The organism is Sorangium sp. So ce385 (genome assembly GCF_051474135.1).
GTDB lineage: Bacteria > Myxococcota_A > Polyangia > Polyangiales > Polyangiaceae > Sorangium > Sorangium cellulosum_D.
Window position 1 is genome coordinate 7,442,017 of the sequence record NZ_CP150337.1, and the last position, 115,343, is coordinate 7,557,359.

The following is a 115,343-nucleotide window of genomic DNA, read 5'->3' on the forward strand; positions in this document are numbered from 1 at the left end:
TCGATCCGATCTCCGAGGCCCTCCAGGCGTTCCGGATCGGCTACGCCCCGTTCGGCTGGGACGCGCTCGCCACCTACCTGCGGCAGCAAGGCGTCTCCCCGGTCCTCGCCGAGCGCGTCGGGCTCCTCGTGCCGCGCTCGTCGGGGAGCGGCCATTACGACCGCTTCCGCCACCGGCTCATGTTCGCCGTGACCGACGTCATGGGCCGGGTGATCGCGTTCAGCGGGCGCGCCTTGCCCGACCCGAGCCCCGCGGAGCTCTCGTCGCTCGGCATCAGCGGCCCTGCTCCGCAGGCCGACGGCGCGCCGGCGAAGTACATCAACAGCCCCGAGTCGCCGATCTACACGAAGGGAGAGCACCTCTTCGGGCTCTACCAGGCGCGCCAGGCGATCCGGCAGCGCGGCGAGGCGGTGCTCGTGGAGGGCAACTTCGACGTCGTCGCCCTCCACGCGCGCGGCATCGGCCACGCGATCGCCCCGCTCGGGACCGCGTTCACGCCCGGGCAGGCGAAGCTCATCAAGCGCTTCGCGCCCGCGGTCATCCTGCTCTTCGACGGCGACGCGGCCGGCAAGAAGGCCACGCGCGCGGCGCGCTCCCCGTGCCGCGAGGCGGGCCTCAGCGCGCGCGTCGCCGTGCTGCCGGCGGGCGTCGATCCCGACGACCTCGCGCGCAAGCACGGCCCCGACGCCGTCGCTCGCATCCTCAAGGGCGCGCGCGGCCTGCTCGAGCACCTCATCGACGAGGCGCTCGACGGTGACAGCTTCGGCGGCTCGTCGCTGCCCGAGCAGCTCGCCCGCGTGCGCGCCGTCGCCGCGCTGCTCGCCGAGGAGGACGATCCGAACCTCAGGATGATGGCGAAGCTCTACGCCGATCGCGTCTCCTCGAAGCTCGTGATCGGCGGCCGCTCGCCCGACGACCTCCGGCAGCTCGAGCGCGTCGTCGAGGAGTCGCTCTCCCGGCCGCGGGGCCAGCCCACCCGCGAGGTTACCCCCTCCGGACAGACGACCGAGACGTGGGAGCGCGCGCGCTCACGCGCGCAGGTCCAGGAGGTCAGCCTCGAGATCCTCGGCTCGATCCTGGATTTCCCGGAGCTTCTGGCCGACGACGAGGTGCAGATCGCGCTGGAATGCCTCGAGGGCGAGGTCGCCCTGGCGATTGTCGCAGCGCGTCAAAATTTCACATTTGAAATGGGACTTGCCGCCGGCGAATTTCTTGCGCAAGTCCCGGCTCCGATCCATTCATTCGCGGCTGGACGGCTGGTCTCGCCTGTCTTCGAAGCGGCCTCAACGGCCAAGGCGACGCTCTTGGAGAATTCACAAAAGTTGAGCAGGCAGGCCCTGGCGCGACAGAAGGCAGCCGTCATGAGCCAGCTCCAGAAGAGCGCGGTCGACGCCGATGCTGAGAACGCGTTGCTGCGTGATCTATTCCAGCGAAGAGCGGGGGGGCTCGGTCTTCCTTGATGCGTTCCGTGTCGCCCCTAGGTGGCGGCCCGACGTGCGTGATCCCTAGAGTTTGTCGGAATCATTTGGTGTGTCTTGTCGGTCGCGGCGAGCTGGTCGCCGTAAGTGGAGCATGAGGTAATGGCGAGCAAGGCCAAGCAATCTTCCGGTCGGGCAGGCGGGGTCGCGAGGGCGGCGGGGGGCGGCGCGCTCAACGGCGCGCGGCACGCTTCGACACGCGGGCACGCTGAGGGAGGGGCACGCCCAAGCAACAAAGGAGACGCGGGCATCCGAGCCGAGCGGTCCGAGAAGGACCGGAAGACCCTGGAGAAGCTCGTCGAGACCGGCAAGAGCAAAGGCTTTCTCACCTATGACGAGGTGAACGACGCGCTCCCCGCGGACGTCGCGCCCGATCAGCTCGACGACGTGGTGGGCGCCCTCGGCGACGAGGACATCGAGATCGTCGACGGCGCGACCCAGGTGAAGATCGCGCCGAAGCGCATCGCCGACGAGGAGGCGGGCGAGAAGAAGCTCGTCGTCACGCCCGACCGCGAGGAAGAGGACGTCGACTACTACTCGAAGTCGAACGATCCCGTCCGGATGTACCTCCGCAAGATGGGCAGCGTCTCGCTGCTCACCCGCGAGGGCGAGGTCGAGATCGCGAAGCGGATCGAGATCGGCGAGCAGAAGGTGAACGCCGCGATCCTCGACTCCCCCATCGCCGTCCGCGAGATCATCGATCTCGGCGAGAAGCTCCGGAAGCACAAGATCCGGGTGAAGGAGCTCATCAAGGACGCCGAGAACGACGACCAGGAGTTCGACGAGGAGGAGGCCGACCGGCGCATCATCCGCCTCATCGACAAGGTGAAGCGCGTCGACAAGAAGAAGGCGGAGCTCCTCGAGGAGCGCAAAGACGTCAAGACCGAGGTCCGCCGCAAGCAGATCGACGTCGAGGTGACGCAGGCGACGGCCGAGCTCGTGACGACGCTCGAGGAGATGCGCCTCAACAAGCGGACGATCGACAAGATCGTCCAGAAGCTGAAGAGCCTCATCTCGAAGGTCGAGAAGGCGGAGGCCGGCGCGACCGAGCTGGAGCGCCGCACGGGGCTCTCGAAGGGCGAGCTCAAGCGCGAGCTCATCAAGGTGAAGGGCAACCGCGCCCTCGAGGGTCGCCTCGCCAAGAAGCTCAACGTCAACCGCGAGGAGCTCAACGACTTCGAGTCGACCATCAAGAACGCCCAGAAGGGCCTGAAGAAGGTCGAGGAGGAGCTCAACATCGACGTCGCGGCGATCCGCGAGACCTACGAGAACATCCGCGAAGGCGAGCGGATGGCGGAGCGCGCGAAGGCGGAGCTGGTCGAGGCGAACCTCCGCCTCGTCGTCTCCATCGCGAAGAAGTACACGAACCGCGGCCTCCAGTTCCTGGACCTCATCCAGGAAGGCAACATCGGCCTCATGAAGGCCGTCGACAAGTTCGAGTACAAGCGCGGCTACAAGTTCTCGACCTACGCGACGTGGTGGATCCGGCAGGCGATCACCCGCGCGATCGCGGACCAGGCGCGGACGATCCGCATCCCGGTCCACATGATCGAGACGATCAACAAGCTCATCCGCACCTCGCGCTACCTCGTGCAGGAGTACGGCCGCGAGCCGACCCCCGAGGAGATCGCCGAGAAGATGGAGCTCCCGCTCGACAAGGTGCGGAAGGTCCTGAAGATCGCGAAGGAGCCGATCTCGCTCGAGACCCCGATCGGCGAGGAGGAAGACTCGCACCTCGGCGACTTCATCGAGGACAAGAGCGTGATCTCGCCGGCAGAGGCGGTGATCAACATGAACCTCGCCGAGCAGACCCGGAAGGTCCTGAAGACGCTGACGCCGCGCGAGGAGAAGGTGCTCCGGATGCGCTTCGGCATCGGCGAGAAGAGCGATCACACCCTCGAAGAGGTCGGTCAGGACTTCGAGGTCACCCGCGAGCGCATCCGGCAGATCGAGGCCAAGGCGCTCCGCAAGCTCCGGCACCCCAGCCGGTCGAAGCAGCTGAAGAGCTTCATCGACAGCTAGTCCGTGGGCTGGCCTGCTCGGCAACCGAAGGCAGCCGCCGCGCGCCCGCCGCGCGGCCTGCCTCTCCCCGGCGAGCCGCGCGACCGCGCGGGCGGGAGCCCCCTGGGCGCGCGGCGCGCCGCTCGGGCCCTCCTCGTGCTCGCGGGCGCGCTCGTCGGCGTCGGCTGCGGCAAGACCCTCTCCGAGGACGACTGCCGCAGGATCGGCGAAGCCATGCGCGCCGCGTGGGCGGCGGAGGCGAAGCGATCGGGACCGGCGGAGCCGGGGAGCTCGGGGAAAGCCGCGGTGGTGATCGCGAGCGAGGGCGAGCGGCTCTCGTCGGAGTGGACGTCCGATTGCAAACGGGAGCTCGCCGGGAGCGAGGTGGATCCGGGCGAGGTCGACTGCCTCACGCGCGCGAAGACGCTCGACGAGATCCGCCGGTGCTCCGCGCCCTGACAGCGCGCGAGCGCGCTCACGGGGCGCGAGGCGCGCGCCGCGACGGCTTCAGCGCACGCCGCGCTCGTCGCGCTTAGTTCAGGTAGCGCTTGTCCTTCGGCGGGTCCTTCTGGCCGCCGGGGATGACCCGGAGCGGGACGCCGCCGGAGCGGCCGCGCGCCGCGGGGACGCGGCGGAGCGCGGCGGACTGCGCCTGCAGCTGCCGGAAGCGCATCCGCAGGTAGAAGCGGCGCAGCGGGGAGAAGTCGCCGAAGAGGTAGCCCGCCAGCATGCCGCCGAACGGCGTGATCAGCCCCTCGGGGGGGGCGCGCATGGCGATGACGTTGAGCACCGAGAGGCCGAAGATGAAGACGAGCAGCATGGTGCCCGTCACCGGGAGGACGAAGAAGAGGCGGACCGTGGCGTGCCGGTGCGCGAGCGCCCACGCGACGGCGACGGCCTCGATCATGCCGAGCCCGCCGTAAAACACGGGCTGCGCCACCTTCGGGAAGAGCGCGCCGATCGCGACCTGGAGCGCGAACGCGAAGGCCGCGGAGCCGAACAGGAACGCCACCATGCGGCCGGGGCCCCAGCGCTCTTCGAGCGAGGTGCCGAGGAAGTACAGGCCGAGCAGCGTGGTGATGAAGTGCCACGGGTCGCTCGGGCTGTGGATGAGCGGCGCGGTGAGCAGCCGCCATACCTCGCCGTGGAGGATGCGATCGCCGATGCCGAGGAACGGCGCGAGCACGCCTTCGCCGGCGCCTCCCCAGTTCAGCCCCAGGGTGAACATCACCCAGATACAGCCGACCGCGATCATCATCCCCAGCAGGGCCTTGCCTGGCTTGGGGAACCCCATTGAGCTGTGCTCCGGGCGCATAGCTTTCCACCTAACAGCCGCGCCCCCGCCGGGCAACCCGCTGCCCCCGTACTTTACCGCGATTCGCCCCGCTCGCGGCGCCGGCGCCGGCGCCGCGACCGCGCCGCACGCAGCGCGCCATCCGGGACGCTCCGGGGCAGGGTCCGCCTGGCAGCGCGCGAGGATGCCGGGCAGCGGGCGCCGCGGGCAGCGGGCGCGCCTCCGGGCGGCGCGCGCTGGAGGCACGCACGTCCCTGCTGCGCCCGCCGACCGGCGACTCAGAAGAAGTTGCCGATGTTGAACTCGAACTTGTACGTCTCTTCGTAGGGCAACCGCTTGAACGGGAAGCCCCACTCGAAGCGCAGCGGTCCGAGCGGGGAGAACCACCGGAAGCCGAACCCCCACGAGGTGCGGACATCGAGCAGGCGCTCGAGCGAAAAGCACGGGTTCGTGACGTCGTGCGGCGAAGCGGGGGCGGCGTTGCAGTAGAGCTTCTCGAGGTTCCACGCGTTGCCGAGATCGGTGAACACCACGCCCTTGATCTGCACCGCCTCGATGAGCGGAAACTCCAGCTCGAGGTTCTGGTAGTACATCAGGTTGCCGCCGATGTTCGCGCCGTTCGCGATCGGCGCGGAGTTCGGATCGAGCGACTCGCGGAGCGGGAGGCGCGGGCCGATGTCCCGGATCTCGAAGCCGCGCACGTCGAGGATGCCGCCCAGGAAGAAGCGGGCGAAGACCGGCACGCCTTCCGGGTTGGGGCTCGTCACCATGCCGGCCTCGGTGTTCAGCTTGAGGACCAGGCTGTCCGTGATCGGGTAGTAGAACCGCCCCGTGGCGCGATACCGCAGGAACTCGTTCTGGCTGCCGAGCGCGCTGTGGGCGAGCTCCACCGAGCCCTGCAGGTAGATGCCCGACGTCGGGAAGAGCTGGTTGTTGCGCGTGTCGTAGGTGAGCGCCGGGCGGATGCTGGACGTGATCCCGTCGTTGAAGAGGTTGTAGAGCGGGAGCCGCTGGAACGTGGACCGCGGGTCCGCCGTGCCGAGGCCGGTCGTCGTCGACGACGAGATCTCGTCGTTCTCCAGCGTGTAGGTCAGCTGCGCGCGGAGCTCCGGCTCGATGAGCGGGTAGCCGATCGTGAGCGAGCCACCCGTGGAGGTCTGCGAGAACTCCTTGTAGGCACGCAGCTGGTTGTAGACGCTCACCGCCGCGGAGAACGGGCTGTCGAACAGGTACGGCTCGAAGAAGCGGACGTCGATGAGGCGCCGCAGGCCCGAGATCTGCGCCTGGAGCGAGAGCGACTGGCCGCTCCCGAGCAGGTTCGCCTGCTGGACCTGCGCCGTCGCGATGAAGCTCTCGACGCTCGAGAAGCCGGCGCCGATCTGGAAGGTGCCCGTCGGCTTCTCGCCGATGTCGACGTTGACGTTGATGTGCTGGTCGTCCTCGCCCTGCTCGGTGGAGATGTCGACCCGCTCGAAGTAGCCGAGCGCCGTGATCCGCTGCTTCGATCGCTCGAGCTTCGTCTCGCTGAAGAGCTGCCGCTCCTCCACCTCCATCTCGCGGCGGATCACCTTGTCCCGCGTCTTGGTGTTGCCGCGGATCTCGATGCGCCCGAAGTAGACGAGCTGGTTTCTGCGGATGCCGACGGAGATGTCGACCTCCCGCCGGTCCGGATCGGGCTGGGTCTCGGGCAAGGCCTCGACGTTGGCGTAGCCGGCGTCGCGGTACAGCGTCTGGATCGCGCTGAGATCCTTCGCCAGCTCGGCGCGGTTGAACCAGTCGCCCGGCTTGGCCCGCACCATCTCGCGCAGCGCCCGGCGCCCGCCGAGCGGCTCGATCTCGCGGCCGTCGGCGTCCCGCTCGTACACGCGGAGCGAGCGGATGCGGAAGCGCGGCCCCTCGTTGATCGTCAGCGTGACCTCGATGCCCGTGCGATCGGGCGTGAGCATCACCCTGGGGGTCGCGACCTGCACCGCGAGGAAGCCGCGATCGTAGTAGAGGGCGTTGATGACGAGGACGTCGCGCTCGAACGCGTCCTGGCGGAACGGACCGCCCGTGCCGAAGGCGAAGAAGCCCCCGTTCCCCGTGAGCATGACCTCCCGGAGCTCCTCGTCCGGGATGTTGTGGTTGCCGATGAAGGTGATGCGCCGGACGGTGACGGGCGCGTGCTCCTTGATGGTGAACTTGAGGGTGACCTGGTTCTCCCGCTCCGGTTTGACCTCGTAGCTGACCTCGGCGAGGAAGTAGCCCTCCTCGGCGTACTTGTCGCGGAGCTTCTGCACGCCGCGGCGGATGGCCGCGTAGCTCAGGATCGTGCCGGTCTTGATCTCGACCGAGAGCGCCTCGGTGAGGTCCTCGCTGTCGATCTCGTTGTTGCCGGAGAACTCGATGGCCTTGATGCTCGGACGCTCCCGGACGAGCACCCGCAGGCTCACCCCGTCGTCGCGGCGGGTGAGGTCGACCTCGACGTCATCGAACAGGCCGGAGTCCCAGAGCTCGCGCACGTCGCGCGCCAGCCCCTCCGGGGTGAACGGCTTGCCGACCCGCGTCTGCCCCAGGTAGACGAGCACGTCCTCGGTCGAGACGCGCCGGTTGCCAGCGACCGTGACCTGGACCACCGGTTGTCCACGGGCGAGCTCGGACTCCGTGGGCGCCACGTCGAGCGTCGGCTCGGCCGAGTCCGCGGCCCCCTGCGCAGGTGTACCGGCGCCAGGCTGGGCCCCCGCGGTCGCGTTGGCCGGGGTCGCGTTGGCCGGAGCGGACGGCTGAGCGGCGCCGGCCGGGGCGGGAGACGGTGTGGCGCCGCCCCCGGGCGGCTGCGCGCCCGGAGCTCCTCCGGGCACCTGAGCTGCCGCGAGCCGGGGCCGCATCGTCGCTGCCGCCACGAACACCAGGAAGAGGCCGAGCCAGACGAGCCGCAGCCAGCGGCCGGGGAGGCGAAGCATTGAACGGGTGCCTGTCGCGTACAAGGCGCCACCCCGTAGCCCAGCGCGACGTGAGTCTCAAGGGCGGACGCCGAAAACAGGGCGTCGCCGACGGGTCGCGCCGCGACCCCTGCGTGCGGGTCGATCTCTCGGCGATCTGACGCTATGCCAGGGGCCGCACGAGCGCAGGCGAGCACGCGCTGCCAGAAATTCCCGCGAGGCAGCCTTGACCGAGCGCGAGCCCCTGGGTAATTGCCGAGGCTCGCCAGCGTTCACCTGAACATCGGAGCACCTGTTCAACCCGGTGCCCGCGCACTCCCTGGAGTAACGCGTGTCTCGAACCCCCTCCCTTCCGTCCGACGGTGAGGCGCCTCGCAAAGGCCGCCGTGGCGGCCGGCCCGGCGACAGCGAGCCCCCGCCGCCCCCGGCGCCCGACACCTCGCTCGCCGAAGAGGCGCAGCGCCGGTACCTGAACTACGCGCTCAGCGTCATCACGTCGCGCGCGCTCCCCGACGTGCGCGACGGGCTGAAGCCGGTGCAGCGCCGCATCCTCTACGCGATGCTGCACGACCTGCACCTCGGGCCGGACGCGAAGTACCGGAAGAGCGCGGCGGTCGTCGGCGACGTGATGGGCAAGTACCACCCGCACGGCGACGTCGCGATCTACGACGCGATGGTCCGGCTGGCGCAGGACTTCGTGATGCGGGCGCCGCTCATCGCCGGCCACGGGAACTTCGGCTCCGTGGACGGCGATGCGCCGGCGGCGATGCGTTACACCGAGGCGAAGCTCCGCCCCCTCGCGCTGGAGCTGCTCAGCGAGCTCGGCCAGCGCACCGTGGACTTCCGGCCGAACTACGACGGCACCCGCTTCGAGCCGATCGTCCTCCCGTCCCGCTTCCCGAACCTGCTCGTGAACGGCTCGCAGGGGATCGCGGTCGGGATGGCGACGAGCATCCCGCCGCACAACCTGGGCGAGGTCATCGACGCGTGCGTCGCGCTGATCGAGAACCGCGAGCTCACCACGCAGCGGCTCTTGTCGTACGTGAAGGGGCCCGACTTCCCGACCGGGGGCCAGCTGCACGCGACGAAGAAGGAGCTCGAGGCCGTCTACGCGTCCGGCCAGGGCTCGCTGAAGCTCCGCGGCGAGTGGCAGCTGGAGGAGGGCGACGGCAAGCGCGGCGCCGCGCCGCAGCTCGTGATCACCTCGATCCCGTACGGGATCGAGCGGAAGGCCATCGTCGAGAAGATCGCCGAGGTCATCCTCTCGAAGAAGCTGCCGACGCTCGTGGACGTGCGCGACGAGTCGACCGGCGAGGTGCGCATCGTGATGGAGCTCAAGCGCGGCGCCGACGCGCAGCTCGTGATGGCGTACCTCTACAAACAGACGCCGCTCGCGATCAACGTGCAGGTCAACCTCACCTGCCTCGTGCCCACCGACAACGCGGAGATCGCCGCGCCGCGGCGGCTCGGCCTGCACGAGATCCTGACGAAGTTCCTCGACTTCCGCTACGCGACGGTGACGCGGCGGCTCGAGTTCGAGCTCGGCGAGCTGCGGCGGCGGATCACGATCCTCGAGGGGTTCGAGAAGATCTTCGACGCGCTCGACGAGGTCATCCGGATCATCCGCAAGAGCGAGGGCAAGGCCGACGCGGCCGACAAGCTGATGAAGCGCTTCACCCTGAGCGAGGAGCAGACGGACGCGATCCTCGAGCTCAAGCTCTACCGGCTGGCGCGCCTCGAGATCCTGCTCGTGCAGAAGGATCTCGCCGAGAAGCGCGCCGAGGCGAAGCGGATCGAGGGGCTGCTCAAGAGCGACGCGAAGCGCTGGGCGATCGTCCGCGACGAGCTCGTCGAGATCAAGGGCTCCTACGGCGAGAAGCGCCGCACGAAGGTGGTCGGCTCGATCGACGAGCCCGAGTACCAGGCGGAAGATTTCATCGTGGCCGAGGACGCGAACGTCATCCTCTCGGCGCAGGGCTGGGTGAAGCGGGTGCGCGAGGTGAAGGATCTCTCCTCGACGCGCATCCGCGAGGGCGACAGCGTGCTCGCGGCGGTGGCCGGCTCGACGCGGTCGACGGTCGCGTTCTTCTCGAACCTCGGCGCGTGCTACGTCTGCCGCATCCACGACGTGCCGCAGTCGACCGGCTACGGCGATCCCGTGCAGAAGCTGTTCAAGCTGGCGGACGGCGAGCGGATGATCGCGATGCTCTCCTTCGACCCGAGGGCGCTCGACGTCCCCGCGCCCACGCCGGACTCCGCCGAGCCGGAGCCGCCGTTCGCGCTCGCGATCACCCGCGGGGGCCTCGGCTTCCGGTTCTCGCTGCGGCCGCACCGCGACCCGTCGACGCGCTCGGGGCGCCGCTTCGCCAAGCTGAACGAGGGCGACGAGGTGCTCTTCGTCCACGCGGTGGACGGCGCCGATCGGGTGCTCTGCGCCTCGAGCGACGCCTGGGCGCTCAGCGTGGCCGTGGAGGAGCTCGCGCTGCTCTCCGGCCCGGGCAAGGGCTCGGTCGTCATGCGGGTCGCCGAAGGCGAGCGCCTGGTCGGCGCCGCGCTCGCCCTCGGGCCGAACGACGCGCTCACGGTCGAGACGGAGAAGGGCAAGACGCTCGAGATCGCCGCGAGCAAGATCGCCGGCCCGCGCGGCACCCAGGGCGAGCCTGTCGCGCGACGCGACCGCTTCGTCCGCGTGGTGCCGCCGGCCGTCGTCGTACCGACGCTGGAGGTGAGCTGAACATGGCCGCCACGAATCCCCCCGTCCGCGCCGCGTCCGGCGCGCGTTACACGGCCGCTGACATCGAGGTGCTCGAGGGGCTGGAGCCCGTCCGCAAGCGCCCCGCCATGTACATCGGCGGCACCGACGTCAGGGGCTACCACCACCTGCTCTGGGAGATCGTCGACAACGCCGTCGACGAGGCGATCAACGGGCACGCGAAGCGGATCGAGGTGACGCTCGACGCCGATCTCCAGGGCGTGACCGTGACCGACGACGGCCGCGGCATGCCCGTCGACGTGCACCCCCGGTACAAGCGCCCCGCGCTCGAGCTCATCCTCTGCACGCTGCACGCGGGCGGGAAGTTCGGGAGCGACAACTACAAGGTCTCGGGCGGCCTCCACGGCGTCGGCTCAAGCGTCGTCAACGCGCTCTCGGAGCTCGTCGAGGTCCGGGTGATGCGCGACGGCTTCGAGCACCAGCAGACGTTCTCGCGCGGCGCGCCGATCAGCAAGCTCAAGAAGGGCGCGCCCACCCGCAAGCACGGCACGAGCATCCATTTCCGGCCGGATCCGGAGATCTTCGGGCAGGGCCGGCGGTTCGATCCCGAGACCATCCGCGAGCGCCTGGAGGCCAAGGCGTACCTCCACGGAGGGCTCGCGATCGCGTTCCGCGATCTCTCGTCCGGGGAGTCGCTCGAGCTCCTTCACCCGAACGGCATCGCGGACTTCCTGCCGAAGCTGGTCGCCCAGCGCGGCAAGGCGGTGACGCACCCATCCATCTTCTACGTCGCGCGCGAGGGCGAGATCCGGCTGGAGGCCGCGCTCCAGTGGACGGAGTCGACCGACGACTACGTGAAGTCGTACGTCAACGGCATCCCCACGCACGCGGGCGGCGCGCACGAGTCCGGCTTCAGCACCGCGATCGTGAAGGCGGTCCGCGCCTTCATGGACGCGAAGAAGATCCAGCCGAAGGGCGTGACGCTGACGGCCGACGACATCCGCGAGGGGATCGTGAGCGTCCTGTCCATCTACATCCAGGACCCTCAGTTCCAGGGGCAGACCAAGGATCGGCTCAACAACCCCGAGGCAGGCCCGGCGGTCGAGGGCATGGTCCGGCCCGCGCTCGAGCAGTGGCTGCTCCACAACGGCACGGCCGGCGAGTCGATCGTGGCCCGGGCGATCCTGGCGGCGCGCGCCAGGGAGGCGCGGCGCGAGGCGACCCAGCAGGTCCTGCGCAAGACGCCGGTGTCGCATCGGCTCAACCTGCCGGGCAAGCTCGCCGACTGCGCCTCGACCGATCCCAGCGAGAGCGAGCTCTTCATCGTCGAGGGCGACAGCGCAGGCGGCTCCGCGAAGCAGGGCCGGGATCGCCGGACGCAGGCGATCCTCCCGCTGCGCGGCAAGGTGCTCAACGCGGAGCAGGCCTCCACCTCGAAGGTGCTCGGCAACAAGGAGCTCCAGGACATCGTGAGCGCGCTGGGCTGCGGGTTCGGCAAGGACTTCGACGCGTCCAAGTTGCGTTACGGCAGGATTTTTCTGCTGATGGACGCCGACAGCGACGGCCAGCACATCGCGACGCTGCTGCTGACGTTCTTCTACCGGCACCTGCCCGGCCTGCTCCGCGGCGGGCACGTGTTCCTCGCGCAGCCGCCGCTCTACAGGATCGACGTCGGCAAGGAGACGCACTGGGCCCTCGACGACGCAGAGCGCGACCGGGTCCTCGCGAAGCTCCCCAAGACAGCCAAGGCGGATATTTCTCGCTTCAAGGGACTCGGCGAGATGCCCGCAGAGGACCTCAAGGCGACGACGCTCGACATCCGCCGCCGACGCGCGCTCCGCGTCGTGATCGAGGGAGAGATCGAGACCGATCGCATCCTGAACGAGCTGATGGGCAAGGACGCGCAGGCGCGCTTCCGCTTCATCATGGAGCGCGCCCCGAACGCCGAGATCGACGTGTGACGTCGACCCCGCGCCCCAGAGGTCGCGGCGCCTCCGCGCGCGGACGCGAACCTCATTGGATGCACGAACGCGCGCTCGTATTCATCCTCTGACAGACACGAGATCGCCGCGACGATGTCGCGATGCGTGCGACCGCCGAGGCGTGCGTGCGTGCGGCGTGCGCCGCACAGGCACGTTGTGCCAGGCACGGGTGACCTCTGGCGACTGTGCCACGTGAACGGTGGGCCACACCCCCCATGACATCGCGCGCAGGTTGACGAGCAAACGCGGCGTTTTGCGCTGTGGGCGCCGATTCACCTGAGCCAGCAGCGTTGCGTCAGCTTGCGGCCTACCGGTTGCAATACGTCGCGCCGATGGCCGCGATGACCGCGGCACATCGCCCTTACACCGCTGGAGAGGTACTCGTGACGACTGCGCTTCCCATCTCGACTCCGATCGCACCCTCCTCGTCCCACAGCACGCCGGCCGCACGCTCCCTGTCGGTCTCGGCCTCGCCCATCGCAGCCTCGAGCGGCGCGTCGGCCGCACGGCCCGCGGCGCTCCCCACGTCCGGCGCCGCGGCGCCGAGCTACAGCGCGCCCCCCCTGCGCGAGCGCGCTGCAGCCACCATCGCCTCGCGCTCCACCCCGCCGCCGCGCTCGGGGGGCCCGCTCCCGCGCAGCACCTCGGAGCGCCTCCTGCTCGGCCGTGATCGCATCCGCAGCGCCGCCGAAGGTGGCCAGAGGATCCGTTCCTACGAGGTCGCGCTCGACCTCGATCTGTCCGAGTTTCACTTCGCGCGGCTCTTCCGCGCCGCCTTCGGGCTATCGCCCCACGTCTACTACGACGAGGTGCGTGCGGAGCGCGCCCGCGCGCTTCTACGCGACGGGCTCACCGAGGGGGAGGTCGCCCGCCGCATCGGCTTCCGCCGGCCGGCGGAGCTCCGGGCCCTCCTGTCGAAGCGCGGCGGCGCGGTGCCCCCGGCCGGCGAGGCGGAGAGCGACGCCTCGGCCGAGTGAACGGACGCAAGACGTCGGCCACGCGAAGCGCCGGAACCACCACGCCCCGGCGCGAGACAAAGTGCTTACCCCCATGACATCGCGATCAGAGTCGCCTGTGCTTGAGCGACGGTAGATTCGCCCTGACTCGCTCGAGATAGGCGGGATCGAGCATCGCCATCGCGATCCCCTCCCCTTCGGACGCCTGGGCGATCACCTCACCCCACGGGTCGATCACGCACGACTTTCCGAACGTCGCCCGCGCGCCGGGGTGCTTGCCCCACTGGGCTGCGGCCACGACGTACGCCTGGGCCTCGATGGCCCGCGCGCGGAGCAGGACCAGCCAGTGGTCCTTGCCCGTGAGCAGCGTGAACGCCGCGGGGACGACGATCGCCTCGGCGCCCGCCGACGAGAGCGCGCGGTAGAGCTCCGGGAAGCGGACGTCGTAGCAGATCGACAACCCGACCTTCACGCCGTCGATCTCGGTGACGACGGGGGCATCGCCGGCGGTCGTCGACGCCGACTCGCGGTACTTCGTGCCATCGGCGATCTCGACGTCGAAGAGGTGAATCTTCCGGTAGCGGGCGGTGAGCCGGCCGTCGGGTCCGAAGACCGCGCAGGTGTTGTACGGCCTCGCCGCGTCGGGCGCGCGCTCGGGGAAGCCGCCGGCCACGAGGGTCACCCGAGCGGATCGCGCCGCGTCGGCGAGGCGGCGCGCGATGGGACCGCCGCCGGCGTCGAGGTCCTCCGCGATGTGGCGCTTTCCCTCCTCGCTGCCCATGTACGCGAAGTTCTCGGGCAGCACGACCGTCGTCGCGCCACGGCTCGCCGCCTCCGCGATGCGCGCCTCGATCCGCGCCAGGTTGTCGCTCACGTTCTCCTGACTGGAGAGCTGAAGGGCCGCCCAGATCACCGGTTTCTGCATGCGGCAAGCCTACCGCACGAGGCGCCGGAGCGGAGACCGCGCGAGCGAGGGCGCGGAGCTCACCGGGTTCCTCGTCCTGCGAGCGTGCGCGCTCCCCCGCCGGCGCCCGCTTCCCCGCCGGCACCCGCAGCTCCGCTACCTCCCGCTTCCCCGCCGGCGCCTGAAGCTCCGCCGCCGCCCGCAGCTCCGCCGCCGCCCGCAGCTCCGCCGGCGCCCGCAGCTCCGCCGCCGCCCGCAGCTCCGCCGCCGCCCGCAGCTCCGCCGCCGCCCGCAGCTCCGCCGGCGCCCGCAGCTCCGCCGCCGCCCGCAGCTCCACCGGTGCCAGCGCCCCCGGCGCCGGGCTCGGCGCACTCGAGCGGCGCGTCGTAGTAGGCGCACCTCGCGGCGCACGCGGCGCACACGCAGGCGAGCACCTGCTGGAAGGCCAGATGCGCGGCGCCCGCGTCGTCCGGGAACACGCACGCCACCTGGCAGCCCTTGTCGTGACCGCAGCCCTTGAGGCACCCGCTGATCGGCCTGCAACCGGGCTCGGCGTCGCACGCCGCGAGCTGCGCCTCGCAGCGCGCGCCGCGCGAGGCGTGCTCGTTGAAGCAATCGCCGCAGGGCCCGGCCTCGCCGCCGTACGCGGCGACGCACTCGCAGAGGTTCGACGGCCGCGGCCCCTCGTCCACGCCCGCATCCGGCGCCGCGCCGCCGGATGCGCCCGCGCCGATCGACTCGCCGGCAGGAGGGCGCGGCGGGGGGAGCCGCTCTTCGGTGCAGCTCGGAAGCGACGCGAGCGCGAGCGCGGCGCCCCACGCCATCGCGCCACGGCGGACAACGCGGCCGTACGATCCGACAGGAGCGCGCAGCGCCCTCTCCACGAACGACATGATGGTGCGAGCGTAGCCTGCCCCTCACCCGGGGCCGAGCCGAGCCGCGCGGCTCACGGCCGTCCGAGAGGATCGGCCGAGGTCGCACGGAACCCTCTCCCGGTAGGCGCCGATCGCTTCTATGCTTTGCTGACACGTCGCAAAAATTCTCATGGAAATCGCTCCCCTTTCGTTGATGCCGCGCTCCGTCCTCGCCCTGGCCAAGGAGGTCGCGCGGGCGTTGCTCCGGCGGCCCGTCGTCGGGATCGCCGCCGCCGCGCAGACCGCCGACGGCCGGTGGCTGCTCATCCGCCGCAGCGACACCGGAACCTGGGCGCTCCCAGGAGGAACCCTGGAGTGGGGCGAGACGCTCCGCGACAGCATCGTGCGGGAGCTCGCCGAAGAGGCCGGCGTCACCGAGGTCGAGCTCGGGCGGGTCGTGGGCGTGTACTCGCGGCCCGATCGCGACGTCCGTTTCCACGCGGTGACGGTCGTCGTCGCCGCCCGGATCGGCGCGCCCACGCGCCCTCCCCAGAACCCGCTCGAGATCCGCGAGGTGCGGTTGTTCCGCGACGACGAGCTCCCGGCCGAGCTCGCGATGGGCATGGGGGACCTCCTCGCCGCCGCCCGGCGCGCCGGCGAGGCGGAGCTCGAGTGAGCCGAGGCAAGCGATGACGCAGGCACACCACGACGAGGCCGGAGCGCGCAATCCGCTGCAGGGCGGGCTCGCGACGGATCCGAAGCACAAGGCCAGGATCGATGAGCTCGCCGAGCGCATCGAGAAATACAGGGCGAGCTACTACGCAGGGCACCCGGAGATCTCGGACGCCGCGTTCGACGCCCTCGAGGACGAGCTCCGCGCCCTGGATCCCACGCACCCGGTGCTCGCCCGGGTCGGCTCCGCCTCCCTCATCACGGAGTGGGAGAAGGCGCGGCACGAGATCCCGATGGGCTCGCTCAACAAGGTCGTCTCCGAGGACGAGCTCCGGGCCTGGGTCGCCCGCTGCGACGAGATCCTCGCGAAGGACGGGCACGACGGCGACGGCGCGGCGCAGCCGGCGAGCTCCGGCCGCGCGAGCGTCGCGGACGACCTGTTCGTCGCGGAGAAGCTCGACGGCATCTCCATCGAGGTCATCTACAAGGGCGGCAAGCTCGTCGACGCCATCACCCGCGGCGACGGCGAGTGGGGCGAGCGGATCACCGCGAACGTCGCGAGGATGAAGGGCGTCCCCTCGCGGATCCGGGAGCGGGGGCGGCTGTCCGTGCGCGGCGAGATCATCCTCCGCCTCTCGGACATGAAGCGCTACTTCCCCGGCGTCACCAGCCCGCGCAACATGGCCGCGGGCGCCGCCAAGCGGTTCGACGGCCAGGGGGCGGAGCACTGCACGGTGCTGTTCTACGACGTCGCCGAGCACCTCGAGATCCCGACGTGCCGGGCGCGCTTCGCGTGGCTGCGCGAGCTCGGCTTCGCGACGCCGCAGACCGCGCACGGCGACGTCGAGGACGTCGTGAAGCTCTACCGGCGGTACTCGAGCGAGCTCCGCGCGGGCCTCGACTACGAGATCGACGGGCTCGTCGTGTACGTGGACTCGCTCCACCTCCAGGGGTTGCTCGGCGACGTCAACCGGCGGCCGCGCGGCGCCGTCGCCTTCAAGTTCGCGTCGCCCGCGAAGGTGACGACGGTCGTGGCGATCCAGTGGGACACCGGGCCGAGCGGGCGCGTCACGCCGGTGGCGATCGTCGAGCCGGTGGAGCTCGCCGGCGCCAACGTCCGGCGCGCGTCGCTGCACAACGCGGCCAACGTGCGGAGCCTCGGCATCGGGGTGGGCGACGAGGTGCTGGTCTCGCGCCGCAACGACGTGATTCCGTACGTCGAGGAGGTCGTCGAGAAGCGCGGCCCCGTCGCGGTCCCGCCGTCGGTCTGCCCGGTCTGCATCGCGCCGCTGGTCGTCGAGGGCGAGTACCTGCTCTGCCGGAACGCCGCGTGCCGCGCCCTCATCGAGGGGCGCATCCACAACTGGATCGACGCCATCGGCGCGCTCGAGTGGGGCGACAAGCTGATCGAGCAGGTGGTGGCCGCGGGCCTCGTGCGAGAGCCGCTCGACCTCTACAAGCTCACGGTCAAGGACATCGCAGAGCTCGATCGGCGCGGCGAGAAGAGCGCCACGAAGTGCCTCGACCAGCTGAAGAGCCGGCTGCCGCTCACGCTGCCGATCTTCCTCGCGGCGCTCGGCATCGAGGGGTTCGCGATCCAGACCGCGCGGCTGCTCGTGTCGGCCGGGTACACCACGATCGAGAAGCTCCTCGCGGCCGGCGAGGACGAGCTCGCCGGCATCCCGGGGCTCGGCGCCATCAAGGCCGCGAGCATCGTCCGCGGGCTGCGCGCCCGCAGCGACGAGATCGCGCGGCTGCTCGCCGGCGGCATCGTGCCGGTCGCCCCCGAGGCCGAGGGGCCGCTCGCCGGCCTCACGTTCTGCTTCACCGGCGCGGCCACGCGCTCCCGCGGGGAGCTCACCCACCTCGTCGAGTCGAACGGCGGCCGGGTGCTGAACAGCGTCACGAAGGAGCTCAACTACCTCGTCCTCGCCGACGTGGCGTCCGCGTCGAGCAAGGCGGTCAAGGCACGGAAGTACGGCACCAAGCTCATCACCGAGGACGACCTCGACAAGCTCATCGCCGAGCGCCGCGGCGGCTGACCGGGGCGAGCCGCCGGAGCTACCAGGTGATGACCTGGTCCTCCGTCACGCCGAGCACGTCCCGGAGCTCGAGGTGCCGCCCCTCCGGGAGGCGGATCGTGCCCGAGTAGAGCCCGATCGGCTGCATGAACTCCGAGGCGACCAGGCCGAGGTTCGTGTGGTTCGAGTGCGCCGCGCCAGGGACGAACCGGAGGTCCACGGCGCCGTCCACGGTCCGGACGTGCCACGGATCGAGCGGCCGCGCCGCGTCGAAGGTGAACCGGCCCTCGGCGAGCGGGATCAGGTCGCCGTCGAGCCAGATCGCGCACTCGGCGTCGCCGATGAACCCCTCGCCCACGTTGAGACCGACGCGCTCGCCGCTCTCGGCGCGGCCCAGCGCGAGGGCCCAGCGCCAGGTCGTGCGGCGCGGCAGGAGGCCGCTCGTGTAGTCGTAGCTGGCGAGCGCGCCGTCGAGCGAGATCCGGCGACCGAGCACCGACGCCTCGCCCTCGACGCCGAGGAGGAGCCGCTTCTCGGTCGCGATGAGGACGCCGCCCGGCGCCTCGGCGATCGCGGAGAGCGCCTGCGGGGCCGCGCGGGTGGAGAGCCGCGCCGTGAGCTCGAGCCCGCGGAACGCGGCGGTCACCGCGCCCCTCGCCTCCTCGCGCGGGCGCTCGATCCGCACCTGCGCGGGGGGCAGCCACGCGCGCGCGGAGCCGCCCGCGTCGCCCACGCTCGCCGAGAAGGGAGGGCAGAACGTCGAGCGATCGGCGAGCAGCCGCCGGCCCACCTTGTCGAACGCGACGCCGAACGTGATCGCGAGGTAGCCGAGGTGCACGACCGCCACGGCGATGAAGACCTCGTCGGACGCGATCGCGACGTACGTCCACCGCTTGTGCTTGAGCAGGCGATCGAGCCCGCGCACCGCGAGCGGGCTCAGGTCGACGCGAGGGAGCTCGCCCCGGTAGGACCCGACGCGCGCCGCTGCCGTGATCGGATCGAGGATCGCGTCGGGCGGCGTGACGAGCTCGCGCATCGCACGAGCGTAGCGACGGCGCGGTCGGCGCCCAAGGCGGGCGGCGCCTGAACATGGCATCCGCGAAATGCGGCGAGCGCTGTCCTGCGCAGCCATCCTGCTCACGCCGAGGCTCGGATCGGCTGCGCCGGAGCGCTGCGCGCCCGCGCCTCCCCCGCTAGACTCGCGTCATGATCGACGCCATCGCCACGCCACCGAGCCCCCAGAACGAGCCCGTCCTCGCGTACGCCCCCGGCAGCCCCGAGCGCGCGGCCCTCAAGGCGGAGCTCGATCGCCGGTCGCGGGAGACGATCGACATCCCGATGGTCATCGACGGCGAGGCGGTCCGGACCGGAGCGCTCGACGAGGTCCGCGCGCCGCACCGGCGCGATCTCCTCCTCGCCCGCGCGCACCAGGGCGGCGCCGAGCACGTCGCGCGCGCGATCGAGGCCGCCAAGCGAGCGCACCGCGCGTGGTCGCGGACGCCGTGGACAGAGCGCGCCGCCGTCTTCCTCAAGGCGGCCGAGCTGCTCGCGACCCGGTACCGCCCCGCGCTGAACGCGGCGACCATGCTCGGCCAGAGCAAGACGGCGTACCAGGCGGAGATCGACTCGGCCTGCGAGCTCATCGATTTCTTCCGCTACAACGTCCACTTCGCGCACCGGATCGCGGCGGAGCAGCCGGCGAGCGCGCCCGGCATCTGGAACCTCGCCGAGCCTCGCCCGCTCGAGGGCTTCGTCTTCGCGGCGACGCCGTTCAACTTCACCGCGATCGCGGGCAACCTGTGCGCGGCCCCGGCGCTGATGGGCAACACCGTGGTCTGGAAGCCGTCGGCGAACGCGCTCTACGCCGCGCATTTCGTGATGGAGCTCCTCATCGAGGCGGGCCTGCCGCGCGGCGTCGTCAACCTCGTCATGGGTCCGCCCGAGCTCGTGTCGAACGCGTGCATCGATCACCCGGACTTCGCCGGCATCCACTTCACGGGATCGACCGCGGTCTTCCAGTCGATCTGGCGCCGCATCGGGGAGAACATCGGGCGCTACCGCAGCTACCCGCGCATCGTGGGCGAGACCGGCGGCAAGGACTTCGTGTTCGCGCACGCGAGCGCCGACGTCGACGCGCTCGCCGTGGCGCTCGTCCGGGGGGCGTACGAGTACCAGGGGCAGAAGTGCTCGGCCGCGTCGCGCGCGTACATCCCCCGCTCGCTCTGGCCGGCCCTCAAGGACCGGCTCGCGGGCCACATCCAGGCCATCCGCGTGGGGGACGTCGCCGACTTCCGCAACTTCATGGGCGCGGTGATCGACGGGCGCGCTCACGCCCGGCTCACCGGGCGCATCGCCGAGGCGAAGGCGGACGCGGCGTGCTCGCTCGTGTGCGGCGGCGGCGCGCGCGCGCACGACGGGAGCGACGGCTGGTTCGTGGAGCCGACGCTGATCGAGACCACGGATCCGCGCCACCCGCTGATGACCGAGGAGCTGTTCGGCCCGGTGCTGACGGTCTGGGTCTACCCCGACGGCGAGGAGGACAAGGCGCTCGCGCTCTGCGACGAGACGTCGCCGTACGGCCTCACGGGCGCCGTGTTCGCGCGGGACCGCGCGTTCATCGAGGCGGCGAGCGACGCGCTCCGCTTCGCGGCGGGCAATTTCTACATCAACGACAAGCCGACGGGCGCCGTCGTCGGGCAACAGCCGTTCGGCGGCGGCCGCGCCTCCGGCACGAACGACAAGGCGGGCAGCCTGTTCAACCTGCTCCGGTGGGTCTCGCCGAGGGTCGTGAAGGAGACGTTCGCCCCGCCGCGCGCGGTCCCCTACCCGTTCATGGCCGCCGAATAAGGCGCGCGCCGGCGAGGCCGCGGGCCCCGCCGATCAATCCTCCGGCGAGTAGTCGCAGGCGCCGGCCGCGAGGTCGGCGCAGGACCTCCCCTCCTCCTCGTAGCACTCGGCCTGGCGCTCGATGGCCGTTCGATAGGACGCGCGAGCGGACTCGCTGCGGCAGAGATCGATGCAGATGTCTTCGCCGGGGCCGTCGGGCTGACACTCGGCGCTCTTGGCGCAGACGACCTCGCAGGGATCGCTGCCGCTGCTCGAGCAGCCAGGGGTGAGGGCGAAGAGCAACAGGGAAACGGTGAGCGCGGGACGGGGCATGGCGGAAGCTCCGACGGCCATCGGAGCACGCGGCGCCGCCGGCGGCGAGGGGCGAGCACCGAGCTCCACAGCTCGCTCCGTGCGCCTTGAAGATCCCCTTGTGGAGCAGCCACCATCCGCCGCGGATAGTCCAGATCTTGGACCGTCAAAACCGTGCGCTCCCATGGCGCGAACGATGAGCAGCCGTGTAGGTGTACTATTCCTACGCAGCCACACCACAACCTGCTGTGGCACGCAAACGTTCTTGGAGGTGCCATGAGGTCGATGTATTTATTGGGATTTTTCGTGCTTGGCACGATGGCGGCGACCGCCGCGGGCTGCGGTGGCGATGACGACGGCAGCGGCGGCAGCGGCGGCGAAGGGGGCGCCGGGAGCACCACGACGTCGACCGTGACGACCACGACCGGCATCGCCACCAGCACCTCCTCGGGCCCGGGCCCCGTGGACGACGGGAACGACAGCATCGAGGAAGCAGAGGAGCTCCCCGCCGGGAACAACGGGCTAGAGGGGACGCTCGAGCCGCTCGAAGAGGACGCGGACTACTACAGCTTCACCGGGACCAAGGGTCTGCCGGTCTACCTCGTCACCGACGCGAAGCCGGAGGACGGCGAGAGGGATCCGACCTACCCCGACACGGTCATCACGCTGCTCGACGCCGACGGGAACCAGCTCGCGCAGAACGACGATCCCGAGGGCGGCATCACGAACGACAGCGAGCTGCTCACGGTCCTGCCGGCGGACGGCGAGTATTTCGTCGTCGTCCAGGACTGCAACGCCGCCTTCCCGGAGGCCGCCTTCCCGAACGGCTGCTTCGACCCGTCCGAGGTCGTCAGCTTCGACTACACGCTGCGGTTCCTCCCGCTGGATCTGGGGGCCGATGAGGCCGACAGCCTCGTCGGGGAGACGGAGCCCAACAACGACGCCGAGCAGGCCGTGGAGATGCCGTACGAGCTGACCGCGGACGAGTCGGCCTACTACACCACGTTCGTGTTCGGCAGCTTCGCGGATGAGGCCGACGTCGACGTGTACTCGTTCACGCCACCGGCGACGCCCGAGTTCGAGAACGCCCTCCTCGCCCAGTTCAACTTCTCCGGGCCGAGCGGGCCCGAGGGCAACGGCTCGACGGTCGACGTCAGCGAGGTCGCCGTCTTCAACGCGACCGATCTCACGAGCGCCTACGCGAAGGTCGACCCGTCGAAGGGCGGCGATATCGCCGTTCCGGTGGAGGCCGGGCAAGAGTACTTCGTCTTCGTCAAGCGCCCCGCAGGAGAGGTGGGGAAGAACGACTTCTACATCCTGCTGCACAGCCGGGCGAGCTCCGATCCGCTCGAGGCCGCGGAGGAGACCAACGGCGACGTGGCGACGCCCGAAGGCGACCTGGCCAGCTTCCCCAACCAAGGCGGCGGCGTCAGCTTCGCCGTCGAAGGGAAGCTCGCTGGCACCGAGGAGACGCCGGACGTCGACGTCTACGAGCTCCCGCTCGACGACACGGGAGAGGGCTGGACGATCTCCGTCATCTGCGGAGCGCAGCGCCACGGCTCCGGGGTCCGCGAGCTCCGCGCCGAGGTGCTGAACGGCGACGGAACCGAGATCGGCGCCGACTACGCGGCCACGGAGACCGCAGCGGAAGACCTGTACGTCGAGTCGCAAGCGATCCCGGAGGCCCCCGAAGGCAACCGGCTGCTCGTCCGGGTGTCGGCCGGCACCCCGGCCGCCGACGTGACGAGCCGAGGCTACAACTGCCTCTTCGCCTACCTGCCGCCGGCAGCCGACTGACGGCATGAAGCACCGCGCGGCTCGAGCCCCCGTTCCCGCGGGGATCGAGCCGCCAGGGGCCCGGCCCCCCCGAAACCCCCGTGGTATAGCCGGACCGACATGAAGGTCGGTCACACGCCCGCGCGCTCCGGGCTCCTCTCCCTCGTCCTGCTGGTCGCCTGCAGCGCCGGCCCTCGGACCGGCGCGGTCGCGCCGCCGGACGGGCCTCGCGGCGCCGCCCCTCCGGCGACGACCTCGCGCCCGGCGACGCCGCCGCCGCCGGAGGCGCCGGCGCGCGCCGAGTTCGACCCCGTGCCGCAGGGGATCACCGCCGTCGGGGTGAAGCAGCTCTGCGACGATCACCTGCGCGCGGCCGAGGAGCACCTCGCCGCGATCAGGGCGCTCCGCGGCGCGCCGCCGGAGGAGCTCACCTACGCCGCGACCCTCGGGCGCTTCGACGATGCCGTGCTCGAGGTGAACAGCGCGGGCGACTTCCCGTACCTGATGGGGGTCGCGCACCCGGACGCGGCCGTGCGAGAGGCCGCGAGGCTCTGCGAGCCGAAGGTCGACAGGTTCACGACCGCGATGTGGCTGGACGCCGATCTCGCCGCCGTCCTCCAGGCGTTCGCCCAGACGGGCGAGGCGCGCGAGGCGCTGAAGGGCGAGCGTGCGCGGCTCCTCGCCGATGTCCTCCGCGACTTCCGACGCAACGGGCTGTCGCTGCCGCCCGACCGGCAGCAGCGCCTCCGCGACGTGAACGAGCAGATCACCCGCATCGGACAGGAGTTCATGGCGAACCTGTCGGCGTCGACCGGCGCGATCGAGATCGCGCCCGCCTCGCTCCAGGGGCTGCCCAAGGAGTACGTGGCGAAGCACCCGCCCAAGGCGAACGGCAAGGTCGAGATCAGCACCGACTACCCCGACTTCTTCCCGTTCGTCACCTACGCGAAGGACCGCAAGGCCGCGCTCGACCTCTACGTCCTGTTCACCAACCGCGGCGGCGAGAAGAACGTGAAGCTGCTCGAGCGCCTGCTCGCGCTCCGCTCCGAGAAGGCGAGGATGCTCGGCTACAAGACCTGGGCCGACTACGCCATCGAGCCGCGCATGGCCAAGACGAGCGGCGCCGTGCGCGCCTTCCTCGACCAGGTCAAGGCCGCGCTGAAGGAGCCGGCCAAGGCCGAGTTCGCCGAGCTGATGAAGGAGCACGTGCGGCTCGGCGGCAAGCCGACCGACAGGCTCCCGCCCTCCGAGCGCTACTTCCTCGAAGATCGGGTCCGCGCGTCCAAGTACCAGTTCGACTCGCAGGCGCTCTCGGCCTACCTCGAGATCGGCGCGGTCAAGCAGGGGCTCATGGACATCACGGCGCGGATGTACGGGCTCGAGTACAAGGAGGTCCCCGCGAACGCGTGGCACCCCGACGTGACCGCGTACGAGGTGCGCTCCGACGGCAAGACGATCGGGAAGTTCTACCTCGACCTCCACAGCCGGCCCGACAAGTACAAGCACGCGGCGATGTTCGCCGTGCGGACGGCGAAGCGGCTCGCCGACGGATCGTGGCAGACGCCCGTCGCGGCGCTGGAGTGCAACTTCCCGAAGCCGGGGGCGCAGCCGGCGCTCATGTCCCACGAGGACGTGGTGACGTTCTTCCACGAGTTCGGGCACGTGCTGCACCACCTCCTCACGCGCTCGGAGCTGGCCTTCTACTCGGGGACCTCGACCGTGCGCGACTTCGTCGAGGCGCCGAGCCAGATGTTCGAGGAGTGGGCGTGGTCCCGCGAGGTGCTCGATCTGTTCGCGAAGCACCACGCGACCGGCGAGAGGATCCCGGACGATCTCTTCCAGGCGATGACCCGCGCGCGGAGCTTCGGCCGAGCGCTCGCGACGCAGCGGCAGCTCACCCTGACGTCGATCGACCTGGAGCTCCACACCCGCGAGCCGGGCTTCGATACGACCCTGGTCGTGGAGCAGGCGCAGCGCGCGCACGAGTCCTTCGTCTTCGTGAAGGGGACGCACCTGCAGTCGAGCTTCGGGCACCTCATCACCTACGACGCGGGCTATTACGGCTACCAGTGGGCCCTGTCGCTCTCGCGCGACGTGCTCACCCGCTTCAAGCAGGAAGGCCTGCTCAACCCGGACGTCGCGCGCGCCTTCCGCGACGAGGTGCTCGCCAAGGGGGGCGGCGTCGAGGCAGGCGATCTCGTCGCCCGCTTCCTCGGAAGGCCGCCGAGCCACAACGCGTACCTCGCCTACCTCCAGGGGAAGGAGTGAACGCGCGCCGGCCGGGAGCGGACGCGGGGCTCAGGCAGACGTCTGACGCCTGGAGCTAAGGCTCGATGGCGACGCCGAGCTCCTCGCGCAGGGCGTGGTACGCGTCCGAGACGGTGAACGAGAGGAGATCGCCGATCTTCTCCTCCGCCGTCAGCACGCCCGGCGTGTCCCCGCGCGAGAGCGACGACGCCGCGACCGAGAGATCGCCGGTCAGCAGGTAGCCGACCCGCGCAGCGCACCGCTCCACCGAGCCCACCCAGTGGGCGAGATCCAGCGGCGCGCGGATCTCGTAGAGCTCGAACACCGCGGCCTCCAGCGCGTCCCGCTCGCGCTCCGTCAGCCGCTCGTCGAGCAGCGGCATCAGCGCGAGCACCGCGCCCTCGAGCTCGGCAGGGACGGGCTCCGACGGCCGCGCCACCTTGACCGCCGCGGCGAGGCAGACGCCGAGCTCCTCGAGCGAGGGGAAGTGCAGGAGCAAGCGGTGCGGGCCGACGTGGTAGGCGACGTGGCTGCCCACCAGGAACGCGAGCTCGGCGGCCGTCCGCCCGCGGAGCGCCTCGCCGCCGACCAGGACGCTCGGCTCCTCGACCGTCACCGCCGCGACCGCGATGGGCGCGTCCTTGCGGAGGTAGACCGCCGGCGTGGGGATCGCGAGGCACCGGCTCGCCCACGAGAACAGGCGCACCACGCCCGCCGCGTTCCGCTCCGCGTCGGCGCGCGCGGCCGGATCGACGTGCGGGATCATCCTCTCCCGCGCGCGCTGGGCGAGCCGCGCGCGGACCGCCGCGTCGGCGACCGACGCGAGGACCTCCTCGAGGGCGCGATCGCGATCGGCCGCGCGCAGGAGATCCCAGCTGCCCGGGCTGAGCCCGCGCGCGGGCTGCACGAGGCCCGCGGGCCGGTGCTCCTCGAAGATGAAGCGCTCCCGCGCCTCGGCAGCGCCGAGGTAGACGGCCACGCTCGCCGCGGCCCAGGCCTGGTCGACGCGCCTGAGCTTCTGGAAGGTGTCGAACAGGTCGTGAAACACCTGGACGTTGCCCGGATCGAGCACCGCCGCGGCCTGGAGGTGCGCGGCCGCGCGCTCGATCCGGCCGGCGCCCCGCGCGAGCGACGCGGCGCTGAGCCGCCCCGGGACGTCGTCCGGCCGCTCGACCACCGCGCCCTCGAACGCCTCCAGCGCGGAGCTCGGATCCTCGAGGTGATCGCGGAAGAGCATGCCGAGGCGGCGGCACAGCTCCCAGGTGACGTCGCTCCGGACGCGCGGGTCGGCGATGCGCTGCGCCCGGTCGAGCATGCGGCGGTACGCGAGCTCGAGCTCGCCCCACTCCTGCCGCGCCGAGAGGAGGATCGCGATCAGCGCGAGCGGATCGAGGAACGTGGGGTCGGCGTCCAGCGCGCGCTCGAGCAGCTCGATCCCGTCCTGCTCACGCGTGACCTCGGTCAAGGTCGCGCGGGCCTCGCCCTGCATCGCGGCGCGCGCGAGCTCCAGGAGCGCGACGGCCCGCTGCCGCGGGTCCGGGAGGAGCTCGGCGTGACAGCAGCGCGCGTCGAGCGACGCCGCGAGATCGCCCGTGGCCTCGTAGAGCCGGCCCAGGCTGCGCAGGACGGCGGCGTCGTCGGGGCGGAGCTCCCGCGCCCGCTCGAGGAGCTCCTGCGCTCGCGCCGGATCCCCGGCGACGATCTCCCAGCGCTCGGCGAAGCGGACGAGGAGCCCGAAGCGATCGGCGTCCCCCTCGACGCGCGTGAGCAGCCGCTCCTCCGCGGTGCGCAGCCTCGCGAAGTCCTGCTCGGCGAGGTGGAGCTCGACCAGCGCCTCGAGCGCGGGCCGGTGCTCGGGCGCGAGCGCCAGCGCCTTCTCGAAGCCCTCGATCGCCTCGCGGTGCCGCTGCTGGCGCCACCTCGCCTGGGCGATGCGCAGGTGCACCTCCGCGCGCGCGTCCCGCTGCGCGACCCCGACGAGGGCGAGCGCCTTCTTGTATGCCGTGAGCGCCCCGTCGAGGTCCGACGCGGCGGCGAGCGTGTCGCCGGCCGCGAGGTACTGCGCGACCGGGTCGTCCGGCGCGGACGCGGGGGTGGTGGCGACGCCCCCGTCGCCCGCGGCCTGGGGCCGCGCAGCCTCGGCCCTGGCCGGGCGCCGGCGGGGCGGGCCGCCGCGCGGGACGAGCACCGAGAACGCCCCCCGCCCGCTCGCCCGCGCGAAGCACGGGATGGCGCCGGCGAGGCCGGGGTTCCCCTCGACGCGGCGGAAGATCTCCTCGGCGGTGACGCCGCGATCCGGGTCGGCCTCGTCGAGGTGCTCGACGAAGGCGCGGGTGAACACCGAGGGCAGGTCGGCGTCGAGCGAGCCGATCGGGTGGGCCGCCACGAGGAGCTCGACGCCCGTCACGGGGGACGCCACCGCCTGCTCGGCGGCGGTGACGACGGCGCGCGAGGTCGCCCCCGGGCCGTGGTGGCACTCCAGGACGAAGAGCACCTCGCCGCGCGCGCGATCGCGGAACACCGCGGCCACGTCGCCCAGCGCGTCGCCCACGCCGGGGTTCTCGGGGTCGAGGCAGAGGAAGAGCTCCCCGTCCGGCGACAGCGCGACGGCGGTGGAGGCGTAGAACAAAAATAGGGTCGAGGCCTCGTCGCGCGCGGCGTCCTCCGCGTCGACCAGGGTCTGTCGCGTCGCCGTGAGCTCGTCGAACAGCGCGTCGAGCTGCTCCGCGAGGTCGCGCGCGGGGTCGACGTCGACCACCCGGAAGCCGGCGTCGTCCAGCGAGAGGCGGGCCCGGATGAGATCCCCGTCCAGCGAGCCGGGCGCCGGCCGCTGGTCGCGGTGCAAGCTGGGCGTGGCGACGATCGCCAAGCGCATCAGGGCGCCCCCTCCTCGTTGCGTACGCGCATGCAGGCGAGCAATCTACCCAGGGCCGCGCCCGAAGCGAAGAAGGTTGCCATCCGGCACGCAACTCCGACGCAGCGCGAGGTCCCCCGTACGAGACATCACTCCCGGAGGGAGCACGCATGAGCAAAGGCAGGGGTCGTTGGTGGACGGAAGCGGCCGGCAGCTCCGGAAGAGCTCGCGCCGCGTCATTCGCGCTCGCGGTCGCCCTCGCGTCGGGCTGCGAGAGCGTGTGCGACGAGGCCGAGGACCACATGGAGGAGTGCGGCTACGAGGGCAGCGGCATGTCCAGCGAGGCGTCGTGCGAGGGCGCCGTCCACTGCGCGTCGGCCTGCGCCGCGGAGGTCCCCTGCGGCGCGTTCGACGGGACGGACACGGCCGCGTTCGATCGGTACAGGCGCTGCCTCGACGCCTGCTGAGCCGCCGCGGGGCTCAGCAGACGGCGCGGACGAGCGCGGCGCCGTCCGGCGGCCGCTCGTCGTCCGGGCCGAGGCACCGCAGCGACAGCTCCTTCCAGGGGGCCAGCCCCTCGCCGCCGAGCGGCTCGAGGCGCACGAGGACGTCCTCGAGCACGCGGCCGTAGCCGTAGATGTCGTCGCGCGGGTCGCTCGGCCGCCCGGCGAGCCGCTCCGGCGAGACGTACCCGGGGCTGCCGCCGGCGGACGGCGCGCCGCGCGGCCTGGCCAGCCCGAAGTCGCTGAGCACGGGCTCGGCGAGGCTGCGCAGGAGCACGTTGGCCGGCTTGACGTCGGCGTGGACGTAACCGCGCTCGTGGATGCGGGCGAGCGCGCGCGCGAGCGGGCGCGCCCACCGCGCGATCGGCGCGAGCGACGCCGCGTCGCCGGCGCGGAGCACGTCCCGCACCGAGCCGCGCGCGATCCACTCCAGCGCGATCCACCCCTCGTCGGGGTCCGCGTCGAACACCCGCACCACGCCGGGCCCGGCGAGCGCCGCGGCGAGCCGCACCTCGCGGGTGAGGTGCGCCCGGTCGCCGCCGCGCCCGTGGTAGACCTTGAACCCGAGGCGCCGGCCGAGCACCTCGTCCTCGGCCTCGTAGACCGCGCCGGCGCCGCCGCGCGCGACCTCGCGGAGCAGGCGGAACGGGGTCCTGCCCGCGGCGGGCGCGACCACCGTCACGTCCTCCACGCGGGCGGCGGCGGGCCGCTCCGCGCCGAGCGCCGCCCGCCAGCGCTGGTGGCGCTCGCGCGCGCCGGGCGCGTCGATCTCCCGGACGAGCACCCGCTCGATGGCGCCGACCGCCCGCGGGAGCTGCCCCAGCGAGGCGTAGAGGTCGGCCGCGAGGACGAGCCCCTCGGTCGAGGACACCGGCTGCGCGCGCCCCGCGCCGCCGCGCTCGCGCGCCGCGGCGCCCTCGAGCACGGCGAGCGCGCCCAGCTCGTCGCCCCGGGCCGCGAGCAGATCGGCGCAGGCCACCCGGACCGGATCCGGCAGCGCCCGCTCCGCCATCGCGGCGACGAGGTGCGCCACGGCCTCGGCCTCCCGCAGCGTCCCCCGCGCGCGCCGCAGGATCGCGATCACCTCGTCCGTCGAGGGCCCGTCGCGCGCGCCGGAGCTCCGCAGGCGCGCGACCTCGTCGCCGCCGTCGTCGCGCGCCGCGCGCCCGCGCGCCCGCGCGTCCGCCGCCGGGCGCGCCGCCCGCGCCGGGTCCGCGCCGCGCGCGACGTCCGACGCGCCCGGCGCGTCCGGCGCGGCGCCCCCGCCGGGCGCCGGCGCGCCGCCGTCCGCCGCGGCGCCGCCGAGCCGCTCCTTGAGCCGCCGCCACAGGCTCACGCCGGCCCGCCCTCCCCGCCGCCGTCGCGGCGCGCCGGCGAGGCCTGGCCGGCGGCGAGCACGCGGAAGACCGGCGTCCCCCCGCGCGACGCGGCGATCGCGTCGCCCGCGCAGAGCTCGACGGACGGCGCGAGCTGGTAGTCGCCGAGGAACGGCGGCGGCGCCCCCGGCGGCGTCTTCAGCGCCACGAACGCCGAGGCGCCCGCCCGATCGAGGCGGATCCGCCACGGCCCCACGGGCAGCTCGCCGAGCGGCGCCGTGAAGCGCTCGCCCGCGACCTCCACCACGCAGCCCTGCCCGATCCCGGGCGCGATCGCGCACGGCACCTCCCCGCCGAGCAGGATCTGCACGCCGCGGCCGACGGGCAGCGGCGCCGTGAGCCGCGCGCCCGCCAGCGTCGTGCCGTTGCGCGTCCCGAGATCCTCGACCTCGATGCCGGACGGGCCGCGCCGGATCCGCGCGTGCGTCCTGCTGACGGCGCGGGACGCGACGACGATGGTCGCCTCGCCGCGGCCGATCGTGACCTCGTCGCCGAGCGCGCACCGCACGACGGCGCCGCCGAGCTCGATCGAGAGGACCGGCCCCGACAGGAGCCGCGCCCGGATCGCGCGCAGCGCGTCGGCCACCTGCTCGCCGCCGCGGCCTCCGCCCGCCCACGCCTCGCCGACGGCGATCGCCTCGCGGCGCTCGGCCATCCGGTCGAGATCCGCGATGCTCCGCAGCGCCGCGGCGAGCTCGCGCTGGTCCCGCTCGGCGGTCATCGAGGCGCGGAGCCGCTCCTCGAGCCGGTCGATCGCGCCGGCGGCGGCCAGGACGCGCGTCTCGGACTCGGTGTCGCCGACCAGGGCGTAGGCGTCCGCGGCGCGCTCGAGCTCGCCCGCCGCCTCGAGCTCGCGCGCGACCGCCAGCACCTCGCTCCGCATCGCGCTCGCGCCCCGCGCGCGCACGAGGTCGAACGCGAGCAGCGCCTTGCGCCCGAGCGCCGCGCGCTTCAGCTCCGGGCTCTCGGCGGTGCGGAACGCCGACGCGCAGAAGGCGATCCGCTTCTCGACGCTCCGCTCGGCGTCGGCGCGGAGGAGCAGGACCCGGGCCGCGTCGTCCGGCATGCCGGCGTCGAGGTACAGCTCGACCGCCCCCGCGAGATCGCCAGCGAGCTCCCTGGCCTCGGCCGCCCTGCGACGGCTGTCCCCCCGCTTGAGCCCGAACCACTCAAAGAGACTCACGCAGCGCCATCCTCACCCGCATCCGACATCCTACCCTTGAAGCGCGCCGGCCCCAACCGCCAGCGTTGACTCCCTCCCTCGCCGCCCGCAGGATTTGCGCCCTCGATGTCGACCAACCACCGCCTCGGCGAACTGCTCGTCCGCGAAAAGCTCATCAGCCTCCAGCAGCTCCGGCAAGCGCAGGAGGAGCAGCGCAAGACGGGGCAGAACCTCGGCTACGCCCTCGCCAAGCTCGGGTACATCTCCGACGGCGAGATCACGAGCTTCCTCTCGACGCAGTACCGCGTCCCGGCCGTCGCCCTCGACGAGTACGAGATCGACGCGGAGGTCTCGCGCCTCGTGTCGCGGGAGGTCTGCGAGAAGCACAAGATCATCCCGATCTCCCGGTCGGGGACGGCGCTCGTCGTCGCGATGGCCGACCCGACGAACCTGCACGCGATCGACGACATCAAGTTCCTCACGGGCTTCAACGTCGAGCCCGTCGTCGCGTCCGAGACGGGCATCACCGAGGCGATCGAGCGCGCGTACAACGTCGGGCCGTCCTACGACGAGGTGCTGAGCGAGTTCGGGGAGGAGGAGGTCGGCTTCCAGGTCGAGGCCGACGACGTGAACGTCCTCGAGCTGGAGAAGGCCGCCGAGGGCGCGCCCGTGGTCCGGCTCGTCAACGCGATCCTCCTGAACGCCATCAAGAAGGGCGCGAGCGACATCCACGTCGAGCCGTACGAGAAGAAGCTCCGCGTGCGCTACCGCATCGACGGCGTGCTGATGGAGGAGATGCAGCCGCCGATCAAGCTGAAGAACGCGATCGCGAGCCGCCTCAAGATCATGAGCTCGCTCGACATCGCCGAGCGGCGGCTCCCGCAGGACGGCCGCATCAAGCTGAAGATGGGCAGGGGCCGGGAGATGGACTTCCGCGTCTCCGTGCTCCCGACGATCTGGGGCGAGAAGATCGTCCTCCGCCTCCTCGACAAGTCGAACCTGCAGCTCGACATGGCGAAGCTCGGCTTCGACCCGAAGCCGCTCGCGGACTTCAAGTGGGCGATCGGCCAGCCGTGGGGCATGGTCCTCGTCACCGGCCCGACCGGCTCCGGCAAGACGACGACGCTCTACTCGGCGCTCTCGGAGCTCAACCAGATCGGCTCGAACATCAGCACCGCCGAGGATCCGGTCGAGTACAACCTGCACGGCATCAACCAGGTGCAGATGCACGACGAGATCGGGCTGAACTTCGCGATGGCGCTGCGCTCGTTCCTCCGGCAGGACCCGGACATCATCATGGTCGGCGAGATCCGCGACTTCGAGACCGCCGAGATCGCCGTCAAGGCGGCGCTCACCGGCCACCTCGTGCTCTCGACGCTGCACACGAACGACGCGCCGTCGACGATCTCGCGCCTCCTCAACATGGGCGTCGAGCCGTTCCTCATCACCGCCAGCGTGAACCTCGTGCTCGCCCAGCGCCTCGCGCGCAAGATCTGCCCCGACTGCCGCGTCCCGCTGCGCGTGGACCCGAAGGTGCTGCTCGACTTCGGCTTCACCGAGCAGCAGGTCGCGCGCGCGGACCTCGTCCGCGGCGCGGGCTGCAAGACGTGCAACGGCTCCGGCTACAAGGGCCGCGTCGCGCTCTACGAGGTCATGCGCTTCACCGACGCGCTGAAGGAGATGGTCCTCCAGGGCGCGTCCACGGCCGAGCTCAAGGCCGCGGCCATCAAGGGCGGGATGCTGACGCTCCGGATGAGCGGGATCGAGAAGGTGCTGGCGGGCGTCACGACGACCGAGGAGGTCGGCCGCGTGACGATGGGGGACTGAGCGCATGACCACGGAGCTCGTCGGACAGCAGGAGGGCCTCAGGTACACGCTCCAGCAGCTCCTCCGCGCGATGGTGGAGAAGGGCGCGAGCGACATGCACATCACGAGCGGCACGCCGCCGCTCCTGCGCATCGACGGCACGGTGGTGCCGCTCAAGCTCCCGCCGCTCATGCCGAGCGACACGAGGCAGCTCTGCTACTCGGTGCTGAGCGAGGAGCAGGTGGCGACGTTCGAGCAGCGGAACGAGCTCGATCTGTCGTTCGGCATGAAGGGGCTCGCCCGCTTCCGCGCGAACATCTACATGCAGCGCGGCGCCGTGGCGGCCGCCTTCCGGCAGATCCCCTTCCGGATCATGAACTTCGACGAGCTGGGCCTGCCGCCGGTCGCGCTCGACATCGCCGCCAAGCCGCGCGGCCTCGTGCTCGTGACGGGCCCGACCGGCTCGGGCAAGACGACCACGCTCGCGAGCATCATCGACAAGATCAACTCCGAGCAGCGCCTCCACATCCTCACGATCGAGGATCCGATCGAGTACCTGCACCCGCACAAGCTCTCGCTCGTGAACCAGCGCGAGATCGGCTCCGACACCGCGTCCTTCAAGGACGCCCTGCGCTACGCCCTGCGCCAGGATCCGGACGTCGTGCTCGTCGGCGAGATGCGCGACCTGGAGACCGTCGAGTCGGCGCTGACGATCGCCGAGACCGGCCACCTCGTGTTCGCCACGCTCCACACGAACTCGGCGATCTCGACGATCAACCGCATCATCGACGTCTTCCCGCCGCACCAGCAGTCGCAGGTGCGGCAGCAGCTGTCGTTCACGCTCGTCGCCGTGATGACCCAGCTGCTCCTGCCGCGCGCGAACGGCCCGGGGCGCGTCATGGCGATGGAGGTCATGATCCCGAACGCCGCGATCCGGAACCTCATCCGCGAGGACAAGCTCCACCAGATCTACTCGCAGATGCAGGTGGGCCAGGCCGGCAGCGGGATGCAGACGATGGCGCAGTCGCTCGTCTCGCTCTACCAGCGCCGGATGATCACCCTGGAGGAGATGTTCGCCGCCGCCGCCGACCCGGACGAGATCCGGGCGATGCTCGAGCCCCGCCCGGCCATGAGCTCGCGGAACAACCCCCCGAAGCAGCCCTGATCGCGGGCCCCTGCCCTTCGGTTCACCCTGCACGCTCGACGCGCCCCGCAGCTCACCGCGCGATCCGCCCCGCGCGCCGCGCCGCGCGCGGCCGACGCGCCGGCGCCCCCAAAATCGCGGCAAATTCAGGTCTGTGGAGAGGTACCTCCACACTTTTTTGACATCTACCCAACCGTTCAGTAGGTTCCGCCCGATGCAGGGGCTCACCGAGCGACAACAGCAGGTGCTTCACTATATCCGGCAGTCGATCAGCGAGCGCGGGTACCCGCCCACGCTGCGCGAGATCGGCGCGCATATGGGGATCCGCTCGACGAACGGGGTGAACGATCACCTCCGGGCGCTCGAGCGCAAGGGCTACCTCACCCGCGAGGACATGAAGTCGCGCGCCCTGCGGCCGCGCGATCTCGACGGCGGCGGCTCGAGCGGCGGCGCCGAGCTCCGCGGCGCGCTCGTCGGCGGCGGCAACGACGCCCCTGCGAACGACCAGGAGGACGACCTCGTCGAGATCGCGGTCGTCGGCCGGATCGCCGCGGGCCTGCCGATCCTCGCCGAGGAGCACGTGCTCGACACGGTCCGGATCGAGCGGACGCTCGTGCGCGGCGGGCGCGAGGTGTTCGGCCTGCGCGTCACCGGCGACTCGATGATCGAGGCCGGCATCTTCAGCGGCGACTACATCTTCGTCCGCCGGCAGCTCACCGCGCAGCGCGGCGACATCGTGGTCGCGCTGATCGGCGACGAGGCGACCGTGAAGTACTTCTTCCCCGAGAAGGACTACGTCCGCTTCCAGCCGGCCAACGCGGCGATGGCGCCCATCCTGGTCCGGGCGAGCGACTTCAAGCCCGCGATGCTGCTCGGCGTCGTCGTGGGCGTCTACCGGAAGCTCTAACCTCCTCCTCCTCCTAACCTCCTCCTCCCTTCCCCGAGCCGGTTGACGCGCGCCGAGCGCCCTTGATAGCGTCGCGACCACCGGGCAGACGGCCTAAGGGCCCCGCTCCAGAAAGAACGCGATCGTGACGACGCACGGGCGGCGATTCGGGATTTTGATTTCAGGCGCGGGCATGGTGCTCGCAGCGGCTCTCACGAGCGGCTGCGGCGGCGCCATCTACGCGTTCACCGCGAACTCGGCCTCGAGCAAGCTCGAGACCGCCGAGGCGCTCGGCGCAGCGAAGTACGCGCCGTACGAGTACTACACCGCGCGAGAGCACCTCTGGAAGGCGCGCGAGGAGGCCGCGGCCGCCGACTACGGCGACGCGATCGACTTCGCCGACGTCGCGGAGGAGTACGCGGAAAAGGCGATCACCCTGGCGAAGCAGGCGCACGAGGGCGCGGGTCGATGAGCAATCGGACGAGGCATCGCTCTTCCCGCCGCGCTCGCCGCGCCGGCACCGTCGGCGTCGCGCTGATCGCGGTGTCCGCGCTCTCGTGCGCGCAGGTGCCGGTCATGCGCGGCGACATCGAGGCGCTGACCACCATCGCGAACCAGGCGGAGCGCAACGGCGCGCTCCGCTGCGCGCCGCGCGAGCTGGCGATGGCGAAGTCGCACCTGTCGTTCGCGAAGGTCGAGCTCGATCAGGGCTTCTTCGCCCGCGCCAAGGAGCACCTCGACATCGCGAAGGCGAACACGCACGCCGCCTACGATCTCTCGCCGCCGCAGAAGTGCGCCGAGCGCGGGTTCATCGAGGACGCGCCGCCGCCGGCGCCCGGCGACTGCGACGGCGACGGGCTGCTCGATCCGCAGGACAAGAAGTGCCCCTGCGACGCCGAGACGTGGAACGGCTTCCAGGACGACGACGGCTGCCCGGACGATCCGGACACCGACGGCGACGGCCTCACGGACGGCAAGGACAGCTGCGTGCTCCTGCCCGAGGACAAGGACGGCTACCTCGACGAGGACGGCTGCCCCGAGCTCGACAACGATCTCGATACGGTCCCCGACCTGAACGACAAGGACAGCACCGGCAAGAACTGCGCGAACGACCCGGAGGATCCGGACGGCTACGAGGACGCCGATGGCTGCCCGGAGCCGGACAACGATCAGGACACCGTGGTCGATCTCGAGGACCAGTGCCCGAACGAGCCGGGCGTGGTCGGCGGCGACAAGCCGGGCTGCCCGAAGAAGCCGAGCCTGGTCATCGTCACCGAGAAGGAGATCAAGATCACGCAGCAGATCCACTTCGAGTTCGACAAGGACAAGATCCGGCCCGAGAGCTTCCCGATCCTCGACGCCGTGGTGGAGGTCCTCCAGCAGAACCCGAAGATCAAGATCGAGATCCAGGGGCATACCGACAACAAGGGCGCCGCGGCGTACAACAAGAAGCTGTCGGATCGGCGCGCGGCCTCGGTGAAGAAGTACCTCGTGGCCAAGGGGATCGACGAGGCGCGGCTGACGTCGAAGGGCTACGGGATGGAGCAGCCGATCGTGCCGAACACGTCCGATCAGAACCGCGCCCTGAACCGGCGCGTGCAGTTCGTCCGCACGGAGAGCGGCGCGCAGTAGCCCAGAGCTGCTGGAGCGCCGCCCGCCGTGTCGGGGGTACGCGCGATCTCGACCGCGCCGTCCGGGAGCCCCCGTGGCTCCGATCCTGAAAAGCAAGCGCCCCTCCCCAGCCTATCCTGGAGGTCCGAACCCGTGTTTTTCCGTCGTTCCCGCCGCGCTCGCCTCGCGTTCGCTCTGACTTCGCTGCTCGTCCTCGGCGCGCCGGCGGCGGCCAGCGCCGCCGGTGAGAAGGACGCAGAGGCGATGAAGCTGCACAACCAGGCGATGGACGATGACTATCTCTCTGTCGAGTTCGACAAGGCGGAGAAGAAGCTCCGAGACGCGCTGAAGAAGTGCGAGAGGAACGCCTGCACGAAGCCGGTGATCGGCAAGCTGCACATCGCGCTCGGCACCGTCTACGGCGGCGGCAACAAGCTGGAGCAGGCCAGGGCGGAGTTCGTGCTGGCGCTCCAGGCCGACCCGAAGGCGGCGCTCATCGACGCGCTGACGACGCCCGAGCTGGCCCAGGCGTTCAAGGAGGCGCAGAAGGAGGCGCAGTCCGCCGGGAAGCCGGCGGAGGATGCGCCGGGCGAGGGCGGCAAGCCCGCGAAGGCCGCCGCGGGGGACGTCCCGCACACGCCGGTGGCGGAGCAGGCGGTGAACACGCCGGTGCCCGTCTACATCGAGATCCCGGAGGAGATCGACGCGTCCAAGGCGACGCTGCGGTACAAGCCGTTCGGCTCGCCCAAGTGGAAGTCGGTCGAGATGACGCCCATGGAGAGCGGCTTCGGGGCGGAGATCCCCTGCGAGGATGTCACGACCACCGGTGATGTCCGGTACTTCGTGATCGTCCGGGACGAGGCGGGCGACCCGGTGGGCACGGCCGGCTCGATGCAGGCGCCGCACCGGGTGCCGATCAAGAACGAGATCGACACGGCGCCGTCGCTCCCCGGCCAGGAGCCGCCGCAGCGCTGCGCGGCGAAGGAGGACTGCCCGCCTGGCCTCCCTGGCTGCCCCGAGGCCGGAGGCGAGCGCGGGGACAAGGGCTGGGGCTCGGCCTGCGAGGAGACCGTGGAGTGCCAGTCCGGGCTCGTCTGCCTGAACGGGACCTGCGAGCAAGGCGCCGGCGACGGGGGCGGCGGGGCCGCGGGGCGCAAGGGCAAGCGCAACGTGTTCGGCCTCTGGGGGGAGCTCGACCTGCTCCTCGTGCGGGGCACGGATTACGTCTGCTCGGGCAGCGACGCCGCGTACGCCTGCTTCTATCCGGGCAGCAACGGCAAGCAGTTCTACGGCGAGCCGGCGGATCTCCCCGGAACGAACGGGGTCAAGGGTGGCCTGAGCCCTGCCGGGGGTCGCGTGATGTTGTCGTACGACCGGCAGCTCTTCGCGGACCTGCCGCTGCTCGTGGGCGCGCGGCTCGGGTTTGCATTCGGCGGCTCGCCGACCTCCGAGGAGCAGCCGACGCCGTGGGTGGGAGACGACAAGCAGAACCCGCATCTCCAGGCGCTCAGCTTCCTGCCGCTCCACGGGGAGCTCCGCGCCACGTATTTCTTCCTGGGAGATCGGATTGTCGAGAAGGGTGGATTCCGCCCTTACGGGTTCCTGTCGCCCATCGGCCTGGCCCAGGTGAACGCGTCGGTGCCCGTGGATGTGTGCGATCGCCGGAGGGATGACGGTTCGCTGGAGGATGGGAACGCCAGCAACAGGTGCCCGGCGGACACCCGTTTCGTCGAGGACCTCGACGCCTACCAGATCACCGGTCGGAACTTCTCGGCGGCCGGCGCCGGCGTGGTCTACGGCATCACCGAGAACCTCGGTGTCTCCGCCGAGCTGAAGGTCATGCTGATGTGGCCGACGCTCGGCCTCGTCTTGGCTCCCACGATCGGCCCGGTGTTCGCCCTCTAGGGCCTCTCCAGCCAGCTCGTCCGTGAGATGCGGGCGGCGGCTTTGCCGAGCCGCCCGGCCCCCAGCGAGGGAGCACGTCGCGCGGCAGGGCGCGGGGGCCCCGCCGAACTCGCCTGGGACATCATCCCTCCGGCGCAAGCGCCGGAGAGATGATGTCCCAGGCTCAGACATCGGCCCATCCCCCGCGCCCTGCCGCGCGACGTGCTCCCTCGCTGGGGGCCTACCGTTCCTCACCTTTTCCCGATCCATCAAGGGCGCTTCGCGCCGCACACCGGACGGGGACTCGTCGAGCCTGCCCTCTCCCGGAACCAGGAACGGACTCACGCCGCGCACCGCCATTCCCGCACACGCAGCGACATTCTCGGCACAGACACACTCCGCCGTGCCGATCCGACCCTCGCTCCCCTCCCCCATCGCCGCCGCAGCGCGGGGGGTGCCCGCACAGGAGACGGGCCCAGATCGGCGTTTTCGGCGCGCAGGCGCACTCACGTGCGCCGAGCACCGAAAACGCCGAGGTGGGCCCGTATCCGCAGCGGGCGCCCCCCGCGCTAGAGGTCGAAGCGTTCGGTGCCGAGCAGCTGGTAGAGCGCATAGAGCGCCCCGGCATCGTGATGCTCGAAGCGAACGCCCGCGCGGGCCGGCCGCCCCGCGGGCCCACGGCGGATCCAGGCGATCCGGCCGCGGAGGCTCAGCGGATCCCACAGGTTCGGGGTGGTGACCTCGAGCGTCACCGCGGTCTCGGGATCGAGCAGCTCCGACGCGAGCTGAGCCTCGGACAGCTCGATGCCGGCGCCGCCCAGACCCAAATCGCGGATGCGGACGCCGTGCTCCTCGATCGACTGCCGATCGCGCAGCGTCGCTCCAAGATCGACGCGTCGCCTCGCATGAGCGCGAAAGTGGTCCCGGACAGCCATCCCGGCGCATTCTCCAGTCAGCGCGAACATATCACGAGCGGCGCGCGCTCACGCTCGGTTCACCAACCCCTGCAGCGCAGGGGCACGGGCGCGAGCGCGCGCGCTCGAACAGCGTGCTCGCCCGGTAGCCCATGGCCGCGTTCGGTAAAGCGGACCGCCACGTGTTAGCCTTTGGGCCTCGCGGCGAACCTTGGGTTAACATGCGGACCACATCCGCAGGAGCGAGTCGCGAAGTAGACCGGAGTTCTACCCTGATGGCCCAGGACACACGCAAAGATCCGCGAGCGAGGGTGCTGCAGATGACCGTGCGCTACAAGAGCGCCACGGTCGACGAGTTCATCGAGCACCACTCGCATGACGTGAGCCGTGGCGGCATCTTCATCAAGACGCCGTCGCCCTTCCCCGCTGGCACGCTGCTCAAGTTCGAGATCCGGCTGCAGGACGAGCAGGCCGTCATCGCCGGCGTCGGCCGCGTCGTATGGAAGCGGGAGCCCGCGCAGGCGAGCGACGCGCACCCGTCCGGCATGGGCGTGAAGTTCATCAAGATCGATGAGAAGTCCAAGGCCGTGATCACCCGGCTCGTCGACGCGCAGCAGGGCGCCGGGTCGGCGTTCGAGGCCGGCATCACCGACCGCACCGACCTGGGCGACGAGGTGACGGAGCCCGCGGCCGCAGCGGCGGCCGCGCCGCAGGCCGAGCCCGCGGCCGCGAAGGGCGCGCAGGCCGCGCAGGTGAAGCGGGCGTCGACGATGCTGGGGCTCGGCGCGATCGGGGCGACCTCGAAGGGCGACGCCGGCAAGGGGGACGCGAAGAAGGCCGAGCCCGCGGAGGCCGGCAGCTTCTTCCCCAAGACGAACCCCGAGAAGGAGATGCCGCCGCCCGACGAGCGGACGATGATGAAGCAGGCGGCCGAGCTGCTGAAGCAGGCGCTCGCCGAGGCCGGCGGCTCGCTGGACGAGATCGGCGCGTCCAAGGAGCCGCTCATCCCGACCCCGCCGAAGAGGGCCGAGCCCGAGCCCGCGCCCGCGCCCGCGCCGAGGGAGGAGCGGGCGAAGCCGCTGGCCGAGCCGGCGGCGGCCCCGGTCGCGGCGGTCGCGCAGCTGGCGAACGAGCGCGAGGCGCGGGACGAGATCCCCGCGGCCGAGGCGAGGCCCGCCAAGGTCGCCGCAGCGAAGAGGCCGGCGGAGGCGGCGGACAGGACGCCGTCCGAGGAGCTCGCCACGCCCGCGCGCCGGGAAGAGAAGGCGGCCGACGACGCGGCCAGGGCGAAGCCTGCGGCAGCCAAGCCGAAGGAGGACAAGGCGGTCGCCGCCAAGGCCGCGACCACCGGCAAGGTCCCGCTCGCGCAGGAAGAGGAGAGCAGCGGCACCGGTCGGCTGCTCACGATCCTGCTGGTCGCGGCTGCGCTCTGCGGCGCGCTCTGGCTCGTGTTCGGGCAGAGCGATCCGAAGCCGGAGCCGGCCGCGCCCGCGCCCACGCCGGCCGCGCCCGCGCCGGAGCAGCCCACGGCCAAGCCCGCAGCTCCGGAGGAGAAGCCCCAGCCGACGGAGGTCGTGCCCGCGGCGACGGACACGGCCGCGCCCCCGGCGGCGACCACCGCGCCCCCGATCGCCCCTGGCTCGTCGGCGGCGCCGGAGGCCTCGGCCGCGCCTGCGGCGACCACCGCTCCGACCGTCGAGGCCCCCGCCAAGGCGACCGCGGAGCCGCCCGCCCCCACGACGACGGCCGAGCCGGCAGCGCCCAAGGCGACCGCGGAGCCCCCGGCCCCCACGACGACGGCCACGGCGGCGCCGCCCAAGCCGGCGCCCAGGCCGAGGCCGAAGGCGCCGAAGAACGACGATCCCTACGGTTGAGGGCGAGGCCGTGGGCCATCCGCGGGAGAGGCAGCTGCAATGAGCGGCTCGGGTAGTCAGGTCGGTGAACCGGGGATGGGTCGCCCGAAGGCGGCCGCCCCCCTGGCCGCGCTGGGCTTGCTGGCGGCCACCGGGCTCGTCTGTGCCGCGGTCGCGCTCCGCAACCCGACGGCCGTGGCGGTGCTCGAGCAGGACCCCAGCGGCTCGGCGCCGCGGCCTGCGCCGACCGCCGCCCCGAGCGGCAGCAGCGGTCGCGCCAGCGCGCCGTCGCCCGAGCCGGCGTCCGCGCTCGACCCCGCGGAGCCCGACGCTCCGGCGAAGGCCGAGCCTGCCCGCGCGCAGGCCTCGGAGCTCGAGAAGGCCCAGGCCGAGGGGCTCGCGGCGCTCGGCGCGCTCGCGCAGCGGTACCCGGAGGATCCCCCGGTCCTCCGGGCGCTCGCGCTCGCGCAGGGGCGCGACAAGGCGTACGCGCCCGCGCTGGCCACGACGAAGCGGCTGTTCGAGATCGACCCCGAGGAGACCGGCAACGACGAGGTCAAGCAGCTCCTCCTGAGGATCGCGAACGGCCCCCCGGACGTCGCCCTCACGGCGCTCGATCTGATGGCCAAGCAGATGGGGAGCCGCGGTCCCGACCTGCTCTACGAGGTGGTGACCGCGCCGAGGTTCGGCGACTGGATCCGGGACAACGCGAGCAAGCAGCTGCTCGAGCCGAGCGTGCGGCAGATGGCGTCGCCCGCGCTGCTCATCGCCGACGATCTGCGCCGGCTCACCGGGTGCCCCACCAAGGCGCTGATCGCCAGGGCGCGCGAGGAGGGCGATGTCCGCGCGCTGCATTACATCAAGTCGTGGCTCACCCCGCAGCGCTGCGGGGTCCTGCGGATGCGCAATTGCCTCAAGTGCGGCGCCGTCGCCAAGGATCTGCGCGCGACGGCCAGCGTCATCGAGAAGCGCAAGAAGGCGGCGGCCACACCGCCCGCGGGGAGCGCCGCGCCCTGATCCGCCCGTCGAGGTCGGGTGAGCCCGGCCTCGACGCTGCCGCCGCGGCGCGGTCTGCGGGCGCCCTCGTCGTCGAAGCCCGCAGCAGGGTCGTCGCCGTCATCGCGCGCGCTCGGCCGCGCTGCCACGCCCCACGAACAGGAGCCCATCGCACCGCGCTCGGTGCGAGCACCTCGGGGTGCCCGTGACGCGGACCGCACTGCGACCGGCACGAGCACCTCGGAGGCCTATGGCGGCGCGGACCGCACCGCGATCGGCGCGAGCACCTCTCGCCTAGCTGCTCCGTCGCCTGCCGCTGGCGGCATCGTCGCGCAGGCGACTCGATGCGTTGGACCAGCTCGCGACGGGAACGAATCGGGGTGGGCGCAACAGGATTTGAACCTGTGACTTCGTCCGTGTGAAGGACGCACTCTACCGCTGAGTTATGCGCCCGATGCCAGCCGGTCGTCACCCGGCCGTTTCGGAAAGACGTGGCGCTTTTAACTCAGAGATCGGCGTTCGACAAGAAGAACTCGCTGCCCATGTCGAACTTCTTCGCGGCGCTCGGGAAACCAAGGGCCAGCGGCCCCGTTCGGCGCGCCTCCCGGCGCTGGCCGAGGCTCGGTCGCGCGTCGTCGCGCGCTCTCGCGCGCCTCCCGCGCTCTCGCGCGCCTCCCGCGCTCTCGCGCGCCTCCCGCGCTCTCGCGCGCTTCCGCGCGGACGTGGACCAGACAGGCAGCCGCTTCCGCGCCTCCCGCCGTCGCGCCGTGCAGCGAGCAGGGCCGCTGCCCCGAGGCTGCGAGCCACGCCTCGACCCGCGGTGGGCCGCGCCCCGTCAGTCGAGCGTCGCGACCGCGCGCCGGAGCGCGGCGAGGCCCGCGTCGATGTGGTCCTCGTCGCAGGCGTAGGAGAACCGCAGATAGCCGGGCGCGCCGAAGGGGGTGCCGGCGACCGCGGCCACGTGCGCCTGCTCCAGCATCCACGTCGCCACGTCCTCGTCGCTCGCGAGCGTCTTCCCCTGGAAAGAGCGCCCGCACAGCCCTCGCACGTCGGCGAACGCGTAGAAGGCGCCCTCGGGCATCCGGCAGCGCACCCCGGGCACGGCGTTGAGGCCCTCGACCATGAGCGAGCGCCGCCGGGCGAAGGCCGCGCGCATCGCGAACACCGCGTCGCGCGGGCCGTTCAGGGCCGCGACGGCGGCGGCCTGGGACACGGCGGCGGCGTTCGTGGTGCTCTGGCCCTGGACCACGTCGAGCGCCTTCGCGACCTCGATCGGCGCGATGCTCCAGCCGATGCGCCAGCCGGTCATCGCGAACGTCTTGCTGACCCCGTCGACGACGATCACGCGCGGGGCGAGGTCCTCCGCGAGCGCGGGGAGCGATACGTGCCGGAAGCCGTCGTAGGTGAGGTCGGCGTAGATCTCGTCGACGATGATCCAGCAGTCGTGGCGCCGCAGGACCGAGGCGAGCGGGAGCAGGTGCTCCTCCGCGTACGCCGAGCCGGTCGGGTTCGAGGGCGTGCACAGGACGAGCGCCTTCACCCGCGGCGTCAGCGCGGCCTGGAGCGCGTCCGCCGTGAGGCGGAAGCCCGTCGCCTCGGTGGTCTCGACGACGACCGGCGCGGCGCCGAACAGGCGTACCTGTTCGGGATAGCTCACCCAATAAGGCGACGGGATGACGACCTCGTCCCCCGGCTCGAAGAGCGCGGCGGCGAGGTTGAACAGCGCGTGCTTCGCGCCAGCGCTCACGGTGACCTGGCTCGGCAGAGGCCGCCACCCGCGGTGCTGCTCGGTCGCGGCGCAGATCGCCGACTTCAGCTCGGGCGTGCCGGAAACGGCCGTGTAGTGCGTGGCGCCGGCGTCGAGCGCCGCCTTCGCCGCGGTGCGGATGTGCTCGGGCGTGTCGAAGTCCGGCTCGCCCACGCCGAAGGCGTAGACCGTGTGCCCCTCGGCGCGGAGGCGCGCGGCCCGCGCCGCCATGGCGAGCGTTGCACTGGGCGCGACGGCCGACAGACGGTCAGCGAGCTTCCTGGGCATCGGGACAAAGAGGAATAAAGGGCGGCCCGGGACGACGCAAGGCGCTAGCCCTCGCGGCGGTTGCGCCGGCGGCCCGGATGTGCCTCGCGCCGCGCCGCCTGCGCCCCGCGCCTCGAGCGCCGCGCGCGCACGCGCGGCGGCCGATTGCAGGCCAGGCGGAGCCGAGCGAGCCGCCGCGAGGCAGCGCTGTAAGCCCGACAACGCGCGGTCGGAGGCCTGGCGCTGGCGCTACGGTGAAGGGGCCGGCGTGGCGCCGCCGACCTGGACTGCGGGCTTCTGCTCGTCCTGCTTGATCGAGTAGCGCACGAGCGCGCGGAGCACGTCGTTGCGCTGCACGTTGCCGAGGAGGCTCTTCATGTCCTCGTAGATCGACGGATCGACCAGGAGGGCCCCGAGCGTCCCCTTGCCCGCCCTCATGTCGTGCACGATCGCCCGCAGGTCGCCGGTCATCGCCGTCACGTTGGCGAGCGCCTCGGCGCCGTCGCCCTTGCCGCCGTACAGCGCGTCGTGCGCGAGGCTGTCGCTCTCGCGGATGCCCTTCAGCGTCATGGCGACCTCGTCCGCCGCGTTCCCGAACTGCTGGATCTGCTTCTGCGGGCCGTCGCCGTAGATGACGTCGTGCGCGAACCCCGGCCCCTCCTTGACGCGCGAGACGACCCCCCTCACCTCGCGCAGCGTGCCCGCGAGCTCCGTGCTCACGCGGTCGAGGCTCGCCAGGGTGCGCGAGATGCGCTCGGCCTCCTCGGGGTCGGTCAGGAAGCGGTGCGGGTAACCCTCGCCCTCGGTCACCTGCTTCATCAGCGTGTTCGCCGAGGCGACCGTCTCGCGGAGATCCTTGTGCAGCTTCTCGTCGGCGATGTTCTCCGAGACCTTCTGGATGTTGTCGAGCGTGGCCTCGGCCTTCTCGGCCATCCCGGCCACCTTCCCCATCACGTCGGTCGGGACCTCGCCAGGGATGTGCCCGCCCGGCGGCACCGCGTCGGGGTTCTGCCCCTTCGTGAGCTCCAGCATCTTGTCGCCGAGCAGCCCCTTGTTCGCGATCTGGGCCACGCTGTCGGTCTTGATCCGGCCCGCCTCGCTCTCGACGACCTCGAGCTTGACGTAGATCTTCGTGTCCTTCGGGTCGGGCCCGTAGCCGACCTCTGCGACGTGGCCGATGTCGATGCCGCCCATGCGGATGGGCGCGCCCGGCTTCAACCCCTGCACGTCGCTGAAGCTCGTCGAGAACTCGACCGAGGAGTCGAAGAGCCGCCGCTCGTCGCCTATCAGGAAAATGACTACGGCGGAAAGAATGAGGCCCGCCAGCACAAAGAGTCCGACCTTCAGATCGCGCGCTCTGCCCATGCAGAAGGGCATCTTGCGCGATCTCGCGGGGATCGTCACGCCCCGAGAAGCGTTTGGACGTCCTCGTTCACCGGCGCGGTCCCGGTAATGAAATTGGCGACATGCGGATCTTTGGACGCCCGGAACTCGTCCGGCGTGCCGGTCGCGATGACCTCGCCGCGGTAGATCATCGCCATCCGATCCGAGATCGAGAACGCGCTCTTCATGTCGTGCGTCACGACGATGCTGGTCACGTTGAGGGCCTGCTTCAGGCCCTTGATGAGGTGGTTGATGCGCTCGGTGTTGATCGGATCGAGCCCGGTCGTCGGCTCGTCGTAGAGCAGCACCTCGGGCTGCACCGCGATGGCGCGCGCGAGGCCGACGCGCTTCTTCATGCCGCCGGACAGGTCCCCCGGGCGCATCTGCTCGATGCCGGGCAGGCCGACGAGCGACAGCGCCCAGTTCACCCGCTCGGCGATCTGCGCCTCGGTCATCTCCTTGCGGTAGTGCTCGTGCAGGCCGTAGGCGACGTTCTCGCCGACCGAGATCGAGTCGAACAGGGCGCCCCCCTGGAACAGCATCGCGATGCGCTGGCGCACCCGGGCGATGCGCGCCTCGCTCACCTTCGTGATCTCTTCACCGTGAAACTGGATAGTTCCATCGTCGGCGTCGAGCAGGCGGATGAGCAGCTTGAGCATGACGCTCTTGCCGACGCCCGACCCGCCCATGACGGTGAGCGTCTCGCCCGGGTACACTTCGAGGTTCAGGTCGCGGTAGATGACCTTCGGGCCGAAGGCCTTGCGCACATGCGAGAACCGGATCAGCGGCTCAGCCACGCGCCCACGCTAGCACGCCGCCGAGGCCCGCCGCGAACGCTCAGTCGGCCGCGGCGACGTGCTCGATCCGGATCTCGACGGCGTCCCCGCCGCGCCAGGCGTCGCGCCGGAGGCGGCCCACCACGTCGACCCGCCCGCCGGCGAACCGCGCCGCGAGCTCGCCCAGCTCGAACCCGAAGCACGAGATCTCGCGGCGGGCGACGGTGAGCTCCAGCTTGAGGTGGCCCTTCAGGTTCCTCGCCGAGCGCACGGCCGCGCCCGCCAGGAGGACGTGCGCCGGGCGGTTCCCCTCCCCGCACGGCTCGAGCCGCTCGAGATCGCGCGCCACGGCCGCCGGATCGTCGCGATCGTCGAGCCGGGCGTGGGCGGCCGCGAGCGCCGCGGCGGCCGGGAGCTCCTGGTCGCGGAAGGCGTCGCACCACGCCGCCCGGAGCGCCTCGACGCGATCGGCGCGCACCTCGACGCCGGCCGCCGCCTGGTGGCCGCCGAAGCCGATGAGCTCGGCGCGGCAGCGGGTGAGCGCGTCGTGGAGCCGCGCGCCCGCCGGGCCGCGCACCGAGCCGCGCCCCTTCGCGCCCTCGAGGGCGATGACGATCGTGGGCTTGCCGAAGCGGGAGGTGAGCCGGCCCGCGACGATGCCGACCACGCCGGGGTGGAAGCCCTGCCGCGCGATGACGATCGCGGGATCCCGATCGAAGCCGGCGCGCTCGATCTCGGCGAGCGCCGACGCCAGCATCTCGTCCTGGATGGCGCGCCGCTTCATCTGCGCCTGCTCCACGGTGGCGGCGAGCGCGGACGCGGTCACGCCGTCGTGCGCGAGCAGGAGCTCCAGCGAGACGTCGGGGTCGCCGAGCCGGCCGGGCGCGTTGAGGCGGGGCGCGATCCGGAAGGCGACGTCCTCCGCCGAGGCGCCGCGCCCGAGATCGAGGTTGGCGAGCGCCGCGAGCGCCCGCAGGCCGGGCCGGGGCCCGGTCTGGAGCACGGTGAGGCCGGCCCGCACGAGCGCGCGGTTGTCGCCGGTCAGCGGCGCGACGTCGGCGACGGTGCCGATGGCCACGAGGTCGAGGTAGGGGCGGAGGTCGAGCGACGAGCCGAGCTTCTTGCGCACCGCGGCCAGCAGCGAGAGCGCGAGCCCGCAGGACGCGAGCCCCTTGTACGGGAAGCCGCAGTCGGCGCGGTGCGGGTTCAGGAACGCGATCGCCGGGAGCGGCTCGGCCGGCACGAGGTGGTGGTCGATGACGACGCAGTCGATGCCGGCGGCGCGCGCGGCGGCCAGCCGCTCGTGATCGCTGGAGCCGCAGTCGCACGTGATGAGCAGCGTGGGGCAGGCGCGCATCACGCGCTCGAGCGCGGGGGCCGAGAGGCCGTAGCTGCCCTCGGCGCGCGTCGCGAGCAGCGGCACGACCTGGCCCGAGAGGGCGCGCAGCGCGCCCGTCATGATGGCGGTCGCGGTGATCCCGTCGCAGTCGTAGTCGCCGAAGACGGCGATCCGCTCGCCGGCGCGCACGGCGCGCGCGATCCGCTCGGCGCTCGCCTCGCGATCGGCCATGGCGTCGGGCGACGTGAGGTGCGAGAGCCGCGGGTCGAGGAAGCGCCGCGTCGCCTCGTCCGGAGCTCGGCCGGCCCGGTGCAGGATGTCCGCCACCGTGATCGACAGGCCGAGCTCGCGCGCCATCGCGAGCGCCTCGGGCGACGCCTCGCCCGGGTCGGCGATGCGCTCGACGAACGGCGCGCTGCGGGCCGCGAGCGAGGCGGGGGTCGGCGCCTCGCGCTCGGCGAGCTCCTTCCAGGCCTCCGTGACGGTGCTCGTCATCGCGAGAGCCGGTACACCGGCGCGGCAAAGGCGTCCATGGTCTGGGTCGGGGCGGCGCGAGCGGCCGCGGCCACGGGCGAGGCGCTCAGACGACCGCGTCGGCGCGCTTCTGCGTGCGGACGCGGCTGACCTTCCTGCGCTTGCCGGAGGCCGAGCCGAAGAACCGGCGGTCGATCCACTCGGTGAGCGGCGCCGCGACGTAGATGGAGGAGTACGTGCCGACGACGATGCCGACGACCAGCGTGAACGCGAAGTCCCGGATGACGCCCGTGCCGTAGAAGAGGAACATGACGAGCGACAGGAACGTCGTCGCCGACACGAGGATGGTGCGGCCGAGCATCTCGGAGAGCGAGAAGTTGATGACGGCGGCGAAGCTCATGTCGCGGTGCTTGCCCAGGTTCTCGCGGATCCGGTCGTAGACGACGACCGTGTCCGTGATCGAGTAGCCGACGATCGTGAGCAGCGCGGCGACGGTGGAGAGGGTGATCTCGCGCTGCGTGATCACCATGGCGCCGAGGGCGATGCCGACGTCGTGAACGAGCGCGAGGATGCCGCCGGGCGCGAACCGGATGTCGAACCGGAACGCGATGTACGCCATGATGAAGAAGATCGTGATGAGGACGCTCTTGATGGCCGCGTCGCGCAGCTGGGCGCCGGCCTTCGGCCCGATCCACTCCACACGGAGCGCCTGGTCGGGCACCTTGTCCGCGCCGAGGTGCTCCCGGAGGCCGTCCATCAGCTGGTCGCCCTTCGACTTCAGGTAGAGCTCGACCTTGTGGTCGCGCTCGCTCACGATGTGCGGGTTGTTCGCGCCGGGCCTGATCTCGACGCCCTCGATGCCCTCGAGCTGCTTCTTGATCCCCTCCAGGTCAGGGGCGACCTCGTAGCGGGTGGAGATCTTGTCGCCGCCAGGGCTGAACTTGACCTCGGTGGCGCGCACCGCCTCTGGGCAGCGGTCCTCGGGGACCGAGCCGCCCTCGGGCGCCAGGCACATGTGCTCGCGCACCGCCGCCTTCTGCTGCTCGGAGAGCGTCGAGACCTCGTGGACCCGGATGAGGTAACGGTTCGGGTTGGCCTGATCCGCGACGGAGACGACGTCGGGGGAGTCGAAGCCCGACTTCGTGACGGCCTCGCGCACCTCGGCGCTCGAGACCGGCGCCTTGAAGGCGACCTCGACCTCGGTGCCCCCTTTGAAATCGGTCCCGAGCGTCGGCCCCGGCACGATGAACGAGATGATCGACAGGATGAGCAAGATCCCGCTGAGCCCGATGAAGAGCCAGCGCTTGCTCATGAAGTCGAACTGACGGCCAGGCTTGATGAGTTCCATCGTCGTGTCTCAACCATCGGAGAACCGCTCGCGCGTTCTCCCTCAAAGGCCGGAGATCCGCTCCAGCGGCCCCGTTCTCAGCCGAGCGAGAGCTTCTTGATCTTCCGTCCGCGGACGGCCCAGTCGAACATCAGGCGGGTGCACACGACCCCGGTGAACAGGCTGATCGCGATGCCGACGATCAGCGTGATCGCGAAGCCCTTGATGGGGCCGGTGCCGTACTGCGCGAGGATGAGCCCCGAGATCAGCGTGGTCACGTGGCCGTCGAGGATGGCGCTGAACGCCTTATCGTAGCCGACGTCGACCGCGGCGCGCGGGCTCTTGCCAGCCCTGAGCTCCTCCCGGATGCGCTCGTTGATCAGCACGTTGGCGTCGACCGCGATGCCCATCGTGAGCACGAGGCCGGCGATGCCGGGCAGCGTCATCGACGCGCCGAACATCGCGAGGACGGCGATCTGCAGGATGAGGTTGAAGATGACGGCGATGTCCGCGATGAGCCCGGCGCGGCTGTAGATCACCACCATGAACACGACCACGAGCACCCCGCTCGCGATCGCGCCCTTCATGCTCTGCTGGATCGCGTCCTTGCCCAGCGACGGGCCGATGCGCTGCTCGTTCGACGGGGAGATCGGGGCCGGCAGCGCGCCCGACCGGAGCACCAGCTCGAGCTTGCGCGCGTCCTGGAGCTGCTGGTCGGGGTTCTGCGAGCCCATCGTGATCTGCGCGCGGCCGCCGCCGATCTTCGTCTGGATGACCGGCGCGCTCTCGACCTTCTCGTCGAGGATGATGGCGAACCGCCGCTTGACGTTCCTGCCCGTGATGTCCTCGAACCGGTCGGCGCCGGTCGGGGTGAACTCCATCGACACGTACCAGCCGCCGAGGCCGCCCTCGCTCTGATCCGGGAGCGCCTGCGCGTCGCGCACCATGTCGCCCGTGATCTCGGCCTTGCTGAAGAGGAAGTACGTCCGCCAGCCGATCTCCTCGATGACGTCCTTCTCCTCGTTGTACTCGTACAGCTTGCCGTAGCCGACCTCGTTGTCCGGCGGGACCTGGAGCGTCCCGACCCACTCGCGCAGCCGCTTCAGCGTATCGCGCATCTCCTCGTGCTCGGCGCGCACCATCCGGGCGAAGTGGACCGGCTTGGTCTTCCCGGGGCCGACCGGCGCGTTCTCGATCGAGAACGTCAGCCCCTTCGGGAGATCCTCCTCCTTGGCGCTCTTCGCGATCGGCTCGAAGAAGTCCTGGTCGTCGTCGACCATCTTGAACTCGAGCCGCGCCGTCTGGCTGATGATCTCGCGGATCGTGTTGAAGGAGCTCTCGTCGTCGCCGGGGACCTCGATGATGACGTCCTCGTCGCGCGTCGAGACGGTCGCCTCCTTGAGGCCGAGGCCGTCGACGCGGCGGAGCACCGTCTCCTTGGCCTGCGACACCGCGCGCTCGCGGATGCTGCTCGAGACCTCGTCGCGGATCCGGAACCTCACGACCTTGCGGTCCGCCGAGCGCTGGAGCTGCAGCTCCCCGAGGAACTTCGCGAGGAACGCGTCGTTGATCTTCTCGGAGTCCGCCGGGTCGTCGAAGGTGATGGCGATCGTGTCGGTGTGCTCGCGCGACTTCTCGATGCGGAGCTTCGTCTGGAGCTTCTGCATCTCCTCGATCGTCGGCGGCTTGTCGCCCTCGTGGAACCCGAACGCCGTCGCGAGCGCCGCGCGCAGGTCGTCGTAGTACCGGTCGCGCTTGTCGCTGATCGCCTCGTCGACGTCGACCGTGTAGACGAGCCGGAGGCCGCCCTTCAGGTCGAGCCCGCGCACCAGCCGGAACGGGACGTTCGAGGTCAGGAAGCGGCTGAACCCGAGCTCCCCTCGCCTCGCCTGGGTCTCCTGCTCCGACACCTCCTCCGACGAGAGGCCGGTATGGTTCGGGCGGCCGTACCGCTCGTCGTGGTAGGTCGGGTAGATGCAGAGGGCCGAGCCGAGGGCGAGGAACAGCACGAAGCCCGTCTTCACCCGCCACGCGAAATCGATCCACGGCCCGGCGCAGAACAGCGCCCACGGCACCATCAGGCCGAACACCGCGAGGGCCCAGAACACCTGGTAGTGCGCCGCGACGGCGGCCGCGCCGGCGGCGAGCGCCGCCCAGGCGAAGACGCTGCGCCGCGGGCGGCTGAGCCACGCGCCGAGGAGGCACAGGCCGGCGACGCCGGCGAACCCGTACTGGAAGATGTTTAGGAGCATGGAGTGTGGCGCCGCGGGGGGCGGTAAAGAGCTTCCTGTTGGGCCGAGCGCCGGCCTACGACTTCTTGTCCTTCGCCGCGTCGGCGACCTTGGCGTCCGCCGCCGCGACCTCGCCCGGGTCCTGGCCCTGGATCGCGCTCTTCAGGATCTGCACGTTCACGCCGGGGGCGATCTCCAGCTTGACCCGGGGCGAGTTCGGGTTGATGTCGGTGATTTTGCCGAGGAGCCCGGACTGGGTGACCACCCGATCGCCCACCTTGAGGTTCGACTCGAGCTGCTTCTGCTTCTTGTTCTGGCTTCGCGTCATCACGAAGATGAGCAGCAGCGGCAGCGCCAGGATGAGGAACGAGAAGGCCCCTCCGCCGAACGGCGCGGGCGGCGCCTCCTGCCCCCCAGAGGGCGGCGGCGATTGACCTTCGACCGGCGCCGCGGGCGCGTTGCCCGCGCGCCCGGGGGCGGCGTTCGGCTGGAACCAGTTTGAGCTTGCCAAGGTGACGCGTGTCTCCGGGCCCCGACGGGCTCGCCCGCAAATTGCGGGCCTCTCCCAACCCCCCGGGGCCCGCCTCCATACCCAGGATCCAAGGGTCGCGCAAGGAGCTAGGCGGGCAGCCTCACCCGGATGCGACGGGAATACAGCCTTACGGCCGTTTCCGGATCCGCCCCACCCGGCCGTCCGGGCGCGCGCCGCGGCCGACCGCCGCCGCGGCGTCAGCCGTCGCTGCCGAACACCATGTGCCGGCGGGCCCGCTCGCCGCTCGCGATCTCCGCCAGCGACAGGCGCACGTCGCGCTCGGTGATCGTGCCGTCGATCGTCGCGAACGTCGCGGAGATGATCGGCGGGATGCGCCCGACGCCGGGGAAGCCGGGGGCCCACGTGAGCGCGTCCGCGAACGCGGCCTTGACCAGGGCGGCGACGGGTCCGTGCGGCGCGAGGGGCACGTCGAGCGGCTCGAGCACCACGACGGCCTTGGCGCGGGCGAGCGTCTTCACCACCTCGGCGCCGTAGAACGGCCGCAGCGCGCGCACGCCCACGAGGCCGACGCGCCGGCCCTGCGCGCGCAGGCTGCGCACGACCTCGCGGGCCGCGGGGAACGCGCAGCCGACGACGACCATGATCTCCTCGGCGTCGGCGGTGTCGACGCGCTCGATCGCGCCGAGCGGCCTGCCGGTCAGCTCGCAGAGCTCCCGCATCGCGCTGGCGAGCGCGAACGGCACGCGCGCGCAGAAGCCCCGCTCGGCCCGCTTCCGGACGACGCCGCGCCCCTGCGGGCGAGGGCCCCCGTCGCCGTCGCTCTCGCCCGGCGCCGCGTCGGTGAAGGTCGGCGCGCTCCGCTCCGAGCCGAGGAAGCGCGCGGCGAGGTCGCGCGCTGCGCCGAGGGCGGACACGTCGGACGGCAGCGCGTCGACGAGGTGCAGGAACGGCGTCTCGCTGTCCTCGGCGGCGCGCCGCGCCACGAGCGCCACGTCGGCCGCCTCCTGGCTGCTCCAGGTGACGAGCACCCCCGCGCCGACGTCGAGCGCCGGCGCGAGCTCGTCGCGCCCCACGGCGGGCCCGCCGCGCCGCTCGATGACGTGCACCGTCACCGGCGTGCGCACCGCCGCCGCCTCGCCGAGCGCGGCGAGGGCCCCGACGAGCTCGTGGGCGCCGAGCACCACGCTCGCGCGCTGTCCGGCGCGCGAGCGCGCCGCCGCGCCCCGGATCGCCTCGGCGGCGGACGCGGCGCGCTCGATCGGCAGATCGCCGGGCACCGCCGCGTGCGCGGCGAAGAGCGCGCTCCCCGCGGCCACCTCGACATGTGCGATCACCGCCGCCGGATCCGGCGGCGCGCCTAGACCGTCAGGCACTGCCATCCAGCCGTTCGTCGCCCGAGCCGCACGCGAGGTCAAGCGCGAGCGCGATCGGATTCCGCGCGGCGACCGGGCCGGAGCGGCGCCGCGATCACGATCATCCATGCCTGGACGTAACTCCGAGAAATGACGCTTTCACCCCGAGGTGATGCTCGTGTCGCATGCGGCTCGGCGTTGGTCGCGCGGTCGGACCGCGTCACCGAGCTCAGCGGTGGGCGCCGTCGCGCTCGTGTCCGATCCAGACGGACGACTCGGCCGCGGCTCTGGCGGGTCGCCTGGCGCGTCGACGGCCAGCGCGCCGACGAGCCAGCGTGCCCACGAGCCAGCGCGCCGACGAGCCAGCGTGCCCACGAGCCAGCGCGCCGACGCGGACACCGGCGCGGGGACAGCGGCGCGGGAAGGACGCCGACCCCTTGCGCCGCAGAAAAAAGCGAACCCGAAAAATTGATCGCTTGACGGACTCTCCGGCGCTTGATAGGAGGCGCTCTCCGTTTCGTCGGCGTCACGTCGAGCGAGCGGGACATAGGCGCGTAGCTCAGTGGTAGAGCACTACCTTGACACGGTAGGGGTCGCCGGTTCGAAACCGGCCGCGCCTACAAATCAGCAGGAGACCTAGCCTGCGAGGTTTCATGGCCCTCGATCAGACAGCCCAGGCCGCTTCGGCGGCCCGCACCACGGTGCGCGAGGCTCTCGCCGACGAACTTGCCAAGGACCGCACCGTCATCGGCGCCCGCGTCAACGGGCGCCTCCTCGATCTTCAGACCCCCTTCCTTCGCGACAGCGCGACCCGGATCGAGCCCGTTCGGACGAGCGATCCGGACGGCCTGCGCATCATCCGGCACTCGACGGCGCACATCATGGCCGACGCCGTGCAGCGCCTCTTCCCGGGGACGAAGGTCACGATCGGCCCCGCCATCGAGGCGGGGTTCTACTACGACTTCGACAAGCCGAGCGGCCCCTTCACGGACGAGGATCTCGCCAAGATCGAGGCGAAGATGCGCGAGATCATCGCCGCCGGCCGCCCGTTCCGGCGCGACGTGGTGAACCGCGAGGCGGCGCACGAGCTCTTCGCCCAGATGGGCGAGACGTACAAGCGCGAGCTCATCGACGCGATCCCGCCGGGCGAGGAGGTCTCGCTCTACCGGCACAGCGACGGCGAGCGCGAGTGGGTCGACCTCTGCGAGGGCCCGCACGTGCCGGACGCCTCGCTGCTCCAGGCCGTCAAGCTGGTGAGCGTGGCCGGCGCCTACTGGCGCGGCGACGAGCGCAACCCGATGCTCCAGCGCATCTACGGCACGGCGTTCCCGAGCCAGGCGGCGCTCGACGAGCACCTGAAGCTCCTCGCGGAGGCCAAGGAGCGCGACCACCGGAAGCTCGGGAAAGAGCTCGAGCTCTTCATGTTCCACGAGTACGCGCCGGCCATGCCGTTCCTCCTGCCGCGCGGCGCGCACGTGTACAACTCGCTCGTCCAGTACATCCGCGACCTCTACGTCGACTACGGGTACGACGAGGTCATCACGCCGCAGATCTTCGACAAGCGGCTGTTCGATACGAGCGGGCACCTGCCGAACTACCGCGAGAACATGTACCTGCCCGTCACGGCGGAGCACCTCGACGCGGCGCGGCTCGCGCTCCGGCTCGGGGTCTCTCCCGGCGAGGCGGACGCGGCGGCCTACAAGGAAGCGGACAAGAAGCGGGACGCCGCGGTCCTGGAGCAGCTCGCCGAGCTCGAGCGGCTCGCCCAGAAGCCGATGAACTGCCCGAGCCACTGCCTCATCTTCGGCCAGCGGCGGCGCAGCTACCGGGAGCTGCCGTGGCGGCTCGCCGACTTCGGCCGGCTCCACCGGTACGAGCGCGGCGGCGTCGTCCACGGGCTCGCCCGGGTGCGGAGCTTCTGCCAGGACGACGCCCACATCTTCTGCGCCCCGGAGCAGATGCACGGCGAGATCCAGGCGTTCCTGCGCCTCCTGCTCGAGGTGTACGCCGCCTTCCGGTTCGCCAAGATCGACATCAAGCTCGCGACCCGGCCCAAGAAGCGCATCGGCACCGACGCGCAGTGGGACGCCGCGGAGGGCGCGCTCGCGGACGCCCTGAAGCTGGCCGGCCTCCCCTTCGAGATCGCGCCCGAGGAGGGCGCGTTCTACGGCCCGAAGCTTGAGTTCCACGTCCAGGATGCGCTGCGGCGGAGCTGGCAGCTCGGCACGATCCAGGTGGACTACGCGCTGCCCGATCGCTTCGAGCTCGAGTACACCGGCGCCGACGGCGGCGTGCACCGCCCCGTGATGTTGCACCGGGCGATCCTCGGCTCGCTCGAGCGGTTCTTCTCGGTGTACCTGGAGCACGTCGGCGGGGCCTTCCCGGTCTGGCTGGCCCCGGAGCAGGCGATCATCGTCACGGTCAGCGAGAAGCAGGCCGCCTACGCGCAGGAGGTGGTGGCGCACCTCCGGGGCCGCGGGCTCCGCGCCCGGGCCGACCTCAGCTCCGACAAGCTCGGCGCCAAGATCCGGGCGGCGCGGCTGACGCGCGTCCCGTACGTGGTCGTGGTCGGCGACAAGGAGGCCGAGGGCCGCAAGGTCGCCCCCCGGTCGCGCGATCTCAACAAGGACCTCGGGGCGATGCCGCTCGAGGAGTTCGCCGACCGGCTCGCCGCGGAGTCGAAGCCCCCCCGCCTGGCTGCGAGCGCCCCCAGTTCGTGACCCGTCGTTCCGGCCGGCCCCTCTCGCCGGCAGGCCTTCCCCTACCCCCCGTCTCGAGCCCGGCAGACCAGGGCTCCCGATCGCCCCTGGGCCGCGGCGGCCGCTGTGCTTGCTGCCGTTGCCTGCGGCGCGGAGTCAGGCGACATTGGCATGGTGATGGTCGCCGCGACCACGATCGGTCGCGAAGCGGCGGTCCGTCGCTTTCGGAAGCACAGAACACAAGGAGGCAGCGAAATATCACATGGCGATGAGACGCTTCGACCCTCGGCAGGCCCAGCGGGGGCCGCAGATCCGCATCAACCAGCGCATCCGCGTCCCGGAGATCCGCGTCATCGGCGATGATGGCGAGATGCTCGGCATCATGCAGACCCACGAGGCGCTGCGCCGGGCTCAGGAGAAGGGGCTCGACCTCGTCGAGGTCAACCCGAAGGCGGATCCTCCGGTTTGCAAGATCCTCGACTTCGGCAAGTACAAGTACGACGAGAAGAAGAAGGCCCGCGAGGCGAAGCGCAAGCAGAGTGTGGTGGAGATCAAGGAGATCAAGCTCCGTCCCAAGACGGACGATCACGATCTCGAGTTCAAGACCAGGGCTGCGCACCGGTTCCTCGGCGCAGGTCACAAGGTGAAGTTCACGGTGCGCTTCCGCGGCCGCGAGATCACGCACCCGGAGAAGGCGCAGGAGCAGCTCGACTGGATCGTCCAGCACTGCGAGGAGATCGCGAACGTCGAGGTGCGCCCGATGATGGAGCAGCGCACGATGACGCTGATGATGGCGCCCAAGCCCGCCATCCTGCAGAAGGTGGCCCAGGCCCGCGCCGCCGCGGAGAAGGCCCGCCAGAAGGCGCTCCAGGAAGGGCGCGCCGCTCCGGCCGCGGCCGACGCCGAGGAAGAGGAGATCGAGAAGCTCGAGAGGCAGCTCGAAGAGCAGGACGACGACGACGACGACGAGGGCGAGGGCGGGAACGAGTAGCCCGTCCGGAGAGAGCGCCTCAGGACGACGGCCGCGCCTCTTTCGGGGCGCGCATCGCGTCGCGCCGTCTGCGATGCGGGCTCGTGCGCGGCGCGCTCCCCCGCATCGCGGAGGACGCGGCGCGCGAGCCGGACCGCCGCGGGCGCGGCGAGCGGCACGCGCGCCGCCGGCTCAGTGCGGGATCAGGCCGCCGAGCCACGCCCCGGCGGCGAGGACCGCGAGCGCGGCGACGAGCAGCACGGCCTTCACGGCGCCGCCCCCCGTCTTGAGCGGACGGAGCTCCGCCTCCAGGTCGTGCGGCGCGAGCGGCGCGAGCGGCGCGGGCGGCGCGAGCGGCGCCACCGCGGGCGGCGCGGCCGGCGCGAGCGGCGCCACCGCGGGCGGCGCAGGGCGAAGCGGGGCGGGCGCCGCCTGCGGGGAAGCCAGCGTCGGCTCGGCCCGCCGCTCGAACGGCGGAGGCGCGGGCTGGGGCGGCGCGAGCGGCGGGCGCGCGGGCTGGGGCGGCGGGCGCGCGGGCTGGGGCGGCGCGAGCGGCGGCTCCGCGGGCCTCGCCTGCGGATACGCCAGCAGCTTCGCGGGCGAGATGCCCGCGTCGGTCTCCTCGAGCGCGGCGAGGTTGCCCTCCTCGACCGAGACCGCGGCGAGCGACCGCCGCATGAGGTCCTCGCCGGGCGCCGAGACCTTGATCTCGTCGGCCCATTTGCCGATGTCCTCGAAGGCCGAGATCTTGAGCGGCTCGCTCGGCCGAGCGGCGCTCGGCGCCGCCTTGTCGTCCGGGAGCGACGTGAACTCGAGCAGCGTCTCCTCGATCAGCCTGTCGATGAACGACGCCTTGTCCGACGCGGGGGCGCGCTTCTTCAGCGCCATGGCGCTGCGGACGTGCTCGGCGATGTCGTACGCGCTGACCGGCCGGCCGAACTTGTACAGGAAGTTCGTGAGATCCCGGCCGAACTCGCGCGCGGAGCCGTAGCGATCGCCGGGCTCGCGGGCCAGCGAGCGGGCGATGATGCGATCGAGCTCGGGGGACACCGCCTTGTTGATCTCGGAGAGCGGCGGGATCTGCGCCTGCTGCACGAGCTTGACGGTCTGGTAGTCGGTGTCGCCGAGGAAGAGCCGCTTGCCCGAGAGCATCTCCCAGAGGATGGCGCCCACCGCGAAGATGTCGGTGCGGTGATCGACCTCGAGGCCCTGCGCGGCCTCGGGCGAGAGGTAGCTGAACTTGCCCTTGATGATGCCCGCCTCGCTCTTCTCGAGCTGGCTCGTCGCCTTGGCGAGGCCGAAGTCGACGATCTTCACCTCGCCGTACTTGGTGATGAGCACGTTCGGGGGCGACATGTCACGGTGCACGATCTTGAGCGGGTGCCCGTCGGCCGCCCGGAGCTCGTGGGCGTACGTGAGCCCCTCGCAGAGCTTGGCCGTGATGAACACGGCGGACTCGACCGGGAGCGTGCGCCCGGCCTTGCGCATCGACTCGAGGACGGCCTTCAGGTCGGCGCCGTCCACGTACTCCATCACGATGAAGTACGCGTTGTCGCCGACGCCGATGTCGAACACCTGCGCGACGTTGGAGTGCGAGAGGTGCGCGGACAGCCGCGCCTCGTCGAGGAACATCGCGATGAATCGCTTCTTCTCGCTCAGGTGCGGGAGCACGCGCTTGATCGCGACCTGCTTCTTGAACCCCTCGATCCCCGCGCTCTCGGCGAGGAAGACCTCGGCCATGCCGCCCGAAGCGAGCCGCTCGATGACCCGGTAGCGCTGCTGCTGGTGGGCTTCCGTCATGCTCCGCCTAGTACATCACGTCCCACGCTGTGCGCGGAAACAACCGGCTCGTCTCTCCACGCCACGCCGCGCGCGGGCGCGCGCCGTGTGACGAGCGCGTTCCAGGCCTCCGGCGAGCTCCCGCGGAGCGCGCCGCGGCCTGGCTCGGCGGGCAGCGCCGCGTCAGCCCGTGAGCGCGCTGCGCGCGAACGGGCGAGGCTGCGGTGTGAGCGGCACCGCCACCGCGCGCGAGCGGCTCCGCGGCGCGACCGCCGCGCGCAGCCGCGGCGTCAGATCGAGCTGCTCGGCGGCGCGCTTCCGGCGATCGTCGAGCTCCGCGGCGAGCATCTCCTTCACCATGTCGAGGAGCTCGGCGAACCCCGAGAGGCGCATCCCGACGTCGTTCGTCCAGAGGATGACCTCGAGCTCGCCGTCCGGCGACCTCGCCTCCGGATCCCAGGCGAAGACCGTCTCGGCCGCCGCGTCGATGCCGAACGGGACGAGCGCGCTGCGCGCGCTGTACCGGCCGCGCAAGCTCGACGGCGCGGCGTCGCGCTCGCCCGCGCGGCGCGCCTCCTCGCCCTCGCACAGCTCGAGCACCATCCGCCCGACGTCCATGTACGAGCCGCGCGCGAGCGCGCGCACCCCGAGCAAGCTGGCGCCGGCGAACAGCTGCGGCCAGCCGTCGTGCCGCGCGAGCAGCTCGCGGTAGCTCGGCGGCAGCGGCATGCCGAGGCGGCGCTCGACGCCGGCGATCGCCGCCTCGGGAGCCCCGGCCGGCGGCGCGATCGGCATTCCCCGCCGCGGGTCCATCCGCGCGAGCTCCAGCTTGAGCGCGCGGATGCGGTGCATCGACTCGAGCCACTCCATGCGCGCGACCCTACGCGCGCGGCGCGGGGAGGAGCAAAAAACGCGCGACGCCCGGCGCCTCCGCCCCGGTCCCGACCGCGGAACACGCGCGCTTGACATGCATTTGCGTCGGCGGCACGGTGCTTGCGTGGTCGGCTTGGGCTCCTGGGCATCGCTGCGCACCGCCTTCGTGGTGGCGGGCGCCACGTTCGTGTTCGTGTCGCTCGCGACCGCGTGCCTCGACTACGCGGGCGAGGAGCTGTTCGACCAGTGCGACACCCCGGCGGCGCCGCTCCCCGGCTCGGGCTCCGGCTCGGGCGCGACCGTCAGCGCTGGCGCGGCCGGCGCGGACGCGCCGGACTGCGGCGCGCCGACGCACGCGCCGGGATCGGGCTCCGGCTCGGGCTCGTGAGGCGGGCTCGTGAGGGGGGAGCGGCGCGACCTCGCCGCGCTCGCCGCGCTCACCGCCGCCGCGCTCGCGTCGCGCCTGCTGTTCCGCATCGACCACGACGAGGACATCGACGCGCTCCGGTTCGCGCTCGGCGTGGAGCGGTTCGACGTGGCCTCGCTGCGCCCGCACGCGCCGTACTACCCCGTGTTCATCGCCGCGGCGAAGGGGCTCGCGCTGCTCGGCGCCGCGCCGCGCGCCGCGCTCGCCCTCGTCAGCGCCGCGTCGGGCGCGGCCGCGGTCGCCTTCACCGCCCTGCTGGCGCGCGAGGTCGCCGGGCGGCGCGCCGCGGCGTTCGCCGGGATCCTCGCCCTCGCCTCGCCGTTCTTGTGGCTGTCGTCCGAGAAGCTCCTCAGCGACATGGCCGGCGCCGCGGTGACGACCGCGGCGCTCTGGCTCTGCGCCCGCGGCCGGCGCCTCCGACGCGCGGCGGAGGCCGCGGAGGCCGAGATCGCCGCGCGCGAGGCGAGCGCCGCGCGCGCGCGCACGGCGGCGCTCGTGCTGCTCGGCGTCGGGCTCGGCGTGCGGCTCTCGTACTTCCCGTTCGCGCTCGCTTGCCTCGCCGTCATCGCCCGCAGCGAGGGCGGCCGCCTCGCGTGGCTCGCGCGCGGCCGCGACCTCGCGACCGGCGCGCTCGCGTGGCTCGTGCCGCTCGTGCTGATCGCGACGCCGCGCGACCTCGTCGCGACGACGTGGGTCCAGGGGCTCGGGCACTTCACCCGCTGGGGCGGGACGGCGATCACCGTCTCGTCGCCGGCCGATCGGCTCCACGGCGTCGTCTGGGGGATCTGGGCCAACGGCCTCGGCGGCGCGTGGCCGGACGCCCCGGCGGCGCGCTGGCTGGGCGCGCCGATCCTGCTCGGGCTCCTCGCCGCGGCCGCGCTCCGCGCCGCGCCGCTCCGGCGGGCCGCGCGCGCGGCGCGGGACCAGCCCGAGCTCTTCGCCTCGGCGCTCGCGTACTTCGTCTGGGCGCTCCTCGGGCAGAACATCGCCTTCAAGCCGCGTCACTGGCTGCCGCTCGTCCCGCTCCTGATCGTCGCCTTGGCCGCCGGCGCGGAGGCGCTCGCGCCCGCGCGCTCGCCCGCGCGCTCGCCCGCGATCCTGCCGGCGGGCGCGGCGCGCGGCCGCGCGCTCCGCTCGGCCGCGCCCGCCGCGCTCGTCGCGGCCCTCGCCGCGCAGTGGCTCGCCGACGCGATCGCCCTCGCGCGCCAGCACCGGGCGCCCTCGCCCGCGGCCGCGATCGTGGGCTTCCTCCGCGACGCCGGCGCCGAGCAGCGCCCCGTGCTCACGCGCGACCTCGACCGGATGATCCAGGAGGGCGCGCCCGGCCGGCGGCCGGTGCGCGTCCGCGGCGATGACGAGCTCGTCCGCGCCGTCGAGCAGGCTGGCCCGGGCGGCGCGCTGATCACGAGCGAGGCGCTCTCGCCCGCGGCGCGCGACGCGCTCGCCGGCCGCGGCTACGCGATCTCGATCCGCTTCGCGCGCCCGCGCTCGCGCTACGTCGACGCGCTCTGGAGCGACCTCGCCCTGCTCGAGGCGCTGCCGGCCGGATCTCCGGCGGGCCGACCGCTCCCGCGCGCGCCGCGCGGCGCGCCCTCCGGCTGAAAACGAGGTTGACCTCCGTTTTCAAGGGCGCGAAGACTCCCGCCCTGCCGAGCGCCTCGCGGGGCTCCCGGTCCTCGTCATGAAAGCGATCTCGTCCCTGTGGCCTCGCTCTGCGGGCGTCGTCCTCAGCGCGCTGCTGCCCCTCGCCGCCGCCGCGCAGCCCGCGCCCGCCGCGCAGCCCGCGCCCGCCGCGCAGCCCGCGCCCGCCGCGCAGCCCGCGCCCGCCGCGCAGCCCGCGCCCGCCGCGCAGCCCGCGCCCGCGCAGCCCGCGCCCGCCGCGCAGCCCGCGCAGCCCGCGCCCGCCGCGCAGCCCGCGCCCGCGCAGCCCGCGCCCGCGCAGCCCGCGGCGGACGGCCCGGTCCTCGACCTCCCGCCCGAGCACGCCGGGCCGCCGCCGGAGCCCTCGAAGCCCGCCGTCGGCCTCGGCGCCGGACAGGCGCCGGAGCACGAGCTCGTCCGCGGCCTGACCGAGCAGCGGTTCCGGAGCGCCGGCGCGAGCGCGACCAGCACCTCGATCGGCGGCTACGGCGAGGTGCACGTCCGCGGCACCACGACCGGCCGCGAGGGCGAGCGCGCGTGGGTCGCCGACATCCCCCGGCTCGTGCTCTTCGTCGCGCACGAGTTCACGGCCGACATCCGGTCCTATGTCGAGCTCGAGGTGGAGCACTCGCTCTCCTGCGCGAGCTGCCCCGGCGCCGCGGAGCTGGAGCAGGCCTACCTCGAGTGGAACGCCGCCGGCCGCGCGCTCGGGCTGCGCGCGGGCCTCGTGCTCGTCCCGATGGGGATCATCAACCAGTGGCACGAGCCCCCGGTGTTCCACGGCGTGGTCCGGCCGAAGGTGGAGACCGTCGTCATCCCCTCGACGTGGCGCGAGATCGCCGTCGGCGCCTTCGGGCAGCCGCTCGACTGGCTGCGCTTCGAGGCCTACGCGATGACCGGCCTCGATCCGCTCGGCTTCCGCGCGGGCGGCCTCGCCGGCGGCCGGCAGAGCGGCGGGCTCGCCCGCGCCAACGCGTGGGCCGGCGTCGCGCGCGTCGAGGCCGAGCCGCTGCTCGGCGTCGTCGCCGGCGCGTCGGTGTACGCGAGCGACGCCGGCTCGAACGGCGACGGCAAGTTCTTCCTCCGCGACGGCACCCCGGTCGATCTCTCGGTCCCGGTCCTCGGCTGGTCGCTCGACGCGCGCTGGCGCAGGAGCGGCCTGGAGACCCGGATCCTGTTCGCCCAGTGGCACCTGCCCGAGGCGCGCGCCCTCATGGTCTCGTTCAACCAGAGCGGCGCGCCCAACTTCATCGATCCCACGAGCCCCGTCGCCACCCGGATCCGCGGCGGCTACGTCGAGGCCGCCTACGACGTGCTCCGCCCGCTCGGCGTGGGCCACGAGCTCCTGCCGTTCGCGCGCCTCGAGGCGTACGACACGCAGTCCGCGGTGCCCGAGGGCTACGCCGAGAACGCCTCGTACGGGGTCCGCGAGCTCACGCTCGGCGCCTCGTACCGGCCGACCCAGGGGCTCGTGCTCAAGGCCGACTACCAGCTGCGCGACCGCACCCTCGGGTTCGACCAGACGCAGCTCAATTTCGGGCTCGGGTTCATGTACTGAGCGCGCCGGCCGAGGGCACCGCCATGTCACTCCGCCCAGACGGCGCGGGGCCCGAGCGCCTCGTCGTCGGCGCCGGCATCTCCGGCCTCTACGCTGCCCTGCTGCTCGCGCGGGCCGGCCGGCGCGTGCGCCTCCTCGAGCGCGCGGCGCGCCCCGGCGGCCTCGCCGGCGCCGAGCTGTTCCGCGGGCTGCCGTGCGACCTCGGCTCGCACCGGCTCCACCCCGCCGCCCTCGAGCAGCCGCTCTTCCGCGAGGTGCACGCGCGCTCCCCGTTCCTGTCGCGCCCGCGCCGCGGCGTGCTCGTGCTCGGCGAGCGCCACGTCCCCTACCCCCCGAGCGTCCCGTCGATGCTGCGCGCGCTCGGCCTCCGCGCCGGCGCCGCGATGGGCCTCGGCTTCGTCGCGCAGCGCGGCCGCCGCGCCGCCTTCGCCCGCTGGGAGCACGACCGCGCGATCGCCGGCGAGGACGTCGGCTTCGAGCGGTTCGTGCGCGAGCGCGTCGGCGCCGCGGCCTACGCGTCGTTCTACCGGCCCTACGCCGAGAAGGTCTGGGGCATCCCGCCGTCGGAGCTGTCCCAGACCGTCGCGAAGAAGCGGATCAGCACCACGAGCCCGCTCGCGCTGTTCCGGGGGCTCGCCCGCGGCCGCGGCGGCGCGGCCGCGGACCTCGCGCGGTTCGTCTACCCGCCGGCCGGCATCTCGTCGCTCATCGCGTACCTCGAGGCCCAGCTCGCGGAGGCCGGCGTCCGGGCCGAGTGCGGCGCCGCCCTCGACGCGGCCGGGGTAGCCTCGGCCGCCGGCGCGGCGCCGGTCCTGTTCGCGGGCGACCTCGCGGATCTCGTGCCCGACGCGCGCCTCGAGCACCGCGGCCTGTACCTCGTTTACCTCGCCTACCCGCGCGCGCGGCTCGGCGCGCCCGAGACGTACTACTGCCCCGACCCGCGCTTCTGGTTCGGCCGCGTCTCCGAGCTGCAGAACTACGCGCCCGATCTCCGCCGCCCGGGCGAGACGGTGCTGTGCGTGGAGATCCCCGAGGGCGCCTGGGGCCGCGGGCGCGACTTCGCCTCGGGCCGGCCGCTCGCGGCGCTGCTCGACCAGCTCGTCCGCGCGGGCATCGCCCCGCGCGGGGTGGCGCCGATCGAGGCCCGGCAGCGCTTCGTGCCCGGCGTCTACCCGCTCTACCGGCGCGGCTGGCTCCACGACTGGCGCGCGGCCATGCGCCGCGCCGCCGCGCTCGGCGCGCTCCCCTTCGGGCGGCAGGCGCTCTTCCTGCACTGCAATCTGGACCACTGCGCCGCGATCGCGGCCGACGCGGTGGCCCACGTCGAGGCCGGCCGCAGCCCGGAGGCGTGGGTGCTGAGCGCCGAGCGCTACCTCGACGTGCAGGTGCGCGACTGAGGCACGCGCGCCGCCGGATCCAGCGGATCCCGCGGCCAAACGCTGTTGACTTTGACTTTCACGAATGACAGTTTCCTCGGAGTCTTGATGCGTTCTTCCGGCCTCCGCACAGCCCACTTCGCCGCCGCCGCGGCCCTCGCGTTCGCGCTGGCGGCGCTCCCCGCCCACGGCGCGACGTACTGGACGGTCCCTGCCGTCCTGAAGAGCTTCTTCGCGAGCTCGAAGAAGGTCGGTTACCGCAAGGTCGTCCTCAGCGACGCCGAGGCGCAGGAGATCGGCAAGAGGCTCGGGGCGCAGGTCAAGCGCGAGTGGGTGGTCTACGTCGCGGAGTCGGACGGCAAGACCGACGGCTACGCGATCAAGGACGAAGAGAAGGGGATGCACGAGCCGATCGACTTCGCCGTGAAGTTCTCGACGGCCGGCGCGGTGGAGCGGATCGAGATCCTCGAGTACCGCGAGGCGTACGGCGACGAGGTCCGCGGCGACCGCTTCCGCGCCCAGTTCCAGGGCAAGACGGCGAGCGATCCGATCACGGCGGGCAAGGACATCGACATCGTGTCGGGCGCGTCGATCTCGTCGCGCTCCGTCGCGCTCGGCGTGAAGCGCGACGCCCTCGTCCTCCAGCTCGCGCTCAAGCGCGGCGCCCTGTGAGGGATTTCACCGCGGCGGCGGGGCGGCTGAGGTCGCTCTCGCTCGGCGCGAAGCTCCTGTACACGGCGTTCGCGGTCGCCTCGATCGTCGGGCTGCTCGTGTCGTGGCGCCTCTACGGGGCGATGGTGCAGGACGCGGGCGCCGCCGCGTACTACGCGGGCGCGCCGGCCGCCGCGCCGCCGCCCGCGCCCACGCAGGCGCCCGCCGCGGCCGACGGGCCCTCGCTCGAGCTCGGCCCGGAGCTCGAGCTCCCCGCCGCGCCGGAGCCGCCGCGGGTGCTGGTCGAGCAGATCTCCGAGCGGAAGCTGCTGGAGGTGACCCATTTCCACCTCTTCTCGGTGCCCGTCTACGTCTTGATCCTCGCGCACCTCTGGCTGCTCGCGCGGCTGCCGGCGTGGCTGCACACCGGGGGCGTGGCGGCGGCCGTCGTCACGAGCGGGCTGCACATCGCGGCGCCGTGGCTCATCCGGAGCGCGCCCGGCGCCGCGGCGCTGATGCCGATCTCGGGCGTGGCCATGCTGCTGTCGCTCGGCGCCATGGCGGTCGTCTCGACCGTGGACATGTGGCTGCCGAGGCGCTCGCGGCGGGGCGAGGCGGCGCCGCTCGACGAGGCGCGGTAAGCCCGCGCCTCAGGCCGCCGGCGACGCGGCCCGACGCTCGGGCAGGACGGTGTCCCAGGGATCGTCCGTGAGCCAGGGAGTGTACGTCGTCAACATGGGTGTTCTCCCCCTTCCCTCCCTTCGTTGCCCGTGCCCTGCGGGAGCCGGGTCGCCACGCACATCTCATCTCCGCCCGGAGGGCGCGCCCTGCCGCCTAGCCACACCGGCGGCGGGGCGCGCCGCCGAGTCCGTTCCTTCCATGGAACACAGTGTTGCGAGAGGAACGCAGAGCGGCGCCGCGGCTCGACTGCGCTCGCTCTCGAACGGTTCGGCGGGGGCCTGAGCCGGAGGGCGCCAGTTCAGGAGTACCCGGCGGACAGAGGAGCTCCAGGCGGGGCGCTGCCCGGCGCGCCGAGGCCGTCGGACAGAGCCGGAACGGGGGAGCTCACCACCTCCGTACCGCTTTACCGGTGTCGAGGTTGGGGCGTTGGCTCAGGACCCCTGCCGAACCCACCGCAAGGTGTAAACACCGCTCCCGGGGTGTCAACGCCCCCGCGCCGCGCCGCCTCAGCGCCGGATCGCGCTCCGCTTCAGCCACCGGGACGTGAGCGACCAGGCGAGCTCGAGCACGTCCTTGCTCTCGAACGGCTTGCTCAGCAGCCGGAGCTCGGGCCGCTTCAGGCGCCGGATCACGTCGTGCCACGAGTAGTCCGAGTACGCGCTGCAGATCACGGCCTCGATGTCCGGACACTCGGCCCAGATCCGCTCGATCGTCTCGATGCCGTCCCAGCCCGGCGGCATCCGCATGTCCACGAACATCAGCGCATAGGGGCGGCCGACCCGCTGCATCCGCCGGACCCTCTCCAGCCCCTCCTGGCCCTGGCCAGCGCCGTCCACCTGGAACGTGCTCCTCGGGACCGCCGCCGGCGCGCCGAAGATCGCCGCGTCGAGGGCGTCGAGGTCCGCCGATGTCCCCACATCCGGGCACAGGAGCTTCTGAAAATCGCGGTGGATCGCGGGGTTGTCGTCGATGACGAGGACCCTCCGGACCTCGTTCCCCCGCGCGGAGTCAGGCCCCGTCCACGCCGCGGGCGGCGGCTGCGTCAGGAAGCGCGGCGGACCTCCTTGGCTCATCGTCGCGAGCGTGTGACCAAGGAGCTTGCCGTTATGACTCGTCATTGAAAAGGTCCACCTCTGCTCGATGCAAGCCAGTCCATCCCAGCGTACGTCCGAGGAGCAGGAGAGCGGCAGACAGGGTGTCTACGAGATCGACCCTGCTGGCTGGGTGCGTGATGACGGCGAGCAGCGAGGCCCCCCGCCGACAACCGACCGAATCGCACTTGCCCCGCTCGCCGCCGGAGAAGCGGCCCCGCCAGGACAAGGCTCCCCCCTCGACGCATTCGCCCCGGGTGAGTCGAGGAGCCCTCTCCAGTGCGGAAACTCCTTAGTAAAGAAATTTGTCAATTCGTGCAAGCCGGTTTCGTGCACGACATCTTGCTCGCCCGGGCCGCTGTGCAGTGCGCCTGCCTCGGAGCACAGACAACGGAACGAGAGAGAACGGCGCAGCAAGCGCGGAGAAATGCTCCGACCTGGACGGACAATCGATCTCGGTCACGGTTGAAGACGGAGAGGGCGAGATGAGCCGCCGGCCTCGCGAAGGCCGGCGGCGGAGGAGCGCGGCGGGATGCCGGCCGTCGCTCCTCTGCCGTCGGTTGCCGTCGTCTGCGCCGCGCGCGCGATGCGGCGTCAGGGCTGCGCGTCGCGCTCGGGGATGAGCCAGAGCACCCCGAGCGGCGGGAGCGTCAGCTCGATCGACTGCGGGAACCCGTGGCAGGGGATGTCCTCGACCTCGACGCGGCCCATGTTGCCCACGCCGCTGCCGCCGTACTCGGCGGCGTCGGTGTTGAGCACCTCCAGGTAGGCGCCGCGGCGCGGGACGCCGATGCGGTACGGGCGGCGCGGGACCGGCGTGAAGTTGCCGATGAACACGACGTGCAGGCCCGACGGCGACATCTGGTCTCCCGCACCGTCCCCGTAGCGGATGAACGAGATCACGGTCTGCAGGTTGTCCGTGCAGTCGATCCAGCGGAAGCCGTGGTGCTCGTCGTCGAGCTCGTACATCGCCGGGTACTTCTTGTAGAGCGCGTTGATGTCGGTCACGAGCCGCTTGAGCCCGGCGTGGGCTGGCACCGAGAGCAGGCCCCAGTCGAGCTCCGTCTTCTCGCTCCACTCGGCGAACTGGCCGATCTCGCCGCCCATGAAGAGCAGCTTCTTGCCCGGGTGCGCCCACATGTAGCCGTAGAGCGCGCGCAGGTTCGCGAGCATCTGCCAGTAGTCGCCGGGCATCTTCGAGAGCAGCGACCGCTTGAGGTGGACGACCTCGTCGTGGCTCAGCGGCAGGAGGAACTTCTCCGAGAAGGCGTAGATGAGCCCGAACGTGAGCTGGTGGTAGTGGAACGCGCGGTGGACCGGCTCGTGCTTGAAGAAGTCGAGCGTGTCGTGCATCCACCCCATGTTCCACTTGAAGTCGAAGCCGAGCCCGCCGACGTACGTCGCGTGCGTCACCGACGGCCAGGCGGTGGACTCCTCCGCGCACACGATCGCGCCCGGGAAGCGCTCGTGCACCCGGTTCGACAGCTCCCGGATGAAATCGATCGCCTCGATGTTCTCGCGGCCGCCGTACCGGTTCGGCACCCAGTCCCCGCCCTGCGCGGCGTAGTCGAGGTAGAGCATCGACGCGACCGCGTCGACGCGCAGGCCGTCGACGTGGAACTCGTCGAGCCAGTAAAGGGCGTTGGCGACGAGGAAGTTCCGCACCTCGTGCCGGCCGTAGTTGAAGATGTACGTGTTCCACTCGCGGTGCTCGCCGAGGCGCGGGTCGAGGTGCTCGTAGAGCGCCGTGCCGTCGAACCGGCCGAGCGCCCACGCGTCCTTCGGGAAGTGCGCCGGGGTCCAGTCGAGGATCACGCCGATGCCCTTCTGGTGGCACCGGTCGACGAAGTAGCGGAAGTCGTCGGGATCGCCGTAGCGGCTGGTCGGGGCGTAGTAGCCCGCCACCTGGTAGCCCCACGATCCGTCGAACGGGTGCTCCATGATCGGCATGAGCTCGATGTGCGTGAAGCCGAGCTCGGCCACGTACTCGACGAGGTGATCGGCGAGCTCGCGGTACGTCATCCAGCGCATCCCGTGCTCGTACGGCGGGCCGTCCTCGTGCACGCGCCGCCAGGAGCCGGGGTGGACCTCGTAGATGGCGATCGGCTTCTTGCGCGCGTCGAGCTGGCCGCGCGCCCGCATCCACTCGCCGTCCTGGAACGCGTAGCGGCTCGTCGTGACCCGCGAGGCGGTCGCCGGCCGGAGCTCCATCGCCTGGCCGAGCGGATCGCTCTTCACGGTGATGTGCCCCTCCGGCGTCTTGATCTCGTACTTGTAGAGCGCGCCGTCGCCGACGCCGGGGATGAAGAGCTCCCAGAAGCCCTCGCCCATCCGGCGCATCGGGTGGCGGCGGCCGTCCCAGTGGTTGAAGTCGCCGACGACGCTCACGCGGCGCGCGTTCGGCGCCCAGACCGCGAACGACGTCCCGGAGACGCCGTCCACCTCGCGCACGTGCGCGCCGAGGACGCGGTAGAGCTCCCAGTGCCTCCCCTCCGCGAGGAGATGGCGGTCGATGTCGCCGAGCGTGGGCGGCATGCCGTACGGATCGCGCTCGACCGAGGCGTTGCCGTCCGGGTAGCGCAGCTCGATCCGGTACTGGAAGCGGCCGTCCTTCGGGTAGGAGACGCCGGGGAAGCGCGCCTCGAAGAGGCCCGCGGGGTGGATGCGCTCCATGGGCTGCTTCCGGAGCGAGGGGTCGTCCGGGACCACCGCGATCTCGGTGGCGTCCGGGCGGAAGACGCGGACCACCAGGTCGTCTTCGTCCTCGTGCGCGCCGAGCACGTGGTGCGGATCCGGGTGCTCCACAGCCGCGATGAGATCGACTTCTCGTTGTTCCAACATGTCGGGGTCCGCCTATACCGGCTCCTCTCGCCGACGTCATGCCGAGAGTCCGCCCGAGACGAGAGCCAGGGTCGCCCCGACAAACGCCCGAGCCGAAAGGCAGGGCTCGCCCTACATGCGGCGCGGCCCTCGCCGTCCTGCCTGCCCCTGGCGCAACCGCGGTGTGCTCACCATTTGTCCGCGGCGCAACAGCGGGCGCCGGAGCGGGCCGCGTCGCGCGCGCGCTCGCCGGGAATCCCCGGGAATCGTCGGGAAATTGAGCAAATGCTCATTTGCTGTACCTTCGCTGGGAGGGTACGGTCCGGGCGCGAGCAGCGAGCCGCGGAGGCCATCCGGCGGGTTGCGCGGGGCTCGACAGGTGGAGGGATCGAACATGGGTCAGGTGGTGAGCGAACGCTCGATCGGCGGCAACGGCAGCGGTCCTGGCATGAACGGGCACGGGGGCGCGACCATCCGCAGCTACGCGCCCGCGACCGGGGAGCTCCTCGGGGAGGCGCCGAACACGAGCGCCGAGGAGGTGCGGGCGGCGGTCGCCAGGGCGCGGCGCGCGCAGGAGGCCTGGGGCGCGCTGCCGGTCGAGGAGCGCTGCCAGCGCGTCCTCCGCTTCCGCGACGCCATCGTCGACCGGACCGACGAGATCGTCGATCTGCTCTCGCGCGAGTGCGGCAAGCCGCGGCACGAGGCGCTCCTGCACGAGGTGCTGGTCGCGGCCGACATGGCGACGTACTTCGCCGAGATCGCGCCGAAGGCGCTCGAGCCGCGCGAGATCAAGCTCCACCTCTTCAAGCACCGGCGCAGCTTCGTCCACTACGCCCCGCGCGGCGTGATCGGCGTCATCTCGCCGTGGAACTTCCCGTTCCAGCTGGCGCTGCGCGACGTGCTCGCGGCGGTGGTGACGGGCAACGCGGCGGTGCTGAAGCCGAGCGAGGTGACGCCGCTCATCGCGCTCAAGCAGAAGGAGATCTGGGACGGCGCGGGCATGCCGGAGGATCTCTTCCAGGTGGTGACCGGCTACGGGCCGACCGGCGCGGCGCTCATCGACAGCGGCATCCAGATGCTCGTGTTCACGGGCAGCGTCAGCACGGGCAAGCGGGTGGCGGCCGCGTGCGGGGAGCGCCTCATCCCGTGCGTGATGGAGCTCGGCGGCAAGGCGCCGCTCATCGCGTGCGCGGACGCGGACATCGAGCGCACGGCGCAGGCGATCGCCTTCGGCGGCTTCGCGAACGCAGGGCAGGTCTGCGTGGCGGTGGAGCGGGTCTACGCGCACCGCGAGATCCACGACCGGCTGCTCGAGCGCACCGTCGAGATCACGAAGGGGCTGAACCAGGGCGATCCGGGCAAGGAGTTCGTCGACGTCGGGGCGATCATCTTCGGGCCGCAGATCGAGGTGGCCGAGCGGCTCATCAAGGACGCGGTCGAGAAGGGCGCGAGCGTGAGGGCCGGCGGCAAGCGCGCGCCGGGGCAGGGCCAGTTCTTCGAGCCGACGATCCTCGCCGGCTGCGATCACGGGATGAACGTGATGAGCGAGGAGATCTTCGGGCCGGTCGTGCCGTTCATGCAGGTCGCGACCGAGGAGGAGGCGATCCGGCTGGCGAACGAGTCGCACCTCGGCCTGAACGCGTACGTCTTCTCGGAGGACACGGATCACGCCCGCCGGCTCGCCGAGCGCCTGCAGGCCGGCAGCGTGCTGGTGAACGACGTGCTCATGAACGGCGCGCTCCCGGACGCGCCGTTCGGCGGCATCAAGCAGAGCGGCTTCGGCCGGGTGATGGGCGAGGACGGGCTCCGGCAGATGTGCGACGTGAAGCACATCAACGCGGACCGCGTCGCGCTCGGGTCGAAGGATCCGACGTGGTTCCCCTACACCGAGTCGTCGTACGGCTGGTTCAAGCGCGGCATGCGCGCGCTCTACTCGAGCGGCAGCCTGCTCAGGCGGATCGGGGAGCTGTTCTAGCCCGCGCGCCCTCCTCCACGAACGCTCGGCGGACAAGCGTCCAGCGCTCCCGATGGAGCTTGACCCGAGTGAGGGGATCCGACAGCGTGCTCAGGGATGTCGCTTTCGAACGCGACGCCTTTTCCAGCGCTCGATGTCACGTTTGCGGACGAGTCCGGGCGCGACGTGGCCAGCGTGATCGTGAAAGGCACGTTCGTTCTGGACGCGAACGGCCGAGCGGTGCCGGCCGAGGAGCCGTCGCCGGTGCGTGTGGCGGACGAGCTGTACGCGCCGGAGAACACATGGTCGAGCGCGAAATACCCCTCGGACCTGTGCTGGGCGAAGGTGGGGACCGACGTGGTCGTCGTGGGCGCGGCGATGTCCGCGAGGCCGGTGAGCGTGGCGGACGTGGTCGTGCGCGCGCAGGGCCGCTCGGTGCCGCTCAGGGTCCACGGCCATCGGCTCTACTACAGGAGCGTGACGCGGGTGGCGATCGGCCCCGCCGTGCCCTTCGAGGAGACGCCGATCGTCTACGAGCGCGCCTACGGCGGGGTCTCCGCGGATCTCACCTTGATGGAGAACCGCAACCCGGCGGGCGTGGGCCTCGCCCGGAAGCCCGCGGACCTCGAGGGCATGCCCGCGCCGCAGATCGAGCACCCGGCGCACCCCCACACGGGCGCGGGCGATGACCACCCGCCGGTCGGCTATGGGTCGATCCTGCCGTTCTGGTCGCCGCGGCGCGAGCTGGCCGGCACGTTCGACGCGGGGTGGCAGAGCGCGCGCATGCCGCTGTTCCCGAAGGATTTCGACCTCCGCTTCAACAACGTGGCGCACCCGTCGCTGATCTTCGAGCGCGGGCTCGCGCCGGGCGAGCCCGTCGCGGTCCTGGGGATGTCGCCGGCCCCGTTCCACGTCGAGCTCCCCCACCTCGCCGTGGTCGTGCGCGCACGGTTCGACGCGTCGGGCAAGAAGGTCGTCCGGCCGCCCATCGACACGGTCCTGATCGAGCCCGCGCGGCGCCGGGTGGAGATCGTCGCGCGCGCGACGTTCCCCGTCGGACGGGGATACGACGTGCTGCGCGAGCTGCGGGTGGACCTCGACGACGGATGAGCCGCCGGCCGCTCACATCGAGGCGACGGACCACGATCCTGCGCGGTAACCCGCGTCCCGGGCCGACGCCTCGTCCGCGGCCAGCCGCAGATCGGCGTCGGAATCGGCGAGCCACAGGTGGAGGCGCGGGCGGCAACGCACGCGGGCGCGCACGCCGAGCTCGTCGAGGAGGGGCTGCATCGCCGCCTGCGAGAGCGCGCCGGACCGGAGCGCCGCGGCGGCCGCGCGCGGGCGCCACGGCTCGCCGCCGAGGAGGCGCACGTCGGGCGCGGGCCGGAGCGCGGCGATCGCGCCCCGCCACGCGGCCACGCCGGTCTCGCCCGGCTCGAGCCGCGGGCCGAACAGGAGCTCGAGCGCAGCGGCCGCATTCCCCGCGAGCTCCTCGTCGTTGAGGTGGTGCACGAGGTAAGCCCAGGCCCCGGGGTGCCCGAACCGCGCGACGATCGCGAGGTGCTCCGGAGACGCCGGCTCGCGCGAGAGCAGCCGCTGCAAGAGCTCCAGGTCGCCCGCGTCGCCGCGGAGCACGACGATCTCGGCGGCGAACAGCCCGAGGCCCAGGGCGAACGGGTCCGACGCGCGCACGAGCTCGTAGGGCGACGGGTCGCCGGAGAGCAGCAGCGCGCGCGCGGCGGCGCGGGCCACCGCTGGGTGCGGGGAGCGCAGCAGGCTCCGCACGTGGGGCAGGAGCGGAGCGGCGGCCGGCACGTCGAGGCGCGCGGCGGCGCGGGCGGCCGCGGCCGCCACGGCGGGGCTCGCGTCGAGCAGGTGCGTCCGCACGTCGTCGGCGCCCAGCGCACCGCGGCCGGCGAGGACGTCGATCGCGACCGCCCGCGCGACCGGGTGCACCGAGCCCAGGAAGAGGCGCATCGCGTGATGGACCCCAGGGTGCGGCGACACGCCGAGCGCCTCAGCGACGGCTTGCCCGTGGTCGAGGGCGTCGGGCGCCAGCATCTCCAGGGCGGCGAGCACGGCGCGCATGGCGTCGTCCCCGTCGAGCAGGCCGAGCAGGAACGCGACCGCCCAGCTGCGCGTGGTGCCGGACAGATCGAGGGCCGCATGGAAGTACGCCAGGGCGCGGCCGATCACGTCGCCGCCCGCGGCGGCGGCCGCGTCCGCCTGCGCGAGGATGCGCCGCTCGTGCGCTTCGCGGCCGGACCACGCGTACGTCGCGCGGCTGCGCAGCACCGCGGCGATGGTCTCGAGGCAGGCGTCGGAGATGCGCTGGTAGAAGCGCTCGATCGGCCACGCGGCGAGCCCCTCGCCCTGCATCCACACGAGCGACCGGCGCCCGGCCACGACCGGCAGCTCGGGCGCGGGGAGCGCGTCGCGCGTGCGCGGCGCGGCGCCGAGCGAGCCTGCGCCGTCGTCCTCGCCGGGCGCGGCGGCGGCCTCGCCGGGCGCGGCGCCGTCGAGCGGCGGCGATCCCGGCGCGCCGGCCTCGCCGGACGCGCCCGCGCGGATCCCCGCAAACGGCAGGCGGCGCGGGGCGTGCAGGCAGGGCCGCTCGCGCGACGCGCGCAGGGGCCGGTGGGATGGCGCGTGATCCGCGGCGAAGAGGACCGGCGGGCGCGGCGCCGCGGCGGGGGGCGCGCTCGGGGCCGAGGCCTGGTGGGATACGACCGCGAGCCCCCGCGTGCCGCCGGGCGAGATGGCCCACACCAGGAAGGGTTGCCGCGGCTCCGCGGGGAGCGGCGCCGTGTCGTGGCGCATGGCCGAGAGGCCCCACACGAGATCCATCACGCCCGCAGCGGCGCCGCAGCGGCCAACCTCGCCCTCGATGCTGCACATCGCGCACGCGCGCTCGAACCGCGCCGCGTTGCGCGCGGTGGCGTAGTGCCATTCGGTCGTGCGCAGGGCGCCGGCGGTGGCCGGGCCGAACGCGAAGCGAAACGGCCCCGGAGCGGGCGCTTCCCGCAGCAGGGTGGTGAGCGCGAGGCCATCGACCACGTCGTCGTTGTCATCGCGGGCCGGCGCCTCGGCGACGGCCACATGGAGCACGGCGCCGAGGGCCGTGAGCTGCGCCTCCTGGGCGAGGCGCGGCGACATGACGACCATCGCCGCCGCCCCCTCGGACAGCGGGGGCACCTGCTTGGCCCACGGGCTCGGCGCCCGCTGCGCCCACGCGCGCAGCGCGTCGAGCGACACGAACGAGTCGACCCCGGCGACCGCGATCACCCTGCGCGGGTCTTCTCGGAGGAGGCGCTCGGCGCGCAGGAGCGCCGAGAAGACGCCCGCGTCCTCGCCGACCCGCTCGGCGCGCAGCGCCGCGCCGTGCTCGCCGGCGGCCTCCTCCGCGGCGGCGCACGCGGCGGGGGCGCGCGCCGTGGACGCGCAGACGAGCATCGCGCTCGGCATCGGCGCCTGCGCGGCCACGAGCGGGCGCAGCGCGTCGGCGATCGCCGTGCGGAGCAGCGCGGCGACGCGCTCGGGGAGCGGGGTGCCCGTGCCGAGCCAGGGCGCGACGCGCACCTTCAGTGGGTCGCCCTCGCCCCAAAAGAGAGGCGCGCGGGGCGGGCCCGGCATGCCGGCGCGGAGGAAGAACGCGTGCTCTTCCGCGGTGCGGGCCCACGGCGAGACGAGACCGAGGCCCACGATCGCGAGGCTCATGTGTGGGTGGCCTTGCCCGACTGCTTCGACTGCCCCGTGATCTTGATCTCGTCGGCGACGATGCTGATGCCGCCGCCCGACACGACGATCTCGGAGCCACCGCACTTGAAAACGATCGACGATCCCTCGACCTTCATCCCGCCGCCGACCTTCACCTTGACGGACGCGTCGGACTTGATGCCGTGCTCGCCCCCCGCCTTGACGTCGAGCGTGCCCGCGATCTGGGTCGTGAGCGCGCCGCGGACCTTCCGGGCCATGCCCGCCTTGGTCTTCACAGTGCGCGCCGCCTCGACCTCCGTGGAGATGCCGAGCACCTTCGTGTCCGCGGAGATCGTCTTCGTGTTGTGGCTGCCGCCGATGAGGAACGTGGACGCGCCGAGCGTGGTCCAGCCGATCGACCCCGGGGTCATCACCGCGTACTTGGCGCCGATCAGCTCCAGCATTGCGCCGTCGACCCACGTCCCGCGGTGCCCGGGGCCGGGCCCGGCGGCCGCGCTCTCGTCCGTGGCGCCCGCGGCGCCTCCGCCCGCGGCCTGCTCGCCGCCGGCGTGCGCCTCCTCGTTCCAGGGCGCGGGCGGCGGAGGGCTCGTGACCGCGGCGACGATGGCGTCGCCGCCGGGCACGAGGCTGCCGAGCACACCCGCGCCGGCGGTGAGCGCGCCCTGCCACCCGCCCTCGGCGTAGCCCCTGCCCACCTGGTAGCCGGCGGCGGCGAACGCGCCCGCCACGCCGAGCGCGCCGGCGCCCTCGAGCGCGGCCGCCTGGGCCAGCTGCTTCGCGCCGGAGACCGGATCGCCGACCTTCTCGAGCAGCGCGCCGCCGACGAGCACGCTCTCGCTGCCCACCGAGATGGCCATGTTGCCCTTGACGTAGATCCTCTGCGTCGCGCCGACGGTGGCCGACTGCGATCCCACGCCGACCGTCAGCGCCTGGGCGATCGACACGTCCTCGTTGGCGCCGACGGTGCGGCTCTGGCTGCCCTTGATGAGCAGCGACTCGTTCTTCACGGTCTGCGTCATCAGGTTGTTCGCGACGTCGACCTTCTTGGCGAACCCCGCCCCGATCGTGAGGTGCTGGCGGCCTGCCGCGTCATCCATCTGGATGACGTTCTGCGCGCCGCCGCCCGGCGAGCTGTACGTGCGCAGGCTCGTCACCGTCTTGTTCACGGGTAGGCCTTGCGGGGGCGGCTGCTTCGCGTTGTACGTGCGCCCGAGCACGAGCGGCCGATCCGCGTCGCCCTCCTCGAAGCCGACCAAAACCTCCCAGCCCACGCGCGGCAGCGCCATGGATCCTGGCATGTTCGGCTGCATCGTGCGCACGGGCAGGCTGCTCTTGTCGTCGGCGGGCCCCTCGCGGTCCCACGGGAAGCGGACGTGCACGCGGCCCTGCGCGTCGGTGTGGATCTCCTGACCGGCGGGACCGGTGACGCGCGCCGGATGCACGCCGTGCACGACGGGGCGCGGCGTGATCCGGGGCAGCCGGAACGGCACATCCGCGGGGATCGCCTGCGCGACGAGCGCATATCCTCCGCCGTCGACCCACCTGTGCGACAGGCCCACGATGAAGAGCCTGCCCTCGGGGCGGGCCGCGCCCACATACGCGGCGTCGAGCTCCAGCGTCACGATCATGCCGGGGGCGAGGGCGAGCGCGTTCGTCCGGAAGGTCACCGTGGACGCGTCGGCGCGCAGGCTCTCGAGCCGCTGGGCGGCGCGCGCCGTGGCGTCGCCGGGCGTCCGGAAGCCGCCCGGCGCCTCGTACACCTCGGTGCTCTGCTCGACGTCGTTGCCGCCCGTGGCGACCCCTTCGAGCTTCACGGCAGGCGTCTCGTACCAGTGGTCGCGCAGCGTCACCTTGCCCGGGCGGCGGCGGTGCGACACGCGGCAGTCGACGGCGATGGTGGCGGTCACGCGGAGCGCGTCGTCGACGACGGTGAGCGAGCAGGGGGCGTCCGCCGCGGCGCCCGACTGGTCCTCGAGCACGAAGACCTCGGGGCCGTCCGTGGTCTCGAACCGGAAATAGAGGCCCTCCTCCTCGCACAGGCGCGTGATGAAGGCGGCGCACGTCTCGGCGTACTGCACCACGTACTCGCGCTCCGCGTGCGGCTGCACCAGCTGCTCTCGGACGCGATCGCCCGCGTAGCCGCAGCGCTCGAGCACCTCGCGGACGATCGCGGGGACGGTCTTGTGCTGGAACACCTTCGTGTCGCGGCGCAGCTCCAGGAGCGCGAGGCCCGAGCGCACCGTGGCCGAGTACCTCCGCGCGCTGCCCTGCTGCGACGTGGCCACCGCGGAGATACGGGTCACGAAGCCCGGGACGAGTCGCTCGTCGAACTCGCCGGCGAGCCGCAGCACACACCCCTTCCCGAGGAGCTCATCGAGGTCGAGCGGCTCGTTCGTGACGATCGACAGCTCGAACGTGCACGCCTGTCCGAGGCGCTCGTGCCCGATAAGGCCGCTGCAATGGAGCGTGACTTCCCCGCCGCCGACGACGATTTCCACCTGCGCCATGGGGATGGCTCGAGTATCCGGGGTCGGTCGAGGAGGCGTCAACCTCCGCGGCGTTGAACGTTTGCCAGCGCCGACGCCGGGGGACTATGGCTGCAGACCGACAGAGGAAAGGGACGGAACCATGAGCCAGCCGGAGGAGGTCGTCGCAATCGAGCTCGTGCTCGCAGGGGCCACGGAGAGCCCGGCGCCGCTGCACAGGAGCGGGTTCTACCGGATCGCCGTGGACGGCGTGGGCGCCCGGGCGCTCACCTTCGGCGGCGCGCTCGACCGGGCGGCGAACGTGATTGCCTGGGATCTCGGGACGGGCCAGCGCATCGAGGGCGCGTGGATCGTCCTGCACCCGGACGGCCGGCGCGGGTTGCGCGCCGAGCCCGACGACACGGTGGCGTTCTGCGATATCGCGTCCGGCGAGCGCCTGTCGGTCCTGGATGGGCTGGACGCCACCTTCGCGCCGGCCGAGCTCGCCTCGGACCGGTACGCGCTGCTGTGTCGCTCGACCGAGGCGGCGGACGACGACAGGCCCGCGCCATCGGTGAAAGTCATCGATCTCGCGACCGGGAAGCGCATCCATGACCTCGAGCAGCCGCACTTGCTCGGCGCCTACCTGCCGGGCGACCGCGGTCTGTTCGTGGATCCCAGAGGCATGCCCTCGATCTGGGACCTCGCGGGCGGAAAGCTCATGGCCAGGCTCAAGGGCCCTGCGGAGCGCCCGATCCGGCTGCGCGTGGCGAGAGACGGCAAGACGGCGATCACCATCGGCAAGAAGGGGACGACGTGCTCGTGGGACCTCGACGGCCGCAAGCTATCGTGGGCCAGCGACTCCATGCACGAGGAGTATGGTGGCGGCGCCCGGGACTACTTCGAGCTGCTCCCCGACGGCCGCCGCGCGGTGTACACATCGCGCCCGGGCGTGTACGGCAATCACTTCCTCGGGTTCATGGACCTGACGTCGGGCGCGCTCGATCAGTCCTGGACGACGGCCGACGAGGAGCGCGCGATCACCGCGGTCTGCCCCTTCCCGGACTCCCCGCACCTCGCCCTCTTGATCGAACGAACAACCTCCTCGCCGGCGACCGTGGAGATCTGGGACACCGGTTCGCGGCTCCTCGTAGGTGCGCGAGAGGTCCGTTCGGCCAAGGTGCTCGCGGTCACGGCGGACAAGCGGGTGGTCGTGGGGGGCAGCAGGATGGGAGGGCCGGACTTCTTCCGCGTCTACGAAGCCGCGCAGCGCCCGGGCGCGCCCCTCCCGGCACAGCCCCCGCCCGGGGCGCCGGCGGCTCCCGAGGAGGCCCCGGAAGAGACGCCCGCTGCGGAGGCGCCGCCACCCAAGAAGCCGCGGCGCAAGCCGGCCAAGAAGTGAGAGCGCGGATTCAGGCGCAGACGAATTTCGGGGCGTGCTTCTTCGCCGCGGCGACCACGGCGTCGATGCGGTCCTGGGGGATCCCCGCCGCTTTCATGGCCTGGGCATGCATGTCGATCAGCTTGTCTGCCGAGACGCTGCCGGGCCTGCGGCCGTTCAGCATTCCATCGACGATCCGATGCACCCGATTGTGCTCGGCCCGCGTCAGGCCGATGGTCGGATTGCCCAGCGACATGTCGCTCATCCGCCGGCCGCCCATGCCGTGATCCTTCAGCCAGCTGTTCTGGAGCGGCTCGTGGCGCTGGAAGCCGTTATTGTCGTACTCGTAAGGCTGCACGTCATAGTGGCCCAGGCCGAACGGGTCGATCGCGAGGGTCGGGCTCTTGGCCAGGCCGAACAGGTTGCCGCCGCTCGCCAGCAGCAGCGGATCGATGCTCAACCAGCGGCCGACCTCGGGATCGAAGTATCGGTGCAGCGTGCACAGGAGACCGGTCTCGTCGTCTGCGTAGTGCCCCAGGTGGCGGAGCGGCGTGGACGCCGGCTCCGCGGCCGGGTCGCGGTAGACCTCCAGGACCTTACCGAAAGGCGAGATCGCGGCAGCCCAGGCCACGCGGCCCGCCTCGTCGATGAGTTCGCGGGGCGTGCCCATGGCGTCGACCACGTACGACAGCGCGCGCCCCCCCTCCACGTGCAGTATCGGCGTCATCGTGTCCGGGTTGTGCACGAAGACGCGCGCGCCGCGCTCGCTGTCGATCTCGGCGGCGAGCGTGAAGCCGTGCCACAGGTACTCGACGACGCGCGGCCTTGGCGGCTCCTGGCCGAGCTGCTGAAGGGGCAGCGGCCTGGGCACGATCATCTTGAGCGCGCGCCGCCCGAAGGCGTCGTAATAGAACAGCACGCGCTCGCCGGAGGGCAGCCGCACCTCGCGCAGGCGGCTGCGCGCGTCCCAAAGGTACTCGGTGGGCTTGCCGCCGCCGAGAGGGATCGCTCTCCGGCGCCGCCGGGCCGCATCATAGGTGTACTCGTGCGTCGCCGTGCGCAGGAGGACGTTGCCGGCGCGCACCCTCCACGGCGCAGGGATCTCGTCCCCGGGACCGGCCGCGCCGATCAGCGCGCCGGAAGGATCGTACTCATAACGCGCGCCGAACCGCCCCTCGACCCCGGCGAGCTCGTCCGCAGGGCCGTACGTGTACCTCTCCCGGCCCCATCGCGCGTCGAGCAGCTCGACGACGCGGCCCTCGGCATCGTACGTCCAGCGGCGGTGCACCGGGCTCGCCGGCGCCGCTGCGCCCCCGGGACTGGACGCCACCCATTGCTCGATCGTGCGGGCCCGCGGGTCGAACGCGCGGAGCATGTCGAGCCCGCCCCGGTGATGATGGCGCCGCACCTCGCGGCCGGAGGTATCGCGCTGGATCGTCACCTTGTGGCCGGCGTGATCGATCCCCACGAGCTCTCCCGCGAGATCGTAGAAGTACCTAGTCGTGGTCCCGTCCGGGAGGACGCGCTCCGCGAGCCTGCCTGACCGGTCGTAACCGAAGCAGAGGACGCGCTGGCCCTGCACCTCCCGGATCACCCGGCCGGACGCGTCGCGCTCGAACGCGACGGCCACCTGGCGATCGTGATCGTGGAGCACGGCGCCCAGCAGAAAGCCCGTCTCGTCCCACGAGAACGTGCGCTTGCCGTGCGGCGAGTCTTCCTCCACCACGCGGCCGGTCGGATCGTACGTGTACGAGAGCCACGCGTCGCCCGGCAGCTCCACCCGGGAGACGCGCCCCGAGCGGTCGTATTGGCGTGCGAACGCGGACCCGTCGAACGTGATCTCCTCGCGGATGCGGCCGGCGCGGTCGTAGCGGAGGTCGTAGCGCTCCGCGCGCGGGCTGATCACCCCGACCAGGCGCTCCAGCGCGTCGACCTCGAACTGCCACGCTTGCCCGTCCGGCCGGACGATCTTCTTGATGGACCGCGTGCCGGTCCACTCGAGCCTCCATGTTCGGTGGCATCGATCCATGACGGACGTCACGCGGTTGCGGCCGTCCCATGTGTAGTGTTCGGTCGTGCCGTCCTCGTAGCGGAACAGGATCGGCCGGCCGATGGCGTCATTCTCGACGCGCACCGTCCGCCCGGCGGGATCGGCGAAGCCGGTCAGGCGGCCGAGGTCATCGTAGTCGTAGCGGGTCACACCGCCGCTCGCGTCGGTCTCGCGGATGAGGTTGTGCGCTTCGTCATACGCGAAGGCGGCGATCTGCCCGTCAGGCACGTACGCCGCCGTGACCCGCCCCCAGCGGTCGCGCGCGACGCTCACCGTGAGCCCGGACGGCAAGGCGACCGACGTGAGGTCGCCATGGCCGTCGTAGGTCCACCGCGTCTCGCGGCCGCGCGCGTCGATCTCCTTCACGACCAGATCGTCCTGGATCTCCCACCGCGTCGTGTGGCCGTCCTCGTCCGTCCGCGCGATCAGGTGGCCGCGATCGTCGTACGCGGAGGCGACCGTCTCTCCCGCCGCGTTCTTCTCGGAGAGGACATAGCCGTCCTCGTCGCGCTCCATGGCGCACGACCACGCGCCGTCCGGCGTCGCCTCCCTGACGATGGCGAGCTTGGCGTCGTAGGTGATGACGCGCGGCTCCGGGGTCGAGTGCACCGTGACCACCCGCTCGGAGGGCTGGTGATCAAACCGCACGGGGTGGAACCCTTCATCGCTGAAGGCGGACACGCAGCGCTCGCCCTCCTCGTCGTACGCGTACCGGAAGGTCGGGCCGTCGGCGAGCCGCTTCTCGATCAGCCGGTGCTTGCCGTCATACCCGTACCGCGTCACATGCCCGGCCGCGTCCGCGACCTCGCCGAGCTCGCCCTCGTCGGTGTACCGGTAGACCACGGTGAAGTGCACCTTGTCGGCGGCCCACACGTCGAGCGCCACGATGCGGCCCTTCCTGTCGTAGCGCGGCCGGAGCTCGCGCTTCGCTGTGTCAACGACGGCGGCGAGCCGGTCCTCGTTATACCGCAGCTCGACGCGGTTGCCGGCGGCGTCGCGGATCTCGCGGAGCACGGCCCTGCCGCCGCCTTGCAGCGGCGCGAACACGCGCACGAGGCCGTCTTCGAGGCTCCGGACGCGGTAGCCGCCCCCGCCGAGCGCGTCGACGTCGATGCGCGCGCTGCGCACGAACGCGCGGCCGCGCGGCGGGACGGCCGGCAGCGGGATACGCCGGCCCGTGCCGGTCCGCCAGACGGTGCGGCCTTCTTCTCCCCCGATCCACTGGTTGAAGTTGTGCGTCCACCCGCCCTTGCCGAGAGGTGTCCTTTCTCTCCGGAACGCGGAGACGTAATAGCGCTGCCACACCACGGGGATCACGCCGGGCAACGATGCGTCGAAGTCCCAGTCGACGACATCGCCCGACGTGGCCAGGACCGGATCCCCGAAGGGCTTCACCGTCTCCTTGACCCAGTCGTGGATCGACCCGTCCTTCATCTTCGCGTCGAAGTCGACGCTGGAGAGGAACTTCGTCCGGACCTGGACGACCCTCTGCTCCTCGAACAGCACGTTGAGGGCCACGTCGCTGCCGGTCACGGCGATCTCCTTGCCCTTGGCGCGGGTGTCTTTCTCGCCGCTGAGCACCGCGCCCCACATGTCCTTGGCCGCCGTGACCGTGTCCCCGATCCCGATGGGGATCGCGGGCTTGTTGCAGGGCGGCACGATCTTCATCACCGCGCCGACGAGCAGGACCCAGCCGCTGACGTCGAGCGCCTCGCCATTCGTCGTGCCGCGCTTCACGTCGTTCGACTTCGCGACGTACGGGTACGGGGTGGGCACCGGCCCCGCGACCGGCGGCGGCGGCCCCGGGCTGACCCCCGGCTGGCCCGGCGCCGCGTGGTTGGACTTGTCCGTGGCGATGCGTTTCTTGTCGATCGTGCTCGGCATGTCAGGGGAGCTCCACGCGCGCGGCGAGCAGGCGGATGATCTCGCTCATGTCGATCACCATCCGGTGCCCCTCGAGCCGCGCGACGCCCGCCCTGTCCACGCGGAGCGTGAACGGCCCGGCCTCGATCGCAAGCGTGCGATCGGCGCGGATCTTGATGTCCTTCGCGCGGAGCGACACCAGGCCGTCGTCGTCGCGCTCGGCCGGCGCCCGCGTCTGCAGCGCGCCCACGATCGTCGGCCCGCGCTCCGTGTCGCACGCGATCACGAGGCGCCCGGTGCGGAGGCACTCGTCCGCGAGCGCCGGGTCCACGTCGTCGCCGAGCACGGCCCGCGCCCGAACGCCGCCCGTCGTCCGGATGCGGAACGCGTCCCCCGCGCGCACCTCGATCGTGGCCGCGGACAGGCCGGGACCGAGGCGCTCGGGGGCCGGCGTGGCAGAGGCTCTCTTCGCAGCAGGTTTGGTCTTCGGCATGGCGTTACCCGTCGTAGCTCTCGTCCCCGTCGTCGACGCTCTTCACCTTCCCGTCGAACTTCCCGTCGATCGTGATCGACCCCGGCGTCATCTTCACCGTGATCCCGCTCGCCTTGATCGTGAGCGACGCAGTCGCCTCCACGGTCACGTCCGATCCCCTGAGCTTGGCCGAGGCCCCGACGGACAGCACATAAGGCCCGGTGTACTCCTCGCTGATGCCGCCGCCCGCCTTGATTTTCCGGCTGGCGAGCGTCTCGGACAGGGCCCCTCGGACCGTCAGGCCGTACGTCCCGGCGTCGATCTTCTTGGATCCGCTGATGATCTCGGTGCTCGCGCCCCCGACCTTCACCGCCGCGTCCACGACGCCGTGCTCGTTCCAGGACCCGCCGACGAGCACCGTGGACGGGCCCGTCACGTGCCGCGTCTGGTGCACGACGGCCGTCTCCACCTTGGCCGCGCCGACCAGGCGCGCGAGCGAGGCCGACGACTGGCTGTAATCGCCGCCGACGTTGAAGACCCGGAGCCCGCCCACGAGGACGCTCTCGGACGCCGCCTCCACCAGCGCGTTCGCCTCGAGGTTCACCGTGCGGTTCGCGGCCACGGTGTACGACTGGGCCCCCGTCACCGCGACCTGACACGCCTTGCCGACGATGGCAGTGCGGTTCGCGCCGACGCTCCAGGTGTCGTCACCGGTGATCTCGGTGGCCTTGTCGTTCTCCGTCCGCTCGTTGAAGTCCTTCGACGCGGTGAAGCTCATCAGCTCGTTGCCCGCGGTGTCGTCCATCGCGATCACGTTGGCGCTGCCGCCCCCCGGCGTGGTGAGGCTGCCGAACACCGTCCCGGTCTTGCCCCCGGGCAGCGGCCGCGCCGGCACCGCGGCGCCGTTGTACATGCGGCCGAGCACCAGCGGGTCGTCCGCCGACGCGGCGTGAAACGAGGTGAGCACCTCCCACCCGGTGCGCGGCTGCATGAGCCCGCCGGACGTGGGCGGCTGGAGCACGCGCGTCCACGTCGAGCTGGTGTCGTCCACCGGCCGGCGCCGATCCCAGCGCAGGTGGATCTTCGCGCGGCCGTGCCGGTCGGTGTGGATCTCGGAGCCCGCGGGGGCCGTGACCGTCGCCGTCTCGAGCCCGCGCGCGCGCGGCGCGCGCCGGCGGGCCGGCCGGTGCTCCCTGTCAGCCGGGACCGCCGTGAAGCGGGCCTCATAGCGGACCTCGCCGTCCACCGCGTCGCCCCCCGACTGGTCGACGAGCTCGTGCGCCACCTCCAGCACGAGCCACTTCGCGTTCACGGCGTCCAGCGCCGAGCCCTCCAGGGCAATCGTGTGGCCCGGCGCGAGCCGCCGCGACGACGTGACGCCCGTGAGCACGAGCTGGCGAGCCTGGGCCTCCTCGAGGCGGATCTGCGCGAGCGCCCGACCGAGCCCGGGCTCGGGGTAGCCGCCCGGGTGCTCGTACCGCTCGCGCTGGCCCGGGCCGTCGCCCGCGGCGGCGGTCATGTCCACGGTCGGCTGCCCGAAGTTGTAGTCGCGCAGCGTGAGCCGGTCCGGCACCATCGCCCGGCGCAGCGTCACGCGCTGCACGGACTCCGCCGTCTCCGCCGCGGCGAGCTCGCGCACCGGGAGCGCGTCGACGCCGGGCGTCGCGTCGAAGGCGCCCTTGGCGTCGGCGAGCACGAGCACGTCCTTGCGGTCGACCGGCAGGTACCAGGCGATCCCCTCCTCCGCCAGGATCCGCGAGAGGAAGCCGAGCCGCGTCTCGAACGCCGCGACGCACTGCGGGCGCTTCGCGAGGGCGCGCGCGACCCGCGCGTCCGCCGTGATCCCATGCTCGGAGAGCACCTGCTTCGCGATCTCGACCGCCTCTCGGTCGAGGAACACGAGGTAATCCACCATGTCCGACAGGAGCGAGACCTTCGGCACGACCGTCGCGACGTAGGCGGCGGCGCTCGCGGAGATCGCGTCGACGATGCCGTCGATCAGCCGCGCCGCCCCGTCCGGCAGCGCCATGGAGATGCGTGCGGGCTTCCCGACCAGATCGGAGAGGGCGCCGCCGGGCCACGGCCCGGCGTCGCGCGCCGGCGAGAACGAGACCTCGAACGCGTACGGCGCGCAGAGCCGCTCGACGCCCCGGAGGCGAATCACGCGCAGCGCCGCGCCCTCGCCGTCGAGCTCCAGCTGAACCGATTGCGCGAGCGCCATGTTCCCCTTCTCCGGTCCGCCTGGGCTCAGGTGATCTTGCTGCCGCCCGTCCGCTTGATGCTGCCCTTGATCAGCGTGGTGCCGCTCTTCGCCTTCAGCTTGCCGCCGCCGAGCTCGAGCGCCTTCGCCTTGATCTTGCCGCCCACGTCGAGCGTGATGTCCGGCGCCTCGATGACGAGCGGTCCCGACGCCTTGAGGTTGGCGCTGGCCCCCACGGTCACGGTCCCGGCGGCCGAGACCGTGACCTCGAGCGCGGCGCCGATCTTCTCCGTGGTGGCCGCGGCCGTCAGGCTCTTGGCGCCGGTGACGCTCTCGTTGTAACCGCGGCTGCCCTTGATCGAGCGGCCGCCGCCCACGAGCTCCGTCCGGACAGCGGCCACGGACTGGCTCACGCCCAGGCCCCCCTTCAGCGACATCGAGCCGCCGATGAGCTGCGTGAAGCTGCCCTTGATCGTGGAGTTCGACTGATTGCACTGGAGGCCATAGAACGCGCCCACCAGCTCGGTGTACGCGCCCTTCACCGCGAGCACGCGGTTGGCCGTCACCTTGATCGACTCCATCGCGCCGATCATCTCGGAGCGCGACCCCTTCACGCTGGTCACGTAGTTCGTGCCGATGTTCAACGTCTGATCGGCGCCCACCGTGAGCGACTGTGCCCCGCCGATGGACACGATGTGCCCGAGCTGCACGTCGTGGGTCTCGTTCGCCCCGATCGTGGACGTGGACGCTCCGCCGACCGTGACCGTCTGGTCCCTCGTCGCGTGGATGAACATCTCCTGTCCACCGCTCGAGTCGCCCACGCGGATCTCCTGGGTCGTGCCGTCGCCGGGAGAGGTCGCCGACTGCAGCGTGGTCGTCGCGGACGCTCCGGGCAGCCCGTAAGGGACGACGGCGGTCCCGTTGTACACGCGGCCGAGCACGAAGGGACGATCGGGATTGCCGTCGATGTACGCGACGGGGACCTCCCAGCCCACGCGCGGCAAGAGCATGGCGCCCCCCATGTTCATCTGGAGGCACCGCACCCAGGTCGACGACCTGTCGTCCGTCACGTCCGACCGGTCCCAGGGGAAACGCACCTTCACGCGGCCGAGGTCGTCTACGTGGATCTCCTCGCCGGCTGGGCCCGTCGTCGCGGCCGGCTCGAACCCCGGGACGCGCGGGATCCGGCGCGGGATATCCGGCCTGTGCGCCGCCCCGCCGGCGGGGACGAGCATCGCGCGGCAGACGTAGGCCTCTCCGTCGGCGTCGGTGCGGCTCCCCACCGTGATGTCGTGCTCCGCGCCCGTCACGAGGAGCTCGCCGTTCATCCAGTCGTCGCTGCACCCGATGATCCGCACGACGCGGCCCGGCTCGACGCGGGTGCAGTTCGTGACGCCGACGACGTGCCGCTCCGTGCGGCGGAGCTGCTCCAGTCGCACGCGCGCGCGCCGCGCCGCCGCGGCGGACGTGGGCACGCAGGCCGGATACTCGAAATGCTCCCACACGCCCTCGCCGGCGCGGCCCTCGATCGGCACGTCGGGCGCGCGCACGTCGTAATCGCGCACATGGACGGCGGTCGGCGCGAGCACCTTCGTGAACGTGAGCTCGTAAAAGCACCGCGCGCGCATCGCGCCGCTCGCGTCCTCGTACGGGACCGTCGCCTCGCCGCGGATGCCGTCGTGCGCGGCGGCGTCGTCGGCAAACACGATGACGGGGCCCGCGCCGTCGTTGTAATCGAACCAGAACGATATCCCGTCGTCGGCGAGCAGCCGCGCGACGAAGGCCCACTCGGTCTCGTCGTACTGCGCCGTGTGCGGCCGGGGCGGGTACTCGCCGGCGAGCCGCCAGACCATGGCGTCCCGCGCCACCCCCGCGTCGGCGAGCACCTGCTCCACGATCTCCTTCGTGGTCTTGCCCAGGAAGATGCGGTATCCCGACCGCTGCGTCAGGAAATGGACCGGCGCGCCGAGCGTGACGGTGTAATGGTGCCCGTCACGGCCCTCCGCCTCGTAAGCGACGTCCGTCACGACGAGACCGATCGGGCGCACCGCCCCCTCCTGCTCGTCGGCGAGGCTCAGCACCGCGGGGGCGCCGATCGCCTCGTCGAGGCTCAGGGAGGCGCCCTCGACGAGGATCCCGACCTCCCAGCGCGGGAGCGCATTCATCGCTTCCGTGCCGTGGGCGCGCACCGTGCGAAACTCCGCTGGCAACGCTTCACACGCAAGGTGAGCGATCATCGCTGCCATAGCGCAATGAGCGTACACGCTTGGGCAGACCGCTTCAATCCCTCGCCCGGGAGCGCTCTGCTGCCGGCGGCCGCACGGAGAATGGCGCCGTGAGGTCCAGAGCATCCGTCCACGGTGCGCTGTCACCCGCGAGCTCCGCGATCATTACGGCCTCGGCTGCGGCGCGGTCGGGCCGTAGCCCCATGGCCCCGAGCGCTCGTGCGACGGCGTCCGCGACGGCGAGCCGCAGCGCGAGATCGGTGGCGAGCCGCTCGAACGTCGATCGCGCGGCCCAGCGCAGATCCCAGAGCGCGTCGGCCGCGAAATCGCCGAGGACCTCGGCGGCGGTCCGGCGCTGCGGCGCGCGGCGCTCCGCCGCGTCGAAATGCGCCGACCAAGGCCGCGCCGGCGGGGCGCCCGGCGCGCCGAGCAGCGAGAGGAGGCCGTGGCCGAACCACGCGAGCGCGTGGTCGAACGCGGTCCCGAGGGTGTCCACCGTCCGGAGCGCCCCACCCAGCTCGCAAAGAAAGGCTCGGTGGCGCTCGGCCCAGGTCTCCTCCACGCCCAGCACGGCCGAGGCCGTCTCGCCCCTGACGAGCCGCTCGATCCATCCGGCCTCGATCGCGACATAACGCGCGAGAGACAGGCTCGTACGCCGGGTGAACGGGATGCGGTCGCCGACGGCCGCGTGCGGCGCGAGCCGGCCCCGGCCGTCGCGGAGCGATCTCACTGCCTCGTCCAGCCGCACGGGCGGGCGGTCTCCGAGCGTCCGACAAGGACAGCGGTGCGCGGTGGTGACGCGGATCCCGAGCGGCGTCTGCACGGCGCCATACGGGAAGCGGCGGCACAGGAGCGGTTTGTCCGCGGTGCCGTGCAGCGAGCACGCGCCGCCGGACAGGAAGACGCAGGCGCCGTCGGTGCCGGCGCGGAGGGCCATGACGTCGATGCGCTCGTGCCGGCCGAGGGCGTCGGGCGCCCGGCGGCGCAGCCGCACCACGTCGCGCCGCGCGAGGGGCCCGAGCGCGTGGAGGTCGGAGCAGCAGAGCCCACCGCCAACGCACGCAAACCGCGCCCCCGGCCGCACGATCAGCTCGCCTCGCGGTGGCGTGGGCCGCGTCATTCACGCTCGATGCGCGCGCCGCGCGGCGACGTCAATGGTCGCGCCGCGACCGGCGCTCGGGTAATCTGCGCCCCGTGAGCCACCGCGGGCCGGATGCTGGCGAGCCCCTCGATCTGGAGACGTTCGCGCGGGTGTCCGCGGAGCTCGAGGCCGGCGGCGCGACGCGCGAGGAGGTGCTCGGCCGCCACGCCCTGGACGGGTCGCGGTGGGAGCGGGCCGCGGTCTTCTGGTCGAGGCGGCTGGCCGATGACGCGGCTGCAGATGGGCCGCTCGCCGAGGCGTTCGCGGGGGCGCTCACGCCGGCGCGCGCGGCGCTCGGGGCGCCGGCGATGTCGCCCGAGGACTGGGCGGCGCTCACGCTGGACATCGCCGAGCGCGGGGTCGGCGCCGCGCTCACGGCGCGGGGCCTGGCCGCCCCGGTCTATTTCCGCCTCGCGAAGCGCTGGGCCGAGGCGCTCCCGCGCGATCCGGCGCTCGCCGCCCGGTACACGAGGGCGCTGTACGCCCTCGGCAGGCGCTGAGCGAGCGCCGCCCCGGCCGCTCAGGCCGAGAATGTGCAGCCTGGCAGCATGTCGTTGAGCTCTGTGATGAGCGCGGTGAGGTGGCGCGCCCGGACCTGACGACCGATGTTGAGGAGGCTGTCGGTGTCCCCGAGGTGCGGGCTTCCGGCGCCATACTCGTCCTGGTTCGGGACGCCGGGGCTCTGCGGCATCGTGTGCCCGAACTCGTGCGGGAGCGCGTAGAAGGTGCGTGTCTGGCCCGCGGCGTTCGTCGGGCTGTACGGCGCCGTGTCCGCGCTATCGAGGTGGATCTCGCACGCCGGAAAATCCACGTAGCTGATGAACGTGGTGGGGTCGCTCCCGGGCGGCAGCTTGCGCACGGTCACATTCCAGTGCGGTTGCGCAAGGACCCACCGCACATCGAACGATGCCGGCGGGAGCCCGCGCGCGAAGCGGCGCGCGAACGCGTGGCTGCCGGCGACGTGCAGCCGGATGTGCCCGCTCCACGTGCGCCAGACCTGCCGGTCCAAGGCGCGGTGGAACGCCTGCCGGTGACGGAGCGTCCACGGCCGCGCGGGCGCCACGACGGTCCACGTGTACTGCCAGCGCTCCTGGACGAAAATCCGCCCCGTCTCCGTGTCGAGATCGATGTTGCCCCACACGGGGCGGCGGACGAGATGACGACTCATGACCGACCCCCTTCCATGGCTACACGGCAGCCGAGGCTCCGTCAACGCGCCACCCGAGCCGCCTTACCGCAGCGCGGACGGCTGCGCGTGTTGCGGCGGAGCAGCGACTGCGACGTTCGGGGGTGACGGAGCGGCGTTCATGGAGGCACCATGACGGCGGCACATGACGAATCCCGACGCGCCACCGCCCGCGGAGCCCGCGCTGCGGGGCCTCTCGCTCGCCCGGCTCGCAGGCGTGCACGCCGGCCTCTCCGAAGGGCTGCCCCTCGGCCAGGTGCTCGCCAACGAGGGAGTGGACGCACGCCTGTGGGAGCGCGCCGAGCCGCTCTGGGTCAGCAAGCTCGCCGAGGATGCGGAGCTGGACGGACCGCTCCAGGACGCCTATGACGAACGCATCCGCGCGGCGCGACTCCGATATGGACGGAGCGTCCGGCCCCTCGACGCGGATCTCCGCGCCTGGATTGCGTTTCTTCGGGTGATGGAGGCGCAAGAAGATCCGATGGCGCTCCTCGCGCGCGTGGGACTCCGTCCCGCCGACCTGCTCCGGCTCCACGGGGTCTGGTCGGGCAAGCTCTCCGAGGACGCCGATCTGCGGGCGCGCGCAGAATCGTGGCTCGCGGCTGCGCCGAGCGCCTTGCCGGAGATCACGGTCGGGCCTCCGGTCCTCACCGCGCCGCCGGCCGAAGGGCCGTTGGTGGAAATCGCGCCACCGCTAGAAGACGACGACGACCAGGACGAAGACGACGACCAGGACGACGACGACGACGACCAGGACGAAGACGACGAGGGCGCGGCGGAAGAGGCTCCGCCGCTCTGGGTTCCGCTGCCTGGTTGGCCGTCCGAGATGCGGAGCCCACGGCCAGCCCCGGGGGTCATTGCCCGGGCGCCAGCGCTGTCCGAGCGCCGGTCGCCCGTGCCCTTCTCACCCATGCATGCAGAGACACGGACCGTCGAGCCGTGGCCAGCGTCCAGCGCCGGCACCTCGATGCCGGCGGCCGAGCCGTCCTTGCGCGCCGCCGGGCTGACACCGGCGGCTCTGGCGGGCGAATCGCGAGAACCTCACCCGCTCTCTGCGACAGAACAGCGTGCGCCGCATGAGCGAAGTGAGCTCCATGGCGTCGCGGAGCGCCGCCTGGACGCGACCCTGGGAATGCCGGCCTTCGTACCGGAGGCGGCCTTGCCGTTCCGCCCTGCGGGAGCGCCGCGAGCCCTCGCGCCTCCGGAGCAGCGCTTCGACAGCACAGTTCAGTTGACGACCCGGAGCTTGCCCGCCGTTCCGGCAGGCCCGGTGCTGCCTTTCCGGCCACCCGAGGAGGGCACCGGGGCCGCCTCGCCACGCGCGCCGACGAGCGCCGGGCCAGCGCACGGCGCGGGCTCCTCGGCGCCTCCGCCTCCGCCCCTGCACCGGAGCGCGCCGGCGGCGGAGACCGCGCTCTCGCTGGCCCAGTACGCGTCGCTCTGTGCCGAGCTGGCGGTATTTCCTCGGGCCGCTGAGGCCATCTTCCGGCGTTATGGGCTGGAGTCCCAGCAAGCGCGGGCGGCGGTCGATGCGGCCTGGAAAGAACGGCTCGGCCGCGATGCCGGGGCCTACGGCGCGTGGCAGGAGATGTACCGGCGCTATCACGCCTACTGGACGCAGCGAGGCGCACCGGCCACGTGATCGCCCTCGCGGAGGTGGGGGAGGCCAGCCGACGATCCTCGCCGGCTGCAATCACGGGATCACGGAGCCGTGTGCAGAGGCTCACGCCGGAGCAGCGCGCTGAGCTCGAGCAAGACCTCGCCGACACCGCGGCGGGCCGAGCGCGCCTCGTCGCTCACGAGGATCTGCCGCGGGCCCTGGAGGAGCTGGCCACGAGCAGGAGGAGTGAGCGTAGGCGTCGACCTCGCGAGCTTTTGCCGCCGGCCGCGGTCTACTCGGGGAGGACGTGGTACCGCCCGCTCGGCGTGACGATGGCGTGGGGCTGGAGCGGGACGTTCAGCGCATAGGAGAGATCGCGCATCACGCTCTTCCTGGCCAGCCCTCCTCGTCGGCGGGCCGGTGTCAGCGTCCCTTCACGATGGCGCTCGTCCCGCTCCCGTCGGGAGACATCACCCTCGCGCTGCTCCCGGCGATGGTTCCGGAGGAGCTCAGCGCAAAACAGCAGACGCCCCGGCAAGCGAAGGAGGAAATAGAAAACAGGGCGACAAAGGACAACCGCATCGATCAAGCATCCGTGCGATCTCGGCGACCCTCGCTACCTCCCAGACCGCCTCCGCCCGGCGGCCGTCGCCCGCTCCCGTCGGAGGACGCGGCCTGGCCCTCCGGTTCGTTCGAGGTACTCTGGATGGAACATGAACGCGGCAGCGTCGGCGCGGGGACACGACGAGGAGGGTAGAGTCGACCTGCAGTTCCGCCTGCTCGCCGAGATGCTCCCTCACATGGTCTGGGCCGCTCGCGGCGACGGAGCATGGGATTACGTCAACGACCATTGGCGCACGTACACCGCGCTGACGGCGGAGCAGTTGATGCGCGCGGGCTTCGCCGCCGCGGTCCATCCGGACGACGCAGCCCGCAGCGCGGCAGCGTGGCGGGCCACCGTCGAGCGCGGCGCGCCGTTCGCCGAGGAGCTCCGCTTGCGGCGCCACGACGGCGCCTACCGCTGGTTCCTCGCCCGCGGAGAGCCCGTCAGGGACGGCGCCGGCCGGGTGGTTCGCTGGCTCGGCACGTGCACCGACATCGACGAGCGCAGGCGCGCCGAGACGGGTGCGCCGGGGCAGGTCGACGGCGAGCTGCGCTGGAAGGCGGCCCTCCTCGAGCAGGTCGGCGAGGCCGTGGTCGAGTCCCGGATGCAGCTCGTCGAGGGGTCGGATCGGCGGCGGCTCGTGCTGGAGACCGCGCGCGACGTCACGGCGCGCAGGAAGGCCGAGGAGAGCCTGCGCGAGAGCATGGCGCGCTTCCGCAACATCGCCGATCACGCGCCCATGGTGATCTGGGTTACGGCCCCTGACGGCTCGTGCATTTACGTCAACCCGCGGTGGCGCGAGCTCACGGGTCAGACCGAGGCCAAGAGCCTCGGCTTCGGCTGGCTGGCGGCGGTGCACCCCTCCGAACAGGAGGAGGCGGCGGAGACGTTCCGGCGGGCCACGGCGCGCCGCGAGGCCTTCAGGATCGATTACCGGTTCCGCCGCAGCGACGGCGCGTATCGCTGGTGCATCGACGCGGCGCACCCGTGGATCGGGCCGGACGGCGAGTTCCTCGGCTACGTCGGCTCGGTCATCGACATCACCGAGAGGAAGGAGGCGGAGCTGCTCCTGCGCGAGAGCGAGGCGCGCTTCAGGCAGCTCGCCGACGCGATGCCGCAGATCGTCTGGACGGCGAAGCCGGACGGCAGCATCGATTACTACAACCGTCGATGGCTCGAGCTCGCCGGCGCGGAGGACGCGCAGGTGGGCGGCGATACCTGGATCTCGTTCCTGCACGAGGACGATCGCCAGCGGGTCCTCGACACCTGGTCTCGCTGCGTGGCGACCGGCGCTCCCTACGAGGTCGAGCACCGCACCGCGTTCCCCGCAGCCCGCGAGCCCCGGTGGTATCTGGTCCGCGCCGTGCCGATCCGGGGGGCCTCGGGCGAGATCGTGCGGTGGTATGGCACCTGCACGGACATCCACGACGCCAAGCTCGCGGAGGCGGCCCTGAAGGAGGCGGATCAGCGCAAGGACGATTTCCTGGCGATGCTCGCGCACGAGCTGCGCAATCCGCTCGGGCCCATCCGCAATGCGGTCGAGCTCCTGCGGCACACGGCCGAGCAGCAGCCGGCGCTCGTGCGGGCGTGCGGCGTGATCGACCGGCAGGTCTCTCACATGGCCCGGCTGGTGGACGATCTGCTCGACGTTTCCCGCGTCGCGCGCGGCAGGGTCCAGCTCCGCAAGGAGCGCTGCGACCTGGCGCGTCTCCTCCGGCACACGGCCGAGGATTACCGCAGCACGCTGGAAGCGAGCGGCCTGCGGCTCGATCTGAAGCTGCCGGCAGGGCCGGTCTGGGTGCTCGGCGACCCGACGCGGCTGTCGCAGGCCGTGAGCAACCTGCTGCACAACGCCAACAAGTTCACCGATCCGGGCGGCCGGGTGACGGTCGCGCTGTCGGTGACGTCGGAGAGCTCCGCCGTGGTCCGCGTCCGCGACACCGGCATCGGCGTGGATCCCGCGACGCTCGCGCGCATGTTCGAGCCGTTCAGCCAGGCCGATCGCAGCCTGGACCGCAGCCGGGGCGGGCTCGGGCTCGGCCTGGCGCTCGTGAAGGGCCTGATTGGGCTCCACGGCGGCACGGTCTCGGCCGAGAGCGGGGGAATCGGCCACGGGACGGAGATGGTCCTCTGCCTGCCGATCGAGCGCAGCCCGGGCCCGCCGTCGGAGCGCTCCGCGCCGCCCTCGCGCGGCTCGTCGCACGCGCTGCGCATCCTGATCATCGAGGACAACGTGGACGCCGCGGAGAGCCTGCAGGCGCTCCTCGCCCTGTACGGCTATGACGTCGAGATCGCCCTGTCCGGGCCTGCCGGCGTGACAGCGGCGCGCTCGTTCCGCCCGGAGGTCATCCTGTGCGACATCGGTCTCCCTGGCGGGATGGATGGATATGGAGTGGCGAGGGCCTTGAGGGAAAGCGTAAACCTCTCATCACCCTCGCTGATGATCGCGCTGACCGGCTATGGTCAGGAGGAAGATCAGCGCCGGGTCCGGGAGGCTGGCTTCGACATGCACTTCATCAAGCCGATCGATCTGTCGTCTCTCCAGCGGCTCCTCGCGTCGCTCACCCTATCACCCACCTGATCCCGTGAGCGCCTCGGGGCGGTGCCCCCCGCAGCTCGGTGCTTTTCGATGAACGACGCCCCCAACACAACAACGTAAGCGCCGGCGGGGGGCTGTGCGCGGCGGCGCGCGGGTGGGCGCGGCGAGCACCGAACGAGGTGCCATAAGCTCCCAGCGGGCCCCACGTCTCAGGCGCGCCTTGTGTGGCGCGCGACGAAACGTCCCAGGAGGCATGGCCCGAAGTGAGACATGCCGGGCGGTGTTCTCAGCGCAAGCGCCCACGCCGCCCGCCTCGGCGGATGGCCGAGCGCCCACCCGCGCGCCGCCGCGCACAGCCCCCCGCCGGCGCGCGCGGCTCGGCACAGCCGCGCGCGCTCGCCCCCCTCCGCTACGCGGCCGCCGCCGGCTCTCCCGCCGTCGCGTTCGCCGCCGCGCCGCCGCCCACGGCCTCGATCGGCGCCTCCTCCAGCGCCGCCGCGATCACCTGGCTCATGTCCTCGACGAAGATGATCTCCAGCCCAGCCCGCACCTCCGCCGGGATCTCCTCCGCGTCGCGCGCGTTCTTCTGCGGCAGGACCACCCGCGTGATCCCGGCGCGGTGCGCCGCGAGCACCTTGGACTTGATCCCGCCGACCGGCAGCACCCGCCCGCGCAGCGTGCACTCGCCCGTCATCGCCGTGTCCGAGCGCACGCGCCGCCCGGAGAGGAGCGACGTCAGCGCCGTGAACATCGTCACGCCCGCCGACGGCCCGTCCTTGGGCACCCCGCCCGCCGGGACGTGGATGTGCAGATCCTCCGTCTCGAGCTTCGCCGTGTCCACGCCGAGCTCGCCGGCGTGGCTGCGCACGTAGGTGAGCGCCGCCTTCGCCGACTCCCTCATCACGTCGCCGAGCTGGCCCGTGATCTCGACCCTCCCCTTCCCCGGCATCCGCGACGTCTCGATGAACAGGATGTCCCCGCCCACCGGCGTCCACGCGAGCCCGGTCGCGACCCCGGGCACGCTCGTCCGCTCCGCGACGTCGCTGAAGAACCGGACCTTGCCGAGGTACTTGCCGAGATCGCTCGCCTCGATCACCACGCGCGGCGCCTTGCCGTCCGCCGCGCGGGCGATCTCCAGCGCGACCGCCCGGCACAGCTTCTTGATCTCGCGGCCCAGCTGCCGCACCCCGGCCTCGCGCGTGTAGTCGCGCACGATCGCCGCGAGCGCCTCGTCCGCGATCGACAGCGATCCCGGGTCGATCGCGTGCTCCTTGAGCTGCTTCGGGACGAGGTGCGACCGCGCGATCGCGATCTTCTCGTCCGGCGTGTAGCCGGACAGCTCGATGACCTCGAGCCGGTCCCGGAGCGGCGCGGAGAGCGCGCCGAGGTCGTTCACCGTGCAGAGGAAGACGACCTCCGACAGATCGAACGGCAGCTCCATATAGTGGTCGACGAACGTCCGGTTCTGCTCCGGATCGAGCACCTCCAGGAGCGCCGCCTCGGGCGAGCCGCGGAAGCCCGCGCCGAGCTTGTCGACCTCGTCGAGGAGCACGACCGGGTTCTTCACCTTGGCCTTCTTCAGCGCGTGCACGATGCGCCCGGGCAGCGCGCCGACGTACGTCCGCCGATGGCCGCGCAGCTCCGCCTCGTCGTGCACGCCGCCGAGCGAGATCCGCACGAACGGCCGGCCGGTGGCGTCGGCGATCGACTGGCCGAGCGAGGTCTTGCCCACCCCGGGCGGGCCCGCGAAGCACAGGATGGTCGCCCGCGCCTTGCCGGTCAGCTTGAGCACCGCCATGTGCTCCAGGATGCGGCGCTTCACGTCGTCGAGGCCGCGGTGATCCTCGTCGAGCTTCGCCTGGACCGCGTCGAGGTCGTCCTTGACGGTCGCCCGCGCGCTCCACGGGAGATCGGCGATCCACTCGAGGTAGGTGCGGATCACGTTGTGCTCGGCGCTCTGCGGGCCGACCGACTCGAGCCGCCGGAGCTCCCGGTCGGCGACCGCGCGCGCCTCCTCGGAGAGCCCGGCCTCGTCGAGGCGCCGGCGGAGAAGCGACAGCTCGTCCTCGCCCTCCTCGCCGCCCGCGAGCTCCTTCTGGATGGCCCGGAGCTGCTCGCGCAGGATCACCTCGCGCTGGCCCTTGCCGAGCTCGCGCCGCACGTCGCTGTCGATCTTCTTCTTCAGGTCCGCGAGCGCGGCCGCCTCGGAGAGCAGGCCGGCGACCCGCTGGAGCCGCGGCACGACGCGCAGCTCGGCGAGCACCTCCATCTCCTTCTCGGTCGGGAGCCCGAGCGCGCCGGCGACCTGATCCGCGAACAGGCCCGGCTCCGCCCGGCTGGCGGCGGCGATCTCGGCGAGGTTCGTCGCGGTCTTCGGGCCGAGCTCGCGGGCGCGCTCGCGCAGCGACGCGGCGAGCAGGCGCGCCTCCTCGGCGTCGCCGGGGAACTCCGGCGCGAGGGCGCCCTCGGCGCGCCAGTACGGCTCGGTCTCGACCAGAGCCGTGAGCGCGAAGCGATCGAGCCCCTCGATCACCAGCCGGTAGCCGTTCGAGACGCGCGTGACGTCGACGACCCGGGCGAACGTGCCGATGTCGTGGAGATCCTCGCGGCGCGGATCCTCGCGCTTGGGGTCGCGCTGCGCGATCACGCCGATCACGTCGCCGGGGTGGACCGCGCCGAGCAGCGCCACCGAGCGGGGGCGGCCCACCGGGAGCGTGAGCACGGTGCCCGGGAAGAGCACGCCCGTGCGGAGCGGGAGCAGGGGGAATGGAGAGCGAGGCGCGCTGGCGCCGCTGCGAAGCTGGCTCATGCGAACTCCTGGGGCAGCGAAAGGCTCGCGCCATCCCTGCCGGATCGGATCGGTGGACGGTTGGCTGCGGAGCGCCGCGCCTCCGCCCGGTCAGGGCGGCGCGCGGCGCGCGGATGGGTCGCTCACGTAGACCGCCGCGAGCGACCGCTCGGGCGAGCTCCATGAATCGATGAACGGAAAGTAAATTCGTTCATGCGTCCGTCAACCCGCCCTGCGAGCGAGCGCGGCGGTCAGTTCAGAACGCCTCGACGCCGAGCACGATCCCGGGCCAGCCGCGCCAGGGGTTCACGGTGTCGCCCTCACCGAGGGCTTTGCTGCCGTACGGGCTGAGCTGGCTTTCCTCGGCGGTGGCGCCGTTGGCGACGTTGTAGCTGGGGCCGCCGAAGACCGCGAGCTTCGGGGAGAGGCGGTAGCCGAGGAGCGCGCGCGCCTGCCCCATCACGGCCGAGAGGTTGCCCGTCGAGGGCTCGAGGAGCGAGTACCCGAGCAGGTCCACATCGATGAAGGCGCGCTCGCGGAGACGCATGCGGCCGCCCAGGCCGAGCGAGAAGGCCAGCAGCGGGTCACGTGCCAGGCGGACGCCGACCCCGTAGATGTTGTGGATGTGGACGCTCCCGTGCTTGAGGCCGGCCATCACGATGCCGGACTCCGTGCCCCACACGTCGACGTGGTTGCGGCCGTTGCGAATGAAGTTGAGCAACCCGAACGAGAACTGCGCGTCGTCGGCGTAGTTGACGAGGCCGATCTGCGTCCCCTCCACCTTGCCGGTGGCCACGTTGACGAGCCCGAGCTGCACGTCGGTCGACTCGCCCGCAGCCACGTTGATCAGGCTGAGCTGCGTGTCGGTCGACTTGCTCACGGCCACGTTGGCGAGGCCGAGCTGCACGTCGGTCGCCGCGCCCACGGCGACGTTGATGGCGCCGAGCTGCACGTCGGTCGCGTCGCTCACGGCGGCGTTGGCCACGCCGAGCTGGAGATCGGCCGAGGCCCCAGCGGCGAAGTTGATCGCGCCGAGCTGCGCCCCGTCCACGGCGCCGACGGCGACGTTGAACAAGCCGCCCTGCGCGCCCGAGACCGGGCCGGCGGCGACGTTGATCGAGCCGAATTGCACGCCCGAGAGCGACCTGGCGAGGTTGAGGCCCGCGGCGAGCTGCGTGCCGCGCGCCGGGCCCAGCGCGAGGTTGGCGCCGGCCGCGAGCTGGACGCCGCACACGAACGACGAGGCGATGTTGACGCCGGCGCCGACCTCGATGCCCGAGATGCCCGCCGTGTAGCCGCCGACGAGGTTGAGCGAGTAGCGGCGGACGACGTTCGTGCCGTCGTACGTCGAGGTGCCGACGAACGGGGCGATGTCGGCGCCGAGGAAGACGTGCTTCGCGCCGGGGGCCGAGCACCGGGGAGGCTCCGGGGGCGCGGGGCGCGCGGGCTGCGAGGAGCGCGCGGCCTGCGCCTGGCGCGCGGCGCCCGCGGGCGCGGCCTGCCCGACGGCGGCCGGGGGCGCCGGGGGCGCGGCAGGCTCCGGCTGCGCGGCGGGCGGCGCCTCGGGGGCGCGCTTGCCGAACGTCGCCGCGAGCTCCGCGGCCTCGTCCCGGACCAGGTTGCCCGCGAGCAGGGCGATCGCCTCGGCGGCGCGATCGGGATCCCCGGGGATATCGATGGTGCGCTCGATGCGGCGGCCGTCCGCGGCGCTGTAGCTCAGCGTGACGCGGCCGTCGGGCTCGCCGCGGAGCACCAGCGTGGGGCGCCCGGCGGCCGCCGCGCGGGCCAGCGTCACGCCGGCGCCGAGCTCGCGCTCCACGGCGGCGCGCACCGCGTCGGGATCGAGCGTCCACGGCGCGCCGTCGACGACGAGATCGACGCCGGCGGCGCGCGGCTCCTCGGCGAGGGCGCGCGCGGGAGGCGCGGCGGCCGCGGCGAAGGCGCCCGCGGCGGCGAGGGCGCGCAGGAGCGCGACGCCCGCGCGGAGGCCTGCGCCGCGCGCGGACGTCGTCCGATCGCGGCGCGGCGAGCCCCGCGGCGGCGCGGGCGGAGGAGCGATGTGGGGTGTGTTCATCGACCGTGCTGTGCCCGCTCGCGGCGCGTTCGTTCACGCGCGCGACGCTCGCGCTCACTCGTCCGCGCTGCGCATCGCCTCGAGCAGCGAGCGCGACTCGGTCTGGCGGTAGCCGCCGAATGAGCCCTGCGCAAACGGCTCGAGCGCCCGCTGCGCCTCGTCCTTGCGGCCGAGGCGAACGAGGCAGAGGGCGCGGTTGTACTGGGCCTCGACGGCGAAGCGGCCGCGTGGGGCGGCCGCGAGGTAGGCGTCCCAGGCCGAGAGCGCGGACGCGGGATCGCGCTCGACGAAGTGCGCGCGGTGCGCCGCCTGATAGAGCGCGTCCGCGTCGGGACCCGGCGGCGGGCGCTGGATGGCCTGAGGATCGCTCGCTGACGCGCGCGCGGGCGCGGGCGCGGGGCGCGCGGCGCTCGGCGCGACGGGCGGGCGCGCGCGCGGCGCGACCGCGAGCTCCGGCGCGCGCTGCGGCGCGGGGGCGACCGGGGGATCGGCGGTGGGCAGAGACGGCGGCGGCGGCGCGGGCGCGATGGGCGCGGCGCTCGCCTCGGCCTCGGGCGGCGCGGGCGCCTCGACCTCGGGCGCCTCGGCCTCGGGCGCGGGCGCGTCGGCCGCGTGCCGCGGCCCGGAGCGCGCGCGCGGCGGCGGCGCGGGAGGATCCCTCGGCGGCTCGGCCGCGCTCAGGCCGAGCTGGGACGCGATGTCGTGGAAGGCGTCCGGGAACCAGCGCGCGGCCGAGGCCCACGCGGCCGAGCCGACGAGCACGGCGGCCAGCGGGACGACCACGCGGACCGTGGTGAGCCGGCGGGCGCGCTGCGCCTTCAGGCTCCTCATCACGCGGGCGCGCGTCTCGTCGCGGCGGGCGACGGACGCGTCCGCCTCCTCGCGCAGCGCGCGCGCGGCCTCGCGGAGCACGTCGTCCTTCATGGGGTCCTCTCTTCCAGCAGCGTCCGGAGCTTCTGCTTGGCGTGGAACAGCCGCGTGCGCACCGTCGCCTCGGGCACGCCGAGGATCTCGGACACCTCGCGCGCGCTGCGCTCCTCGACCTCGCAGAGCACGAACGTCGCGCGCTGCGCGTCCGGCAGCGCGTCGAGGGCCCGGTTGAGGGCCTGGGCGAGCGCGGCGCGGCCGGCTTCCCGCTCGGGGCTCGGCGCGTCGTCCTCCTCCGGCTCCAGGGCGAGCCGCGCCATGGCGGCGCGGCGGCGCGCGGCGGCGCGGAGGTGGTGGCGGGAGTGGTTGACCGCGATCGCGATGAGGAACGTCTTGAGCGACGAGCCGCCGCGAAACCGCTGCGCGGCCTGCGGCAAGCTGACGAAGACGTCGTGCGCCAGGTCCTCGGCGGCGGCGTCGTCGCCGGTGAGGCGGCGGGCGAACCCGCGCACGGCCGCGTAGTGCTTGTCGTACGCCTCGCCCACCGCGGCGGCGTCCCCGCGCCGAAGCCGCTCGACGAGCGCCTCCTCCTCGTCCTGCGCGCGCTCGGCGCCGCGGGAGAAGAGGAACGGCATCACGAGCGCGATGGCCCTCATCGGCCGCGACCTCTCCGCGGCGCTCGCGGGGTGACCGGGGCCCGCCGCCTCTCCCGGCGGAAAGCCCGCCGCTCGCTCCGTCCCTTCTCGGTCCATCCCTGCGTTGTCATGGTTACATCCGAACGGGCCCAGCGGCGCTGCCCTTTTGACGTCGACCGGCGTCGGTGGGGTCGGGGCGACCTGTGGCACAGGGCTTCGTGCCCGGCGTGGCGGCGATCGTTCATGGGGCGGCGTCGGTTTCGTGCCCGGACGGGTCCGGGACGTTCAACCCCGGTGGGGGAAATCGATCTCGGCCGGCGACGCCGACCTCCGGGGGTGGTCCACCTCACCGCGCCGGGGGTTCGGGGCGGGGTGGGCGTCGAGATCGTGCGGAGGCGCGGGAGCGTTGAACGGAGCGCGCGGCGGCGGGCACGCAGCGTCGGGTGGGCAGAGGGCGCCGCGGGACGTGCGGCGCCGCTGCCCTGGGTCCATCGCTGATCAGGAGTGATGACGTATGAGCATGCGCACCGCCTTCGAGTGGGGCCTCGGCCTCTGTTTGTGCTTCGTCTCGACGACGATGATGGGTTGTTACATCAACACCAACGGGCGTTGCGACTGGGATGAAGATGAGGAGGAGTGCTTCTGGGACGAAGGCCCCGACGCTCCCCGCGGGGAGCGCCCGGACCGCGACGACGACGATGATGATGATGGCGACGGCGCGGGCACCGGCGGCGAGGGCGGCGTCAGCACCGGCGGCGCGGGCGGCGCGGGCACCGGCGGCGAGGGCGGCGTCAGCACCGGCGGCGCGGGCGGCGCGGGCACCGGCGGCGAGGGCGGCGTCAGCACCGGCGGCCAGGGCGGGAGCTCCTCGGAGGACCCGGGCGCCTGCGAGGCGGACTGCGACTGCCCGAGCGGCAGCGCGTGCGTCGAGGGGACCTGCAAGACGCCCTGCGCGGCGTCGTGCGATTGCCCCGAGGGCGAGTCCTGCGAGGCCGGCTATTGCGAGCCGCCGCCCGAGCCGGCGATCTCCTGCGAGGCGGACTGCGACTGTCCGAGCGGCAGCGCGTGCGTCGAGGGGACCTGCGCCTGAGGCGCACGGTGCTTCCCGGGCGCCCTAGCTCAATGTGACCCGGGTCGCCTCCGCGCTCGCGGGTCGGGTCGCCGCGATGCTCGCGGTGGGCACATCGGCGTCCAGCGGAGCGCGCCTGGGCTCGCCCCGCGCCTCCGCCACCGGCGGCGGCGGACGCCAGGACCCCGTGGCGAGCGCCGCGAACGTCCGCGCGAGCTCCTCGACCGTCTGAAATCTCAGCGCGGGATCCCTCTCCAGCGCGCGCTCGAAGAAGCCGTCCAGCTCGACGGGCAGCCCCGGCGCGGCCTCGGAGATGCGCTGCACCCGGCCCACCGAGACCAACATCAGGTGCTCTCCCACGGTCCTCCCCTGGAAAGGCAGCTGTCCGCAGAGCGCCCGGTACATCACGAGGCCGAGCGACCACAGGTCGGTGCGGTGGTCCAGCAGCGACCTGCCGTCGAGCTGCTCGGGGCTCATGTACCAGAGCGTGCCGAGGAGCTTCCCCGACGTGGAGATCCCTGCCCGACCGAGCTCCTTCACGATGCCGAGATCCAGGAGCTTGATCCTCTCCTCCTCATCCTGGGACGAGATGAAGAGGTTCGCCGGCTTGATATCCCGGTGCACGAGCCGGATCGCGTGCGCCTTCCGCAGCGCACAGGCGATCTGCGGCAGGAACGCGGCCACCTCCTGCACGGTCAGCGTCCCGCGCCGCAGCAGGCGCGCTTCGAGATCCTCCCCGTGGAGGAGCTCCATGACGATGTACGGCGTCCCGGCGTCGACGCCGAAGTCCATGATCCGTACGACGTGATCCGTCTCCGAGCCGAGCCGGGCCGCCGCCCTGGCCTCGCGCGCAAACCGCTCGCGCGCGCATCTGTCGGAGGCATACGTGTCCGACATCAACTTCAGGGCGACCGGGCGCTCCAGATCGAGATCCAGAGCTTGCCAGATGGTCCCCATGCCGCCTGCCGAGATCCGTCGTTCGGTCCAGTAGCGGCCCGCAACCAACCTTGGAATCACGCTGTCACGGGTCATGGTGCCTCTCTCCTGATTTGACGAGTCAATCGAGCCGGGTCCGCGCACGACGGCGCCGAGCGCGCCTCTGCGCGTCCGGCGCAAGGAAGACAGGTCACCCCTGCGAGGGCGTGAGCTCCGTCCTCGACGAGGACGAGCTGCCTCGGCGAACGCACAGCCCCTCTCGCGGAGGCGCCCCCCGGGCGCGCAGAGCGCTAGTTGGTCAGGTGTGATAGATGTGGAGAGCCCGCCGGCTCGTCCCCTGGACCAGCGTCGGAGTGAGGCGAATCGGCGTTCGTCGTCGATGTTTGCAAGGCATGTGCCCCAGGGTATCCGCTGCTGCCGAGGCCATGGATCACCCTACGTGGGGGCCCTATCCCACCGGGGAGCTTCGCGGGTCGCGCGTCGGCGATATGCCGGGGTGAGGTTCAGCGCTGGGGTAATTCGTCACATCGTGGCAAAACCATCGTGGCAGGTTCGCCTCGATCGCGACCGGGCTCGCGGCCAGGGGCGCCGCTCGCGAGCCTCTCCGCCGGCGACGCCGGCTCGCGCAGGATTCCGACGTAACGGCCGTACGCCGCGCGACGCGGAGCATTGCAGCGCCGGACCCGATCGGTCATGCTGAACGGTTTCCACGTTGGCACGGCGCTCCTCGCGTGCTCACGTGGTCCTTTTACTTTGCCATGGATGGGCCGCCGTCCGGCTGTTGCGAGCCGCCGCCCGAGCCGGCCCGTCCGCGGCTACGGTGCGTGCGAGACATTGACGTTCAGCACCGACTCGGCGGCCCGGATGCCCTGGTAGAGGCTGTCGCACTCGCTGTATCCGGCCACCTGGAGCCCGTAGGCGACGTGCGAGGCGTACATCGGCGCGCCGCTGTCGCCGCCGGTCCCGCAGAACGACCCCCGACCCAGCTTGCGCACGGTCACGCCGCCGTACGTGGCCGTGACCCCGAGCTGGGTGACGTACCCGCAGTCGCTGCGGCCGTAGAAGGCGCCGGTGGTGCAGATGCGCATGCCCAGCACGCTCGTGTGGTCGGATTTGATCGTATACGTCGTGTTGGTCGTGGTGTCCGGCCCGCTCGTGACGTGGACCCACGGCTCCGGATCCCAGCCGCCCGGGTTCTTGATCCGCAGGATCGCCATGTCGCCGCCCTTGTGCCACTCCCAGTGCCACACGGAGCCGATCACATGGCTGGAGTTGTCCGTGAAGCGGGTCGACCAGTCGTCGGTGTTTCCGGGCGCGCAGTGCCCGGCGGTGAACTGATAGAGCACGTCGTCGACCTTGCTCTTGGCGATAAACGCCCCGGTGCAACCCGTTCCGGAGTTGGTGATCCGGATACCGCCGCGCAGCGGCGGGTCACAATGGGGATAGACGCAGGCGCGCGCCGTGGCGCGGCCGGCGTACGAGCCGAGCGCGAGCACATCGCCGAGCTCCGCCCTCGCGGCGGCGACCAGCTCGCGCTGGGCATCCGTCAGCCGGCCCTCGGCTGGTACCTGGAGCTCGACCGCATTGAGGTCCGCCCGCAAGCCGGCGGTCAGGGTCGCGTCCGCGCCGTCGTTGACCTTCTCGATCTGATCGCCGAGCCGGTCGTTGGCGCGCTCGAGCTCCGCCATGGAGCGGCGCACCTCGACGATGTCGTACCCTTCGGTCAGGCCGATCTTCCGGGCCGCGTCCCGCACGACGGCGAGCGCGTCGGTGCCGGCCTTGCCCGCCACGCCGACGATGATCCGGTCGCCGCGGGCGGCGTCGATCCAGGTGCCGCCGAACTGGTCGCCCAGACCGGCGCTGACCAGCTCTTCGAGCTCTGGCGCGAGCGTCTGCCAGCCGAGCCGCTGCTGCGCTTCGGCGTACGAGATGCCGCGCTCGCGGGCAAACCCCACCACTTCCCCGTCCGGCTCGGCTCGGGTGGCCGAAGACGGAGAGGAAAATCCGTTGGGCGACAGGTGTCCTTCCAAGGCGGAGTCCTCGTGGGAAGGCTCGGTGTCCGGATCGGCCGTCAAGCATCCCGAGAGCAGCGCCGTCACGACGGGGATGGCGAGCCATTGGAGGGACAGCGTGGTCTTTCGATGGCGATCGTACATGATCATCTCCGTTCTCGATCACAGGCTCTGCCGGGGAGACGCGGCGTGACTCCGCCGATGAGCCCACCCAAGGATCACGATCACAGGCCGCCGCGCGACACGCGCGCTCGCCGCGGAACAACCGCCTGCTGACATCGGCGATCCTGCGGCGCCCGTCCGAGGGTGCGCCGCAATCCGCCAATCAGCAACGGGCGTGCCGATGAGCTCGCCGCGAGCCGACGTCGGCCGCCGATGCGCTTCGAGATCACCGCGATGCGCGCGGCGTGGCTCTGGCGCACGCGCGTCGGGACCGAGGTCGTCGATCTCGCGCGCGTCCAGGGGCTGAGGAGGGCGCGGTCGACATGTCGACCTCATCGACAGCCACGAGATCACGGCGGAATCGGCTCGCCCCTGCGGCGCGCTCCCGCCCGGCAACCGACGCGGCTGCTCGACCCTGGGGCGTCTCGCCGGAGGGGCGAGCCTCCACACCTGGAGGCCACGGCCTCCAGGCCGCGGCCCTCATCCCGGCACCTCGCTCCGCCGGCGGCCTCCCGGGCGCGCGGCGCCGCCATGCAACTCGCCGTCAGCGCATCGACCTCCCTCGCGAGCGGCGACACGCGCGTTCGGCGTCTGATGCCGGGATCAAGTCGTACGACTTAACACAACTTAACAGCCAGCGGACGGAGTCTGCGGTACTCACGCGGCGGGGGGAAAACACCGCCTCAGGAGAATCCTTATGAGCGAGAAGAGCACCCTGTCGATGGATACCGATGCTCGTCGTCCGTCGCGCGCCGTCTGGCCGCGCGTCGGCGCGGCGCTGTTGCTCCTCGGAACCCTCGGCGGCGCCGCGTGCACCGCCGGCGGCGCCGTCGAGGAGGAGAGCCTCGGCGAGGCGAGCCTGCTCGGGTCTTATCATCTGACGAGCACCTATACGGGCAACGTCGGAGACACCCGCGGCTGGCTCATCGAGTGGGAGGTCCCCGAGTTCGTCAACGAGTCCGAGGCCTGGGGCGTGGTGGGCCAGTGGTACTACAACCTGGAGTCCGGCATTTACCACACCCCGGACGGGTGGTTCGTCTACTACTTCGGAGATGACAACGGGGTCACGGGGAACCACGCGAGCTGCAACAATCAGTGGGGCTCGGGGGGCACCTGCGGCGGCTCGCTCAGCGGCCTGCAGCCCGGGGATCAGGTCGTCTTCAAGTACGAGTGGTGCACGTCCGCGCGCGTCGCCGACGTGAACGGCTCGCTGCTCTGCCTCTATGTCGACATGAAGGACGGCGCCGGCTGGCAGTTCCTCGCCCAGGACACGCGCACGACCGTCGAGATGTACGCGCACGACATCGAGCATTTCCGCGACGTGGGCCCGCAGTACGCCGAGCCGCAGATCTCCTGCGACACGCCCATCAAGATGCTGCGCCAGCAGCTGAAGACCACCTCGGGCACCTGGCAGAACATGTCGGGCTCGAGCACCTGGTCGTTCTACAACGAGCCTCCTTACGTTTACCAGAACAAGAACCTCAGCGCGTCGCCGTCGACCTGGGAGTCTTGCTTGCAGTGCAGCAGCCTGCCCACATGGCAGTCGGGGCAGGTGTATACGCCCGGCACGCTGGTCACCCAGGGCGGACAGTTCTGGCAGGCGAAACAGCAGATCTGGTGGTCGCACCCGGACTGCACGCCCAGCAACCCGGCCTCCTGGTGCCCGGCCGAATGGGCCCGCCTCGGGTCGTGTAACTGATCGCGGATCTCTCCCGGCGACGCGCGCCGGAGGCAAACCTGCGCTCGGGGGTTGATGCGCACCGGGCGCATCAACCCCCCTGCGAGCAGGGTGCCTAAGCTTTGTGCCGCCGGAGGGCGGACGCGACGCCCTCCTGGAGCGTCAGGAACGTCCTTAACCCCGCCAGCGTGACGCCGAGCGCGGCCAGCTGCTGCGCCGCCTGGCGGCCCAGCATAGCGCTCGTGAGCGGCCGACGCGTCCTGGTCAGGAGCGACGGCGCCGTGCAGCAGAGACCGAACACGGCCCGGGCCGCTGCTCGATTTCGCGCTCCTCCCGCCGTCACAGACGCCGGGGCCGTCGAGACTCGTGGGCACGGTGTCGATGGGATCTACCCGCTCGGCGTGTCATTGGCTGAGGTCGTCAAGCGGACGCGATCCCGCGGATGACTGCGTTGATGTGGATCCCCTCGTTTCGATAGCTCGCCTGGCTGTTCTTCACGCCGGGCTCCCTGAGCATGCCGCCGCTGTGGTGCAGCGCGACCACTCGCCATCGCTTGTCGAACACTGGGGCGCCTGAGGAGCCCGGCTGCGTGTCGGTGAGGTACTGCACCCGGTCACGGCCCACGAAGACAACTCTGTTGTGGAAGAAGGACATCTGTTTTGGCAGGCCCATCGGGTGCTGGATGATGTTGACACGATCGCCCGTCTTGATCTCCACATCGGCGAGATCGAGGGGCGCGTAGCGCTTCTCTGGCTCACCCGACATTGCGACCACGGTCCAGTCGTCGCCGTTCATGGCGTCTGACGTCTTGTAGAACCGTTCCGGCGCGAGGCGGAACGGGACCGCCGCTGCGGCGAGACCATCCGGTGTGCGCTGATAGTTGAACTGCACCTCCGCGGCTCGGGCAGCGTCCGCGTCGGGGAGTACATGATGATTGGTCACGAGGAGTCCGCCCCGGATGAGGAAGCCTGAGCCGCAGCTCCCCGACGGGAGCACGATGCGGGCTACCGCGTTAGCACGCTGGAAGCCGATCTCCAGGAAGCACACGTCCACCAGCGTGTCCTCCTCGCCGCTGACCAGCTTCTCGAGATCCCCCGCCGTCGGGCCCCTCCACGTCGCGGCTCGGATGTCCGGACCTTTGACGGCGGGGATGGTTCCGCGCTCCTTGGCGAGGCGGAGCGCCTGGTTCTTCGGGTACGCCTGAAGCGCGAAATCGACGATGTCGAGCACCTGGTCCTGGTTGTTGGCATACGAGAGTATGTTGAACCAGTTCAGGACCGCAGCGTCGCTGAACTTGATCATCCCCGCCTTGAGGCCAACGGCCTTCACGACGAGCCGAGACTCGTCCTTCTCCGGATAGAGATCGGCGAGCACGTCGGCAAGGTTCACGAGAGCGGGCCCATCCCATGTCATCGAAGACCTCCTGAATCGTCCACAAAGGGCGCGTCCGAGCGAGGGCGCCCGCGCGACCGCCTCGTCCTGCGCCGTGGCTAGAACCGCCACCGCGCGCTCGTGTTGACGCCCCAGCCATCGTCCCCGGTTCGTAGTGAGAGCATGGCGCCGAACAGACGGAAGTAGGACCGCAGCGTGCGCTCCGTTGAGACATACCCGGCGCCCAGCTCGAGCCAGCTCGCCACGTTGACGCTGAGGCCGGTGCTGAAATTGAGCCCGTGAAGCTGGGCGTACTCGACGTCGGTGCCCAATCGGACGCGCCCGAGGTACGACGTGACACCGAGGCCGATCGCGCGGTCGCCCTCCTCGCCGCCCCTCCAGCGTTCGCTTTGGCCGAGGATGTTCTGAACGCTGAGCCCCAGGCGGAGCTGCGGGACGGGATCGTAGGCCAGCGATACACCCAGATCGCCGGAGCTCGTGACCCGGGTCGCCGTCAGGATGTCGTCTTCGTGGGCGACTTCTTCGTCCTGATAAAAGTAGTGGGTGCGCATCACCCCGGTTGGTTCACTGTCGGCCTGGACGAGAAACTTCCCGCTCAGCGCCAGGGAGACATGATGGGTGAGCGGGTGAGAGACGGCCAGGACGAAGGCATGCTCGTGAGACCAGGACAAGATGTCGTACGTCTCGCCCTGTCCGAAGGTGAAGCTCCGGTCCTCGGTGTCTGCCTGGAGGTAATAGCCGAACCCGACACCCCAGCCATGGCCCTGGCCCCAACGGAGGCCTACCGAGAGATAGTAGGGCTCGGGGACGTGGATGTCGGAGTTCGTCAGCACCTCCCACCCCTCCGCGAACCCGAGGGCTGCTGCGTTCGTGACCAGCGCGGAGAGGGCGTCTCGCCCCGGTGCGTAGCGGAAGCCCGGCGAGAGGAACTGCGTCGTGCGCGCTCGAGCGAGCAGCCCCCCGAGCTTCGTGTTTGGACTCACCGAGTCGACGGGTAGCAGCTCCTTCGTGATCCGGTCGAACGGGGGACCGTTGAGGACGCCTTCGCCGAGGAACATAAAAAGCTTGCTGAAGAAGTCGAGGGCCGGCGCCGTCACGGCGGCTTGTTGATTCGAACCGGCGTCCTGAGCCGCGACTTTTGCAGTCTTCGTGTCGATCGCGGCACAGTTCACCGCGATTTCGTGGCTCGGCGCCGGGTAGTAAAGAGCGTTCCCCTGCCAGACCAAGCGTCGCTCGTCCACGTAGAACGGCTCCGTCGTCGGATCCTCGCCGGCGCCCGACCAGTACTGAAGCGTCAGCGGGCGGTCGACGACCTGGCGGTACCGGAGCCAAGAGAACCGGAAGTAGCCGTTCTTCGCCGTGGTCTGGGGCTTCGCGTCGACGTCCTCGATGAGGACGACGACGCCCTGCGCGGGCTCCTTGGACGGGCCGCAACGCACGGTGCCGCCCAGATCGACGCGCTGCGCGTGCGCTTCCGCGGAGCTGAGGCCGAGGGCCAGACCGGCCGCCGTCGCCAGCCCCTTGGTGCTGTTGTGGAGCATGTTAGTTTTTGAGAGGGCTCAATTCTATATCATCCATGACGACGTGCTCGGCGTTCACCTTCATGGTCTTGTCGGCCGCGGCGAACCCGGGGTGCGAAGCATGGATCGTGATGATCTCGCCGCGACGGATATCTTTCAGCTCGCCGATGAACCTGCCGGCCGTGTCCGTCTTGGCGAAGAAATCATAGGCATCGGCATTCAGCATCGCGCCCGCCACCGCCTTCTTGCTGTGCAGCTCGACGACACGCCCCTCGATGTGCACGCGCGGGAAGATATCGCAGCCATCGGAGGATGCGAAGGTCGCGCGTGCGGCCGTGCGCACGACGACGCCCGAGGCGACAGCGACAGCGAGGGCAATCGCGGCCACCCGCCCCCACCGTGCCGAGCGCTGCGCTGAACGTGCCAGCGCGCCTCCCGCGATCAGGGCGCCGCCCGTCGCTGCGACGATGGCGAGCGCCATGCTCATCGGCCCGCGCCTCGGGCACGGGAGACCGAAATGGAGAGCATGTCCCAGCACGAAAAGCCCCAGAAGCAGCGCAGCGAGGCCGAGCATTGCCACGCCGATGCCGCGAAGGACGAGGTGCCGCGGCCAGGGCGAAGACGCCACCCCGGGCTTTCGCGTGGCCGGTCCGGCGGCATGGGAATCGGCGGTAGCGCTGGATGCCCCGGATCCAGCGGCGACGGAGCCGGTGGCGGTGGTTGAGCCGGAGGCGGGCGGCGCCGGCTTCGACGCCTCCTCAATGGCGCGAATCCGTCTCTCTTGCGCTGGAAACTCTCGGATCGCGACGTCGACGACAGCGTCGACTCGGTCCTGGTTGTGGGCGTATTGGAGGATGTTGAACCAGTTGTCCTCGGCTCTGCCGCTGAATGCGATCTTCTTTGCGTCCAGGAGTGCGGCACCGACGACGCGCCGCGACGCTCCCTCGTCCACGTAGAGATCGGCGAGCACGCCGGCCAGCTCCACCAGCGCGTCCGGCTTCCAGGGCATCGTGCCTCCTGGGCAAAGCAGCCTCGTCCATCCCTACCGTCCTGTCAAGCGGTCGCCATGGGCGCGCCCTCGGGCGGGTACTCGTCAGAATCCCATGATCTCCGGGCTGCTTCCGCCGTCACCTGCACTCCCGGCGCATAAGGATCCCGCCCGATTCCCATTTCGGTCTCGCCAATCTCGATGGGGGCGTCTTTCTGCGCCGGCGCCAGCCCGAATAGGCGCGTGATCCCGTTCGAGGGCCCCTCGACTCCTCCACCGTCGCGCCTACCCGCGCCATCCTCCCGCTGCGACAGCCGGGAAAGGACCTCCCGAGTCGCTCGTCCACGACAGGCCTGGCGCGCGGTCCCTACACCTTGTGCCGCCGGAGGGCGAACGCGACGCCCTCCTGGAGCGTCAGGAACGTCTTTAACCCCGAAAGCGACACGCCGAGCGCGACCAGCTGCAGCGCCGCGTCCGGGCCGAGGCCGGTCAGCACCGGCTCCGCGCCGAGCAGCCGGACCGCGCCGGCCGTCCGCTCGAGCTCCATCGCCATCCCCTCATCCATCCTCGGCACGCCCGTCACGTCGATGATCGCGGTCCGGGTGCCCCGCGCGACGATCCCCGCGAGCAGCGCCGACCGCATGCCCTCGCCGCGCCGCGCGTCGAACTCCCCCACGAGCGGGACCACGACCGCGCGCCGGGAGATCGGCACGATCGGCGTCGACAGCGCCCCGAGCGCCTCGACCTGCGCCCGGAGCGCGATCTCCCGCTCGCGCAGCCGGCTCTCCTCCTCCTGACGCTGCCGGAGCTCGGTGATGTCGGTCAGCGAGAGGATCGCCTCGGGCCGCCCGTCGCCCAGGGCCGTGATGCGCACGTCGACGTGCCGGCGCCCGTCGCCGCCGTCGCCGTCGAACAAGAGCTCCGTCCGCTCGGACGCCCCCTGATCGATCGCGCGGCGCACCCGCTCGAGCACCCGCGCCGCGTCGCCCGCGGGCACGAGCTCCTCGAGGGACGACGGGACAGCGCCCGCGGAAGGCCCGCCGGCCCCCGGCGGCGGCCGGTACTCCAGACAGCGCCCCTGCCGATCGACCCGCAGGATGCCCTGCGGCAGGGCGTCGAGCAGCGCGCGGAGGTGCGCCTCACGCTCGAGCAGCGCCGCGTGCGCCCTCGCGCGCTCCCGCTGGTGCCGCCACTTCGCGCTCAGCGCCGCGGCCATCTGCCGCACCTCCACCGGCTCGAACGGCTTCTTGAGGATCAGGTACCGATCCACCTGCGAGAGCCGGCTCGCGATCTCCTTCCACGACAGGTCGGTGTACGCCGTGCAGAACACCGCTTGCACGTCCGGATCCTCCTCGAAGATCCGGTGGATCGTCTCGACCCCGTCGATCCCGGGAGGCATCCGGAAGTCCACGAACGCCACCGCGTAAGGCTCCCCGCGCGCCCGCGCCTGCCGCACGAGCTCGACCCCCTCCTCCCCCTGGTGCGCCAGCGTGAGCTCGACGTCGAGCTCGACCACCGGGAGCGTCATCGGCGCGTCGAGGTCGCCGAAGAGCTCGGCCTCGTGCTCCTCGAGCGACGATCTCTGGGGCCCGACCTTCAAGATCCGCTGGAAATCGCTGTGGATCGCGGCGTTGTCGTCGACGACCAGGATCCTCGTTCTGTGGAGCACGCTCGCCTTGTTCATCGGTACCTCGGCCCGCGCCGGCCCCCTCGATCTGAGCGAGCCAGCCCTGCCGTGCACGGAAGATCGCCGCTACGCACCGTCCGGGCGCGCGTCAAGCGAGCGCCTCGGCGCGGCGCTTCCCGCTCCGGGGCGCGGCGGCCGGGAGCTCGAGCGTGAACTTCGCGCCCTGGCCGGGGCCGTTGCTCTCCACGCGGAGGTCCGCGCCGAGCAGGCGGGCCTCCAGCACGCTCGCGTGCAGGCCGAGCCCCGTGCCCTCGGGCCACGTGGTGAACCCCTGCTGGAACAGCCGCGCCAGGTGGTCCGACGCGATGCCCACGCCGGTGTCCTCGACCTCCACCGAGCAGCCACCCCCCTGCCGCGGCGCGCACCGGACGAGGACCCGGCGATCCGGGCCCACCGCGTGGCACACCGCCCGCCGCGCGTTCGTGATGAGGTTCGTGACGATCTGGAGCAGCCGGTGCCGGTCCGTCTCGACCCGCGCCTCGTCCGAGAGCTCGCAGACGACCTCGATGCCGTGGTGCGCGCGCTCGGCGCGGTTCAGCCCGACGCGCAGGGCGTCCTCGACCACCGAGGAGACCATGACCGGCTCGACGATGAGCTTCATCCCGGCGTTGCGCAGCTGATCGGACACGATGTCGCGGATGCGGGACACGCACTCGCCGAGCTCCGCGAGCTCGCCGGCCGCGGCCTCCTGCTCGGCCGCGAGGTGGCGCGCCAGCTCGTCGACGTACTCGATCAGCCGCTGGCCGCGCGGGTCGTCCGAGAGGAACCCGGCGAGGTCGTCCTGGTGCCCCTTCAGGAGCTGCGCGACCTGGCCGAGCCGCGGGACGCGCGAGCCCGCGATCCGCTCCGAGAGCTGCATCCGCAGCACCATGACGCTGTTCAGCGCGTTGCCCACGTTGTGCATGGCGCTGCCCGCGACCTCGGCCATCCCGGCCTTGCGCGCGGCGTCGACGAGCTGCTGCTGCGTGCTCCGGAGCTCGCGCGTGCGCTCCTCCACCATGCGCTCGAGGCTCTCGTAGACGAGCGCGTTGTTGAACGAGACGGCCGCCTGCGCGGCGAGCAGGTGCAGGATCTCGAGCCGCTCGGGCCCGAACAGCCCCTCGAACAGGTTGTTCTCCAGGTAGATCGCGCCGAGCGCCCGCCCCTTGAACAGCAGCGGCGCGCACAGCATCGACCGGACCTTGCGCGCGCTCACGTACGGGTCGTCCCGCAAGGCCGGGTCCCGCGAGGCGTCGGCGTAGATCACGCTCTGCCGCGTGCGCACCGCGAGCCGCACCGCCGAGGCGCAGACCTCGTCGCTCTGGTCCTCGAGCGGGATCGACGGCAGCGCCCTCGACGCCGGCGGGTGCGCCGTGCCCAGCGCGACGAGCGCGAGGCCGTCGCCGCGCACGAGCAGCAGCGCCCCCCGCTCGGCGCCGGCGTTCTCGACGAGCACCTGCACCATGCTGCTGAGCAGCCGCTCGACGACCAGCTCCTCGGAGAGCACGCGCGCCGCCTTGAGCAGCGTCTCCGCGTCGAACACGTCCGCCCGCGCGCCCCGCTCGCGCCCGGGCTTGATCAGCGGGAACTCCTCGGTCAAAAGCGCGATCTTGCGGTCCACGCCCCAGCGGCCGTAGGCCTGCAGCGCGTCGGTCAGGAAGTCGAGCGCCACGCGCGTCCTGCCGCGCGACATCCAGAAGCGGCCGGCCAGCTCGCACGCGAGCGCCTCGATGTTGACGAACGCGTGCTGCCGGCCCAGCGCGATCGCCTGCTCGTACAGCCTCGCGGCCTCGTCCACCCGGCCGTCCAGCCGCGCCGCCTCCGCCTCGACGAGCGCGTGCTTGTGGGCGAAGTTCGCCGGGCAGCTCTCCGCCCAGCCGCGCAGCCGCTCGCGGCACGCGTCGAGATCGGCCCGGAGCCGCGCCCGGTCCCCCTCCGCCGCCTCGGGCAAGAGCGCCGCCAGCGCCAGCGCGCGGTAGAACCGGAGCGCCGCGGTCTGGAACTTCCCCGCGAGGAAGCCGAGGTTCTCCTCCGCCTCGTCGGCCAGCCGCAGCGCCTCCGCGGGCAGGCCGTGCAGGTACAGGCACATCGCCTTGAGGATCTGGTAGTGGCAGAGCGCGTAGCGCGTCTGGTGCGCCTCGCAGTCCTTGAGGTACTGCTCCTCCGTCAGCGCCTCCTCGGCGACCGCGGCCGCGTCGCCCGTCAGGTCCCGCAGCGCCAGCAGCAGGCCGAGGATGCTGTGCGTGGCGACCGTGTGC

Annotated in this window: 77 protein-coding genes and 2 tRNA genes (2 of these 79 only partly in view); 37 read left to right on the forward strand and 42 right to left on the reverse strand. The window is 72.0% G+C overall.

The genetic code is table 11. The features are described from left to right. The 3 genes from dnaG to WME83_RS27030 all read left to right on the forward strand — a co-directional run. Positions 1-1,460, forward strand: the 3' portion of a protein-coding gene (gene dnaG / locus WME83_RS27020) for a DNA primase (protein WP_437312570.1). It extends 490 nt beyond the left edge of the window; only the last 1,460 of its 1,950 coding nucleotides appear in the window; the start codon falls outside the window, past its left edge; it ends in the stop codon at positions 1,458-1,460. Between the two features lie 120 nt (positions 1,461-1,580). Then, positions 1,581-3,500, forward strand: a complete 1,920-nt coding sequence (rpoD, locus tag WME83_RS27025; protein WP_020737349.1) for an RNA polymerase sigma factor RpoD — start codon at positions 1,581-1,583, stop codon at positions 3,498-3,500. 3 nt (positions 3,501-3,503) lie between these two features. Next, complete coding sequence (locus WME83_RS27030; protein WP_437312571.1) at positions 3,504-3,938, forward strand: hypothetical protein; 435 nt, start codon at positions 3,504-3,506, stop codon at positions 3,936-3,938. A 73-nt stretch (positions 3,939-4,011) separates the two neighbouring features. Here WME83_RS27030 and WME83_RS27035 read toward each other — a convergent pair whose 3' ends face one another. Further along, on the reverse strand, positions 4,012-4,773 hold the full coding sequence (locus WME83_RS27035; RefSeq protein ID WP_437312572.1) for a rhomboid family intramembrane serine protease: 762 nt from the start codon (positions 4,771-4,773) through the stop codon (positions 4,012-4,014). A gap of 278 nt (positions 4,774-5,051) precedes the next feature. Next, positions 5,052-7,715 carry an outer membrane protein assembly factor BamA gene (gene bamA, locus WME83_RS27040; RefSeq protein WP_437312573.1) on the reverse strand — a complete coding sequence of 888 codons (2,664 nt, stop codon included), beginning with the start codon at positions 7,713-7,715 and terminating at the stop codon, positions 5,052-5,054. Between the two features lie 310 nt (positions 7,716-8,025). Between bamA and WME83_RS27045 the strand changes: the two genes are divergently transcribed. The 3 genes from WME83_RS27045 (at position 8,026) to WME83_RS27055 (ending at position 13,366) form a co-directional block, all read left to right on the forward strand. Further along, positions 8,026-10,428, forward strand: coding sequence for a DNA gyrase/topoisomerase IV subunit A (locus WME83_RS27045; protein ID WP_437312574.1), 2,403 nt, complete (start codon positions 8,026-8,028; stop codon positions 10,426-10,428). A gap of 2 nt (positions 10,429-10,430) precedes the next feature. Further along, entirely contained in the window at positions 10,431-12,368 is a 1,938-nt protein-coding gene (locus tag WME83_RS27050) for a DNA gyrase/topoisomerase IV subunit B (RefSeq protein WP_437312575.1), read from the forward strand. A 404-nt stretch (positions 12,369-12,772) separates the two neighbouring features. Further along, a complete protein-coding gene (locus tag WME83_RS27055; protein WP_437312576.1) occupies positions 12,773-13,366 on the forward strand; it encodes a helix-turn-helix domain-containing protein in 594 nt (197 codons plus the stop codon). Positions 13,367-13,451: 85 nt separating this feature from the next. Here the strand turns inward: WME83_RS27055 and WME83_RS27060 are convergent, their stop codons facing one another. Then, positions 13,452-14,270, reverse strand: a complete 819-nt coding sequence (locus WME83_RS27060) for a carbon-nitrogen hydrolase family protein (protein ID WP_437312577.1) — start codon at positions 14,268-14,270, stop codon at positions 13,452-13,454. Between the two features lie 59 nt (positions 14,271-14,329). Then, positions 14,330-15,142, reverse strand: a complete 813-nt coding sequence (locus WME83_RS27065) for a hypothetical protein (RefSeq protein ID WP_437312578.1) — start codon at positions 15,140-15,142, stop codon at positions 14,330-14,332. Between the two features lie 151 nt (positions 15,143-15,293). On the opposite strand from WME83_RS27065, the gene WME83_RS27070 reads away from it, so the two are divergent. After that, on the forward strand, positions 15,294-15,779 hold the full coding sequence (locus WME83_RS27070; RefSeq protein WP_129577022.1) for an NUDIX hydrolase: 486 nt from the start codon (positions 15,294-15,296) through the stop codon (positions 15,777-15,779). Between the two features lie 13 nt (positions 15,780-15,792). Continuing rightward, positions 15,793-17,817, forward strand: coding sequence for an NAD-dependent DNA ligase LigA (gene ligA, locus WME83_RS27075; RefSeq protein WP_437312579.1), 2,025 nt, complete (start codon positions 15,793-15,795; stop codon positions 17,815-17,817). 19 nt (positions 17,818-17,836) lie between these two features. On the opposite strand, the gene WME83_RS27080 is transcribed toward ligA, so the two are convergent. Beyond that, entirely contained in the window at positions 17,837-18,832 is a 996-nt protein-coding gene (locus WME83_RS27080) for a DUF2804 domain-containing protein (protein ID WP_437312580.1), read from the reverse strand. Positions 18,833-19,002: 170 nt separating this feature from the next. Here WME83_RS27080 and pruA point away from each other — a divergent pair, with 170 nt between their 5' ends. Then, positions 19,003-20,643: an L-glutamate gamma-semialdehyde dehydrogenase gene (gene pruA / locus WME83_RS27085; protein ID WP_437312581.1), complete on the forward strand. Its 1,641-nt coding sequence runs from the start codon at positions 19,003-19,005 to the stop codon at positions 20,641-20,643. A 33-nt stretch (positions 20,644-20,676) separates the two neighbouring features. Here pruA and WME83_RS27090 read toward each other — a convergent pair whose 3' ends face one another. After that, on the reverse strand, positions 20,677-20,955 hold the full coding sequence (locus WME83_RS27090) for a hypothetical protein (protein WP_437312582.1): 279 nt from the start codon (positions 20,953-20,955) through the stop codon (positions 20,677-20,679). 285 nt (positions 20,956-21,240) lie between these two features. Here WME83_RS27090 and WME83_RS27095 point away from each other — a divergent pair, with 285 nt between their 5' ends. Together WME83_RS27095 and WME83_RS27100 are read left to right on the forward strand one after the other, a co-directional pair. Then, on the forward strand, positions 21,241-22,731 hold the full coding sequence (locus WME83_RS27095; protein ID WP_437312583.1) for a hypothetical protein: 1,491 nt from the start codon (positions 21,241-21,243) through the stop codon (positions 22,729-22,731). Positions 22,732-22,830: 99 nt separating this feature from the next. Continuing rightward, complete coding sequence (locus tag WME83_RS27100; protein ID WP_437312584.1) at positions 22,831-24,978, forward strand: M3 family metallopeptidase; 2,148 nt, start codon at positions 22,831-22,833, stop codon at positions 24,976-24,978. Between the two features lie 55 nt (positions 24,979-25,033). On the opposite strand, the gene WME83_RS27105 is transcribed toward WME83_RS27100, so the two are convergent. After that, positions 25,034-27,832: a tetratricopeptide repeat protein gene (locus WME83_RS27105; RefSeq protein WP_437312585.1), complete on the reverse strand. Its 2,799-nt coding sequence runs from the start codon at positions 27,830-27,832 to the stop codon at positions 25,034-25,036. 149 nt (positions 27,833-27,981) lie between these two features. Here WME83_RS27105 and WME83_RS27110 point away from each other — a divergent pair, with 149 nt between their 5' ends. Continuing rightward, positions 27,982-28,278, forward strand: a complete 297-nt coding sequence (locus WME83_RS27110) for a hypothetical protein (RefSeq protein ID WP_437312586.1) — start codon at positions 27,982-27,984, stop codon at positions 28,276-28,278. Positions 28,279-28,291: 13 nt separating this feature from the next. Here WME83_RS27110 and WME83_RS27115 read toward each other — a convergent pair whose 3' ends face one another. Both WME83_RS27115 and WME83_RS27120 read right to left on the reverse strand, forming a co-directional pair. Beyond that, the gene (locus WME83_RS27115) at positions 28,292-29,650 is read right to left on the reverse strand and encodes a serine/threonine-protein kinase (protein WP_437312587.1); all 1,359 of its coding nucleotides are present in this window, start codon (positions 29,648-29,650) and stop codon (positions 28,292-28,294) included. Further along, entirely contained in the window at positions 29,647-30,873 is a 1,227-nt protein-coding gene (locus WME83_RS27120; protein WP_437312588.1) for an FHA domain-containing protein, read from the reverse strand. Before WME83_RS27120 ends, WME83_RS27115 begins: the two co-directional genes overlap by 4 nt. A 105-nt stretch (positions 30,874-30,978) precedes the next feature. On the opposite strand from WME83_RS27120, the gene pilB reads away from it, so the two are divergent. The 6 genes from pilB (at position 30,979) to WME83_RS27150 (ending at position 38,204) form a co-directional block, all read left to right on the forward strand. Beyond that, positions 30,979-32,679 (forward strand): type IV-A pilus assembly ATPase PilB, encoded by a 1,701-nt coding sequence (gene pilB / locus WME83_RS27125; RefSeq protein ID WP_437312589.1) that lies wholly within the window; start codon positions 30,979-30,981, stop codon positions 32,677-32,679. A 4-nt stretch (positions 32,680-32,683) separates the two neighbouring features. Continuing rightward, a complete protein-coding gene (locus WME83_RS27130) occupies positions 32,684-33,823 on the forward strand; it encodes a type IV pilus twitching motility protein PilT (RefSeq protein ID WP_437312590.1) in 1,140 nt (379 codons plus the stop codon). Between the two features lie 193 nt (positions 33,824-34,016). Then, the gene (gene lexA, locus WME83_RS27135) at positions 34,017-34,709 is read left to right on the forward strand and encodes a transcriptional repressor LexA (protein WP_061627745.1); all 693 of its coding nucleotides are present in this window, start codon (positions 34,017-34,019) and stop codon (positions 34,707-34,709) included. Between the two features lie 172 nt (positions 34,710-34,881). After that, positions 34,882-35,160 carry a DUF4398 domain-containing protein gene (locus tag WME83_RS27140; RefSeq protein WP_020737372.1) on the forward strand — a complete coding sequence of 93 codons (279 nt, stop codon included), beginning with the start codon at positions 34,882-34,884 and terminating at the stop codon, positions 35,158-35,160. Then, positions 35,157-36,320 carry an OmpA family protein gene (locus WME83_RS27145; RefSeq protein WP_437312591.1) on the forward strand — a complete coding sequence of 388 codons (1,164 nt, stop codon included), beginning with the start codon at positions 35,157-35,159 and terminating at the stop codon, positions 36,318-36,320. The genes WME83_RS27140 and WME83_RS27145 overlap by 4 nt, the downstream gene beginning before the upstream one ends. Before the next feature lie 243 nt (positions 36,321-36,563). After that, a complete protein-coding gene (locus tag WME83_RS27150) occupies positions 36,564-38,204 on the forward strand; it encodes a hypothetical protein (protein ID WP_437312592.1) in 1,641 nt (546 codons plus the stop codon). A gap of 548 nt (positions 38,205-38,752) precedes the next feature. Here the strand turns inward: WME83_RS27150 and WME83_RS27155 are convergent. Then, positions 38,753-39,118, reverse strand: a complete 366-nt coding sequence (locus WME83_RS27155; RefSeq protein ID WP_061627742.1) for a PilZ domain-containing protein — start codon at positions 39,116-39,118, stop codon at positions 38,753-38,755. Between the two features lie 254 nt (positions 39,119-39,372). Here WME83_RS27155 and WME83_RS27160 point away from each other — a divergent pair, with 254 nt between their 5' ends. Together WME83_RS27160 and WME83_RS27165 are read left to right on the forward strand one after the other, a co-directional pair. Then, positions 39,373-40,971 carry a TIGR02266 family protein gene (locus tag WME83_RS27160; protein ID WP_437312593.1) on the forward strand — a complete coding sequence of 533 codons (1,599 nt, stop codon included), beginning with the start codon at positions 39,373-39,375 and terminating at the stop codon, positions 40,969-40,971. A gap of 75 nt (positions 40,972-41,046) precedes the next feature. Then, positions 41,047-41,967: a hypothetical protein gene (locus WME83_RS27165; RefSeq protein ID WP_437312594.1), complete on the forward strand. Its 921-nt coding sequence runs from the start codon at positions 41,047-41,049 to the stop codon at positions 41,965-41,967. 360 nt (positions 41,968-42,327) lie between these two features. Here WME83_RS27165 and WME83_RS27170 read toward each other — a convergent pair. The 9 genes from WME83_RS27170 to WME83_RS27210 form a co-directional block, all read right to left on the reverse strand. Then, a tRNA-Val gene (locus WME83_RS27170) sits at positions 42,328-42,399 on the reverse strand. 382 nt (positions 42,400-42,781) lie between these two features. Next, complete coding sequence (locus WME83_RS27175; protein ID WP_437312595.1) at positions 42,782-43,924, reverse strand: pyridoxal phosphate-dependent aminotransferase; 1,143 nt, start codon at positions 43,922-43,924, stop codon at positions 42,782-42,784. Positions 43,925-44,209: 285 nt separating this feature from the next. Further along, a complete protein-coding gene (locus tag WME83_RS27180) occupies positions 44,210-45,325 on the reverse strand; it encodes an MlaD family protein (protein WP_437312596.1) in 1,116 nt (371 codons plus the stop codon). Positions 45,326-45,360: 35 nt separating this feature from the next. Then, entirely contained in the window at positions 45,361-46,140 is a 780-nt protein-coding gene (locus WME83_RS27185) for an ABC transporter ATP-binding protein (protein ID WP_437312597.1), read from the reverse strand. 40 nt (positions 46,141-46,180) lie between these two features. Then, the gene (gene recJ, locus WME83_RS27190; RefSeq protein WP_437312598.1) at positions 46,181-47,953 is read right to left on the reverse strand and encodes a single-stranded-DNA-specific exonuclease RecJ; all 1,773 of its coding nucleotides are present in this window, start codon (positions 47,951-47,953) and stop codon (positions 46,181-46,183) included. Between the two features lie 85 nt (positions 47,954-48,038). Further along, positions 48,039-49,280, reverse strand: a complete 1,242-nt coding sequence (secF, locus tag WME83_RS27195; protein ID WP_437312599.1) for a protein translocase subunit SecF — start codon at positions 49,278-49,280, stop codon at positions 48,039-48,041. A 77-nt stretch (positions 49,281-49,357) separates the two neighbouring features. Next, positions 49,358-51,511, reverse strand: coding sequence for a protein translocase subunit SecD (gene secD / locus WME83_RS27200; protein WP_437312600.1), 2,154 nt, complete (start codon positions 51,509-51,511; stop codon positions 49,358-49,360). A 55-nt stretch (positions 51,512-51,566) separates the two neighbouring features. Further along, positions 51,567-52,001, reverse strand: a complete 435-nt coding sequence (yajC, locus tag WME83_RS27205; RefSeq protein WP_437312601.1) for a preprotein translocase subunit YajC — start codon at positions 51,999-52,001, stop codon at positions 51,567-51,569. Between the two features lie 218 nt (positions 52,002-52,219). Next, positions 52,220-53,362, reverse strand: a complete 1,143-nt coding sequence (locus WME83_RS27210) for a transketolase (RefSeq protein WP_437312602.1) — start codon at positions 53,360-53,362, stop codon at positions 52,220-52,222. Positions 53,363-53,883: 521 nt separating this feature from the next. On the opposite strand from WME83_RS27210, the gene WME83_RS27215 reads away from it, so the two are divergent. The 3 genes from WME83_RS27215 to infC all read left to right on the forward strand — a co-directional run bounded on the left by WME83_RS27215 (position 53,884) and on the right by infC (position 57,025). Next, a tRNA-Val gene (locus tag WME83_RS27215) sits at positions 53,884-53,955 on the forward strand. Positions 53,956-53,988: 33 nt separating this feature from the next. Next, positions 53,989-56,055, forward strand: a complete 2,067-nt coding sequence (gene thrS, locus WME83_RS27220) for a threonine--tRNA ligase (RefSeq protein WP_437312603.1) — start codon at positions 53,989-53,991, stop codon at positions 56,053-56,055. A gap of 247 nt (positions 56,056-56,302) precedes the next feature. Then, on the forward strand, positions 56,303-57,025 hold the full coding sequence (gene infC, locus WME83_RS27225) for a translation initiation factor IF-3 (RefSeq protein WP_437312604.1): 723 nt from the start codon (positions 56,303-56,305) through the stop codon (positions 57,023-57,025). 171 nt (positions 57,026-57,196) lie between these two features. Here infC and WME83_RS27230 read toward each other — a convergent pair whose 3' ends face one another. After that, positions 57,197-58,804, reverse strand: coding sequence for a serine/threonine protein kinase (locus WME83_RS27230; RefSeq protein ID WP_437312605.1), 1,608 nt, complete (start codon positions 58,802-58,804; stop codon positions 57,197-57,199). Positions 58,805-58,966: 162 nt separating this feature from the next. After that, positions 58,967-59,653: an SMI1/KNR4 family protein gene (locus tag WME83_RS27235; protein ID WP_437312606.1), complete on the reverse strand. Its 687-nt coding sequence runs from the start codon at positions 59,651-59,653 to the stop codon at positions 58,967-58,969. A gap of 136 nt (positions 59,654-59,789) precedes the next feature. Here WME83_RS27235 and WME83_RS27240 point away from each other — a divergent pair, with 136 nt between their 5' ends. From WME83_RS27240 to WME83_RS27265, 6 genes are all read left to right on the forward strand, one after another. After that, complete coding sequence (locus tag WME83_RS27240; protein ID WP_437312607.1) at positions 59,790-60,044, forward strand: hypothetical protein; 255 nt, start codon at positions 59,790-59,792, stop codon at positions 60,042-60,044. A gap of 9 nt (positions 60,045-60,053) precedes the next feature. Further along, positions 60,054-61,685, forward strand: a complete 1,632-nt coding sequence (locus WME83_RS27245; protein WP_437312608.1) for a hypothetical protein — start codon at positions 60,054-60,056, stop codon at positions 61,683-61,685. Between the two features lie 79 nt (positions 61,686-61,764). After that, on the forward strand, positions 61,765-63,282 hold the full coding sequence (locus WME83_RS27250; protein ID WP_437312609.1) for a hypothetical protein: 1,518 nt from the start codon (positions 61,765-61,767) through the stop codon (positions 63,280-63,282). Between the two features lie 23 nt (positions 63,283-63,305). After that, entirely contained in the window at positions 63,306-64,679 is a 1,374-nt protein-coding gene (locus tag WME83_RS27255) for a protoporphyrinogen/coproporphyrinogen oxidase (RefSeq protein ID WP_437312610.1), read from the forward strand. A gap of 87 nt (positions 64,680-64,766) precedes the next feature. Further along, on the forward strand, positions 64,767-65,330 hold the full coding sequence (locus WME83_RS27260; protein WP_437312611.1) for an FMN-binding protein: 564 nt from the start codon (positions 64,767-64,769) through the stop codon (positions 65,328-65,330). Then, on the forward strand, positions 65,327-65,950 hold the full coding sequence (locus tag WME83_RS27265) for a hypothetical protein (RefSeq protein ID WP_437312612.1): 624 nt from the start codon (positions 65,327-65,329) through the stop codon (positions 65,948-65,950). Before WME83_RS27260 ends, WME83_RS27265 begins: the two co-directional genes overlap by 4 nt. 546 nt (positions 65,951-66,496) lie before the next feature. Here the strand turns inward: WME83_RS27265 and WME83_RS27270 are convergent. Further along, complete coding sequence (locus tag WME83_RS27270) at positions 66,497-67,108, reverse strand: response regulator transcription factor (protein WP_437312613.1); 612 nt, start codon at positions 67,106-67,108, stop codon at positions 66,497-66,499. 567 nt (positions 67,109-67,675) lie between these two features. Further along, complete coding sequence (glgB, locus tag WME83_RS27275; protein WP_437312614.1) at positions 67,676-69,922, reverse strand: 1,4-alpha-glucan branching protein GlgB; 2,247 nt, start codon at positions 69,920-69,922, stop codon at positions 67,676-67,678. Positions 69,923-70,295: 373 nt separating this feature from the next. Between glgB and WME83_RS27280 the strand changes: the two genes are divergently transcribed. Both WME83_RS27280 and WME83_RS27285 read left to right on the forward strand, forming a co-directional pair. Then, positions 70,296-71,876 carry an aldehyde dehydrogenase family protein gene (locus WME83_RS27280; RefSeq protein ID WP_437312615.1) on the forward strand — a complete coding sequence of 527 codons (1,581 nt, stop codon included), beginning with the start codon at positions 70,296-70,298 and terminating at the stop codon, positions 71,874-71,876. A 96-nt stretch (positions 71,877-71,972) separates the two neighbouring features. Continuing rightward, on the forward strand, positions 71,973-72,965 hold the full coding sequence (locus WME83_RS27285) for a DUF2169 family type VI secretion system accessory protein (RefSeq protein ID WP_437312616.1): 993 nt from the start codon (positions 71,973-71,975) through the stop codon (positions 72,963-72,965). Between the two features lie 12 nt (positions 72,966-72,977). Here the strand turns inward: WME83_RS27285 and WME83_RS27290 are convergent, their stop codons facing one another. Beyond that, positions 72,978-75,572, reverse strand: coding sequence for a hypothetical protein (locus WME83_RS27290; RefSeq protein WP_437312617.1), 2,595 nt, complete (start codon positions 75,570-75,572; stop codon positions 72,978-72,980). Beyond that, the gene (locus tag WME83_RS27295) at positions 75,569-78,079 is read right to left on the reverse strand and encodes a type VI secretion system Vgr family protein (RefSeq protein WP_437312618.1); all 2,511 of its coding nucleotides are present in this window, start codon (positions 78,077-78,079) and stop codon (positions 75,569-75,571) included. The genes WME83_RS27290 and WME83_RS27295 overlap by 4 nt, the downstream gene beginning before the upstream one ends. Positions 78,080-78,200: 121 nt before the next feature. Between WME83_RS27295 and WME83_RS27300 the strand changes: the two genes are divergently transcribed. After that, on the forward strand, positions 78,201-79,439 hold the full coding sequence (locus WME83_RS27300) for a WD40 repeat domain-containing protein (protein WP_437312619.1): 1,239 nt from the start codon (positions 78,201-78,203) through the stop codon (positions 79,437-79,439). Positions 79,440-79,449: 10 nt separating this feature from the next. On the opposite strand, the gene WME83_RS27305 is transcribed toward WME83_RS27300, so the two are convergent. The 5 genes from WME83_RS27305 to WME83_RS27325 are packed head-to-tail and all read right to left on the reverse strand — an operon-like array spanning position 79,450 to position 89,348. Further along, positions 79,450-83,352, reverse strand: coding sequence for a DUF6531 domain-containing protein (locus WME83_RS27305; RefSeq protein ID WP_437312620.1), 3,903 nt, complete (start codon positions 83,350-83,352; stop codon positions 79,450-79,452). A gap of 1 nt (position 83,353) precedes the next feature. Further along, positions 83,354-83,824 carry a hypothetical protein gene (locus WME83_RS27310; protein WP_437312621.1) on the reverse strand — a complete coding sequence of 157 codons (471 nt, stop codon included), beginning with the start codon at positions 83,822-83,824 and terminating at the stop codon, positions 83,354-83,356. Positions 83,825-83,828: 4 nt separating this feature from the next. Continuing rightward, complete coding sequence (locus WME83_RS27315; protein WP_437312622.1) at positions 83,829-86,024, reverse strand: type VI secretion system Vgr family protein; 2,196 nt, start codon at positions 86,022-86,024, stop codon at positions 83,829-83,831. Positions 86,025-86,050: 26 nt separating this feature from the next. Beyond that, positions 86,051-88,354: a type VI secretion system Vgr family protein gene (locus WME83_RS27320; RefSeq protein WP_437312623.1), complete on the reverse strand. Its 2,304-nt coding sequence runs from the start codon at positions 88,352-88,354 to the stop codon at positions 86,051-86,053. Continuing rightward, entirely contained in the window at positions 88,284-89,348 is a 1,065-nt protein-coding gene (locus WME83_RS27325) for a YkgJ family cysteine cluster protein (protein WP_437312624.1), read from the reverse strand. The genes WME83_RS27320 and WME83_RS27325 overlap by 71 nt, the downstream gene beginning before the upstream one ends. A 74-nt stretch (positions 89,349-89,422) precedes the next feature. Here WME83_RS27325 and WME83_RS27330 point away from each other — a divergent pair, with 74 nt between their 5' ends. Next, positions 89,423-89,869 (forward strand): hypothetical protein, encoded by a 447-nt coding sequence (locus WME83_RS27330; RefSeq protein ID WP_437312625.1) that lies wholly within the window; start codon positions 89,423-89,425, stop codon positions 89,867-89,869. Between the two features lie 20 nt (positions 89,870-89,889). Here the strand turns inward: WME83_RS27330 and WME83_RS27335 are convergent, their stop codons facing one another. Beyond that, positions 89,890-90,537: a hypothetical protein gene (locus tag WME83_RS27335; protein ID WP_437312626.1), complete on the reverse strand. Its 648-nt coding sequence runs from the start codon at positions 90,535-90,537 to the stop codon at positions 89,890-89,892. Positions 90,538-90,700: 163 nt separating this feature from the next. On the opposite strand from WME83_RS27335, the gene WME83_RS27340 reads away from it, so the two are divergent. Both WME83_RS27340 and WME83_RS27345 read left to right on the forward strand, forming a co-directional pair. After that, complete coding sequence (locus WME83_RS27340; protein ID WP_437312627.1) at positions 90,701-92,197, forward strand: hypothetical protein; 1,497 nt, start codon at positions 90,701-90,703, stop codon at positions 92,195-92,197. Positions 92,198-92,868: 671 nt separating this feature from the next. Next, a complete protein-coding gene (locus WME83_RS27345; RefSeq protein WP_437312628.1) occupies positions 92,869-95,340 on the forward strand; it encodes a PAS domain S-box protein in 2,472 nt (823 codons plus the stop codon). 367 nt (positions 95,341-95,707) lie between these two features. Here the strand turns inward: WME83_RS27345 and lon are convergent, their stop codons facing one another. The 4 genes from lon to WME83_RS27365 form a co-directional block, all read right to left on the reverse strand. Next, positions 95,708-98,107, reverse strand: a complete 2,400-nt coding sequence (lon, locus tag WME83_RS27350; RefSeq protein WP_437312629.1) for an endopeptidase La — start codon at positions 98,105-98,107, stop codon at positions 95,708-95,710. 235 nt (positions 98,108-98,342) lie between these two features. Continuing rightward, positions 98,343-100,160, reverse strand: a complete 1,818-nt coding sequence (locus WME83_RS27355) for an LA_2272 family surface repeat-containing protein (RefSeq protein ID WP_437312630.1) — start codon at positions 100,158-100,160, stop codon at positions 98,343-98,345. A 54-nt stretch (positions 100,161-100,214) separates the two neighbouring features. Then, positions 100,215-101,084, reverse strand: coding sequence for a tetratricopeptide repeat protein (locus tag WME83_RS27360; RefSeq protein ID WP_437312631.1), 870 nt, complete (start codon positions 101,082-101,084; stop codon positions 100,215-100,217). Further along, positions 101,081-101,683 carry an RNA polymerase sigma factor gene (locus WME83_RS27365; protein WP_437312632.1) on the reverse strand — a complete coding sequence of 201 codons (603 nt, stop codon included), beginning with the start codon at positions 101,681-101,683 and terminating at the stop codon, positions 101,081-101,083. The genes WME83_RS27360 and WME83_RS27365 overlap by 4 nt, the downstream gene beginning before the upstream one ends. A 493-nt stretch (positions 101,684-102,176) precedes the next feature. Between WME83_RS27365 and WME83_RS27370 the strand changes: the two genes are divergently transcribed. Continuing rightward, positions 102,177-102,752: a hypothetical protein gene (locus tag WME83_RS27370; RefSeq protein ID WP_437312633.1), complete on the forward strand. Its 576-nt coding sequence runs from the start codon at positions 102,177-102,179 to the stop codon at positions 102,750-102,752. Positions 102,753-102,776: 24 nt separating this feature from the next. Here WME83_RS27370 and WME83_RS27375 read toward each other — a convergent pair whose 3' ends face one another. Together WME83_RS27375 and WME83_RS27380 are read right to left on the reverse strand one after the other, a co-directional pair. Next, positions 102,777-103,763, reverse strand: coding sequence for a serine/threonine-protein kinase (locus WME83_RS27375; RefSeq protein ID WP_437312634.1), 987 nt, complete (start codon positions 103,761-103,763; stop codon positions 102,777-102,779). Positions 103,764-104,482: 719 nt separating this feature from the next. Continuing rightward, positions 104,483-105,823, reverse strand: a complete 1,341-nt coding sequence (locus tag WME83_RS27380; RefSeq protein WP_437312635.1) for a S1 family peptidase — start codon at positions 105,821-105,823, stop codon at positions 104,483-104,485. Positions 105,824-106,538: 715 nt separating this feature from the next. On the opposite strand from WME83_RS27380, the gene WME83_RS27385 reads away from it, so the two are divergent. Next, positions 106,539-107,540, forward strand: a complete 1,002-nt coding sequence (locus WME83_RS27385; RefSeq protein WP_437312636.1) for a hypothetical protein — start codon at positions 106,539-106,541, stop codon at positions 107,538-107,540. A 399-nt stretch (positions 107,541-107,939) separates the two neighbouring features. Here WME83_RS27385 and WME83_RS27390 read toward each other — a convergent pair whose 3' ends face one another. From WME83_RS27390 to WME83_RS27410, 5 genes are all read right to left on the reverse strand, one after another. Beyond that, the gene (locus WME83_RS27390) at positions 107,940-108,932 is read right to left on the reverse strand and encodes a trypsin-like peptidase domain-containing protein (protein WP_437312637.1); all 993 of its coding nucleotides are present in this window, start codon (positions 108,930-108,932) and stop codon (positions 107,940-107,942) included. 77 nt (positions 108,933-109,009) lie between these two features. Then, entirely contained in the window at positions 109,010-110,452 is a 1,443-nt protein-coding gene (locus tag WME83_RS27395) for a hypothetical protein (protein ID WP_437312638.1), read from the reverse strand. Position 110,453: 1 nt separating this feature from the next. Beyond that, entirely contained in the window at positions 110,454-111,440 is a 987-nt protein-coding gene (locus WME83_RS27400; RefSeq protein WP_437312639.1) for an effector-associated domain EAD1-containing protein, read from the reverse strand. A 346-nt stretch (positions 111,441-111,786) separates the two neighbouring features. Beyond that, positions 111,787-113,088, reverse strand: coding sequence for a PAS domain-containing protein (locus tag WME83_RS27405; RefSeq protein ID WP_437312640.1), 1,302 nt, complete (start codon positions 113,086-113,088; stop codon positions 111,787-111,789). A gap of 106 nt (positions 113,089-113,194) precedes the next feature. Beyond that, positions 113,195-115,343 carry the 3' portion of a trifunctional serine/threonine-protein kinase/ATP-binding protein/sensor histidine kinase gene (locus tag WME83_RS27410; RefSeq protein ID WP_437312641.1) on the reverse strand. It continues 3,152 nt past the right edge of the window, so 2,149 of the gene's 5,301 nt are visible here — the last part of the coding sequence; its start codon lies off the right edge, out of view; it ends in the stop codon at positions 113,195-113,197.

Excerpts from the sequence above, each read along its gene's own strand:
- WME83_RS27065 (WP_437312578.1), bottom strand. The coding sequence starts at position 15,142 with ATGTCGTTCGTGGAGAGGGCGCTGCGCGCTCCTGTCGGATCGTACGGC.
- WME83_RS27280 (WP_437312615.1), top strand. The coding sequence starts at position 70,296 with ATGGGTCAGGTGGTGAGCGAACGCTCGATCGGCGGCAACGGCAGCGGT.
- WME83_RS27380 (WP_437312635.1), bottom strand. The coding sequence starts at position 105,823 with ATGTACGATCGCCATCGAAAGACCACGCTGTCCCTCCAATGGCTCGCC.
- rpoD (WP_020737349.1), top strand. The coding sequence starts at position 1,581 with ATGGCGAGCAAGGCCAAGCAATCTTCCGGTCGGGCAGGCGGGGTCGCG.
- WME83_RS27105 (WP_437312585.1), bottom strand. The coding sequence starts at position 27,832 with ATGCGCTTGGCGATCGTCGCCACGCCCAGCTTGCACCGCGACCAGCGG.
- WME83_RS27180 (WP_437312596.1), bottom strand. The coding sequence starts at position 45,325 with ATGGGCAGAGCGCGCGATCTGAAGGTCGGACTCTTTGTGCTGGCGGGC.
- thrS (WP_437312603.1), top strand. The coding sequence starts at position 53,989 with ATGGCCCTCGATCAGACAGCCCAGGCCGCTTCGGCGGCCCGCACCACG.
- lexA (WP_061627745.1), top strand. The coding sequence starts at position 34,017 with ATGCAGGGGCTCACCGAGCGACAACAGCAGGTGCTTCACTATATCCGG.
- glgB (WP_437312614.1), bottom strand. The coding sequence starts at position 69,922 with ATGTTGGAACAACGAGAAGTCGATCTCATCGCGGCTGTGGAGCACCCG.
- WME83_RS27285 (WP_437312616.1), top strand. The coding sequence starts at position 71,973 with ATGTCGCTTTCGAACGCGACGCCTTTTCCAGCGCTCGATGTCACGTTT.
- WME83_RS27255 (WP_437312610.1), top strand. The coding sequence starts at position 63,306 with ATGTCACTCCGCCCAGACGGCGCGGGGCCCGAGCGCCTCGTCGTCGGC.
- WME83_RS27305 (WP_437312620.1), bottom strand. The coding sequence starts at position 83,352 with ATGCCGAGCACGATCGACAAGAAACGCATCGCCACGGACAAGTCCAAC.
- WME83_RS27140 (WP_020737372.1), top strand. The coding sequence starts at position 34,882 with ATGGTGCTCGCAGCGGCTCTCACGAGCGGCTGCGGCGGCGCCATCTAC.
- secD (WP_437312600.1), bottom strand. The coding sequence starts at position 51,511 with ATGCTCCTAAACATCTTCCAGTACGGGTTCGCCGGCGTCGCCGGCCTG.
- WME83_RS27325 (WP_437312624.1), bottom strand. The coding sequence starts at position 89,348 with ATGACGCGGCCCACGCCACCGCGAGGCGAGCTGATCGTGCGGCCGGGG.
- WME83_RS27365 (WP_437312632.1), bottom strand. The coding sequence starts at position 101,683 with ATGAGGGCCATCGCGCTCGTGATGCCGTTCCTCTTCTCCCGCGGCGCC.
- WME83_RS27160 (WP_437312593.1), top strand. The coding sequence starts at position 39,373 with ATGGCCCAGGACACACGCAAAGATCCGCGAGCGAGGGTGCTGCAGATG.
- WME83_RS27355 (WP_437312630.1), bottom strand. The coding sequence starts at position 100,160 with ATGAACACACCCCACATCGCTCCTCCGCCCGCGCCGCCGCGGGGCTCG.
- WME83_RS27360 (WP_437312631.1), bottom strand. The coding sequence starts at position 101,084 with ATGAAGGACGACGTGCTCCGCGAGGCCGCGCGCGCGCTGCGCGAGGAG.
- ligA (WP_437312579.1), top strand. The coding sequence starts at position 15,793 with ATGACGCAGGCACACCACGACGAGGCCGGAGCGCGCAATCCGCTGCAG.
- WME83_RS27335 (WP_437312626.1), bottom strand. The coding sequence starts at position 90,537 with ATGAGTCGTCATCTCGTCCGCCGCCCCGTGTGGGGCAACATCGATCTC.
- bamA (WP_437312573.1), bottom strand. The coding sequence starts at position 7,715 with ATGCTTCGCCTCCCCGGCCGCTGGCTGCGGCTCGTCTGGCTCGGCCTC.
- WME83_RS27130 (WP_437312590.1), top strand. The coding sequence starts at position 32,684 with ATGACCACGGAGCTCGTCGGACAGCAGGAGGGCCTCAGGTACACGCTC.
- WME83_RS27295 (WP_437312618.1), bottom strand. The coding sequence starts at position 78,079 with ATGGCGCAGGTGGAAATCGTCGTCGGCGGCGGGGAAGTCACGCTCCAT.
- pilB (WP_437312589.1), top strand. The coding sequence starts at position 30,979 with ATGTCGACCAACCACCGCCTCGGCGAACTGCTCGTCCGCGAAAAGCTC.
- WME83_RS27345 (WP_437312628.1), top strand. The coding sequence starts at position 92,869 with ATGAACGCGGCAGCGTCGGCGCGGGGACACGACGAGGAGGGTAGAGTC.
- WME83_RS27270 (WP_437312613.1), bottom strand. The coding sequence starts at position 67,108 with ATGACGAGTCATAACGGCAAGCTCCTTGGTCACACGCTCGCGACGATG.
- WME83_RS27090 (WP_437312582.1), bottom strand. The coding sequence starts at position 20,955 with ATGCCCCGTCCCGCGCTCACCGTTTCCCTGTTGCTCTTCGCCCTCACC.
- WME83_RS27370 (WP_437312633.1), top strand. The coding sequence starts at position 102,177 with ATGAGCATGCGCACCGCCTTCGAGTGGGGCCTCGGCCTCTGTTTGTGC.
- WME83_RS27310 (WP_437312621.1), bottom strand. The coding sequence starts at position 83,824 with ATGCCGAAGACCAAACCTGCTGCGAAGAGAGCCTCTGCCACGCCGGCC.
- WME83_RS27050 (WP_437312575.1), top strand. The coding sequence starts at position 10,431 with ATGGCCGCCACGAATCCCCCCGTCCGCGCCGCGTCCGGCGCGCGTTAC.
- WME83_RS27100 (WP_437312584.1), top strand. The coding sequence starts at position 22,831 with ATGAAGGTCGGTCACACGCCCGCGCGCTCCGGGCTCCTCTCCCTCGTC.
- secF (WP_437312599.1), bottom strand. The coding sequence starts at position 49,280 with ATGGAACTCATCAAGCCTGGCCGTCAGTTCGACTTCATGAGCAAGCGC.
- WME83_RS27165 (WP_437312594.1), top strand. The coding sequence starts at position 41,047 with ATGGGTCGCCCGAAGGCGGCCGCCCCCCTGGCCGCGCTGGGCTTGCTG.
- WME83_RS27210 (WP_437312602.1), bottom strand. The coding sequence starts at position 53,362 with ATGGCAGTGCCTGACGGTCTAGGCGCGCCGCCGGATCCGGCGGCGGTG.
- WME83_RS27320 (WP_437312623.1), bottom strand. The coding sequence starts at position 88,354 with ATGCTCTGGACCTCACGGCGCCATTCTCCGTGCGGCCGCCGGCAGCAG.
- WME83_RS27340 (WP_437312627.1), top strand. The coding sequence starts at position 90,701 with ATGACGAATCCCGACGCGCCACCGCCCGCGGAGCCCGCGCTGCGGGGC.
- WME83_RS27390 (WP_437312637.1), bottom strand. The coding sequence starts at position 108,932 with ATGACATGGGATGGGCCCGCTCTCGTGAACCTTGCCGACGTGCTCGCC.
- WME83_RS27385 (WP_437312636.1), top strand. The coding sequence starts at position 106,539 with ATGAGCGAGAAGAGCACCCTGTCGATGGATACCGATGCTCGTCGTCCG.
- WME83_RS27070 (WP_129577022.1), top strand. The coding sequence starts at position 15,294 with ATGGAAATCGCTCCCCTTTCGTTGATGCCGCGCTCCGTCCTCGCCCTG.
- WME83_RS27250 (WP_437312609.1), top strand. The coding sequence starts at position 61,765 with ATGAAAGCGATCTCGTCCCTGTGGCCTCGCTCTGCGGGCGTCGTCCTC.
- WME83_RS27035 (WP_437312572.1), bottom strand. The coding sequence starts at position 4,773 with ATGGGGTTCCCCAAGCCAGGCAAGGCCCTGCTGGGGATGATGATCGCG.
- WME83_RS27175 (WP_437312595.1), bottom strand. The coding sequence starts at position 43,924 with ATGGCGGCGCGGGCCGCGCGCCTCCGCGCCGAGGGGCACACGGTCTAC.
- WME83_RS27150 (WP_437312592.1), top strand. The coding sequence starts at position 36,564 with ATGAAGCTGCACAACCAGGCGATGGACGATGACTATCTCTCTGTCGAG.
- WME83_RS27060 (WP_437312577.1), bottom strand. The coding sequence starts at position 14,270 with ATGCAGAAACCGGTGATCTGGGCGGCCCTTCAGCTCTCCAGTCAGGAG.
- WME83_RS27300 (WP_437312619.1), top strand. The coding sequence starts at position 78,201 with ATGAGCCAGCCGGAGGAGGTCGTCGCAATCGAGCTCGTGCTCGCAGGG.
- WME83_RS27230 (WP_437312605.1), bottom strand. The coding sequence starts at position 58,804 with ATGACGGAAGCCCACCAGCAGCAGCGCTACCGGGTCATCGAGCGGCTC.
- WME83_RS27235 (WP_437312606.1), bottom strand. The coding sequence starts at position 59,653 with ATGGAGTGGCTCGAGTCGATGCACCGCATCCGCGCGCTCAAGCTGGAG.
- WME83_RS27110 (WP_437312586.1), top strand. The coding sequence starts at position 27,982 with ATGAGCAAAGGCAGGGGTCGTTGGTGGACGGAAGCGGCCGGCAGCTCC.
- WME83_RS27315 (WP_437312622.1), bottom strand. The coding sequence starts at position 86,024 with ATGGCGCTCGCGCAATCGGTTCAGCTGGAGCTCGACGGCGAGGGCGCG.
- pruA (WP_437312581.1), top strand. The coding sequence starts at position 19,003 with ATGATCGACGCCATCGCCACGCCACCGAGCCCCCAGAACGAGCCCGTC.
- WME83_RS27400 (WP_437312639.1), bottom strand. The coding sequence starts at position 111,440 with ATGCCCTGGAAGCCGGACGCGCTGGTGGAGCTGGCCGGCGTGCTCGCC.
- WME83_RS27080 (WP_437312580.1), bottom strand. The coding sequence starts at position 18,832 with ATGCGCGAGCTCGTCACGCCGCCCGACGCGATCCTCGATCCGATCACG.
- recJ (WP_437312598.1), bottom strand. The coding sequence starts at position 47,953 with ATGACGAGCACCGTCACGGAGGCCTGGAAGGAGCTCGCCGAGCGCGAG.
- WME83_RS27395 (WP_437312638.1), bottom strand. The coding sequence starts at position 110,452 with ATGCTCCACAACAGCACCAAGGGGCTGGCGACGGCGGCCGGTCTGGCC.
- infC (WP_437312604.1), top strand. The coding sequence starts at position 56,303 with ATGAGACGCTTCGACCCTCGGCAGGCCCAGCGGGGGCCGCAGATCCGC.
- WME83_RS27375 (WP_437312634.1), bottom strand. The coding sequence starts at position 103,763 with ATGACCCGTGACAGCGTGATTCCAAGGTTGGTTGCGGGCCGCTACTGG.
- lon (WP_437312629.1), bottom strand. The coding sequence starts at position 98,107 with ATGAGCCAGCTTCGCAGCGGCGCCAGCGCGCCTCGCTCTCCATTCCCC.
- WME83_RS27290 (WP_437312617.1), bottom strand. The coding sequence starts at position 75,572 with ATGAGCCTCGCGATCGTGGGCCTCGGTCTCGTCTCGCCGTGGGCCCGC.
- WME83_RS27155 (WP_061627742.1), bottom strand. The coding sequence starts at position 39,118 with ATGGCTGTCCGGGACCACTTTCGCGCTCATGCGAGGCGACGCGTCGAT.
- WME83_RS27145 (WP_437312591.1), top strand. The coding sequence starts at position 35,157 with ATGAGCAATCGGACGAGGCATCGCTCTTCCCGCCGCGCTCGCCGCGCC.
- WME83_RS27260 (WP_437312611.1), top strand. The coding sequence starts at position 64,767 with ATGCGTTCTTCCGGCCTCCGCACAGCCCACTTCGCCGCCGCCGCGGCC.